The organism is Phyllobacterium sp. CCNWLW109, from assembly GCF_037203905.1.
GTDB lineage: Bacteria > Pseudomonadota > Alphaproteobacteria > Rhizobiales > Rhizobiaceae > Phyllobacterium > Phyllobacterium ifriqiyense.
The window spans coordinates 57672-173014 of the sequence record NZ_JBBCBK010000001.1 but is presented as its reverse complement, the minus strand read 5'-3'; the positions used below and the strand labels follow the sequence as shown (position 1 = coordinate 173014).

General features: G+C 54.4%; 108 protein-coding genes and 5 pseudogenes (1 of these 113 only partly in view). 44 read left to right on the top strand and 69 right to left on the bottom strand.

What is annotated here, in order from left to right:
* Nucleotides 1-55: 55 nt before the first annotated feature.
* Nucleotides 56-286 (top strand): hypothetical protein, encoded by a 231-nt coding sequence (locus V9K92_RS00820; RefSeq protein WP_337352884.1) that lies wholly within the window; start codon nucleotides 56-58, stop codon nucleotides 284-286.
* Between the two features lie 175 nt (nucleotides 287-461).
* Here V9K92_RS00820 and V9K92_RS00815 read toward each other — a convergent pair.
* From V9K92_RS00815 to traA, 8 genes and pseudogenes are all read right to left on the bottom strand, one after another.
* A pseudogene (locus V9K92_RS00815) lies at nucleotides 462-994 on the bottom strand (GNAT family N-acetyltransferase).
* 93 nt (nucleotides 995-1087) lie between these two features.
* Nucleotides 1088-2488: a hypothetical protein gene (locus V9K92_RS00810; RefSeq protein ID WP_337352883.1), complete on the bottom strand. Its 1401-nt coding sequence runs from the start codon at nucleotides 2486-2488 to the stop codon at nucleotides 1088-1090.
* A 31-nt stretch (nucleotides 2489-2519) separates the two neighbouring features.
* Nucleotides 2520-3569 (bottom strand): class I SAM-dependent methyltransferase, encoded by a 1050-nt coding sequence (locus tag V9K92_RS00805; RefSeq protein ID WP_337352882.1) that lies wholly within the window; start codon nucleotides 3567-3569, stop codon nucleotides 2520-2522.
* Between the two features lie 216 nt (nucleotides 3570-3785).
* Nucleotides 3786-4451: a helix-turn-helix transcriptional regulator gene (locus tag V9K92_RS00800; protein WP_337352881.1), complete on the bottom strand. Its 666-nt coding sequence runs from the start codon at nucleotides 4449-4451 to the stop codon at nucleotides 3786-3788.
* A gap of 191 nt (nucleotides 4452-4642) precedes the next feature.
* The gene (locus V9K92_RS00795; RefSeq protein ID WP_337352880.1) at nucleotides 4643-5251 is read right to left on the bottom strand and encodes a TraH family protein; all 609 of its coding nucleotides are present in this window, start codon (nucleotides 5249-5251) and stop codon (nucleotides 4643-4645) included.
* Nucleotides 5252-5265: 14 nt separating this feature from the next.
* Nucleotides 5266-6393, bottom strand: coding sequence for a conjugal transfer protein TraB (locus V9K92_RS00790; RefSeq protein WP_337352879.1), 1128 nt, complete (start codon nucleotides 6391-6393; stop codon nucleotides 5266-5268).
* 28 nt (nucleotides 6394-6421) lie between these two features.
* Entirely contained in the window at nucleotides 6422-6952 is a 531-nt protein-coding gene (traF, locus tag V9K92_RS00785) for a conjugative transfer signal peptidase TraF (protein ID WP_337352878.1), read from the bottom strand.
* Nucleotides 6949-10248: a Ti-type conjugative transfer relaxase TraA gene (gene traA, locus V9K92_RS00780; protein ID WP_337352877.1), complete on the bottom strand. Its 3300-nt coding sequence runs from the start codon at nucleotides 10246-10248 to the stop codon at nucleotides 6949-6951. The genes traF and traA overlap by 4 nt, the downstream gene beginning before the upstream one ends.
* Before the next feature lie 273 nt (nucleotides 10249-10521).
* Between traA and traC the strand changes: the two genes are divergently transcribed.
* The 3 genes from traC to traG are packed head-to-tail and all read left to right on the top strand — an operon-like array spanning nucleotide 10522 to nucleotide 12935.
* Nucleotides 10522-10815, top strand: a complete 294-nt coding sequence (gene traC, locus V9K92_RS00775) for a conjugal transfer protein TraC (RefSeq protein ID WP_337352876.1) — start codon at nucleotides 10522-10524, stop codon at nucleotides 10813-10815.
* A gap of 4 nt (nucleotides 10816-10819) precedes the next feature.
* Nucleotides 10820-11035, top strand: coding sequence for a type IV conjugative transfer system coupling protein TraD (gene traD / locus V9K92_RS00770; RefSeq protein ID WP_337352875.1), 216 nt, complete (start codon nucleotides 10820-10822; stop codon nucleotides 11033-11035).
* Nucleotides 11022-12935: a Ti-type conjugative transfer system protein TraG gene (gene traG, locus V9K92_RS00765; protein ID WP_337352874.1), complete on the top strand. Its 1914-nt coding sequence runs from the start codon at nucleotides 11022-11024 to the stop codon at nucleotides 12933-12935. Before traD ends, traG begins: the two co-directional genes overlap by 14 nt.
* A 420-nt stretch (nucleotides 12936-13355) precedes the next feature.
* On the opposite strand, the gene V9K92_RS00760 is transcribed toward traG, so the two are convergent.
* Nucleotides 13356-13667, bottom strand: coding sequence for a DUF736 domain-containing protein (locus V9K92_RS00760; protein WP_307277941.1), 312 nt, complete (start codon nucleotides 13665-13667; stop codon nucleotides 13356-13358).
* Here V9K92_RS00760 and V9K92_RS00755 point away from each other — a divergent pair.
* The 3 genes from V9K92_RS00755 to V9K92_RS00745 all read left to right on the top strand — a co-directional run bounded on the left by V9K92_RS00755 (nucleotide 13657) and on the right by V9K92_RS00745 (nucleotide 15013).
* Nucleotides 13657-13863, top strand: coding sequence for a hypothetical protein (locus V9K92_RS00755; protein WP_336441216.1), 207 nt, complete (start codon nucleotides 13657-13659; stop codon nucleotides 13861-13863). The genes V9K92_RS00760 and V9K92_RS00755 overlap by 11 nt on opposite strands.
* A 503-nt stretch (nucleotides 13864-14366) precedes the next feature.
* Nucleotides 14367-14618 (top strand): AbrB/MazE/SpoVT family DNA-binding domain-containing protein, encoded by a 252-nt coding sequence (locus V9K92_RS00750; protein ID WP_307277940.1) that lies wholly within the window; start codon nucleotides 14367-14369, stop codon nucleotides 14616-14618.
* The gene (locus V9K92_RS00745) at nucleotides 14615-15013 is read left to right on the top strand and encodes a type II toxin-antitoxin system VapC family toxin (protein ID WP_336441217.1); all 399 of its coding nucleotides are present in this window, start codon (nucleotides 14615-14617) and stop codon (nucleotides 15011-15013) included. Before V9K92_RS00750 ends, V9K92_RS00745 begins: the two co-directional genes overlap by 4 nt.
* 382 nt (nucleotides 15014-15395) lie before the next feature.
* Here the strand turns inward: V9K92_RS00745 and trbI are convergent, their stop codons facing one another.
* The 12 genes from trbI to traI all read right to left on the bottom strand — a co-directional run bounded on the left by trbI (nucleotide 15396) and on the right by traI (nucleotide 25639).
* Nucleotides 15396-16709, bottom strand: a complete 1314-nt coding sequence (gene trbI / locus V9K92_RS00740; protein WP_337352873.1) for an IncP-type conjugal transfer protein TrbI — start codon at nucleotides 16707-16709, stop codon at nucleotides 15396-15398.
* Between the two features lie 11 nt (nucleotides 16710-16720).
* Complete coding sequence (trbH, locus tag V9K92_RS00735) at nucleotides 16721-17176, bottom strand: conjugal transfer protein TrbH (protein ID WP_337352872.1); 456 nt, start codon at nucleotides 17174-17176, stop codon at nucleotides 16721-16723.
* Nucleotides 17176-17955 carry a P-type conjugative transfer protein TrbG gene (gene trbG / locus V9K92_RS00730; protein WP_443094432.1) on the bottom strand — a complete coding sequence of 260 codons (780 nt, stop codon included), beginning with the start codon at nucleotides 17953-17955 and terminating at the stop codon, nucleotides 17176-17178. Before trbG ends, trbH begins: the two co-directional genes overlap by 1 nt.
* 77 nt (nucleotides 17956-18032) lie before the next feature.
* Nucleotides 18033-18695, bottom strand: a complete 663-nt coding sequence (locus tag V9K92_RS00725; RefSeq protein WP_337353478.1) for a conjugal transfer protein TrbF — start codon at nucleotides 18693-18695, stop codon at nucleotides 18033-18035.
* Nucleotides 18696-18735: 40 nt separating this feature from the next.
* A complete protein-coding gene (gene trbL / locus V9K92_RS00720; protein ID WP_337352870.1) occupies nucleotides 18736-19935 on the bottom strand; it encodes a P-type conjugative transfer protein TrbL in 1200 nt (399 codons plus the stop codon).
* Complete coding sequence (locus V9K92_RS00715; protein ID WP_337352869.1) at nucleotides 19929-20129, bottom strand: DUF2749 domain-containing protein; 201 nt, start codon at nucleotides 20127-20129, stop codon at nucleotides 19929-19931. The genes trbL and V9K92_RS00715 overlap by 7 nt, the downstream gene beginning before the upstream one ends.
* Nucleotides 20126-20887 carry a P-type conjugative transfer protein TrbJ gene (gene trbJ / locus V9K92_RS00710; RefSeq protein ID WP_337352868.1) on the bottom strand — a complete coding sequence of 254 codons (762 nt, stop codon included), beginning with the start codon at nucleotides 20885-20887 and terminating at the stop codon, nucleotides 20126-20128. Before trbJ ends, V9K92_RS00715 begins: the two co-directional genes overlap by 4 nt.
* Nucleotides 20888-20909: 22 nt before the next feature.
* Nucleotides 20910-23363: a conjugal transfer protein TrbE gene (locus V9K92_RS00705; RefSeq protein ID WP_337353477.1), complete on the bottom strand. Its 2454-nt coding sequence runs from the start codon at nucleotides 23361-23363 to the stop codon at nucleotides 20910-20912.
* A gap of 9 nt (nucleotides 23364-23372) precedes the next feature.
* Nucleotides 23373-23672 carry a conjugal transfer protein TrbD gene (locus V9K92_RS00700; RefSeq protein WP_337352867.1) on the bottom strand — a complete coding sequence of 100 codons (300 nt, stop codon included), beginning with the start codon at nucleotides 23670-23672 and terminating at the stop codon, nucleotides 23373-23375.
* Nucleotides 23665-24048, bottom strand: a complete 384-nt coding sequence (locus V9K92_RS00695) for a TrbC/VirB2 family protein (protein WP_337352866.1) — start codon at nucleotides 24046-24048, stop codon at nucleotides 23665-23667. Before V9K92_RS00695 ends, V9K92_RS00700 begins: the two co-directional genes overlap by 8 nt.
* Nucleotides 24038-25006 carry a P-type conjugative transfer ATPase TrbB gene (gene trbB, locus V9K92_RS00690; RefSeq protein ID WP_336441228.1) on the bottom strand — a complete coding sequence of 323 codons (969 nt, stop codon included), beginning with the start codon at nucleotides 25004-25006 and terminating at the stop codon, nucleotides 24038-24040. The genes V9K92_RS00695 and trbB overlap by 11 nt, the downstream gene beginning before the upstream one ends.
* Before the next feature lie 15 nt (nucleotides 25007-25021).
* Complete coding sequence (gene traI, locus V9K92_RS00685) at nucleotides 25022-25639, bottom strand: acyl-homoserine-lactone synthase TraI (RefSeq protein WP_336441229.1); 618 nt, start codon at nucleotides 25637-25639, stop codon at nucleotides 25022-25024.
* 279 nt (nucleotides 25640-25918) lie between these two features.
* Between traI and V9K92_RS00680 the strand changes: the two genes are divergently transcribed.
* On the top strand, nucleotides 25919-26842 hold the full coding sequence (locus V9K92_RS00680) for an alpha/beta fold hydrolase (RefSeq protein ID WP_337352865.1): 924 nt from the start codon (nucleotides 25919-25921) through the stop codon (nucleotides 26840-26842).
* A gap of 537 nt (nucleotides 26843-27379) precedes the next feature.
* Here V9K92_RS00680 and V9K92_RS00670 read toward each other — a convergent pair.
* On the bottom strand, nucleotides 27380-28186 hold the full coding sequence (locus tag V9K92_RS00670) for an SDR family NAD(P)-dependent oxidoreductase (protein WP_337353476.1): 807 nt from the start codon (nucleotides 28184-28186) through the stop codon (nucleotides 27380-27382).
* Nucleotides 28187-28294: 108 nt separating this feature from the next.
* Here V9K92_RS00670 and V9K92_RS00665 point away from each other — a divergent pair, with 108 nt between their 5' ends.
* Both V9K92_RS00665 and V9K92_RS00660 read left to right on the top strand, forming a co-directional pair.
* Nucleotides 28295-28855 carry a TetR/AcrR family transcriptional regulator gene (locus V9K92_RS00665; RefSeq protein WP_337352864.1) on the top strand — a complete coding sequence of 187 codons (561 nt, stop codon included), beginning with the start codon at nucleotides 28295-28297 and terminating at the stop codon, nucleotides 28853-28855.
* A 1901-nt stretch (nucleotides 28856-30756) separates the two neighbouring features.
* Nucleotides 30757-30984, top strand: a complete 228-nt coding sequence (locus V9K92_RS00660) for a hypothetical protein (RefSeq protein WP_337352863.1) — start codon at nucleotides 30757-30759, stop codon at nucleotides 30982-30984.
* A gap of 2224 nt (nucleotides 30985-33208) precedes the next feature.
* Here the strand turns inward: V9K92_RS00660 and V9K92_RS00655 are convergent.
* A complete protein-coding gene (locus V9K92_RS00655) occupies nucleotides 33209-33622 on the bottom strand; it encodes a DUF2147 domain-containing protein (protein ID WP_307277901.1) in 414 nt (137 codons plus the stop codon).
* Nucleotides 33623-33831: 209 nt separating this feature from the next.
* On the opposite strand from V9K92_RS00655, the gene V9K92_RS00650 reads away from it, so the two are divergent.
* The 4 genes from V9K92_RS00650 (at nucleotide 33832) to V9K92_RS00635 (ending at nucleotide 35605) form a co-directional block, all read left to right on the top strand.
* The gene (locus V9K92_RS00650) at nucleotides 33832-34146 is read left to right on the top strand and encodes an ArsR/SmtB family transcription factor (protein ID WP_336441235.1); all 315 of its coding nucleotides are present in this window, start codon (nucleotides 33832-33834) and stop codon (nucleotides 34144-34146) included.
* The gene (locus V9K92_RS00645; RefSeq protein ID WP_336441236.1) at nucleotides 34143-34490 is read left to right on the top strand and encodes an SRPBCC family protein; all 348 of its coding nucleotides are present in this window, start codon (nucleotides 34143-34145) and stop codon (nucleotides 34488-34490) included. Before V9K92_RS00650 ends, V9K92_RS00645 begins: the two co-directional genes overlap by 4 nt.
* A 39-nt stretch (nucleotides 34491-34529) precedes the next feature.
* A complete protein-coding gene (locus tag V9K92_RS00640; protein ID WP_337352862.1) occupies nucleotides 34530-35150 on the top strand; it encodes an ATP-dependent Clp protease proteolytic subunit in 621 nt (206 codons plus the stop codon).
* An 86-nt stretch (nucleotides 35151-35236) separates the two neighbouring features.
* Complete coding sequence (locus V9K92_RS00635) at nucleotides 35237-35605, top strand: DUF454 family protein (protein ID WP_115053981.1); 369 nt, start codon at nucleotides 35237-35239, stop codon at nucleotides 35603-35605.
* Here the strand turns inward: V9K92_RS00635 and V9K92_RS00630 are convergent.
* The 6 genes from V9K92_RS00630 to V9K92_RS00605 all read right to left on the bottom strand — a co-directional run bounded on the left by V9K92_RS00630 (nucleotide 35602) and on the right by V9K92_RS00605 (nucleotide 41684).
* Complete coding sequence (locus V9K92_RS00630) at nucleotides 35602-36678, bottom strand: ABC transporter ATP-binding protein (RefSeq protein WP_337352861.1); 1077 nt, start codon at nucleotides 36676-36678, stop codon at nucleotides 35602-35604. The two genes, V9K92_RS00635 and V9K92_RS00630, sit on opposite strands and share 4 nt — an antisense overlap.
* A complete protein-coding gene (locus tag V9K92_RS00625) occupies nucleotides 36675-37616 on the bottom strand; it encodes a carbohydrate kinase family protein (RefSeq protein ID WP_337352860.1) in 942 nt (313 codons plus the stop codon). The genes V9K92_RS00630 and V9K92_RS00625 overlap by 4 nt, the downstream gene beginning before the upstream one ends.
* A gap of 1 nt (nucleotide 37617) precedes the next feature.
* On the bottom strand, nucleotides 37618-38634 hold the full coding sequence (locus V9K92_RS00620) for an SIS domain-containing protein (RefSeq protein ID WP_337352859.1): 1017 nt from the start codon (nucleotides 38632-38634) through the stop codon (nucleotides 37618-37620).
* 2 nt (nucleotides 38635-38636) lie between these two features.
* A complete protein-coding gene (locus V9K92_RS00615) occupies nucleotides 38637-39482 on the bottom strand; it encodes a carbohydrate ABC transporter permease (protein ID WP_337353475.1) in 846 nt (281 codons plus the stop codon).
* Nucleotides 39482-40363, bottom strand: a complete 882-nt coding sequence (locus V9K92_RS00610; protein WP_337352858.1) for a carbohydrate ABC transporter permease — start codon at nucleotides 40361-40363, stop codon at nucleotides 39482-39484. The genes V9K92_RS00615 and V9K92_RS00610 overlap by 1 nt, the downstream gene beginning before the upstream one ends.
* 82 nt (nucleotides 40364-40445) lie before the next feature.
* Nucleotides 40446-41684: an extracellular solute-binding protein gene (locus V9K92_RS00605; RefSeq protein ID WP_337352857.1), complete on the bottom strand. Its 1239-nt coding sequence runs from the start codon at nucleotides 41682-41684 to the stop codon at nucleotides 40446-40448.
* Between the two features lie 196 nt (nucleotides 41685-41880).
* Between V9K92_RS00605 and V9K92_RS00600 the strand changes: the two genes are divergently transcribed.
* Nucleotides 41881-43095, top strand: a complete 1215-nt coding sequence (locus tag V9K92_RS00600) for an ROK family transcriptional regulator (RefSeq protein WP_337352856.1) — start codon at nucleotides 41881-41883, stop codon at nucleotides 43093-43095.
* A 225-nt stretch (nucleotides 43096-43320) separates the two neighbouring features.
* Here V9K92_RS00600 and V9K92_RS22755 read toward each other — a convergent pair whose 3' ends face one another.
* The 3 genes and pseudogenes from V9K92_RS22755 to V9K92_RS22745 all read right to left on the bottom strand — a co-directional run.
* A complete protein-coding gene (locus V9K92_RS22755) occupies nucleotides 43321-43494 on the bottom strand; it encodes a hypothetical protein (RefSeq protein ID WP_440810697.1) in 174 nt (57 codons plus the stop codon).
* Nucleotides 43495-43588: 94 nt separating this feature from the next.
* Nucleotides 43589-43971 (bottom strand): annotated as a pseudogene (locus V9K92_RS22750) (NnrS family protein); the annotation flags it as partial.
* A gap of 133 nt (nucleotides 43972-44104) precedes the next feature.
* Nucleotides 44105-44532 (bottom strand): annotated as a pseudogene (locus tag V9K92_RS22745) (NnrS family protein); the annotation flags it as partial.
* 25 nt (nucleotides 44533-44557) lie between these two features.
* Between V9K92_RS22745 and V9K92_RS00590 the strand changes: the two are divergent.
* Nucleotides 44558-44734 (top strand): annotated as a pseudogene (locus V9K92_RS00590) (mandelate racemase/muconate lactonizing enzyme family protein); the annotation flags it as partial.
* Nucleotides 44735-44904: 170 nt separating this feature from the next.
* On the top strand, nucleotides 44905-45147 hold the full coding sequence (locus V9K92_RS00585; protein WP_337352855.1) for an SDR family oxidoreductase: 243 nt from the start codon (nucleotides 44905-44907) through the stop codon (nucleotides 45145-45147).
* 43 nt (nucleotides 45148-45190) lie between these two features.
* Here the strand turns inward: V9K92_RS00585 and V9K92_RS00580 are convergent.
* The 3 genes and pseudogenes from V9K92_RS00580 to V9K92_RS00570 form a co-directional block, all read right to left on the bottom strand.
* A pseudogene (locus V9K92_RS00580) lies at nucleotides 45191-45455 on the bottom strand (integrase); the annotation flags it as partial.
* Complete coding sequence (locus tag V9K92_RS00575) at nucleotides 45455-45841, bottom strand: type II toxin-antitoxin system VapC family toxin (RefSeq protein ID WP_307277870.1); 387 nt, start codon at nucleotides 45839-45841, stop codon at nucleotides 45455-45457. The pseudogene V9K92_RS00580 and the gene V9K92_RS00575, both read right to left, overlap by 1 nt.
* Complete coding sequence (locus V9K92_RS00570) at nucleotides 45838-46086, bottom strand: type II toxin-antitoxin system VapB family antitoxin (protein ID WP_307277867.1); 249 nt, start codon at nucleotides 46084-46086, stop codon at nucleotides 45838-45840. The genes V9K92_RS00575 and V9K92_RS00570 overlap by 4 nt, the downstream gene beginning before the upstream one ends.
* Before the next feature lie 183 nt (nucleotides 46087-46269).
* Between V9K92_RS00570 and V9K92_RS00565 the strand changes: the two genes are divergently transcribed.
* From V9K92_RS00565 to V9K92_RS00550, 4 genes are all read left to right on the top strand, one after another.
* Nucleotides 46270-46548, top strand: a complete 279-nt coding sequence (locus V9K92_RS00565; RefSeq protein ID WP_307277865.1) for a hypothetical protein — start codon at nucleotides 46270-46272, stop codon at nucleotides 46546-46548.
* A gap of 457 nt (nucleotides 46549-47005) precedes the next feature.
* Nucleotides 47006-48025 carry an ABC transporter substrate-binding protein gene (locus V9K92_RS00560; protein ID WP_307277862.1) on the top strand — a complete coding sequence of 340 codons (1020 nt, stop codon included), beginning with the start codon at nucleotides 47006-47008 and terminating at the stop codon, nucleotides 48023-48025.
* A gap of 9 nt (nucleotides 48026-48034) precedes the next feature.
* Complete coding sequence (locus V9K92_RS00555; RefSeq protein ID WP_307277859.1) at nucleotides 48035-48865, top strand: ABC transporter ATP-binding protein; 831 nt, start codon at nucleotides 48035-48037, stop codon at nucleotides 48863-48865.
* Nucleotides 48865-49650 carry an ABC transporter permease gene (locus V9K92_RS00550; RefSeq protein ID WP_307278983.1) on the top strand — a complete coding sequence of 262 codons (786 nt, stop codon included), beginning with the start codon at nucleotides 48865-48867 and terminating at the stop codon, nucleotides 49648-49650. The genes V9K92_RS00555 and V9K92_RS00550 overlap by 1 nt, the downstream gene beginning before the upstream one ends.
* 1 nt (nucleotide 49651) lies before the next feature.
* On the opposite strand, the gene V9K92_RS00545 is transcribed toward V9K92_RS00550, so the two are convergent.
* Nucleotides 49652-50239: a PAS and helix-turn-helix domain-containing protein gene (locus V9K92_RS00545; RefSeq protein WP_307277856.1), complete on the bottom strand. Its 588-nt coding sequence runs from the start codon at nucleotides 50237-50239 to the stop codon at nucleotides 49652-49654.
* A 137-nt stretch (nucleotides 50240-50376) separates the two neighbouring features.
* Here V9K92_RS00545 and V9K92_RS00540 point away from each other — a divergent pair, with 137 nt between their 5' ends.
* Nucleotides 50377-51042, top strand: coding sequence for a CoA transferase subunit A (locus V9K92_RS00540; protein ID WP_307278980.1), 666 nt, complete (start codon nucleotides 50377-50379; stop codon nucleotides 51040-51042).
* A 1-nt stretch (nucleotide 51043) separates the two neighbouring features.
* Complete coding sequence (locus tag V9K92_RS00535) at nucleotides 51044-51685, top strand: 3-oxoacid CoA-transferase subunit B (protein ID WP_115053993.1); 642 nt, start codon at nucleotides 51044-51046, stop codon at nucleotides 51683-51685.
* 23 nt (nucleotides 51686-51708) lie between these two features.
* Here V9K92_RS00535 and V9K92_RS00530 read toward each other — a convergent pair whose 3' ends face one another.
* Nucleotides 51709-51888: a hypothetical protein gene (locus V9K92_RS00530; RefSeq protein ID WP_337352854.1), complete on the bottom strand. Its 180-nt coding sequence runs from the start codon at nucleotides 51886-51888 to the stop codon at nucleotides 51709-51711.
* A 259-nt stretch (nucleotides 51889-52147) separates the two neighbouring features.
* On the opposite strand from V9K92_RS00530, the gene V9K92_RS00525 reads away from it, so the two are divergent.
* Nucleotides 52148-52414, top strand: a complete 267-nt coding sequence (locus V9K92_RS00525; protein ID WP_115053994.1) for a helix-turn-helix domain-containing protein — start codon at nucleotides 52148-52150, stop codon at nucleotides 52412-52414.
* A gap of 67 nt (nucleotides 52415-52481) precedes the next feature.
* Here the strand turns inward: V9K92_RS00525 and V9K92_RS00520 are convergent, their stop codons facing one another.
* From V9K92_RS00520 to V9K92_RS00505, 4 genes are all read right to left on the bottom strand, one after another.
* On the bottom strand, nucleotides 52482-53309 hold the full coding sequence (locus V9K92_RS00520) for an alpha/beta hydrolase (RefSeq protein WP_336441249.1): 828 nt from the start codon (nucleotides 53307-53309) through the stop codon (nucleotides 52482-52484).
* 19 nt (nucleotides 53310-53328) lie between these two features.
* On the bottom strand, nucleotides 53329-54243 hold the full coding sequence (locus V9K92_RS00515) for an ABC transporter permease subunit (protein WP_115053996.1): 915 nt from the start codon (nucleotides 54241-54243) through the stop codon (nucleotides 53329-53331).
* A 1-nt stretch (nucleotide 54244) separates the two neighbouring features.
* The gene (locus V9K92_RS00510) at nucleotides 54245-55027 is read right to left on the bottom strand and encodes an ATP-binding cassette domain-containing protein (protein ID WP_115054102.1); all 783 of its coding nucleotides are present in this window, start codon (nucleotides 55025-55027) and stop codon (nucleotides 54245-54247) included.
* A gap of 95 nt (nucleotides 55028-55122) precedes the next feature.
* The gene (locus tag V9K92_RS00505) at nucleotides 55123-56097 is read right to left on the bottom strand and encodes an ABC transporter substrate-binding protein (RefSeq protein ID WP_336441251.1); all 975 of its coding nucleotides are present in this window, start codon (nucleotides 56095-56097) and stop codon (nucleotides 55123-55125) included.
* Nucleotides 56098-56205: 108 nt separating this feature from the next.
* Between V9K92_RS00505 and V9K92_RS00500 the strand changes: the two genes are divergently transcribed.
* The 3 genes from V9K92_RS00500 to kynA are packed head-to-tail and all read left to right on the top strand — an operon-like array spanning nucleotide 56206 to nucleotide 59031.
* Nucleotides 56206-56943, top strand: coding sequence for a GntR family transcriptional regulator (locus V9K92_RS00500; protein WP_337352853.1), 738 nt, complete (start codon nucleotides 56206-56208; stop codon nucleotides 56941-56943).
* A 16-nt stretch (nucleotides 56944-56959) separates the two neighbouring features.
* Complete coding sequence (gene kynU / locus V9K92_RS00495; protein ID WP_337352852.1) at nucleotides 56960-58195, top strand: kynureninase; 1236 nt, start codon at nucleotides 56960-56962, stop codon at nucleotides 58193-58195.
* Nucleotides 58192-59031, top strand: coding sequence for a tryptophan 2,3-dioxygenase (gene kynA, locus V9K92_RS00490; protein WP_336441253.1), 840 nt, complete (start codon nucleotides 58192-58194; stop codon nucleotides 59029-59031). The genes kynU and kynA overlap by 4 nt, the downstream gene beginning before the upstream one ends.
* On the opposite strand, the gene V9K92_RS00485 is transcribed toward kynA, so the two are convergent.
* The 13 genes from V9K92_RS00485 to V9K92_RS00425 all read right to left on the bottom strand — a co-directional run bounded on the left by V9K92_RS00485 (nucleotide 59032) and on the right by V9K92_RS00425 (nucleotide 72883).
* On the bottom strand, nucleotides 59032-59391 hold the full coding sequence (locus V9K92_RS00485; RefSeq protein ID WP_162802565.1) for a hypothetical protein: 360 nt from the start codon (nucleotides 59389-59391) through the stop codon (nucleotides 59032-59034).
* Nucleotides 59392-59583: 192 nt separating this feature from the next.
* Nucleotides 59584-60900: an NAD(P)H-dependent oxidoreductase gene (locus V9K92_RS00480; protein ID WP_307277829.1), complete on the bottom strand. Its 1317-nt coding sequence runs from the start codon at nucleotides 60898-60900 to the stop codon at nucleotides 59584-59586.
* Between the two features lie 146 nt (nucleotides 60901-61046).
* Nucleotides 61047-62024: a galactofuranose ABC transporter, permease protein YjfF gene (yjfF, locus tag V9K92_RS00475; RefSeq protein ID WP_337352851.1), complete on the bottom strand. Its 978-nt coding sequence runs from the start codon at nucleotides 62022-62024 to the stop codon at nucleotides 61047-61049.
* Entirely contained in the window at nucleotides 62021-63037 is a 1017-nt protein-coding gene (locus tag V9K92_RS00470; RefSeq protein WP_115054004.1) for an ABC transporter permease subunit, read from the bottom strand. Before V9K92_RS00470 ends, yjfF begins: the two co-directional genes overlap by 4 nt.
* Entirely contained in the window at nucleotides 63034-64551 is a 1518-nt protein-coding gene (locus V9K92_RS00465; protein WP_337352850.1) for a sugar ABC transporter ATP-binding protein, read from the bottom strand. The genes V9K92_RS00470 and V9K92_RS00465 overlap by 4 nt, the downstream gene beginning before the upstream one ends.
* A gap of 72 nt (nucleotides 64552-64623) precedes the next feature.
* A complete protein-coding gene (gene ytfQ / locus V9K92_RS00460; protein WP_336441255.1) occupies nucleotides 64624-65589 on the bottom strand; it encodes a galactofuranose ABC transporter, galactofuranose-binding protein YtfQ in 966 nt (321 codons plus the stop codon).
* Between the two features lie 151 nt (nucleotides 65590-65740).
* Nucleotides 65741-67120, bottom strand: a complete 1380-nt coding sequence (locus V9K92_RS00455) for an FGGY-family carbohydrate kinase (protein WP_337352849.1) — start codon at nucleotides 67118-67120, stop codon at nucleotides 65741-65743.
* Complete coding sequence (gene rhaM / locus V9K92_RS00450) at nucleotides 67117-67440, bottom strand: L-rhamnose mutarotase (RefSeq protein WP_337352848.1); 324 nt, start codon at nucleotides 67438-67440, stop codon at nucleotides 67117-67119. The genes V9K92_RS00455 and rhaM overlap by 4 nt, the downstream gene beginning before the upstream one ends.
* Nucleotides 67437-68438 carry an ABC transporter permease gene (locus V9K92_RS00445; RefSeq protein WP_337352847.1) on the bottom strand — a complete coding sequence of 334 codons (1002 nt, stop codon included), beginning with the start codon at nucleotides 68436-68438 and terminating at the stop codon, nucleotides 67437-67439. The genes rhaM and V9K92_RS00445 overlap by 4 nt, the downstream gene beginning before the upstream one ends.
* Entirely contained in the window at nucleotides 68435-69436 is a 1002-nt protein-coding gene (locus V9K92_RS00440; protein WP_370878691.1) for an ABC transporter permease, read from the bottom strand. Before V9K92_RS00440 ends, V9K92_RS00445 begins: the two co-directional genes overlap by 4 nt.
* Nucleotides 69436-70962, bottom strand: a complete 1527-nt coding sequence (locus V9K92_RS00435; protein ID WP_337352846.1) for a sugar ABC transporter ATP-binding protein — start codon at nucleotides 70960-70962, stop codon at nucleotides 69436-69438. Before V9K92_RS00435 ends, V9K92_RS00440 begins: the two co-directional genes overlap by 1 nt.
* A 63-nt stretch (nucleotides 70963-71025) precedes the next feature.
* Entirely contained in the window at nucleotides 71026-72024 is a 999-nt protein-coding gene (rhaS, locus tag V9K92_RS00430) for a rhamnose ABC transporter substrate-binding protein (RefSeq protein WP_115054011.1), read from the bottom strand.
* Nucleotides 72025-72076: 52 nt separating this feature from the next.
* On the bottom strand, nucleotides 72077-72883 hold the full coding sequence (locus tag V9K92_RS00425) for a DeoR/GlpR family DNA-binding transcription regulator (RefSeq protein WP_307277807.1): 807 nt from the start codon (nucleotides 72881-72883) through the stop codon (nucleotides 72077-72079).
* A 209-nt stretch (nucleotides 72884-73092) separates the two neighbouring features.
* Between V9K92_RS00425 and V9K92_RS00420 the strand changes: the two genes are divergently transcribed.
* The 7 genes from V9K92_RS00420 to V9K92_RS00390 all read left to right on the top strand — a co-directional run bounded on the left by V9K92_RS00420 (nucleotide 73093) and on the right by V9K92_RS00390 (nucleotide 81803).
* The gene (locus V9K92_RS00420) at nucleotides 73093-75189 is read left to right on the top strand and encodes a bifunctional rhamnulose-1-phosphate aldolase/short-chain dehydrogenase (protein WP_337352845.1); all 2097 of its coding nucleotides are present in this window, start codon (nucleotides 73093-73095) and stop codon (nucleotides 75187-75189) included.
* An 18-nt stretch (nucleotides 75190-75207) separates the two neighbouring features.
* Nucleotides 75208-76500 (top strand): L-rhamnose catabolism isomerase, encoded by a 1293-nt coding sequence (rhaI, locus tag V9K92_RS00415; protein ID WP_337352844.1) that lies wholly within the window; start codon nucleotides 75208-75210, stop codon nucleotides 76498-76500.
* Between the two features lie 142 nt (nucleotides 76501-76642).
* Nucleotides 76643-78172, top strand: a complete 1530-nt coding sequence (locus tag V9K92_RS00410; protein WP_337352843.1) for an ABC transporter substrate-binding protein — start codon at nucleotides 76643-76645, stop codon at nucleotides 78170-78172.
* A gap of 81 nt (nucleotides 78173-78253) precedes the next feature.
* Complete coding sequence (locus V9K92_RS00405) at nucleotides 78254-79195, top strand: ABC transporter permease (RefSeq protein WP_337352842.1); 942 nt, start codon at nucleotides 78254-78256, stop codon at nucleotides 79193-79195.
* Nucleotides 79195-80064, top strand: a complete 870-nt coding sequence (locus V9K92_RS00400; protein WP_336441261.1) for an ABC transporter permease — start codon at nucleotides 79195-79197, stop codon at nucleotides 80062-80064. The genes V9K92_RS00405 and V9K92_RS00400 overlap by 1 nt, the downstream gene beginning before the upstream one ends.
* Nucleotides 80065-80066: 2 nt before the next feature.
* Nucleotides 80067-81296, top strand: coding sequence for an amidohydrolase/deacetylase family metallohydrolase (locus V9K92_RS00395; RefSeq protein WP_337352841.1), 1230 nt, complete (start codon nucleotides 80067-80069; stop codon nucleotides 81294-81296).
* Between the two features lie 9 nt (nucleotides 81297-81305).
* Nucleotides 81306-81803 carry an Atu1372/SO_1960 family protein gene (locus tag V9K92_RS00390; RefSeq protein WP_115054018.1) on the top strand — a complete coding sequence of 166 codons (498 nt, stop codon included), beginning with the start codon at nucleotides 81306-81308 and terminating at the stop codon, nucleotides 81801-81803.
* A gap of 3 nt (nucleotides 81804-81806) precedes the next feature.
* On the opposite strand, the gene V9K92_RS00385 is transcribed toward V9K92_RS00390, so the two are convergent.
* Entirely contained in the window at nucleotides 81807-82610 is an 804-nt protein-coding gene (locus V9K92_RS00385; protein WP_337353474.1) for an IclR family transcriptional regulator, read from the bottom strand.
* A gap of 114 nt (nucleotides 82611-82724) precedes the next feature.
* Here V9K92_RS00385 and V9K92_RS00380 point away from each other — a divergent pair, with 114 nt between their 5' ends.
* The 4 genes from V9K92_RS00380 to tdh all read left to right on the top strand — a co-directional run bounded on the left by V9K92_RS00380 (nucleotide 82725) and on the right by tdh (nucleotide 88163).
* Nucleotides 82725-83918, top strand: a complete 1194-nt coding sequence (locus tag V9K92_RS00380) for an aminotransferase class V-fold PLP-dependent enzyme (RefSeq protein WP_337352840.1) — start codon at nucleotides 82725-82727, stop codon at nucleotides 83916-83918.
* 24 nt (nucleotides 83919-83942) lie between these two features.
* A complete protein-coding gene (locus V9K92_RS00375; RefSeq protein ID WP_337352839.1) occupies nucleotides 83943-85760 on the top strand; it encodes an ABC transporter ATP-binding protein in 1818 nt (605 codons plus the stop codon).
* Between the two features lie 169 nt (nucleotides 85761-85929).
* Nucleotides 85930-87126 (top strand): glycine C-acetyltransferase, encoded by a 1197-nt coding sequence (locus V9K92_RS00370; protein ID WP_337352838.1) that lies wholly within the window; start codon nucleotides 85930-85932, stop codon nucleotides 87124-87126.
* A 2-nt stretch (nucleotides 87127-87128) separates the two neighbouring features.
* On the top strand, nucleotides 87129-88163 hold the full coding sequence (gene tdh, locus V9K92_RS00365) for an L-threonine 3-dehydrogenase (protein ID WP_115054023.1): 1035 nt from the start codon (nucleotides 87129-87131) through the stop codon (nucleotides 88161-88163).
* 270 nt (nucleotides 88164-88433) lie between these two features.
* Here tdh and repC read toward each other — a convergent pair whose 3' ends face one another.
* From repC to V9K92_RS00295, 14 genes are all read right to left on the bottom strand, one after another.
* Nucleotides 88434-89723 carry a plasmid replication protein RepC gene (repC, locus tag V9K92_RS00360; protein WP_337352837.1) on the bottom strand — a complete coding sequence of 430 codons (1290 nt, stop codon included), beginning with the start codon at nucleotides 89721-89723 and terminating at the stop codon, nucleotides 88434-88436.
* A gap of 154 nt (nucleotides 89724-89877) precedes the next feature.
* A complete protein-coding gene (gene repB / locus V9K92_RS00355) occupies nucleotides 89878-90840 on the bottom strand; it encodes a plasmid partitioning protein RepB (RefSeq protein WP_337352836.1) in 963 nt (320 codons plus the stop codon).
* A 69-nt stretch (nucleotides 90841-90909) separates the two neighbouring features.
* On the bottom strand, nucleotides 90910-92112 hold the full coding sequence (gene repA / locus V9K92_RS00350) for a plasmid partitioning protein RepA (protein WP_337352835.1): 1203 nt from the start codon (nucleotides 92110-92112) through the stop codon (nucleotides 90910-90912).
* Between the two features lie 167 nt (nucleotides 92113-92279).
* On the bottom strand, nucleotides 92280-92444 hold the full coding sequence (cydX, locus tag V9K92_RS00345; protein WP_337352834.1) for a cytochrome bd-I oxidase subunit CydX: 165 nt from the start codon (nucleotides 92442-92444) through the stop codon (nucleotides 92280-92282).
* A gap of 14 nt (nucleotides 92445-92458) precedes the next feature.
* Complete coding sequence (gene cydB, locus V9K92_RS00340) at nucleotides 92459-93613, bottom strand: cytochrome d ubiquinol oxidase subunit II (protein ID WP_337352833.1); 1155 nt, start codon at nucleotides 93611-93613, stop codon at nucleotides 92459-92461.
* 6 nt (nucleotides 93614-93619) lie between these two features.
* Nucleotides 93620-95197 (bottom strand): cytochrome ubiquinol oxidase subunit I, encoded by a 1578-nt coding sequence (locus V9K92_RS00335; RefSeq protein WP_337352832.1) that lies wholly within the window; start codon nucleotides 95195-95197, stop codon nucleotides 93620-93622.
* 69 nt (nucleotides 95198-95266) lie between these two features.
* Complete coding sequence (locus V9K92_RS00330; protein ID WP_337352831.1) at nucleotides 95267-96955, bottom strand: amino acid ABC transporter ATP-binding/permease protein; 1689 nt, start codon at nucleotides 96953-96955, stop codon at nucleotides 95267-95269.
* A complete protein-coding gene (gene cydD / locus V9K92_RS00325) occupies nucleotides 96952-98712 on the bottom strand; it encodes a thiol reductant ABC exporter subunit CydD (RefSeq protein ID WP_337352830.1) in 1761 nt (586 codons plus the stop codon). The genes V9K92_RS00330 and cydD overlap by 4 nt, the downstream gene beginning before the upstream one ends.
* Before the next feature lie 2 nt (nucleotides 98713-98714).
* Nucleotides 98715-99287, bottom strand: a complete 573-nt coding sequence (locus tag V9K92_RS00320; protein ID WP_115054105.1) for a GbsR/MarR family transcriptional regulator — start codon at nucleotides 99285-99287, stop codon at nucleotides 98715-98717.
* A gap of 177 nt (nucleotides 99288-99464) precedes the next feature.
* Nucleotides 99465-100292, bottom strand: a complete 828-nt coding sequence (gene efeO / locus V9K92_RS00315) for an iron uptake system protein EfeO (protein WP_337352829.1) — start codon at nucleotides 100290-100292, stop codon at nucleotides 99465-99467.
* Nucleotides 100293-100302: 10 nt separating this feature from the next.
* The gene (gene efeB / locus V9K92_RS00310; RefSeq protein WP_337352828.1) at nucleotides 100303-101598 is read right to left on the bottom strand and encodes an iron uptake transporter deferrochelatase/peroxidase subunit; all 1296 of its coding nucleotides are present in this window, start codon (nucleotides 101596-101598) and stop codon (nucleotides 100303-100305) included.
* Between the two features lie 6 nt (nucleotides 101599-101604).
* Complete coding sequence (gene efeO, locus V9K92_RS00305) at nucleotides 101605-102786, bottom strand: iron uptake system protein EfeO (RefSeq protein ID WP_337352827.1); 1182 nt, start codon at nucleotides 102784-102786, stop codon at nucleotides 101605-101607.
* A gap of 16 nt (nucleotides 102787-102802) precedes the next feature.
* A complete protein-coding gene (gene efeU / locus V9K92_RS00300; protein WP_337352826.1) occupies nucleotides 102803-103642 on the bottom strand; it encodes an iron uptake transporter permease EfeU in 840 nt (279 codons plus the stop codon).
* A 921-nt stretch (nucleotides 103643-104563) separates the two neighbouring features.
* Complete coding sequence (locus V9K92_RS00295) at nucleotides 104564-106021, bottom strand: sensor histidine kinase (protein ID WP_337352825.1); 1458 nt, start codon at nucleotides 106019-106021, stop codon at nucleotides 104564-104566.
* A 462-nt stretch (nucleotides 106022-106483) separates the two neighbouring features.
* On the opposite strand from V9K92_RS00295, the gene V9K92_RS00290 reads away from it, so the two are divergent.
* From V9K92_RS00290 to V9K92_RS00265, 6 genes are all read left to right on the top strand, one after another.
* Entirely contained in the window at nucleotides 106484-107221 is a 738-nt protein-coding gene (locus tag V9K92_RS00290) for a response regulator transcription factor (RefSeq protein ID WP_337353473.1), read from the top strand.
* Between the two features lie 394 nt (nucleotides 107222-107615).
* Nucleotides 107616-108404 (top strand): hypothetical protein, encoded by a 789-nt coding sequence (locus V9K92_RS00285; RefSeq protein WP_443094415.1) that lies wholly within the window; start codon nucleotides 107616-107618, stop codon nucleotides 108402-108404.
* Nucleotides 108405-109182: 778 nt separating this feature from the next.
* Entirely contained in the window at nucleotides 109183-110097 is a 915-nt protein-coding gene (locus V9K92_RS00280) for a formylglycine-generating enzyme family protein (protein ID WP_337353471.1), read from the top strand.
* Nucleotides 110098-110255: 158 nt separating this feature from the next.
* The gene (locus tag V9K92_RS00275) at nucleotides 110256-112517 is read left to right on the top strand and encodes an arylsulfatase (protein WP_443094414.1); all 2262 of its coding nucleotides are present in this window, start codon (nucleotides 110256-110258) and stop codon (nucleotides 112515-112517) included.
* 8 nt (nucleotides 112518-112525) lie between these two features.
* The gene (locus tag V9K92_RS00270) at nucleotides 112526-114907 is read left to right on the top strand and encodes an arylsulfatase (protein ID WP_443094431.1); all 2382 of its coding nucleotides are present in this window, start codon (nucleotides 112526-112528) and stop codon (nucleotides 114905-114907) included.
* A gap of 179 nt (nucleotides 114908-115086) precedes the next feature.
* Nucleotides 115087-115343, top strand: partial view of an ABC transporter substrate-binding protein gene (locus V9K92_RS00265; RefSeq protein ID WP_337352823.1) — the 5' end (the start) only. It continues 679 nt past the right edge of the window; only the first 257 of its 936 coding nucleotides appear in the window; its start codon is at nucleotides 115087-115089; its stop codon lies off the right edge, out of view.

Genomic DNA, 115343 nt, shown 5'->3' with positions numbered 1-115343 from the left:
TCCCGATAGACTTCTGCAACAGAGCGTCTCGGGTCCACCTAAAGGAAAACCTGGAATGCCTTACATTTTAATTTTGGCAGACGGTGCGCGGCACGAAGTTCACGCGACGTTGCAGTTCGAGGTCATCAACGGTCAGACACTCCCGAAAGGCGATCTTGACGGAGAGCCCCAAGTGTTGGCTGCCGCAGTACTGGAGGGATCGACCACGCTGGAAATGCCATCGGGCAAACGGTACCGGATCGCGATTGACGGTCCTCGAGGACAATTCCGGTTCCGAGGCTTGTAAGCCGCCTAGCGTTATCCCTTCAGCACCGATATCATCCTGCCATGTTACCCGCCCGACCTTCGGACACCGTCTCCAAGCCATTTCGAACTGATTGTGCTTCCACCAGTGCTTGCCAGCTCCACTAAATCTGCAACGCGAGGGAGTACTGCAGCAGCGTTCACGATAACCACACACTTCAAACTGTCTCAGCGTCGCACGGCTGTACAGCTCTCAACCGCCGCACCATAAGGACCTCATCAACTTCCCTGTCACGATCCAGCAGCCCGCCGGGAATCCGGCCAACCTCAATAAATCCGTAGCGATTGTAGAAGCGCAACGCCGCGGAATTTTCTGCGCTGACTGCGAGTTCAAGCTGGCAGATCCCCTCTCCTTTTGCAAAATCGATGACCACGTCCAGAAGCGATACGGCCAAATCTGTACCGCGGAAACTTGCCCGCACATACACCATGACGAGCGTGGCGCGATGAGCCATTTTTGCAGGGCGCTGGCGCAATAAACCCATGATACCGACAGGTTCGTCCCGTTGAAAACGACAAAGACGGGATCATGCAGTCGTTGACGCCATTCTTCATGGGAAAGTGCGGCCCAATCCTCGAAGCGGCTTGCAAATGAAACCGGTTCGGAACGAAGGGCTTCGAGGCGAATGCGCCGGAAGATCTCGATCTCATCAGGGAAAATCCGCCTGATCAATATTTCCGTTGTATCCATGGACAACTCCCATAAATGAAGGTTCCTTTCGGTACGGGTCAGCGACGGTGTTCGAGAGTCCTCCAGTCGCATTCGCGCCGGAACCCATGAGAACTATGCCCATTGCCACTCCGGGGAAGCAGGATGAATTGCACGCCGGCGGATATGCGTGGACAATTCTGCCCAAAGGGGATCATCGGTAAAACTAGCAAGGTTACCGCAGGCCCCTTCAAGCGGTCTGCCGCCATATCTTGCAGCCACCTCCAACGCATCGCCGCTTTCCTCGATCTCCAGAAATGGGCAGCCGTCCTGTGGCCTCAAGACGCGGTGTCCCCACATGCTCGGACGCTCGTCAGCACGCATTGCGTCAAGCAGATCGCGATCATCTGAAGCCGCGAGTGCGGTGGCAACAAGATAGCGCATGAGGGGATAATATATGACCTGCCGGCAGCCGCCGAGGACACGAACCCCGGGAAGAATGGACGTCACCAGAAACGTCACCAGGAGATTGGGCACCAGTTTGCGTTGGCGCAATGAGATTGCAATGCTTTCGGGTTCAAACCTTATCTTCAAGCTCGTATCGGATCCGCCCGAGAGGAATCCGTCGTTCAAACGCAGGGGATATATCCTGCCGCCCTCCAAGCCCCAGAAAAAATCCGTTGTTTGACGCACCCACCCCGCCCATGGTCCTGCATTGAGCTGCCTCGACACGCCTAGTATGTTTTTCGCGAAGGAACCAGCGCCGGCAAAACTGGCCGAAAGCCAGGATGCTTTATCCTCAAAATGTTCCGCCACGAGGTCAGCAACGTCGATATCGTCGAATTGCAGCAATCCGAGGGACGCAGGAAATGATCTGCGCCACAGAATCTGATTGGCAGCTTTGATCGCCTCGGCTGCTGACGGAAAGTCCCGGTCCGGCAAAATAACTTTGAGCTTAGCGACAGCAGCATTTGCTGGCTCACCCTTTTGCCCGGACAGGGTAAATCGATAGCGCCCGTTGAAGCCGCAAATACTGAAAGGATCCATCCGGCTTCGCGACAGACCGAAAACATTTACCGCCTCGCTGCCGAGCGAAAGCCATCCGGGGCCCTTTTTGGATTTTTCTATGAACTTGACCGTCGAAGAACTGTAGCAGATATGCCATGAGCAATGGTGGGCCACCAGGCCGAGTGCGCTGAACAGGTGCGTATAAAAGGCATCCGTCTCGATCAGCAAATGACAGTGAGGACCGCTTTGTATGATCGGCAAAGCCGCAATTTGCGCACTTGCACGCTCTGCATCGGCTAGACTGGCTCCTGACCTTGTCGCGATGCGCGCGACAAACTTTTGCAGCCTGATCATTGCCTCGTCGCGAACTTGACATTGGCCGCGGGCACCTTTGTCATAAACTGCACAGGCATAATCCTTGAGCGAACGCCTCCAGAACCCGTCAAGATCGGGCAGAAGAAAAGACAATGCTCTTCTGACCTCCTCTACAGCATTATCGCAACCCGAATCTCGCAGCTCTCTGCTCATTTCCATCTACCTTTGCTTGAGAAACTGCCGTTCACATTTCACCGCCGATCGGCCAGGGTGCGCGCCATGTCCAGTCCGAGGGTAACGGATCTTTTTCATCATTTACGAGAATGCGCGGCAATTGTTCGTAGCAAAACTCTGAAGGCAGCGCCGGCTTTACCATTGATGTGACGAAATCACGGACCGATCCCAGGCAATTGGAGGAGACGATGGTGTAGAAATTTCCACTGTTCCACGTGACGACGGCGTAGCGGAAATGCTGTTGAAGTGCCGATTGTGTTCGCTCGAGATCGACCTGGAGATCTTTCATCGTATCCAGAACAGCGCGCTTCTTTTCCGTTATCTGCTCCGTAGAAAAAAACCTCGACTTGAACTCCCTGTCTTTCTGACGTTCCCGCTCAAGATAGACCTGAAGGTTAGGGTGGTTCAGTTTCTGCACCTGCACCAGGACGCCGCCCGGCTTCACCCTAGGCGCTATGAAAGCTGTCTGGTTGTCCCGGTCCGGGCCATACATCTGAAAGGTCGTATCTTCCAGCAACACATCATATCCGTCCCTGAACGGTTCAAGCGTTTGATCTGTCTCGTAACGTTCATCGTCCAATTGGAAGAATGGTCCATGGTAAAAGTGAGCATCGTCGCTGCCTCTTCGCGCAAAAAAACAGACCCGGTTTCCCGTTGTTGGACTGCAGTTGAGCGTTTTCAGACGCCCGTCCCCGAGCTTTGCCAATGCCCTTGCAAGTGTGCCGGCGCCTGCCCCCAGAGTATAGATCGTGGCCGGCCGGCCACTTCGCGCCCATACCGTCTGGCCAAACAAGAGGATCGCCGCGCCAAGGCGGCATTCCTCTTCGAGGCGAAAGGGAATGCTTGCAAAATAATGGCTGTCGAAATGCCCCCACAAACGCCGATGCGTGTCCCAGAACAACATGCAGTCGAGATCGAACGAAAGCAGGTCCATCGCAGGCTCCGGCTTGCCCAGGTCCGGAGCCCCGTCCAGTCCGCTTGCGGTTCTTTCAAAGAAGGCGGCAAACGAATTGATGCGCGGAGCCCTCCGCCAGACATCTATCGTCCTTGTGTCCACCATGGCGTAATCCTCGCTATCATGCCAAACGACAGGTGCCGCTCCAGTCCAGGCTTTGGAAACCGGCCCGCTACAGGGGTTCCTGCGGCTATCCGTGATCGGGTAGAACTGATGGATGAGGGGCGTCAGCGCAACCTGTTGATTTCGACAGATTGACGAGCGGATTGTAGTTGGAAAAAACACGCCGGAGGCATTCGGAGAGACCACATGCAGAGGCGGTCAGGTGCGGATTAGCTCAAGAAAGCTTGCCCTTCCGATAGCCTGATAGATCGTCGCGGCATTGAGTTTGCGTCTGGCGGATCCAAGATAAAGGCGCACGGCACTTTCTGAAATATGCAATCTGGGAGCAATGCGTTTGGGGACGAGACCTTGCGCCAGAAGTTGAAGACACTCCTGCTCGCGTCTGGAGAGCGTCCGGTAGTTGCTGCTTTCCCGCAGCTCCGTCAGGGAAAGCACTTTCTCGTGCAGGTAGTGGGACAGAATCTGGATGTTGTGATTGCTCGCGATACGCAATTGCCGCCATTCGAGCCTCGGCAGGTTGGATGTGGCGGAAAAGAGAGAGCGTTCGCCGCCCGGTCCTCTGATCGGGAGGGTAGCACCATGCCTTCCGATATTGAATGCATTGGCCTGAGCGAAAAAGTCCCTCACCCCCGAGGAGCGCCGGTCAAGCTTTGACCAATCGAGCATGAGAAAACCTGTGCGGCTGAGCTCGATCACCGGATCGATCTCGAAATAGTTGTTGCGCAGATAAAGGGAGGTCCAATCCTCTGGATAGGTCGTGCAACAGAACGGGTACCTGTCCGTCCGGTTTGCGGAGCGGACCACGAGGAAGGTCAGGTGAGCAAACCGGAAACGGTCCCTTATTTTGGCAAGGGCTAGATCCATATCCCTTTTGCTTCCCACTTTTTGCAACACAGCCAACGACCATGGCAACGGCGACGGTTGGTGATTTTCCATCATGCTCCTCTACAGTGCACTGAAATTGCAGGTTTCCATCCGGTCGAGGATCCGGCGCAGGCGATGAGATATTTCTTGTTGACGAATTGCGGTGCACCGGATCCTCGACCGGATGCACATCATTTGATGCCACCAATTGCGGAGAGATCGACGCGCAATGCCGCCCTATTCGGGTCGCCTTCGGCCCCTGTGCCCGGGCGGGCCTCATGCTGCGGCCGCTCATTTTCATCCTTTTCCGGTGTCGCAGCCGTCTGTTCTTGTACCGGCACGACAGGCCCGTTGCCGCCCGGATCGGCCGCTCCAAAAACCGCATTCCCTTCGAAATAGCCGGTCTGCCATGCGATGATGGCATCCTCAAACGCTTCGTTCGCCGGAGCGCCGTACCATTTCAGGACGATGCGATAGACCTTGGCAAACAAAGCCGTCCCCATGCGGATATTCGCACAGCTCTCGACCAGGTCGGTTTTGATCTGGGCAGCCTCAACGATGCCAAGACCCGCCGGATATTGGGTAATTCCGACGCGCACAATATTGCGGGCAACGTTCCGGCGGATCAGTTCCACGGCCTCATCAGGAGTGGTGGGTTTTTCAACGAGAATGACGCGGTTTCCGGAGCGGACGGTCACGGCAAGCGGATCGGAAGAGCCCGCCCGCGCGATAAAATGCTGGACGAGCGAGGTTTCAAGCGACGGATCAGCACACTGCTGAATAAGGGCTGCGTCGAGCATTGCGATAATTCCTCCTACATGTTGAATGCGACGACGATGGGAATGGCGAACAGCCGCGCCCAGGCACTTGCACTGGTTCGCTGGATGGCAGCGATGGAGGTGCCAGAGGTCCACCACACATTTCCGGTTGCCACAATAACATCGGGCACGTGCAGCATCGACTGTATGATTGGCCAGACGATGAGCTGCTCGTAGCAGATGAGAGGCGCTATTTTCCTGTTCTGGAACTGCGCGACCGGATTGGCAAAGAAGTGAGCGCGGGCGCCGCCGGCCCGCCCCATCCAGCCAAGCCATGGCTGCCACATTGAAACCGGTACCGGCATGCGTTCGCGGTACACAATCTCTGCCTCATCATCCGAAACCGCGACCAGAACATTGTCGTAGCCTGCCTTGTCGACGACGGCGGCACCTGCCATCACTGTGATTTTTGACCCGCGCAGCCCGTCCTGCCAGAGTCTTTGGACGGTCGGAGTCCAAAAGCCGAGTGCGCTCTCAGGCAACACGACAACGCGAGCGCCATGACCTGCTGCGACGTGAACCAATGCGATCAGCTCCCGGTGCTGGCCAAGCGCGATATCGCGGCCGAGCGATTTGCCCTGTCGCAGATCAATCCCCTTCCAGCCTTCGGTTTGATCTGCCGGTGTCCACGTCGCAGCGGACCAGAGCCAAAACCCTGCGAATACAAGAGCGGCGAGCGGCCACCACCGCGTTGTCATGATGGCGAGGCCAGCTGTAGTGATCGTCAGGCCCCACCACCCCCAGCCTGGCAACACCATGCCCGCGGCAGTTATCGGATGGGCCCAGCCGGCAATCCCCAAGGGTGGTACGGCCATCAGCGTGGCCGCTATCAAATACCGCACCGCCCTTCCTCTTCCCGGATGCCTGGTCCACAGTGCAGCATGTACGGCAACAAAAGACAGCGAGGCTCCGATCCAGAGCAGAAATCCGGGCCACAGATCAGTGGCATAGAAATTGGCAACACCCTGCGGCAGGCCCCGGGTGGCTGCCAGAAAATATCCGGCCGACACGAGGGCTGCGATCCAGCGCGATCGCGCATGCGCCCAAAGCGCCGGGAAGAGGAGGACTGCCGGAAGCGCAAGCACATAGCCGCTCCAGCCGCCCGTTCCGATGGTGATTGACATCGTAACAAGGATGGGGCCGTGCTGCCGATCAGGGATTATAGACAAGGACCGGCCGGGCAAGACCAAGCACGCCACTGACCCGAACCGGCCCGAAATATCGTGAATCATAGGAGCTCGCAAAGGGTGAGTGGAGGAAGATGAACCCGGGTGGAACGACACCGCCTGAAAAGGGACTGACCGGACGGCCATTGCCATCGCTTTTTCGCACGGCCGAGCTGGTCACAGGAGTGCCATCAACAGTAACGTGCGTGTCGATCTTGATATGCTGGCCCGATGTTGCGACCACACTCTTGATCAGTGGCGCGTAGCCCCCGCGGCAAAGCCCGCGCCTGAGATAGCCGCGCTCGAGCGCCTTGTGGAACAATGCGCTCTCAGGCGGGCACACGAAGACCAGGTCGCCGTTCCTAACCGGCCGGTTCAACAGGATGATACGCCACAATCCGAGTGGTTCGCTGGGGGTCAGGTTGAACCGGAATTCACAAAACCAGGCGGTGCCGACCGCCGCCAGGAAGCCGAGGGCGGTGCCGGTGATGATAACGATGGCGCTCGCCCGTCTCATTGCTTCAACACCTGCTGCTGTTGGGCTTGACGAAGGCTTTCGGTCATTTTCAGCGTTTGTGCGGTGCGCTCATGGGCGGCAAGCTGGCGGGCGGTGCGCATGAGCGGCCATGCTTTTACAAGCTTCTCGCGTTCTGCCGGAGCAAGTCCCTCCGCGGCCTTGTCGAAAAGGCTGCCTGAGGCATGGCGCGCTGCATTCATCAACAGGGTTTGCTCGCCGAACCGTTCCGCCACAGCCTTGCCAAAGATGTCGATCTCCGCCTTGATCGCGGGGTTGCTGATCGCATGGCCGAGGGCTGCCGGCAGATCATTGCGGTCGATGGCGTCGCCAAGCCGTTCGAGCACAAGGTGCGCCGCCGGCGAGAGTGCCGGAATGTCGATCGATAGGCGTTGGCGCTGCGCCTGTTCTTGCTTGCCTATCCGCTCCTGCGCCGCCTGGCGCAGACCGAGATAAATTTCAATGCTGCGCTTGAGCGCCGGCACATTGGCTTCGGCAACGCGCCGCGCCTGTTTGTCCAGGCTTGAGGCAAACAGGCCGGTCTTGCCGGCAAGCCGCCCGATGGAGGCGGGAGCAGCCACAAATCGCTCAAGCGTCTGCCTTGCAACCTTGTCGTCGGTCAGAACCGCATGAAAGTCCATTGCTCGGAAAGCGGTTTCGGGATCGGCAAAGACATAGCGGAAACGGTCGGATACATCATCCCATTGTTTCCTGACAGCGGGATCGGCGAGAAGCCTATGCTCGACTGTTTCCTCCAGGGCAGAAGGATTGAAGGGAATGCCGGCGAGCATGGGCCTGATCTCCTTTCTGGCAGGGGTATTGCTGATTTCAGCAAGGCCGAGTTTTTCGCCGACACTGCGCAGACGCCGGGCAAGCTCGGCTACCTTGCGTGTCTGGCGCAGCGTCCATTCGAGGTGATCACGAAGCAAGGTGCGGGCAACACGGACAATCTGCAGGCCGCGATTGTCGGCAAAGCGCAGCGCCTGCCGGTAGAGCTCATGGCGTTCGTAGTCGAGCGTCGTCTCCTTGCCCGCACGGCGCGAAAGGAGCGGGACCAGACCGCCGGCTTTTGCAAAGGAAAGCGTGCCGTAATAAAGTGCCATATCCTCGCGGTGGCGGGTCAGGGCAACATAGGCCAGATGGCGATCAAGCGAGAGCGAGGCCAGCACTTTGACGCGGTCGACGGTCAACCCTTGAGACTTGTGAATTGTCGTCGCGTAACCATGGTCGACCATGGTGTAGTGGCGCTGTTCGATCGTGACCTGCCGGCGCTCATTCCCCTTTCCGATCCCGGCAACGATGCGGCCGGGTGCCGCCTCAACGACACGGGCGATCATGCCGTTCTTGACGCCGAGCCCGCTGTCATTTTTCAGGAACACGATCTGGTCACCAATATCGAAGTGACGGATACCCTCCCCGGTCGCAAAGGCGTGTCCTTTTCCAACAATCCTGCGCTCGACGAGCTTGTCGCGGGCGAGCTCGTTCAGCTTGCGCACATCACGGCGAAGATGGGCGAGGATCAAAGTGGTCTTTTCCGGATCATAGTCATTGTTCCAGTCGGCAATGAGCCGCGCCACGGCACCCTCTTTGAGACTTTCGCCAATGATGCGACCCTTGCCCTCATAGGCAAGGACGGCTTCCGCGACACGGCCTCGGGCAAGTGCGAGCGAGGCCGTACGCATCCAGTCTTCATGTTGCCGATAAATGGTCTCGAGCTCCGCGTAACCAATGCGGTTGGCGATCGCCCTGAAGGGAGCACCGGCTTCAATCGGCTGGAGCTGTTCGGGATCGCCGACAAGCACGATCTTTGCACCGGACCTGACCACCGCTTCAAGGAAGCCGGCCATTTGTTTCGACGCCACCATGCCAGCCTCGTCGAGTACGAAGACGCTCCTGTGATCAAGCGTGTCGCGGCCCTCGCGCCAGCGCAATTGCCATGACGCCAAAGTCCGGCTTTTTATACCGGCTTCTTTCTCCAGCCCCTCGGCCGCCTTGCCGGCGAGCGCTCCGCCAACGACGCGGTAACCGGCGGCTTCCCAGGCTTCGCAGGCAGCCTTCATCATCGTGGTCTTGCCGGCACCGGCACGGCCAACCACAGCGGCAATCCGTGCACCGCCAGTGACATGTTCGATCGCCGTTCTCTGCTCGGACGAAAGGCGATGATGGCGCGCCAAGACCGCTTGAAGATCCTGTGCCTGCACACCTTGGCTGTCTTGTTCGCTCAGCCACATCGCACGCTTTGCCATTGCCGCTTCAAGCCGGATCAGCTGGCGCGTCGTATAGCGGGCGCGGATATGCTCGCCGGTGGCAATGTCGATGGCATCGCGATCGATGCGGAGCAATTCTGTGCTGTCAAGAATGGCCGCCATGACGTTGCGGAAGATGACCGGATCGTCAATATAGCGGTGCAGGACCTTTGCAATGTCGCGTTCGTCAAAGACGCTCTTTTCATCGGAAAGAAGATCAACAACGATCTGTGGTCGCTGCATGATCCGGGCGGCGTTTTCTTTTCTTGATGCATTGTGAAGGTCGATCCTTTCCAGCGATGGCTGCCATCCCTGTGTTTGCGCCTTTCGCTGGATGGCTTTGGAACCAACGCCAATGTGCGTGGTTGGAACAAGGTCAATGCCGCGCTCGGCATAGGAGCGCCCGTCGACACGCAACTCGAAACCGCGCAGCGCCAGATGCTCGTTCTGCAGATCCAGCCAGCGACCTCGCTGCTGCAGGAACTCCTCCTTCTCACCGGCCCAAAGCCGGTACCGGATCTTTCCCTGTTTTGTGCGTACGGGTTGGCCATCCTCACCGATGACGGCAATCTTCTTGGCGCCGAAACCGTCCTTGGTCAAAGGTCTGAGCGTCGTCATCAGGTGAACGTGCGGATTGCCGGGATCGTCATGATAGACCCAGTCGGCAATCTGCCCGCGAGACAGGACCTGTTCGAACACGAACTGGCGCATCAGCGCAACGTTCTCGTCCTTCGATAGCTCCACCGGCAGCGCGATGATGAACTCCTTGGCGAACTGGGCATCCTCGCGCTTCTCGAAAGCTTCGACCCGGTTCCAGAAGGCTTCTGCCGCTGCGGCAACCGAACGATCAGCAACCAGCGCTCTTGCCCAATCAGGTGCACCGGGTGGCAGCAGAAACTCTTCATGGGCAAGATGGCGCTTGTTGGAAAAATCGACCGTCCGCGCCTCTCTCTCATAGGTCATCTTCGCACAGTGACGATAGGCGGCCGACAGTAGAGCGCTGCGGCCGGAACTGCGTCCGATCAGCTGGGGTGTGAAATGGGTGATAGCCAAGGCGAAGCTTCTCCGACGACAAAACAGACATCATGTTCGTCCGGAAGCGGCTGACACCGGGCCATGTCAGCAAAGGGTCGCGACAGCGACGTATTACTGCGCCCTTGGACCACTCCTTTGGAACGGAGGGGATGATCTACCAAAGTGCCGGCCTTGCCGACTGTAGAATAAACGGGGATGCGCGTTGCGCTTGTCTGCGCAATCCTTGCAAGCCGAGAGCAGCTTGTAACCCCAAAAGGAATTTCCGCAGAAATCTTGAAAGGAAGACCCGCAATGAAGAAGCCATCCGCGAAGATCAGGCAAGAAATCGCCCTCCTTCAGGACCAGTTGCGACAGGCCGAGACGCGTGAGGCTGAACGCATCGGCCGCCTCGCCCTAAAGGCGGGGATCGGCGATATTGCGATTGACGAAACGGAACTACTGAGAGCCTTCGAAGAGCTCGCCGCCCGGTTTCGCCCGGACCGGAACGGCTCGGCCGAAGGGAAAAAACCGGCGGGATCGAGCGCTGCAAGCGGTTCGTTGCCGCTCGCGTCTGACGCGATTAAAAACAGCGCTGGCGAGGCTTGAGCGGATGAAACGGTTGACGACATCCGAGGCTCGAAGACAGGACACCCGCGAGAAAATCGAACTCGGCGGGCTGATCGTGAAGGCGGGATTGCGTTATGAGAAACGCGGCCTCCTGCTTGGTCTTCTGATCGACGCTGGCATTCGTCTTGCTGACGATGAAAAAGAGCGCGACCGCCTGACAGCAATCGGCGCGCAGGCGTTCGGCCATGACAATGCGTAGGCTGCTGCTGACAGCAATGCCCGCATCCCTGATGATAGCGTCAATGTTCGCAATGGCGGGCATCGAACATTGGCTGGCCGCATTTGGAAAATCCGATCAGGCGCGCATGATACTCGGCCGTATTGGCCTTGCCGTGCCTTACGTTACGGCTGGCGTCATCGGAACCCTCACCTTGTTTGCCGCCAATGGCGCAGCGAACATCAAGGCTGCCGGATGGAGTGTTACAGGCGCAAGTTTCTTGACGGTTGTCATTGCTGCGATCCGCGAAAGTGTCCGCCTGGTCGAACTGTCCGATAATGTGCCAAAGGGTCAATCGGTCCTCGTCTATGCGGATGCGGCGATCATGATCGGCGCATGCGTTACGCTGCTTGCGGGTATATTTGCGTTGCGAGTTGCGCTGATAGGCAATGCCGCTTTTGTCAGACCCGCGCCGCGCCGTATCGGGGGCAAGCGTGCAATCCATGGCGAGAGCCAATGGATGAGCATGAAACAGGCGGCAAAGCTGTTTCCACAAACGGGCGGCATTGTTGTCGGCGAACGTTACCGCGTTGACCGCGACAGCGTCACAGATATTGCGTTCAGGGCCGACGCGCCGCAGACCTGGGGGACTGGTGGCAAGGCGCCGATGCTCTGTTTCGATGCCACATTCGGTTCAACGCATGGCGTGGTTTTTGCAGGATCGGGAGGGTTCAAGACGACATCCGTCACCGTTCCCACAGCACTTAAATGGGGAGGCGGTCTCGTTGTGCTCGATCCGTCAGGCGAGGTCGCGCCGATGGTGGTCGAGCACCGGCGCAAGGCGGGCCGGAATGTCATCGTGCTTGATCCGGGAAATCCTGAAACAGGGTTCAACGCGCTCGATTGGATTGGCCGCTTTGGCAATTCGAAAGAAGAGGATATCGTTGCCGTCGCGACCTGGGTGATGACAGACAGTGCGCGGCAGGAATCCGCCCGTGATGATTTCTTTCGCGCATCCGCGATGCAACTCCTCATTGCCCTCATCGCCGACGTCTGCCTGTCCGGAAACCTGCAGGTGATGGACCAGAGTCTGAGACAGGTCCGCGTCAACCTGTCCGAACCCGAACCGAAACTTCGGGAGCGGCTCGCGCGCATTCATGACCAGTCGGATTCGGATTTTGTGAAGGAAAATGTAGCTCCGTTCATCGCCATGACACCGGAAACATTCAGCGGCGTCTATGCCAATGCAGTCAAGGAGACACACTGGCTCAGCTATCCGAACTATGCCGCCCTCGTATCTGGAAATGCATTTTCGACCGATGACATTGCCGCAGGCGAGACAGACATCTTCATCACGCTGGACCTCAAGGTGCTCGAGGCGCATCCCGGGCTTGCCCGGGTGGTGATCGGCTCGTTTTTGAACGCGGTCTACAACCGCAAGGGCGAGTTGACCGGCCGAGCACTCTTCCTGCTTGATGAAGCAGCCCGCCTCGGTTATCTGCGCATCCTTGAAACCGCGCGCGATGCTGGACGCAAATACGGCATCACCTTGATCTTGATCTTCCAGTCACTGGGACAGATGCGTGAGGCCTATGGCGGCCGCGACGCGACTTCGAAATGGTTCGAGTCCGCTTCCTGGATCTCGTTTGCGGCGATCAACGATCCGGAAACAGCAGAGTATCTTTCCAGGCGTTGCGGCGATACCACGGTCGAGGTTGACCAGACAAACCGTTCCTCCGGGATGCGGGGATCATCGCGCTCGCGATCCAAACAGCTCTCGGTCCGCCGCCTGATCCTGCCGCATGAAATCATGCAAATGCGGTCTGACGAGCAGATCGTGTTTACAGCGGGCAACCCACCGCTGCGATGCGGTCGCGCGATCTGGTTCCGGCGCAGTGATATGAAATCGGTCGTCGGAAAAAGCCATTTTTACAGAACATAGTATCGATGCGACGAACCTATTGTGTTCGTTTCGGAACGGGATGATCGGCGCGAAAAGGCGTTGGATGATATCGACCCTGGAAAATCCGCAGATGGGTCGAGCAATCGCCCAGCCTAAACAAGGAAAGCAGCTATCGTGATCACCGCGACAAGTAACCGGGCGTGGCTTTGCCCTGCCATTCAACCGGTTGGGTTGCGCGAGCCATTTCCTCAAGCATTACCACCGTGTGGAAGTCGTGACTGAGGCGTGTGTGCAATTCCGGACGTTAGTAAAAACCGTCCTGTTTCCGTCCGGGCATTGATTGCGCTGCGACCGGATCGCTCGCGTCCGGCGCGAATGCCAGGCCCACATGCCCGTGTGCTTCCTGGCAACCCCGGGTGGAGCCCCGCCTTCGCTGGCAGAGCCCCTGGACCGATGGCTTCAATCCCGGTTTGGACGGGACCAGATGAGGTGCAGGGCTGCCTCACCGTCCACCTCAGTCAGAGTGGCGTAGATTGGAGCGGGAAAGCTCGGGTCGTCCAGTTTGACCGAGAGGTAGTCGCGCTCGCTCTCGTTGGAGCGCTTCTGCCATGCCGCACCGAGCTCAACATTACCGGCATAGATGCGGTAGTGCGGGCCCTTGTCGGAGGGGTTGTCAATGCGGGCAATGCGGGCCCTGACGTTTAGTGCGAGGGTACGGACCGAGCCGGTAAAGCCGTTTTCGGTGGAGGTGAAGGTGCCGATGGTAGCCATTGTCTTGTTCCTTTCGCTTGTTTCGGGCCGCGCCCATCGCGGCCTCGATGGCTGTCGCAAAGATCGGCGACGATCGGACCGCACCCCGCAGGGGCTGAAACGCAGTGGAGGACGGCAGGAAGCAGCTTTGTTGTTTCGCGAGGAATGCGAACGCAGTTCGCAGGGGAAGAAAGCTGCGGATGGCCGTTGCGGATAACGGTCGAGGCGAAGCCGGTCTCCGATCAGACATGCCCCATCGAGCCCGCGAAGGACGTGGCCTGGACTGCAATGGAAGGAACCCTGGACGCATGTCCCTCGTCACCAGATTACGTCGAGCGAAATGGCATGGCGGTGACCCGCACCAATGTCGCCGCCGGTTATCGGAAGCAGCCTGCCCCGGCCTGGCAATCAAAAAAGAGACGCAAGCGAACGAGGTCACATGGACTTCCAATGAGCACAGACGGGGGAGACAGATATGGAGTCGGCATGGTCAGACCAAGACCTGGCATTCGAGTGTACATGATCAGATGGGCCTACCGTCAACCATTTATCTTTGCCGCAGCAATCATTCGTCCCTGTGGGGAATTTCCTGATGGCGTAAAGGCCGCTAGGCCTTCTTGAGCCCTCGCGATTGCTTTGCACCCATCTAAACAATGCCACTTGCAAGTAATGAGAATTTGCATTACTGTACGTGACCTACTGAGCAAAAAGGAGAGAGTCGTGACTTCACTAGGGGTTACAATGAAAGGACAGGTCACGCTAAAGCGGGATTTACTGCAACATCTCGGCATTAGGCCCGGCGAACGGATAGAATTGGACAAACTGCCGGGCGGTGAGCTTCGGGTGAAAGCGGCGCGGCCGAAAGGCACAATTGATAGTTTCATCAGTCGGCATGCGGGCAAGGTCAGAAAGCCGATGACGATTGACGAAATGAACGAGATTGCCGCCTCTGGTTGGGCGGGTGAAGAATGAAAATCTCAGTTGATACAAATATACTCGCGCGCGCTGTTTTACAGGACGACGCAAAGCAAGGCCGTGCCGCCAGCAATCTTCTCAAAGAGGCTTCCCTTATCGCGGTAGCCTTGCCGTGCCTGTGTGAGCTGGTTTGGATACTACGGCGCGGAGCGAAGCTCCCGAAGGAAGATGTAGCCCTGACGATCCGTGATTTGCTGGATGCTGGAAATGTTGTGATGAATCGTCCTGCTGTTGAGGCCGGACTCGCCATTCTCGAAGCTGGTGGTGATTTCGCGGATGGTATCATGGCATATGAGGGCAATTGGTTGGGCGGCGAAACCTTTATGTCGTTCGATAAACAGGCAGTTGAACTGCTGACAGATCAAGGACAGGTGGCGCAGCTCCTGTCCTGACCGCGCCTCGCATTATTAGCACGACGGTCGCAGAACTTGGCACCCGGCTGTCTGGGTTTCCCTTGTCATTGTAAGATAGTGACCTTTCGTCTGCCGGAGATTGTCGAGAGCCTCTTACCGGCGTCTTTCCAAACGCAAGTTTCTGCCAATAGCCCGCAGGTGGCCCTGATATGTAGCAATAATCGCATGTTTTGGCCAGCAACGTGACTGAAACCTGGAATTATCGGGCTAACTCATTGATCGAATATGCACGTTGTTCCCCACTCCTCATCATTGTAGCCGACAGTCATTGACATCGCTAAGCCGAGCGCTACCTCATCGCCAACCAACCGAAGTGATCGTGCGCGTCGATTAGTTTCCCGCTTCGTAAATATCAGACACGCTATTTTCCATATGCCGCCGGGAAAACCATGTCCTGATCGACAACGACGTTGAACTGATAGCCCGGGCGAATTTCCAACGTCGGCTGGACGTCGAGATTTCGGTTGATCGTGCGCTCGGCGACACGTCCGAAGGATTCTGCAAAGTTTCGCCTGGCTGCGTCGGATGCGGTATCCTGTGTCGCACGCGTAGAGCTTTCCGGCATGGCCATGTCGATTCCCGTTCCGATCATCGCGATGAGGGCAGCCGAACCAAACGTCCTCAAATAGTGGTTGTTCACCTTGTCCTTGAAGCCGCCATACCCTTGCACATCGGCAGCGGCCATGGCGCCTATCTGAAGCGTCGAGCCGTTCGGGAAAATGATATCCGTCCAGATAGCAAGAACTCGTCTTTGCCCGAACGCGATCTTGCTGTCATACCGGCCAAACAGCTTGGCTCCTTGCGGGATCAGGAGGCGATGGCCGGTTGCGCTGTCATAGATGTTCTGGCTGACCTGTGCAATGATCCGGCCGGGCAGATCGCTGTTAATGCCATTGATCAGCGTTGCAGGAATGACCGACCCGCGCTTGAGTTCATGGGGCGATTGCTGCGGGACGACCCGGTGTGGCAAATATCCGGGTTCCGTGATGTCCGAATTGAAGAAGTCTTGCTTGGATGCCTGGCCGTTCTGGTCAAAATTTTGACCAGCAAGACCATTTCTCAGCGCTGCGGCATAAAGGTCCGAGCCGGAAGCTTGAGATGCGGAGTATGAAGATTTGAGTGTATTGGGCATTTCCGTCGCATCGCCCGGCCTGCTTGCAAACTTGCCAGGGTCAAGGGCAAGAGGGGCATCATGGGCTGCTGCATTCGCTTGCAGACGCGCCATGCGTTGACGTTGCCGTTCGCGCAGATATTGTTCGTCCTGCTCGCGTTGAAGTCGTGCCCGCCACATCTCGTCCTCTTCCAGGCCGCTATCCCGCTTTTGGTATTCGCCCGTATGGTTTGTCTGCATCCCGAACGGGTTGGCGGATGCGTCCGGCTTCGTGTCCACGGGAGAGGGCTGGAAGTTTGGGGGCGGCTGAGGCTCGCCAATGATGCCGTCGGCCACACCCTGTTTCAACTGATCGGCATAGCTAGAGGCCGGGTGTCCCGCAGACTGATCAATGCCTGGTTCGTCACCAGGATAAAGCCCACGTTGCGCAAGACCAAAGAATATGATGACGAGAAAAACGACAACCAGACAAATCAGGACGAATACAGGCAGGCGATTGACGCGCCGCATGCTGGTGGCCTGGTTGCTGTTTTGCGTTCCTCCAAGCTGCAGCGATTGCACCATGACGCTCCTTCCTAGCTGCTCTGCATAACCGAAAGCGGGCTTGTCGGCGTCGCGCCTACGCTTGTTATGCTGTAAACGCGGCCGATCTTCAGGCTCGCCGTTGATAGCCGTGCAAGCATCTGTCCCTCGAACGGCTCCACCGCATAGGCAAGCGAGATGAGTTTTGTTCTATCCCCGGTCTTCTGGTCGGCGACAACCGCATAGCCCCAGCCCTTGAGCGCAGCCTCAAGCGCCCGTCCGAACGGCGTATCATCCTGATTCAAGGCAACGGCAGCGGTCCGGGGTCCCATCTGTTCGGCAAGACGACTGACCATGTCGCCGGCGATCGCGCCTGCGGCAGTATCGGAGATTTCAGGCAGCGCGGTGCCGGCGATCAATCCCGTTGGTGCAACCGATGCACACCCTGAAAGAACAAAGGCGAGAAACCCGGCAACCATCATGGCGCGAACAGGTGAATGCAATCGCATCACCGCCCTCCCCGCTTGATGGTGATCTTTTGCTGTTTCCAGCCGACGCCGGAGACAAGTACGGCACGGTCAATATTGTAGTCGACCATCATCATATCGCCTTTCATGCGGTAGTTGACAATGCGGTTCTGGCCCCCCGACACAACGAACAGAACCGGTGCATCCTTGGCTGATACGGATTTTGGGAACTGGATATAGGTTTTCGATCCGTCACCGTAGACGCGCACCGGGCGCCAGCTTGCTGTTCCGGAAAGCGAATAGCCGAAATTCAATTGTTCTGGGGGCAAACCGGCCCCGGAAATCGTGCCGGTTTCCAGCCGTGCATTGATGTCAGCAAGTTTCGCCGAAACGTCTTCGGGATATTCGAAACCCACACGTGCCATATACTGCCTTGCATGCGATTTGAGCTGAATGTGATAGGTTCGCCGCGATGTTGTCACCACCATGGACGTGATCAGGCCAGGCTCGGAGGGTTTAACGATCAGATGAATCGCCTGTCCACCGGCTGCACCGGAGGTGGCGGGTTCAACCTTCCAGCGCACCGTGTCGCCGACAAGGACGTCACGGACCACCTCGCCGGCCTGAAGTTCGATGTCGCACACCTGCAATGGTGAACAGACGACGGATGGTTGCACCTCCCCGAAAAGAAAGATGACCTTGCCATCCGCCCCTTTCGTGACAAGTCCGCGGCTTCCCCGCCATTGGCCGGATATGTTTGTACCTTTCGCTTCATTTGCGCTCATGCTCTGAGCCAGAGCGACCGGAAGGAATGTGGTCATGACAAGCAGGGTGATGGATGCAATCAGGACGGCCCTGGCGGAGATTGCGCTGACGTTCATGTCTGGTTTCATACCTTTTACAGCTGCGCCGTCCAGTCGAAGTCACGCAGGTAAAGACCTAGCGGATTGAGCCGGATGATGCTTTCATCTTGTGGTGGATTGAGGGTGACTGTGGCAATGCCTCGAAACCGCCGAACCGCAGTTTCCTTGCCCTTCCGGTCGCGTTCATATTCGGTCCAGTCGACCTGGTAGGACTGTTTTGACAGCGCTACGATGTTGGTGACTTCAACCGCTATGGTGGCGTTCCTGGCCTTTTCAAAGGGAGAATTGCCGCGAAACCAGTTGTTCACCTTCTCGGTCGCGGGGTCCGAAGTTCTAAGCAGCGCATAGGTGCGGTCGATATAGTGCTTTTGTACAATCGCATCGGGAGTCACCGAGCGAAAATTTGAAACGAAACCGCCGAGCGTGGCCCGCACCACACGCGGGTCGGCATATTCGATCTGCTGCGGGAAGCCGGCACTTGCGGCGGTTCCGAGCTTGTCGACCTCGACGATGTAGGGGACGAGCTTCACCTGGGTGCTTTGGAAAAGCCCATAGCTGAAGCCGATTACCGCCATCAGCATGCCGGCAATGCCGACGATCCGCCATGTCCTTGCCGCGTGGATATAGGAGCCGTAGCGCTCATTCCATTCCAGCCGTGCGGCCATATAGGGGTTTTCTGCTGTCTCTCCCGGTGCCATCATCCCCCACGCCGTGTTTCGGGCAGTCGGTCGTCTCATATCAGCGTCCCTTATTTCCGGATGAGTCTTTGGGCGCCAGGGATGATTTTCTGGCTTCCTCGAGCTTGGCGTTGGCGAGCCCGAGCGTTGAGGTGCCATAGGTGCCGCGTCCGCCCATCGCCTGATCGCGGGCTGCCGAGGCGAGTGCGCCTCCAGTTGCCCCGAACCCGCTTGCCATTCCTTTCAGCGCCGCTCCTGCCACTGACGAGCCCGTCGACCGGGCATCGGCATACGCCGCTGCACCGATTCTCGCTCCTCCCATGGCCAGGGAAGTCGCGCCCACCGTCGCACCGACGGCAAAACCCGACGCCTGCGAGCCGTGCCGGATCGTCTCCATGCCGCCCGTCACGGACACACCCTGCACCACGCCCTGCATGATAGGAGGGACATACATCGCAATTACGAACACGACGACCGATATGCCGGCGATGGCGAGCGTGGTAATAAATTGGTCGGTGGTTGCGGTTGGCGCCTCAGCCAGTCCGAGCAGGGTCTCGGAGCCGATCTTGGCGATCATCACCAACGCCATCAGTTTCATGCCGACCGAGAAGGCATAAACCAGGTATCGGATGGCGAAATCCTTGGTGTAGGAGGAGCCGCCAAGCCCGAGCATGATCATTCCTGCCAGGAGCCCGACATACATCTCTACCATGACGGCAACGAAGATGGCTGCGATCAGGGAAAATGAAACGACAACCACAACCATCGCGAAAACCGCAGCGATGGCCAGCGCATTGTCCTCGAACAGACCGAACTTGGCCTGCTCGGACATCTTCGACGCAACGCGGATTCCGGCGTCGAAAATATTGGCGGGCGACGGAGAGCCACCACCGGCGCCGATCTGGTACAGGCTGTCGACTACGGCCTTGGCGAATGCCGGGCCACAGTCGAGGATAAAGGCGAAGAGGCCAATGAACATGATCCGGCGCACCAGTTCGGCAAACCATGAATCGAGCGCGGCGGCACTGACCGCCAGCCAGATAGCGGCAGTGCCGATTTCGATACCGGCGAGAATCCAGAACAGGGAGCGCGCTGCATTCATGATCGTTGTCTCCCATCCCTTGGCGGCACTCACGACCTGGTTCTCCAGCGTGGTCAGCACCGCACCCTGTTGTGCAAGCGCTGGCGCACTCGCAAACAGCAAAATCGCGACGACGAAGAACGCTGTCTCCTGAGCGCGGGAAGCGCGTAAAACTACCATCCTGACTTCATCTCCTGGCCGCCGCTCACATCACGGTCCGGATCGCCACCGAAAAAGCGCTCGCGGTATTCGCGCTGTGCAGCAGTCGGTTCCGAAATCATCGCCGGTGGCTCAGTCATCGCGTCGGGTTGAAACACCATTCCGAAAACGATGGCACACGCCAGCACGAGGATAACGAGGATGCGCGGGCTCACCAGCGCGGCTCCATTGTCTGGCCGCCGCGGATGTCATTGATCGGTGCGTTGAAGAATTTTTCCCGTCGGGCCTGGGCAAGATCCTTTTGTGCCTGTTCGGATCGAAACCACGTGCCCATCATGGTCATCTGCTGTGAAACCAGCCCGCGCAGCTTTTGCATTTGCGCGACCTGCTGGGCAGCGATCTGATGGCCGACCTGCAGTGCTTTCATCTGCCCATCAGCGCTTTGGGACATTGAGCGCAATGATGACATTGTGCTCTCCTCGCTGTTAAACTGCTCAGCGGTGAGATTTGCAGCCTTCAGTGTGCCGAGGATCGTGTCACGATTGGCGTTTGACCAGTCCTGATAGGTCGACGAAAAGCTCGCGCTGTCCGGCAGGTTGCTTTTCATGTCGGCGAAGCTCGCGAAGCGCTGCTTCAGGACATCGTCGACATTGCCCATGGAAAAGGCGATGCCCTGCCCCTGCGCGACAACGCTCTGAAGCTTGCCCAGATCATTTTCAACCTGGCCCCATATATGATCCGGTAGCTGGGCGGTGTTTTGCAAAAGATTCCTGTAGATGTTGAGCTGGTTCTGGATTTGCTCTGCGAGCTGATTGATCTGGGTAATCTGATTGTTCACCTGCTCGGCCGACTTGCCGACGAGGCTGATCAGCTCAGCATTATTGGCCAGCTGGGTCCATTCTGTAGCCTGTCCGGTGACACCGCCAGCGCGCGCGAATCCGGACGTGACCGGCGCAAGCACTGCCACGGCCATGGCGGTCGCGAAAAGGTTTCTCCTAAGCTTTCGGTAACAGCAATGCTGCATCGGCAATCCCCCTCTGCTTGATCCAATGGAGCGGCCAGGCGGCCGCATGTTCGGCATAAAGGGTACGGATATGCTTGATATCTTCCTTGCCGGATGCGCCCACAAACGAAAGCGCCAGAGGTCCAAGAGCCATGTCGAATAACCGGCGCCCTTCGGGACTGATTACATAATATTCCCGCTTCGGCACGGCGGAGGCGACAATGGCGATCTGGCGATCATTAAAGCCAATCCTTTCGTAGAATTCGCGTGTTCCGGGCTCTCTCGCCGCTCCGTTTGGAAGACAAATCTTGGTCGGGCAGCTTTCTTTCAGCACATCGATGATGCCAGAACGATCGGCGTCCGAGATCGACTGGGTTGCGAGGATCACCGCACAATTGGCCTTGCGCAGGACTTTCAGCCATTCCCTGATCTTGTCCCGGAAGACCGGATGGCCAAGCATCAGCCAAGCCTCATCAAGGACAATGAGGCTTGGCTCGCCCGTCAGCCGTTTCTCAATGCGGCGAAACAGGTAGGTCAGGACCGGCACAAGATTGCGCTCGCCCATATTCATCAGTTCCTCAACCTCAAAACACTGAAAAGCACCCAGTGACAATCCGTCCGCTTCCGCGTCAAGAAGTTGCCCCATCGGACCGTCGACCGTGTAGTGGTGCAATGCGTCCTTGATCTCGCGCATCTGCACACCGGAGACGAAGTCGGAAAGCGACCGGCCACGCGATTGCGCCATCAGTTGGATCTGCCGGGAGATGGCGTTGCGATAGTCGGGAGTGATGGGGACATCCTGCAGTGTCACCAGCATCTCGATCCACTCGCTCGCCCATGCACGATCCGTGTCCGTCGAGAGCTCGGACAACGGACAGAAAGCAAGCTCGCTTCTTGCCGCTTGCGGCTCTGCGCCAATCTCGTAGTGGTCACCACCGACGGCAAGCGTCAATGGCAACATGGAACGCCCCTTGTCGAATGCAAAGAGCTGGGCGTCCTTGTAGCGGCGAAACTGCGAGGCAATCAGCGCCAACAGCGTGGACTTGCCCGATCCGGTCGGCCCGAAAACGAGTGTATGGCCGACGTCATCGACGTGAAGATTAAACCGGAACGGCGTCGAGCCGCTTGCCACCTGCATCAAGGGCGGGGATCCGGCCGGATAAAATGGGCATGGAGCAACGGGCCTGCCGGACCAAACCTGATTGAGCGGGATGAGATCTGCGAGATTGCGCGTGTTGATCAGCGGTTCGCGGATATTGGCATACCAGTTGCCGGGCAGACTGCCGAGGAAGGCATCGGTCGCATTGAGGGTTTCGATGCGCGCCCCGAACCCTTCTCCCTGAATCAACCGGCGGACCGCTTCGCATTTGTCTTTGAGCTGGACACTGTCCTTATCAAACAGAATGATCACCGGCGTATAATAGCCATAGGTTACAAGCTGGGATGAGGCTTGTGCAATTGCGTCCTCGGCCTCGGCCACCATGAGCATCGCATCCCGGTCGACGGCTCTGCTTTGTGTCTGGAAAAGCTGATCAAAGAATGGGCGAACCTTCTGCTGCCATTTTTTACGCGTGCGCTCAAGCTTTGCCTTGGCCTCTTCGGCATCGAGAAAAATGAACCGGGAAGACCAGCGATAGGTCAGCGGCATGAGGTCGAGCGCGTTCAGGATGCCTGGCCAGCTCTCTGCCGGCAGACCATCGATCGCAACGACGCCCGCAAACCGGTTGTCCACCATGGGTGTCATGCCGTGTTGCAGCTCGGCTGTCACCAGCCAGTCGAGATACATAGGGACAGCAGGCAACCGCACAGGATGGTTCTCCCCTGTAATGCAAAAGCGGATGAACTGGAAAAGCTCATCATATTTCACCACATTCCCTCGTGGTTCTCCGACTTCCTGCGTCACCATCCGCCTGATCGACATCGTGATGGAGAGGTATTGTTCTATTTCGCGGATCGAGGTCTGAAATGCCTCCAACGCCTGATCGGCGTAGGAGGCAGACCGGGTGTCACGATCGGCATAGAGATAGCGTGTCAGACCGGAACTTCGGGGCTCGGGCGGGCGCCATGTCAGGATCAGCGCGTGCTGGCTTTCGAAGTGACCGCTTTCCCGTTCAAAATGCGCACGACGCTCGGCGTCAATCGCGCGGGTCACCGCATCGGGGAAGAAACAGTCCCGGTCTCCTGGATAATCGGTTGCCGGAACCCGCACGGCCTCGACCTGGATCATCCAGCCCGAACCCAGGCGTGAAAGGATGACATTGATCTGGCGCGATATGTCATTGCGCTCGACGTCCGTAGAGCTTTCGCTATCGGGTCCGGCGAAATACCAGCCGGCCATCAGCGAGCCATCCTTGAGCAGAATAACGCCGTTGGCGACGAGCCCGGCATAAGGAACAAGGTCCGCAAAGGAAGAGCCGGCGTGGCGGAAGCGAGAAAGAGCGACCATCATTGCTCCTCAATATCGGTGCCAGGGCGTCGACGTCGGCCGGTAATGGACATTGTATCCGATGTGGCGGAGATAGACCTTGCGCATTAAGGGATCGGCTTTTGCCATCATCCGCAGTGCGCCCACGGCGATCAGCCAGAACGCGACGCCGAACAGGGCCGCATACCACGTCAGAACAACGAAAATCAGGATCACCGTCGCAAGCGCCGTGAGGAGAACGAGCTCGCGGTCGGCTCCCATCAGAAGGTTCGGACGAGAGAGCGCCCGGTGGATCGGCGACCTTTCAAGCCCGGAGCCGACTTCAGCCATGGGACTTCTCCCCTTGCGGAAGGGCTTTCTGATCGGGCGCCTCCATCCGGCCGATCGATGCGCCTGTCGAACCGAACAGGGCGACAATCTGTGTCGCGCCGAGAAGGACACCTCCAACAAGGGCGATATAGCAAAGCCTGCGTGCGAAGTCGTTAAGTTCACCGCCAAAGATCAGCATTCCACCTGCAATGGCGACCGCAGCCAGCGCGATGAATCCGGCGACGGGTCCGGTGATGGATTGCTGGATCTGCTGGAGCGGGGATTCCCATGGCAACCCGCCTCCCCCGGAAGAGGCAAATACAGGTCCTATAACAAAAATGCTCATTGCAGCCCCGAAAGTTCCGGCGAATAGAAACACACGATAATCACGCGACATGACGTTCCTCCTGGATCTGGGGATTTTGGGTTTCATATTGAGTGCCGGTAAAGCCTTCGACGCGGACCATGTCGAGAATGCGCCGCCCTTTGGGCGTACGTTCGATTGAGATCACCAGATCGACGGCTTCACCGATCACTTCGCGCATGGGTTGCGGGCTGATTTCGGCGGTCAATTGTTCAAGACGACGCAAAGCCGAAAGGGCCGTATTGGAGTGGATTGTGGTAACGCCTCCCGGGTGCCCCGTATTCCAGGCTTTGAGCAGAGTGAGGGCCGCACCGTCACGGACCTCGCCGACAACGATGCGGTCCGGGCGCAGGCGCATGGTGCTCTTGAGAAGTCGCGCCATATCGATCCTGTCACTTGTGTGCAGGGCAATAGCGTTTTCGGCAGCACACTGGATCTCCGCCGTGTCTTCAAGAATGACAATCCTGTCATCCGGAGCGATTTCGACGATCTCGGCAAGAACCGCATTGGCAAGAGTTGTCTTTCCCGATCCGGTGCCTCCCGAAATCACGATGTTGAGGCGAGAGGAAATAGCATGGCGGATGGCGGAAGCATGGCGTTCCGTCATCACCATTGATCTGACATAGTCCTCGAGCCTGATGAGGCGCGACGTCCGGCGCCGGATCGTGAAGGAGGGCCGGGCAACGACCGGAGGCAGCAATCCTTCAAACCTGTGCCCGCCAATCGGCAGTTCGCCGGAAATGATGGGACGGTTCTGGTCAACCTCCGATTGCAGCGCATGTGCGATGCTTCCAATGATGATCTCGGCTGTGGAAGGTGGCATTTCGCCAGCCGGCGTCATGCCGTTCCCCAATCGTTCGATAAAGAGCTTGCCATCGGGGTTGAGCATTATCTCAACAACGTTTGCATCGCCAAGTGCGGCACACAGATGGTCGCCAAGGGCTTCCTCAAGCTTGCGGATAAGGCGCGGATGGGAGCGCAACCGGTTCATGACAGCCCCCATATTCTACTCGCTATTGGCCACAATTGCCGAGCGATATGCAGCCGGGCGGATCCGGTCAAAGCTTGCAGCGTCGGCGGCAAGAGAACCTGCGACCGCGATCGTATCTCCGATCCTGCACGGCCCGCCGAGGCGACGCATCGGCCAGCCCGCCCGCTTCAGGATTCTTTCAAATCTGACGTCGGTTGCAGTGACGACCTCTTTAAATCCATTTGCCATCGACCATTCGATAATGCCTGCAAACAGGGTAAGGGTTGCCTCGTGCAACGTGCCCGCTGTCCTGCTTCGCACAAGGGAGGTATCAACGCAGAACCGCGAGCTCTCCACCATCGCCGGATGAGCCGCCAGTCGCCCGGCTGCAAGGAGCTTTTTAAAAATATCCGCCAACATTGTTGGCCCGGTTGCGGGAAGCAATCTGGCGCAGCCAGCCAGAATTCCGTCATCTGAAATGACGAGGATATATGTAGGGTCAAGCAGATCATAGGCGTCGGTCTCGCGCCGATCACGAACGTTGACATTCCAAGCGAGCCGTCCCGAAAAAACACGTGCTCTCAGCTTGAAGAGTTCGTTGACGAGTCGCCGTGAATTCAGGTCCCGGGCGTCCTGTATTGCAAGCGCTAACATCCTTTACGACCTCCTTTGTTTGGCAACGGAGGCAAGCGACCATGAATTTCAGATCTGTTCGAGTGTAGAATTCTACAGTCCTGCCGGCCATCAGTTCGAAGGGATTGCGGCATTGGTTGAGCCAGCAGCACCGGCGACAATGCGCATTTCGGCCAAAGCCACAGGCAGGCACGTGCTTGCCGATTTCACTTTTTTTCGATCATTGCCGAAAGGTATGTAGGATTTCAGGGTCGTGGTTCGTCTTCACGACATCAACTGAAACAATCCGAGGAGACGAACATGAAAATCCTGTCGAGCCTGTTTGCAGTGGCAGCACTGGCACTGGGCGTCACATCTGCAGTCCATGCAGCGACGGCTGTGTCCGCAAAAAGCGGGCATATCCAAGCGGACGGTATCAACTATTACTATGAAATTCACGGTGAGGGCGCAGGCAAGCCGCTGCTTCTCCTTCATGGCGGACTTGGCTCGATCGACATGTTCAAACCGATCATGGAGCGGCTCACCAGAGGCCGGCAGGTCATTGGTGTCGATCTTCAGGGACATGGCCGCACCGGGCTTGGAGCCCGCCCGATCAGCCTTGAGGCGATGGGCGATGATATGGCAACTATCCTTAAATCACTCGGACACGACCAGGCAGACGTCCTTGGCTATTCGTTCGGGGGCGGCGTGGCGTTCCGGCTTGCCGTACAGCATCCCGAAGTCGTCAGCCGCCTTGCCCTGGTTTCGGCGGGCTATGCGCAGGACGGGTTCTATCCTGAGATGATCAAGATGCAGGCGACGATGAATGCGGACATGGCCGACATGATGAAGGATACACCCATGTACAAGAGCTACGCCGCGGTGGCCCCGAAGCCGGCGGACTTTCCGCGCCTCATCGGCGCGATGGGCGATTTCATGCGCAAACCGTATGATTATTCCAAGGACGTTGCCAAATTGAAAATGCCGGTAATGCTGGTGTTTGCCGACAGTGACATGTACAGGCCCGAACATGAAATCAAGTTTTACCAATTGCTTGGCGGCGGGCTCAGGGATGCCGGCTGGATGCGTGAAACCATGTCACAAAACCGGCTCGCTATCATTCCCAACCGCACCCATTACGATATCTTCTTTGCGCCCGAGTTGCCGGAGGCAGTCATGCCATTCCTGGATGGGCAGGAGAAAGTCAAAACCTGGGACGAGATAGTCAACGAGACGAACAGATAGGGTGGAGCACGTCGCCGGAAAATAGCAGCGGCCTGTCCGTTAATCCGGCGACATCTTCCGCGATCTCCTTAGAGCGGACGTCTTTGATCTGCGGTCTTCGACCAATGGATTTCAGATTTTGCCGGATAGATGCAAATTCTGCGTTGCATGGCCAATGGCAGTTACGGGCCAGCTGCAAATGGGAAATGTCAGCTGAACGCACGTTGGCGGACATAGGGCAAAATCAATGCCTGATACGCTGAAACTGCCTTCCCCGCCACTGATCAAAATCCGGTTGGTGTCGGGCTTTTGGCCCTCGTGAACAAACTCATTATTTCTCCTAATTGCATATTACCCCTCGGGCTTAGGCAATACATTGCCGGCCGAACATTAATGAGCGGCGACAGTCCCGCCATGTTCGTTCAGTCTATTGGCGCCTGGGCAAGCAGGCCCCTTTCCTGTTCCGGCTGTTACCGAACCGGTGTAAAATGACGCGTTCCTCCTTCGGCGCCCGGGACGAAGCCCGGCCCACCCGGTTGCGGGTCAAGGGCGCCGTGACTATTGGGTTGGTAAGGATTTGGCCGGCGCGCGGTAGCGCTCGGCCGGATGCTGATTTCCGTAATTTGGAAGCATGGCTTGGCGCGCTGCCTCAAGCGCTTCCCACTGACCGGCGTCGGGAAGCGGTGGGATGGTTACCGGCTCGCGGCGGTCGAATCCGACCAGTGCCGCATCAACCAGATCGTTCACCTCCATCACGTTGGAGAGCGTGTTGACGTCAGCGCCGACATGCTCCCATATCTCGGTTCGCGTCGTGGCGGGAAGCACCGCCTGCACATAAACCCCCTTGGGCGCAAGCTCCAGGCTGAGCCCCTGCGACAGAAACAGAACGAAAGCCTTGGTTGCGCCATAGACCGTCATACCGAATTCTGGCGCCAGTCCGACCACAGAGCCGATATTGACAATTGCTCCTTCGCCAGCCTTCGCAAGACGTGGAGCGATGGCACTGGCGAGCCGCACAAGCGCAGTCGTGTTGAGCGCCACCAGCCGTGCAACGGAGTCGGTGCTCTGCTCGATGAACGTGCCACCAATGGCTGTTCCTGCATTGTTGACAAGGATTCCGATACGGGCGTCATCGCGAAGCCTCGTTTCTACCGTTGCAAGCTCGCCAGGCTGCGTGAGATCGGCACGGATGATGTCGATCGCCACGCCATATTCCTGGCGCAGACGGAACGCCAGGGTCTCCAGTCGCGCCAAGTCACGGGCAACCAGCACAAGATCGTGCCCGCGGCCGGCAAAACGCTCGGCATAGGCGGCACCGATGCCGGTGGAGGCGCCGGTGATGAGGACTGACGGAATAATGGTCATGGCATTGCCCTTTTCTTTGATCGAACCTATAATCATGACGGACATCATGATTAGCTAAATATGATCGTCATCATGTAAAAGTCAATGGACCAGACGGAGAGTTTCAAAATGAAGGTCAGCCGCGAGCAGATGGCAGATAACCGCCGCCGGATTTTGGATGCTGCCAGCCGGCAGTTTCGCGACAAAGGGTTCGATGCGGTCAGCGTGGCGGAAGTGATGGAAGCGGCCGGGTTCACCCATGGCGGCTTCTATGGCCACTTCAGTTCGAAAGACGATTTGATCGCACATACCCTTGCCCATGTCCTTGCCGCGGACGAAGGCGGCAGGCGGGATTTTCGCGCTTATTTGAATGCCTATCTTTCACCCCGGCATCGGGATAATGCCGGCAGTGGTTGCCCGACTGCGGGCCTTGTTGCAGACATCCGCTATCAGAACCCGGCGGCCCGCTCGGCCATGACCGAAGGCCTTCGCTCGCAGATCGATCGCCTCGGTGAGGCGCTTGCGCAGTTGAGCGAGGTCGACAGGCGTCGTGCGGCAGTCGGAAGCTGGGCGGCGATGGTAGGGGCGGTGATCATCGCCCGTGCGATCGACGATCCCGTTCTGTCGGACGAAATTTTGGAACAGACACGTGCGTGGATTGATAACGCAGTCAACCAGACCGTGACATGATTTTCATGCTTGTCAAATACCGCAACTGAACCCCGGCTGGCCGCCAGAGAGTGTGGATCAGAAACCGTTTGTGCTGACAGTCACTGGGCTGCTTTGACAAAAACGCTCGCCAGTCAGATTCGGATTTGGTTTTGCCGACGCTTGGCTGTGCCTAGTGCCCGTTTTAAATGAGCATTTTCTCCCATGCCGCAGCTAACGACCATTTAACTTCCTTTCGCGGGGCGCGTGGTTTTAGGCTGCATCCCTTTATGCATGAGTACCTTCCTGCTCTGTCGAAGGGCTCGCTGGGGTTGAAACACGAGCCCAGCGTTCAATACCGGTCGCCGGGACCAGGACGACATGTGAGGCCCTTCTTGCAGCGGGGGCGGTAAGCGCAGTTGCAGCGCACGATACTTCCCGGAGGCAAAAATCTCGTATGCTCAACGCCCCCTGATCGGCGCGCGCTGAAGCCAGAGAACTAGCGCCTGTTAGTTGCCACCGTTCAAACGGATCTGCCCGTTGCACGATGACGCAAACCAGCTCTCCTGCCATGATGTCTTCGGCTACAGACTCGTTGTGATGCCCCGGGCATTCGCTTAAACCGGGCAAGTGAAGAAGGCATTTCGCGCCCGGTTACAGCAGGCGCCATGCCAAACTTTTTTGCCAGACGGAAGTGTTGCTGCAACGATCCTGTCAACGCACAGTGACAACAATTTGCCCAGCAGCGATCATGGAACCCGCCATGACCAGAGATATGGGCCGGTGGAGGACCGCCGCGCCTGCCTTACCCTCGGGATGATCCCGCCCCGGGACTGGCGCTGTATCACAAAATCGCAAGCTACAGTATTTTGCGTGCGCCTTTCCCTGCATCTGTTACCTTGCTCTGGGAACATGGCGCTGACGGCTGGTCGATCTACGGTGGGGCTGAGCATGAACGATGGCCTTATCACAATGTGGGGCGTGATTGGACGCTTGCACCCCTCCTGCCGGCGCCGGTGTGAATGGGGTTGTGCCATGGAAAATCGTTGGCATTTCGGCAGGGGCACCTGCGACACGAACTGACAGGTTCGCCCTCCCCTGCGGCAAGCCAGCTTTGCACCTGATTGACGGGCGCATCACAGGAAAAGGCGTCGCAACCAATAAGCCAGGCGAAGAGCGGATGGCGCTGTGTGCTGGATCGATATTCGATTCAGAAGATCGTTTATGCCTGTCCATCCCCTAGCCGGCCTTTGCATGAGCCCTTGCTGGAAGTTCCTGGTAGCATCGACACCCGACGGGTTGCATCTACATCTTGGGGATTGATCAAATGATGCCGTGGTCGCCGGCTTTGACCTGCCGCACCATGCGCCCACAAGGGTCTTGCATTCGCCATTTTACCGGCTTGACGGACCGATGCGGGATTTCTGTCGAGCTGAATTCTTTGCAGCAAGGGACGGAAGGCTTGCCTTACCAGCTATGTTTTGCCCCGGGTCCTGCGGTATCTCCGGCGCGCGGAATTTAGGCTTATTTCCGGGCTGCTGATATGATGGCGGGCGGGCAACGCCTGGAACCGCCCCTGCAAATGGGACACTTGTCCCGCGCTGATACCGGAGCAATCCGGACGAACGGGCGCATTGCCGTGCCGGCCGACCAACGCGCCGCTCTTCGAAGTAAGACATCATCGGGAAAGACAAACTCGGGCATCGTGCCCGTCATGGAAATAACCGGAACCTGCGTGAACCCTGCCGGGGTTTTGCTATGCGCACATTCTTCAATTCCGTCCATCTGTAGCAGGATCGCCATGCGTCAAATGATATCGGGCATGATGTGCCGAACATCGGTAGGCAGAATGATCCGGGGTTGCGGTCAACGAGGAAAACCCGATTGTTCGAGTGCATCGGTCACCAGGTGCCTCGGGAGAGGACATCGATGAGGACAATATCGTGAGGATTGAGCGGCTCATTCATCTCGGGCCGGCGCCTCTTCATCGTCAAATGTCCGGCGCGATCAAACTTCCGGGCGAACTGCCCGGCTGCCTCGGTAAACACACGGTTCTTTTCCGTCTGCGCCGGATCGGCGAACTTTGTCTCAATACCTCGGATGTAAACGATATCACCATGATTGATCAGTTGGTCAACTGGCCGTGGCGCCGGATCGCCCTGCGCCCCTAAACAGCCCTGCAATGTTTCAGATGATCGAAGCCAGCAATTCCTCCTGTAGCGATTGAAGCCTCTGCTGCCCGCGGGAATTCAGAAGTTCAGTCAGGTCCGGTCCCGCGAACGGCGCCTGCCTTTCTTCAGATGAGCGATCTACTCATGCTCCGCAGACAGGACCATGAGTCAGAACTGCAGGGTCAGGCTGGTCCGAGCTTACTGCTGGGGCGCTGTGCTTCGGAAACCGTGACTTTGTCCATGCGCTTGAGACCAGACGGGTGGACAGATGACCAAGCCGACCCACATTGATTGATGCAGGCCCCATGCGGCTCACCTTACCTAAGGCGCCCCGTCCAAGGCGGACATATAGAGCTGGCTACTCTGCCGTTCGTCATCCTCTTGCCATTGGCAATGACGGACGCGCCGCGCTGGTTTATCCCGCGGGAACCAGTTGATCGAACTGTGCTATGGCTTGCGGGAAGGGCGGGTCGAGACCCTCACGGCCCGCGTTGCACAATGGTTGATCGGTCAACCAGGCCGATATGGGCCAGCTCATTGCCCAGACCGAGCGCGCCAGACAAATCACCACTGGGTTATCTACTCGGCATCAGTGAATATATGTTCCGCTGACGCCCGCAAATCAGGCTGGCGCCCCTAAAGGATTAGGTGGGCTTTTGCCTCAACCATCCGAAAAGCGTGGCTCTGTTTGTTGGATTGCAAAGACCAATCAATCGCGAGATCGGTGTTGTACGTGGCGGAGCCCCCGCAACCGTCAACAAACAGGTGGGCAAGCATACATTAGGAAGACGCCGCAAACCGCGCCTCGGCCGCCTTCAAAACCCATATTGGATTCCCGGGAAGTTCTCAGCTGAGAACTCTTGCAAATGGCGGCCACCGAAATCTGTGCAAAAGTTCTCAGCTGAGAACTTTTTGAAAGCCTCGTTAATACCTATGGAGACTCCAACCCGTCTGCCGCACGCCGCTGACCGGATGACTATAATGACGCGGATTGCACTCCCGGTTGTATTTTGCCCGTCGGGAAATTCATCGCCTCTGAGGAAGAGCAACTAACGGCGATTTAACTGCCGTTACGACTGATTTTGCAATGATAATCAAGGCGTTGACCAACTGCTTATCAAAGCTTGCAGCGGAGGGTTTCTGGCCAAAAGGGCACAGCCGCCGATCGATAGCGCCTGTCAATATCTTGCACTATTGCCCTACCTTTATCAAGTGCATAAGGCTTGCCTACCTGAAATTTAGCCGATCGTGTGGCAAGCAACGACGACAGATGCAAAGCGAAAATCAAGATCCTGACTGGCGATCCGGCCGTTGGTCCGCTGCAACGAACAGGCCATCTGAACATGGACGGGCCGGCCTTGAATCCGAAAACATCCTCTACGGGGCTGGAAAGGTGGCGAGGCAGTGATGGCTCCTGGTCTGGGATAAAAAAATGAGACAGGCCACCTTGCCCGGCATCTCCCTCTTGTCGCTACGTTGCTGCTGGCATCGCTTGCCGCCATCGCCCTTGTAGTTGCGGTCAGCGTGGGAATCGGTGACCTGTCCATACCGCTGTCGACGACGTTCTTTGCACGGGTCAACCGCATGGAGCGGACAGCAGTGGAGATCAACCGGATCCGGACGATGACCCGGAATTATGGTTTGAGGCGGGCATTGATGGCGGATTTTCTACGGTGCAGGAATTTTCCTTTCCGGCGCCATCATGCAGTCACTGTTGTGCAATCCGCCTGCAAGGCAACATGCGACGGCCAATGCCAATCTCGCAGCTCTTGGTGTCGTCGAGCTCCGTTTTTCGCACCGCCCAATGTCTCCGGATGGTCTCGTACCCACTATGCGGCGGCAGCGGGCGCCTTTTATCGTGCCAGGATGGCCGAAAAGCCCAATGATCGCTGACAGAGCCTTTCGCGCGCCGACGAGCAGCTTGCTCATAACGCGCGCCTACCGGCACAATCACCAAAGCCACGAGCCGCAGGATGCTGATGGATGCTCAGCGTCAAGATGATGTCCGTCAAGGAGCATGCAGCGGACCAGGCTCGTTGCTTCCGGCGCGCAGGAGCATCAACACGGGATCTGTTACGTGACGCCTTCTGCGTCGAGGCACGTGTGGGAATGTCCAGACACCATCTGCGCCCGCATATCCACTACCTGCCGTAACGGCACGCCCTGCCTATCCGCGCTGCGAGACCACTGCCGCAGTGCTGTAATCACTTGCGGACAAAGCCGGCTATTCTGCGCGTCGCCAGACGGACGATTTGCATATCAATCCGCCCAGGACACATCCCGATAGTGTGACCTCATTGTCAGAGAATTGCGCCTTGCCTGAATAGGTCTTGCCGCTTTCTGTATCGTAAAGAGAGCCGGCATATGTGGCAGGCCCTGTTGATTTCAGGCTCACCGCCTGAATGCCGACCACGGACCGGTTCCGTTTGGAAACATCCGGATTGTTGACATCATTGACCGGGTTTTTCATCCATATGACCGTACCGCACAGACCGGTGCCGCAGTCGCTTAGCCGGACCTTGGTGCCCCCGGACTGATTGACATAAGTGCCGGTTACCTGCTGCGTATCGGCGGCAGCACCGGTTACAAGTGCCGAGGACAGGACAAGGGCAAGGCCAAATTTTTGATATGTGAACAAGGCATGATCTCCAAAGGACAGTCGAGCCCGGCTATAAGCGGGCTAATGATTTGCTGATTAACAATATAGACCGTAAATCTGACGAGATTAGGGGTAAAAAAAGAGCAAATTTCGATGGTGCTGACCGGCTTGTCCTGGCCGGCTCGGTCACCAGCCCCTGCCCGAACACAGCCCTTGCGAATCACATAAGTCTATGCTTATGTATTCTCATGAACGAGACAGAGTTTTTCAAGGCACTGGCCGATCCAACGCGACGCGCAGTTTTTGAACGTCTGGCCGACGGTGAAATGAACGCCACGCAGTTGCGGCAGGGGTTTGCAATGTCGCAGCCGGCCATCTCGCAACATCTTGCTGTCTTGCGTAGCGCCGGTTTGATTGCCGAACAAAAGCTCGGTCGCAACGTGATGTATCGAATAAACCCGGATGGGATCGCGCGAATGCACCAATGGCTAAGCCGATATCACGCATTCTGGCCGAAGCGGGTGGACGAGCTGAAACGGCTTCTCAAGGAGATGGATCAATGACACCGAAAAGCGAAGCGCCGATCAGGCTCACTTACGAATTGGATGCTGAACCAACGAAGGTGTGGCGCGCGTTAACCGTCCCCGAATATGTCTCGCGGTGGCTTGGCAGCCCCGCGTGCTCCGATATGGACGATGAAGCCGCACTGGACCGCATCGAGCTGCGCCTGATCTCCATGGAACCGGGCACGCATGTGCGCTATAGCATCAAAGATAATGAAGCGGTCAGTACCGTGACGTTCCAGATCAACGCGAATGACAAAGGTGGAACCACTTTTCATATCGTGCATGAGCAATCCATGATTGCTGCCAACTGCAATTTTCCAAGGCAACGCTTGGCCGCCTGACCACAACAAACTTTCAATTTGACGGAGAGGAGTTCGCCTATGCGCGACATGATGCAGCTTGTCCCTATGGTCGTGGAACAGTCCAGCCGAGGGGAACGGTCTTTTGATATATATTCACGACTGCTGCGCGAACGTATCGTTTTTCTCAACGGTCAGGTGGAGGACGGAATGGCTGCGTTGATTTGCGCACAACTGTTGTTTCTTGAATCCGAAAGCCCCACCAAGCCTGTCTCCATGTACATCAATTCGCCTGGCGGCGTGATAACCAGTGGTCTTGCAATATACGACACAATGCAATTCATCACATGCCCCGTTGCAACATTGTGCATGGGTACCGCTCGATCAATGGGTTCATTTCTATTAATGGCTGGCGAACCCGGTCACCGAACTGCCTTGGTCAATTCCAGTATCCATGTGCATCAGCCACTTGGTGGATTCCAGGGTCAGGCCTCGGATATTTTTATCCAGGCTGAAGAGATGCGGCAAACGAAACAACGTGTGACAAGGCTTTATGCCCAACACTGCGGACGCTCGTTTGATGAAGTGGAGCGGACATTGGATCGCGATCATTTCATGACCGCCGACGAGGCAAAAGAGTGGGGATTGATTGATACGGTTCTGTCAAAGAGGGAAGGGCCGCAGCAATCGCTGCCTGCGTGAGTTTGGCACCTGCAAACCCGCTGACTTCATATGCAAAAACATGTAGATACTTGTCTACAATAAACAGCACGTGGAAAGCAGGCGGTATGAACAAGGCGAAGCGAACAATTTATTTCGCGCTCGGCTGGCTAATGGTCGCGCTCGGTTTCATAGGTCTGCTTCTCCCAGTAATGCCCACAACAATCTTCCTGATTTTGGCCGCCTGGTGTTTCGGGCAATCATCGCCGCGTTTTGAGAAATGGCTGCTTGAGCATCCCGTCTTTGGGCCGACATTGGTCAAATGGCGAGAGCATGGGGCCATACCAATGCGTATTAAATGGATTGCCTGCGGCGGCATGGCCTTTGGCTATGCGTCATTTTATTATTTCGCCCGGCCGTCACCATTATTGGCAGGGTTCGTGGCTATATTTTTTATTGCCAGCGCTGCATATGTTCTCAGTCGACCAAGCATTTAAATTCGCTTCTCTGTCAATTTGTCGAACACATGCAGAGCGTCGGGATCAATGGCAAAGCGTTGCATGGCCCCCACTGTCACCTGCGATCGAGGGGGCAGACTGGCAGTAAGGCGTTGCGTGCCAATGGTGGCAGTGACAACAAGTTCCGGCCCTGTCAGTTCGACCACTTCAATCTTTGCATCTATGCCAAAATTCGTGACCCCTACCTGCGCAAGCGTCAGACTTTCGGGACGGACGCCAACTGTAATGTTCCGCGCTTCAGCGGCGGCCTTGTGAAGATGCGCGGGGAGGGGAATACTGCTCAGTGTCCCGTCAATATGAGCAAATCCATCGGAGAACGTGGAATCCAGCATATTCATTGGTGGAGAGCCGACGAAACTTGCCACATAACGCGTAGCGGGGCGATTATAAATTTCATCCGGCGTGGCCAGCTGTTCGATTTGACCATCGCGCATAACCGCGATGCGCGTTGCCAATGTCATGGCCTCAATCTGATCGTGCGTCACATAGACAATCGTGGTTCCAAGCATCTGATGCAAACGCTTCAGTTCGGTTCGCATTTCCATCCGCAATTTCGCATCGAGATTTGAAAGCGGCTCGTCAAACAGGAATATTTGCGGATCGCGCACAAGCGCACGCCCAATGGCAACACGCTGGCGCTGACCACCGGACAGTTCGGACGGTTTGCGCGCCAGCAAATTCTCAATCTGAAGTATCCTTGCCGTTTTTTGCACCGCGACATTGCGGTCGGCTTCGGAAACTTTGCGCATTTCCAGACCAAAGCCAATATTTCGGGCCACCGACATATTCGGGTAAAGCGCATAAGACTGGAACACCATCGCTATATCCCGGTTCTTCGGATGAATTCCGGTTACAGAGCGGTCACCAATGCGCACATCACCGCCCGTAGCCTCGGCCAGTCCAGCGATAATATTGAGCAGCGTGGACTTGCCACAACCTGAAGAACCCAGCAGCACGAGAAACTCGCCATCGGCAAGTGACAGATCAATCCCTTTTAAAGTTTCGATGTTCCCATAGCGTTTGCGAATATCAACTAGTTCAAGCGCGCTCATGACTCTTTCCCCGAAACGATTTGAAGATCTTCACCATCATAACGGCGAGGCACAGTGGATATGGCCATGGTTGCGATAAGCACACCAGCGCGCAGGCTTTCTTCAATGCTCTGGCCGCTGGCTTGTGCGGCCACGAAGCCAGCATTGAAAACATCCCCGGCACCGATCGTGTCGACGACGGCGACAGAAGGGGCTTGCGCCGAGACAACAATATTGTCCGGTCCTATGGCAAGCGCCCCTTCCGGGCCACGTTTGACCACAACAATTGCATCGTCCGGCATCAATGCCTTCAGCTTGTGCGCAGCTTCAATTGCGTCGGTCGCGTGGGTAAGGGAGATGGTTTCCACCTCATTAAACAAGGCGATATGACAGCGGCTTAGCCAATGTCGTGTGCGCGAACGATTTTCCTCTGTCCATCCGTCTATAGGCCAGCCGGTATCAAGAGCGATCTTGATATTATGCGTTTCTGCCCAGTCAAACAGGGCATCATAATCATTTGCAAGTATGCCGGTCAGGAACGAGCCGCACAGGATTGCAGTGCCACCTTCCAGAAGCTTCGGATCAAGCATTTTGTGCACGTCTGTCCACGACAAGTGCGCAATGTGGCCTTTGGTTGTGAAGAATGTGCGTTCGCCATTGGGATGGGTGATCCCGACCGAAAGAGTTGTTCCGGTCCGGCACACGGGCCAATGCACGGCATGGTCATTGAATGCCTGCCGCAACCATTCGCCGAACTGATCATCGCCAACATTGGCGGCGATCTGGCACTCAACGCCCAAACCCAGCAAAGCCAAAGCCGCATTGCCAGCCGATCCGCCGACCCGAAGCTCATCATGATCGACCATGATCTCCGTACCTGGCTGTGGCCAAGGTTCGGCAGGCCCCAGTATGAGGTCAACATTGACATTACCGATAATGGCAAGAGGCCGCAGCGCCATGTTATTCACTCCGCGTAATTTTGGTGGAACGTACAGGCGTTCCAAGGTCCTTTACGCGCGAACCGGCAAAGCCGAGCATGAAATGTTGCGCAGCGGGCAGAAGTGCAAAAACAGCGGCAATACCTGATGCGGCACCGACATCAATCATTATCGCCTCTTTGATCGGCTCTTCATCCGATGCATCAAACACAATAACCGGCGATCCGGCCTCAAGCGCCGAGAGCGCCATGCGACTAACGAGTTCCGCCGTTCCGTCCTTGGCTCGAAACAGAACAACGCCAACATCTGGTCCGAGCATCTCCATTGGCCCGTGCCGCAATTGACCGCCTTCCAGTGAGAAACAAGGGATACGCGACAACTCGGTAAGACCCAGCGCTATGGCTTCGGCCACACCCTGCATTCGCCGCCCGGATGTGACGATCGCCCTCACATTGGAAAAAGCGGAAATCGCTTCTTTGACTTGGGTAACGTCAGACGATCCCAGGATCCGCAAGGCTTCCGCCGTGTTTTCTCCCAACGCATTGATGATCGCGAGGTGCAACGCAAAGCTGATGGTCAGACTGCGCGTCGCAGCAAATGCCTTTTCAGTTCCGCCAGCACCTATGAGGGAAGGAATTGTACGCGCCAGCGTCGACCCTTCTTCCAGCGTCAAACCGAACGTATCAGCTCGAATGCCAGTCTCACCGAACCAACGTAAAACTTCGGCACTTTCACCTGACTGAGACGTGACAATAATTGTTTTGCCATCTGTCGACAGTGGCTGACCCAGTTGTTCGGACAAAGGAACCGCAATGGCATCAATACCGAGGCTTCGGTAAAATGGCTCAACTGCGCGACCGACCGCATGCGAACCGCCCATGCCGAACAGCAGTAACTGCCGGGTCTTGCGCAATGACTGTGCAATTACCGCTGCCAAAGTCGAGGCGTTTTCAAAGGAAGCCAAGGCGTCTGCATTCTGCCGTGCCATTTCTTTTTCAATAGCGACAAGTCCGTCGGGTTTTGTAGTTTCAGAAAGCATATTCATCCTTTAACGCCGCCACTTGTGAGGCCCGAAATTAGAGCACGCTGCATGAACAGACCGATCAACAGCGGGGGGAGGGCAGCCAGTACGCCCGCAGTTGCAATCAAACCGTAATCCGACACGCGACCGCCAGCCAGATCGGCAATAGCCACGGTCAAGGTCTTGGCACGTTGATCGGAGGTGAAAAGCAACGCATAAAAGAACTCATCCCACGCAAGCAGAAACGCAAACAGAGCGGCAGTGGCCATGACCGGTGCCGCCAGGGGCAGAGTAATGACGCGTAATATCTGGTCCAGCCGCGCTCCATCCATGACCGCCGCGCTTTCAATCTCTCGCGGAATGGAGTCAAACCCTGACTTCAACAACCATGTGGTAAATGGAGCAAGGATCGTCAGATATACGAGGGCAAGACCAAAGACATTATTGAGCAAACCGAACCATGCGAGTGCCATGTAAAGCGGAACAGCAAGGGCGACCGGGGGAAGCATATAGGTCGCAATGACAGCATAGAGCGACCAGCCAACGGAAGGCGTCCTTGAAACTGCCCATGCCGATGGAATGGCAACGGCAAGCGCTGCGACAGTTGCCATGCCGGCAACCTTGAGACTGTTGAAAAGCGAAGCGACAAAAGCCTCACCCGCACTGTTTGCAACTGAAGACAGAAGCACACCATAGCGCGAAAGGTCCACCGTATCCGGCCACCAATGCAATGGTTTTGCGAGCAGGTCAGGTGTTGAGGAAATGCTCATAACAAACAACCAAGCGACTGGCGCAAGAATGACGATAGCCAAAACCAATGCCGCAATATGAACGAAAATGGTCAGGGTGAGGCTTTGACGCTCCATCATGACGCTCCTGCGGTTTTGCGAATAAGAGCTGCATAGGCGACGGCAAGCACCGTCACCAGCAAGGTGACAATTAATGCCAATGATGCGCCTGATCCGGCTCGCTGGAACGAGAATGCTTCCTGATAGACGAGGATGGACAGGGTGCGGGTGCTGTTAGCAGGACCGCCGCGAGTCATGACCCAGATAATATCAAAAACCTTGAAAGCTTCGATTGTTCGCAGGACCAATGCCACCATGAGCGGCCCGGCCAGATAGGGCAGGATAACAAAACGGAAGCGTGACCAGACTCCTGCGCCATCGACCATGGAAGCTGCCGTAATATCGCGGGGCACAGCCTGAAGAGCGGCAAGAGCAATTAGGGCAACCAGCGGGAAGTTTTTCCAGCAATCCGCAAGGATCAGCGATGCCAGTGCAGTCCCGGGTTCGCCGAGCCATGAGCGATAGGAATCAAGCATCCCTAATTGCACGAGGAGTGCATTTAGTGCTCCGTATTCGGGGTTGTATATCAGGCGCCACAAGGTGGCGTTGACGACAGTTGGCAAGGCCCAGGGTAAAATCATCAGTGCACGCAGAACGGAGCGGCCGTAGAAACGTTGATTGAGAAGCAATGCCGCCAAGACCCCGATCACCATCTCTGCGGAGACGGAAAGAACCGCAAACCAAAAAGTTGTCAGGAGTGAACGCTGGAAATTTGAACCGGAAAGGACCTTCACATAATTGTCCAGCCCAACAAAACTGCCCTGGGTTCCTACCAGCTTTGCATCGGTAAAGGAGAGCCGGATCGTATCGATCAGCGGCCAGCCAATAACCGCTATCATGACGACAAGCAGCGGCAGCATAAGCAGCCATGCCCGGGTCGTAATCCAATTGTTCGTCATGAAATATTGCCCGTCACATCATCAATATATTATAATGAATGAGGGAACGGCGGCAGACAACGCGGCCGCCTTTCCAATCAAATCATAATCCGCTGTTTTCAGCCGCCGCTTTCAGCGCTGCTTCCGGCGCTTCTTGGCCCAACAGTGATTCTTGAACTGCTTGCTGCAATGCCGTCGACAGTTCCTGATATTTTGGTGTTGTGGGGCGCGGATACATGGCAGCCAAACCGGTCTTGGCGGCCGCGATCAGTTCTTCCTGACCTTTCGAAACAGCCGGGTCGTCATAAGATGACGTCCAGATCGGCAGGCTGAGCTTGGCATATTGGTTTTGCGTCGCCTGGGAAGTCATGAAAGTAATGTACTTCCACGCCTCATCAGGCTGTTTGCTGGTCGAGGTAATCCCGAGGCCCATCGAGCCATTAACTGCCGAGACCGTGCTTTTTCCTTCTACGCCGGGAGCCGGAACGACTCCCACCTTGCCTGCAACTTTGCTGTCCTTTGGATTGTTGGCCATGTTGTACATATAAGTCCAGTTCAAGGCGAAGGCAGCTTCGCCATTCTGGAACACGCGCCGGACATCTTCTTCGAGAAATTCCTTCGAGTTGGGGTTTGTCAGGCCCGACTTGTAGCTTTCGACCATATAGTTGAGCGCATCAAGGCCGCCACCTGTCTGGAATACCGGTTTGCCATCCTTGATAAAACTGCCGCCATAGGCGCTGACCAGCGTCGTGTAATCACAAATCGCCGCCTCGGCCTGAGACCAACTCCAGGCTATCGGCGTTGAGAGCAGACCCTTATCCTTGATGATCTTGGCCTGCTCGGAAAGCTCGGCCCAAGTCCTGGGCGGGTTCGCGATACCGGCTTTTTGTAGAATTTCCTTGTTGTAGAACAGATATTTGGTGTCGAGTATCCATGGCAGACCATAGCGCTTGCCTTCATATTCGACAGTCGTCCATGCACCGGGAAGAACGCCTGATTTCATCTCGGGAGTGATCTTGTCCGACACATCGAGCAATACTTTGTTCGTTGCATATTCAGCAGGCCAGATAACGTCGAACAATACAACGTCATAGCCGCCACCCGATCCCTGTGCGAGGACAGTCTTGTCATGCAAGCCCTCGTATGGAACGAATTCAAGATTGACCGATATATCCGGATTCGCCTTTGTGAAAGACTCTGTCATGGCGCGCACATCAGCTTCGCTGTAAGCGGCCTGTGCCATGAACAAAGCATTGATCTTGGTTTGAGCGTGAGCGGGTGCGGACAGCGCCGCCGCCAGCAGCGTTGCGCCTAAAAGCGCGGTCGTGATGGATTTCAACATTCTTACCTCCTGTTTAGCTCTGGCAGTTCTGAACGCTGACCGGTATGGACAGTGCTCGGTGATCGCTACAGATCGAGAGCTTTTGCTCACGTTCCCCTGGAGACGATTTTTCGGCGACTCTTTCGGTCGACTATTAAATCAATTCTCTTGACTTATTAGTCGATCAATATTCTGCTGCTGTCAAGAGGGCTTGGACATGGATGACAGACCAACGATAAGAGCCAAAAGCGGCACCAATCTTGGTGGAGCAAGCGCGCATAATCGACGTATCATGATTGATGCGCTACGGATTAACGGAGCCTTGTCTCGTGCCGACTTGGCGAGGGCGACCGGGCTGACACCCCAGACAGTGTCCAACATTATCGAAGAGCTTGCCGGTGAGGGTCTGGTCCGCTCGCAAGCCAGTATCCGAAAGGGCAGAGGGCAGCCGGCAACACCCTATCAACTGGTGCCCGAAGGAGCCTTTGCAATCGGCCTCCAGATTGACCGACATGTAACGCGCACTGTTATCGTCAACCTGGTTGGTGATGTGCTGGTTCAAATCGAGGCAATGCTCCCGTCAGGGGGACCGGAGGTAGGCGTCGTCGTGGTGCTTGATCTTGTAGCACGGGCAAGAACAATGTTAGCCGAACAGGTTTCCGGCGGTGAAGATCGCCTTGTCGGGCTTGGGATTGCCATGCCCGGACCTTTTGGCATTAACACGCTCTATGACGATCCATGGATGATGACCGCCTGGCAGAACTTTCCACTTGTAGAACGTATCGCCGAAGGTACGGGGCTTGAGGTTGCGTTACAAAATGACGCTTCGGCGGCGGCGACAGCGGAGCGTTTACTCGGCGCAGCACATGGACTTGACCATGCCATCTGCATTTATTTCGGTTATGGCTTGGGTACGGGTCTCATTCTCAACGGCGAGCTTTACGGAGGCGCCCATTCCAACGCCGGAGAGATCGGCATGATGCTGACCTTGGTGCCGGGAGATGGTGCCGATGTCGAGCCACTGGAGCACTATGCTTCGATGGCGGCATTGTGCAAATTACTGGAACTTGATCCATCTGCGCCTGATCTGTTTGCAATGGTGACCGACGCAGTGCAGCAGGGCGGGTCAAGGCTCGAACAGTGGATGGATGACGTGGCAGAGCGGTTGCGGCGCGCGGTCCAGATACTTGAACTCGTCTTCGATCCACAAACAGTTATTTTGTGCGGTGGTGCACCCCGAATACTGATTGACCGACTTGTAGAAAAGATAGCGCCCTTGCTGCCATCCATTGCAGAGCGGACACACCGCCATCCGCAGCCGCGGCTACAAGCTGGACTTGCCGATCCCTGGTCTGCTGCACTTGGCGCTGCAGCCGAACCTATCGCACGCGCTTTCGACCCCCGATTCTCGGCAATCCTGAAGAACGCGTGAACAATACGCCAAGGAGGCTGGTTATTCCCTGCCATCTCGTCACACACTCTGCCTTCAAATCTTCAATCGATGATCGCGAGCAACCTCAGGCAGATATGTCGGGTAAGCTTACGGTTGCCTCGCGCGGGACCAGTTGACACTTTGCAACGGATTTTGCGACGAGGCCACCAATGTCTCGCGGCAGAGAAAAGCGCTTTGTGACATTGGAGGCACGTGACCAACAGTTCAGGCTTGGGCCGGTCGCTGCCCCACTGCATAATGCGCCAGGGCAGGCTGATTTTCCACGTTGAAGCGAGAGATCAGGAACCCGGGCGACCTGCGTGAGGTATAAGCAACGAGATTCCTGTGTAGTGGCACGGGTAACTCAATCATCGCCTTGATCGGCTTTTCATCGACAATCGCGCCAAAGCTTCAGCTTCACCGTGATCAACCTCCTTACGGTTCCAGAACGAAATCACGCGTACCTGCCAAGGCTGGAGCGACACCTGGTCGATATGATTGCGCGGGTCTGCTGCAGTGTGAAGCCGAAGAACTCTGAGGTCGCCTCAAGCAGGGCAAGCGAGCAAGTGCCTTCGTCCAAGTCGATGTTTGTCGTCAGCAGCGCGCCTTAAGGTCGGTGGGGGTCTTGGCCGACGATGTCAGCGAGCGTCCGGTGTGGCCGCGGCTTACCCGTGTCATGACGGCAAGCATCATGCATGCAATCGAACCGATAGTCAGAAGGTGCAGCACGGAGATCTGATCGATCAATCCTGTTGTTCCTGTGGCGATACCAATGAATCCCAGTGGAACGAACAGATAGGCGACGTGCAAAACCAGAAGCAGCTTTTCCGGGTGTGTCGTCCAATCGCGCCAACGCGCCAACCGAACACCATGCAGGGTCGCCGCGACGAGCGCAGCTATTCCGGTTAACCTGCTCTCCGGCCAGAAAGTCCAGAGGCGAAAGTCCCCAGTGCACCGAAAATAGCAGTGACATCGAACGCGTTGTAGGAAACCGGGAAGTCGGTTCGACCAAAGCGATTGAGCCAGTTACGGGTGAAACTTGGAAGAATGCCGCCACCACAATTATCATCAGCATTGAATAGACTCCGACAGCCAATCGGGTCGCGCTTCCGGCAGTGCCTCCGCTTATGACGGAATAATGAAAGAATATGTTCGCGATCGACAGTGCGGTCAATCCGCCGACGACTTTCAGATCTTTCCATTTGCGGCCGGCGATCACCTCTCGAGCGCAAATGAAAAGAAGCGAAAGAAGAAATGACGCGTCAATTGCAACGGCGGGCAGAACACCGATCGTCCGGGTCAGCATCATTGCGGCACGTCCAACTGCCCAAATCGAAAGCAGGGCCACCAGCGGACACCCGGACACCCTCCGGTTGAGTTGGGGACTGCTGTCAATAGAAATCCGGCAAGCACGGCTGGCGCAAATCCAAACAACATCACATGGACGTGCCAAGAAAAAACGGACGAAAACCGCTATGTCGTCGACCCCTATCTACCTAAGGAAGGCTATCTGGAGCTGCGCCCGGACAGGCCAGGCTGGGGTGTCGAGATGGACGAGCAGGCAATGACGGAGGAAGGCTACATTCACTGGCAACGACGTGTGCCGAAACGGCCGGACGGCTCTTATGCCTTCTCCTAGCAGTGGGTGGTCGTAGCGGAACTGAAGCTAGCAAGTCAGGAGCATCCTTTCCGACGGTGCCAATTGGGGCTTTTGGACGGGCGCGGCGCAATCGTCAATATCTCGTCCATTTGCGGTGAAGTGATCGTCTATCCGCAACCGCAGGTTTCTACAATGCCGCGAAGGCCAGCGTGAACCTTTTGACCGAACCGCTGGCGGCCAAACAGGGCGTGCGCGTCAACGCTGTCGCGCCCGGCTATGTCGGCACCGAACTGACGCTCAAGGGGCGCAGCAAGGAGGAATGGTTCGGAACCTGGATGCGCATGACGCCAATAGGAGGCTGGGCGAGCCCAGCGAGATCGCCAATGCCGTTCTCTTTCCGGCCGACGCCCGTCTATATCACCGGCACGGTATTGACGTTCGATGGCCGCTAAGAGAGACGCGCCGCTCGATGGTTCGACACCGACTACGGTTTCATGCAGTGCCGGTCGCGCATGCCGTAATGTAGAGCCCAACGACTTGGGGATCAGCGAGGAGGGGACGCAGGTTCGAACGCCGGCACAAGCCGAGAAGTGTTTCCAGTCGGACGCATAAACCTTGCGAGTATTGGCGGAGCTCGCGCCTCGACATAATCACGGGCACGCTCGGTCAAATTCTGCAAATGGGTCGGCAGGGGAGGAGGCGCACTTGGAGCAGAAGGGGTTAGCGAATTGTAGTCGGTTGGTTGTGAATCGTCGGCCATCAGGCCGCGTGAACGTCGGTTTGCGAGAAGTCGTTGCCTTTGAACAGCAGCGGTTCGCCCGAGGCTTTCGCCAGAGCATAGGCGAAGCAGTCGCCGAAGTTGAGGCCGGCCTTGTGACGGCCCTTGCCGAAATCAAGGAAAGCCTGTCGGGCCAGTTCGCCATGCTCCAGTGTCACAGGCTCGACGATGATGCCGGCGCGCCGAAAGAAGGCCTCGGCCTGACGCATGCCATCGGCCCCGAGTTGGCCCTCCACCACCATAGCCAACTCGACGTAATTGGCGACGCTGATCCGGGTGACTTCAGCGTCATGGATGATCTTAACGAAGCTCGCCGCCTCGGGCTCAAGATAGAGGATTGCGACCAGAGCCGAGGTATCGACGATCATTTCGGCAGGCCGTTCTTGTCATAAAGGAATTCGGCATGATCGACATAGGGGCGCTTGACGTGCGCTGCGGCACGATCGGCGATCGCTAGGAGCTCCTCGACGCTGGCCCGGCCCTTTTGCCGTTCGATCTTGGCGAACCGCTCGCGTAGCGCCTCGGTGACGACGCGGGTCATGCTTTCCCCCGTGGCGTGAGAAATCGCCTGCGCCAGGCGGTGGGCTTCCGGATCTTTGATGCTGAGGCTCATCTATGGTGCATTCCATCTAGAAAAATAGCGTTATTTCTAGATATCTACACGGAATTGTTGCTGCTTTCAAGCCTGCCAAACATTGGCGTAACGATGGCGGGCTCGATATCATTCAAACATTGAGTCGCGGCCATTTATCGAGAATGGTTGGAATCGACATTCATGTGAATGGGAGACTGTGAAGTGGCAAACAAAAAAATAGCGCTGTTTTCGGCTTTTACGATTTTCGCCTGCTCATATCCCGGCCTGGTCGCAGCTGCAGAAGATGATCAGGTGGCGCGTATCACCGTCAATCAAATCATACGAGGTGAGGGTAAAGTCGGAGACATGGCGACTTCCCAAAATGGGGAGGTCGTATACATCGTACTGGAGGGCGGCATTATCGAGGTGAGGAATACGCGATACAAGACGGCGCAGCGTTACAGTGTGGTGAAACCAAATGATAATAGCCGCAACAATTGAAGGGCTCGGCGATTTCGAGCCTGCCCTTGAAATAGCGGAGGGCAGAAAGACACCTTGATGCCGATTACCGACCTGGTAGCAAATGCCGGCCCGGTTGAAGCGTGGATCATTCCCATGTCGTATGGATGAAGGGTTCGGGTGCATTTTCGACGCCCTGCCAACCGATTCCGCACCACGAGCACGTCCTGGACAATAATCTGCGTTCGCTTTTGTAGCCGTGGGCCTGTTTGTGCGCGTGGATCGATAATGGGTGACTGCGACGTCTTGATGAGTGCCATCACGTTCGCTTGATGCAGCCTTGGTTATGGAGATCTCCCTCTTTGTGTATTTCCGCGGAACTGCTTGTCTTGCCAGAATCCTGATGCTAACTTTTCTCAAAATCAGAAAACAAATGCACAGCCAGCTGGTATCGCCAGCCATCGGAACAAGTTGTGCAATCCATAGCGGAGGAAGCAATATGGAACGCCGTCAATTTCTTGCTGGTGCGGCAGCACTATCCTTGCTTGGTACTTCCAGCTCAAGGGCGGGGGCTCAAACAGCAGGGGCCCTGGAAAAAACCAGCGTTACACTGGGTGTCGGCGGCAAACCCCTTCTTTATTATCTGCCGCTGACAATTGCCGAGCGCCGGGGGTTTTTCAAGGAAGAGGGTCTTGATGTCACCGTCAATGACTTTGGCGGCGGAGCAAAATCCTTGCAGGCCCTGATCGGCGGGTCTGTCGATGTTGTAACCGGCGCGTATGAGCACACGATCCGGATGCAGGCAAAAGGACAGGATGTGCGAGCCTTGTGCGAGCTTGGCCGGTTCCCGGCCATTGTGATCGCTGTCCGCAAGGAACTCGCTGATAAAATCAAGTCTCCCGCCGATTTTGCCGGATTGAAGATCGGCGTGACAGCACCTGGATCGTCAACTGCGCTGACTGCGCAATATGCGATGGTCAAAGCCGGACTCAAAGCCAATGCGGCGCCCTTGATTGGTATTGGCGGTGGCGCCAGCGCCGTGGCTGCAATCAAACAAGGACAGGTGGATGTAATTTCACATCTGGACCCGGTCATTGCCAAGCTTGAAGCAGATGGCGACATCACTGTCATCATCGATACCCGTACCGAAGAGGGAACAAAGGCACTATTTGGCGGATCAAATCCAGCGGCAGTGCTCTATGTCAAGAAAGAGTTTGCCGACGCAAATCCCAACACTTCAAAAGCCTTGGTCAATGCCTTCGTCAAATCGTTGAAATGGTTGCATGGTGCTTCGCCAGAAGAAATTGCAGACAGCGTTCCAGCGGAATATCAATTGGGCGATAAATCGCTTTATTTGAAAGCAGTAGCCAATTCATTGCCCACCTATTCGCTTAACGGCGTCCTGACAATGGAGGGCATGCAGTCGGTTCTCAATACATTAAAAATCCTCGATCCAGAATTTGCAAAAGCCGATATCGATCTTGCTGCAACGTTTGATGACCGGTTTATCAAGGGATAGGCAGCATCAATGACAGTACCCCTATCCGAGGCGGGCACCCGTGCAGACGCCGTCGAGTTGCAAGGCATTACCATCGCTTTTCCGGTTGCCCATGAAAAGACATATGAGGCCGTTGGCGAAACAAATCTGAGTGTTCGTGATCGTGAGTTCGTTGCAATTGTCGGACCAACGGGCTGCGGAAAGTCCACCCTTTTAAATGCGACCGCTGGTTTGCTCAAACCAGCACGGGGCCAGATCAAAATCTTCGGCAAGACACATACCGGGATCAATGGCCATGCCGGATATCTCTTTCAGCAAGATTCGCTCATGCCGTGGAAGACATCGCTTGATAATGTTGCGATAGGGCTGGAAGTAGCCGGAATTCCGCGTCGTGAAGCACTTGAGCGCGCTCGCACATGGCTGGGGAAAGTCGGACTTTCCGCCTTTTGCGACCGTTATCCGCACATGCTTTCCGGCGGTCAGCGCAAACGTGTGGGATTGGCACAGGTCCTTATCCGCGACCCGAAGATCATATTAATGGACGAGCCTTTTGGGCCGTTGGATGCACAGACCCGCCTTATTATGGGTGATCTGCTGCTTGATTTGTGGACAGCAGATCGCAAGGCAGTCATGTTTGTTACGCACGATCTTGATGAGGCAATCGGTCTTGCTGACCGGGTGGTCATTATGTCTGCCGGACCGTCGTCGCGCATTATTGGCGATTACACAATTCCACTAACCAGACCACGCAATATGGCTGACATCAAATCCGAGCCGCAATTCCATGAAGTGCACCGGGAAATCTGGAATGCGTTAAAGGAAGAAGTGCTCAAAGGTTATCGGCAGGCGGAAAAAGCATGATGAACCGGGGACTTTTACTTCTCCTGCAAATTTTAGTGGCTGTCGTCGTTCTGGTAGCCTGGCACGTTGCCTCAACCACAACCCTTATCGGTGATCCTAAAACAATCAGTTTTTTCTTCGCCGAGCCATTGGCCGTTGGCAACCGCATTCTCGACTGGTTTGCCGATGGTTCGATTTGGTATCATCTCGGCATAACACTCACTGAGGCCGCACTTGCCTTCATCATCGGTTCGCTCGGGGGCGTGATTGTCGGGTTCTGGTTTGCGCGCAAACCACTCCTTGCTGCCGTTTTCGATCCTTATGTGAAAGCAGCCAATGCTTTGCCACGCGTTGTTCTTGCACCAATATTTGCATTGTGGCTTGGGCTTGGCATCTGGTCGAAAGTGGCCTTGGGCGTTACTCTGGTTTTTTTCATTGTGTTCTTCAACGTCTATCAAGGTGTCAAGGAAGTAAGCCCAGCTGTGCTATCCAATGCGCGCATGCTTGGCATGAACGGAAGACAGTTGCTGCGCCATGTCTATATGCCGTCCGCGTTGTCCTGGATGTTCTCATCTTTGCATACGTCGGTAGGTTTTGCGGTAGTGGGAGCAGTAGTCGGTGAATATCTCGGCTCAGCAGCGGGCCTGGGATATCTTATTCACGAGGCTGAAAGCGTCTTCGATGTCACCGGCGTTTTTGCAGGAATGTTTGTTTTGACTTTTTTCGTTATTCTTGTCGACTGGCTGGTGACACTTGTTGAAAACCGTTTGCTTGTCTGGAGGCCAAAGAGCGCTGCTTCCTTCTGATTCAGCGCAGACTTGAAAACCACGCAATAAGTTCCGCGCTATTGTGCAAAGAATGGGCCCGCATAAGGCGTGCCCTGTGCGCTTCGACAGTGCGTTTCGACAAGCCTATTTCCGCCGCAATCTGGGCATTGGTCTTGCCTTGAGACACCAGGGTCAGAACTTGTTTCTGTCGATCGGAGATGAGGCTCATATTTCCTGTCACGGCCCGGTTTGTCGGCTCGAAACAATAAAGTGCCTCTGCAAACGGATCGGCGTTATTGCGGCTGCGACCGCGCACCCGGCACCAGAAGCTGGTTCCGTCCCTGCGCCTCATCAAACGTTCATCGTAATAGACCTTACCGCCTCCAAGATTGCTTCTCCACATCTCGCCGGTGCGAACGAAATCTCTGATCTTGGGATAGAGCCGGCTGAAACTCTGATTGATCAACTCCAGCCGCTCATAGCCAAAGGTTTCAGCAAATTCGGAATTGCAATCCCTTATGATACGGTGCGTTGCATAGACCATCGGCACTGGCAGGTCCGTCAACTGAAAGCGTTTTTCGCTCGCAGAATTCACAATGTCTAAACTGGAAAGCTCCGGTACTGTCATGCAGTATTAATACGACTATCTGTGGCACCGGCACAAGCTTTACCGTTGATAAGGAGGACGAAAGAAATGGGAGACTATTCTTGAAAAAAGTTCAATCAAGCGTCGCTGACGCACTGGAAGGTGTTCTGTTCGACGGCATGACGATCATGGCCGGTGGATTTGGCCTTTGTGGTATTCCCGAAGCGCTGATTTATGCAATCCGCGATTCCGGTGTTAGAGATCTGACCGTAATATCAAACAATGCCGGTGTTGACGGCATTGGTCTTGGCGTATTGCTCGAAACCAAGCAAATCCGCAAAATGATCTCGTCTTATGTTGGCGAGAACAAACTTTTTGCGCAGCAATATCTATCGGGCGAACTGGAACTGGAGTTCAATCCGCAAGGCACGCTTGCCGAGCGCATTCGGGCAGGAGGAGCCGGAATTCCCGCCTTTTTCACCAAGACCGGTGTCGGCACCATCATAGCAGAAGGCAAGGATGTGCGGGAATTCGATGGCGAGTCTTATGTCATGGAACGCGGGCTTTTCGCCGATCTATCCATAGTCCATGCCTATAAGGGTGATACGGAGGGTAACCTCGTTTATCGTAAAACGGCCCGCAACTTCAATCCGATCATGGCGACTGCCTCAAAGTTCACTGTGGCGGAGGTGGAACACCTGGTCGAGGCAGGCATGATTGATGGTGACCATGTTCATACACCCGGTATTTTTGTGAAGCGGATTGTACACGTTCCAAATCCGACAAAACATATTGAACAACGGACAACGCGACCGAGACTTGTCGCTGAAAACGGAGCGCACTGATATGGCGTGGACACGTGATCAAATGGCCGAGCGGGCTGCAAAGGAACTTGAAGATGGTTTCTACGTCAATCTGGGAATTGGCATCCCCACTCTCGTCGCCAACTACATCCCAACCGGCATGAGTGTACAGCTCCAGAGTGAAAACGGAATGCTTGGTATGGGGCCATTTCCATATGAAGGCGAAGAGGATGCTGATCTCATCAATGCCGGCAAGCAAACAATCACGCAGTTGCCGACAACGAGTTACTTCAACGGTGCCGATAGCTTTGGAATGATCCGCGGCGGCCATATCGACCTTTCCATCCTGGGAGCCATGCAGGTTGCAAAAAATGGTGATCTTGCCAACTGGATGGTGCCCGGCAAAATGGTCAAAGGCATGGGTGGCGCAATGGACCTGGTCGCTGGCGTCAAGAAGGTCGTTGTTGTGATGGAGCATGAAGCAAAAGGGGAAGCCAAACTGCTCGAAGAATGCACGTTGCCACTAACGGGTCAGCGGGTGACAGATCTTGTCATCACTGATCTTGGCGTTTTCACTATCGAGAGACGTGGTGAGGCCAAAATGACCTTGATAGAAATCGCCCCCGGTGTGACCGTTGCAGAAATCAAAGCAAAAACCCAAGCCGCTTTTGATGTGGCCGTTTGAACTAAATGGCCCGGGAAACCGGGCTATTTAATCTTCTCGACTGTGCAGAGTGTTTCACCATGTTGCGGGCGCTCCAGACATTGAGCCTCATAGCGGAACGTTCCGTAGTAGACCTGAGCACAGCCTGAAGGCAGGCAAACCAATGTTACAAACCCCAAAACGAGACTCGTGAAATAAATCCAGCCAAAAACCTTCTTTTTCATGATGGCATACCTATATATGTCGAGCTGCAAGTGACACAGCGGCGTTACAATCCACTGATATTCTTCAGCAATTGGTCAAGTCAACGATCGGCATATTTGTCATTTTACCGAGATTTGGTGCTACTTTAAGGCAAGCGCTCCACATAGTTTTCGATCACGTTTTATGTGAACAGGCATAAAAGGGTTGATCCAAACCGACGGACGTATAAGTTCTGCCTTCCGATTTGTTAACCAAACCATTCACGTTAGGAGCAAAGCGATGAACAAAACCATCGATAACTATTCATTGCCAGAATCGATTACAACAGCTTTAGCCAATGGTATTAATATTGTCAGGGCATTTCGCGAACAATTCGGATATTCAATTGAAGATCTGGCCGTGTCATGCGGTCTGACATCTCTCGAAATCGAGACTATTGAAAGCGGTCAAAATTCGGACCCGAGCAAGCTAGAACGTATTGCTCATGCACTCGGTTTGCCGAGCAATGCAATGATCATTGAGGATTCAAAGCGCCTTAGCGCCTGACACTTCGATAACAACAAATCGGTAAAAAGGCTGCCAGGGTGATATCCCAATCCTGGCAGCCTTTTTGCTACAGTCCCAGCAATGTACGCGTCAGCGGATGATCCGCCTTCGTCAGGCCTTCGATAATATTGGCGTGGTGCTTTGTCGGCTCTTCAACAGCCGTAATACTGCAATCAAAGCCAGCCCATATATTGGCAAGCAATGCATTCTGCCTGATAAACTCCGGACGCTCATCGGCACCAACCCATGCAGTAAGGTCGATCCCTTCTTGCGGTTCGAGCAAAGCCGGGCTCTCCAACCGCGCTTCTATGGCATCAAGATGAAGCGTCTCGTTCATTTTTGTTTTCATTAAAGGCCGAAGATCCGTGATAGCAGATATCGGAACGGTCTTGCGAATGCGCTGACGGATCGTTTGCGACAATGGCGATGTGACTGTAACCATGCGTGCTACGAGATGGCCACCTGCTGAATGCCCGGTCAAATGAATCGGACCTGCAACTTCTCCTGCGGCTTTGGTGATAGCAAGACCGATTTGAACCGTAATATCGCTGATGCGAACATGCGGGCAGAGCACATATGATGGAACGGCAACAGCAAATCCATGAGCATGCGCACCCCTTGCCAAATGTGACCACACGCTTTTGTCGAAATCTTCTTTCCAATAGCCCCCATGGACAAATATCATAAGGCCCTTTAGATCGCCCCAAGGCATGAAAAGGTCGAGCCGGTTTCGCGTATCTGGGCCATAGGCGATATCTGCCTTCAGCAGACCTTTATCATCCATTTCCGACCGGAACTGGGCTGCCTCTGTACGCCATTTTTGCGGATAACTGGCTCCGTCCGGAATATAGGCGAAGTTGGAATAGGCATCATCCCAATCGATAGCATTCGTCATGATTATCTCCCGATTGTGATTATTCCCTTATTTTCTCACGAATCTGGTTTCCTCCGCCGGACTTGCGCAGATTCGGCAGAGCCAGCATCAGGAGCACAAAGGCACCAGTGGCAAATTTAAGGTCTGCTGGAGCAAGTCCCAGCGTCAAGCAGAATGAGATCAACTGGTAATAAACCAACGACCCGACAATGGGGGCAAGGATTTGCCGCAAGATCGTCTGACGACCGGTAATCGCTTCACCGATAATAAGAGCAGCAAGTCCATTGATAAGAATGCCAAAACCCATATTGACGTCGGCAAACCCTTGAGTTTGAACCATGATGCTTCCACCTGTGGCAGAAAGCGCACTGGCGACACCAACCCCAATGATCGTCGCAGTGCTGACATTGATGCCTTGCGCTTCAGCCATATCTGGGCTCGCCCCGACCGCACGCATTGATGTGCCTTTCTCCGACATGAAGAAGTACAACATCGCGGCAATAACAAGCGCGACCAGTACCCCTACGATCGCAATTTTCACCCATGCGAAATTGGCAGCCGGTCCGGCCAATAAAGTAAAGGTCGTGTCATAGGTAAAAAGCGGAATATTTGTCCGGCCCATAATACGCAAATTGATGCTGTAGAGCATCGTCATCACCAATATACCGGCTAGGAGCGTGTTGATCTTGAACCGGAGGTGGATAAACGCCGTTGTGCAACCCGCCGCAAATCCGCAAAGCAGAGCAATAAAAACGGCGAGAAAAGGATTTACCCCGGCCGCTATCAGGGTTCCGCAAACACACCCGCCGAGCGGAAACGCACCTTCAGATGTCAGATCCGGGAAATTCAGGATACGGAATGGCAACATAACGCCAAGAACAACAAAGGAAACAATGAGGCTTTGCGCAATTGTGACCGGGATGAGCCCGTAGAAACTGTTAAAAACATCCAGCATCTTAGGCCCCCTGCAACGCAATTGCGTCAGACTTTGTATGGAACCGGTCAATAAGGTCCATCACTGTGATGCCGCGCTTCTCTTCGGGCCCAATATCTACAAGAACCTTGCCAGCATCCATCATGATAATCCGGTTACCGTAATTGATGGCATGTTCCATATTATGCGTGACCATCATTGTCGTGAGCTTGAGCTCATCGACGGCACGCACTGTCGTGTCCATGACAAGTTTGGCAGTGCGGGGATCAAGGGCAGCCGTGTGTTCATCCAGGAGCAGCAGTTTTGGATGTGTTGAAACGGCCATGACCAGCGAAAGTGACTGACGCTGCCCACCGGATAGCAGCCCGACTTGCATATCGAGGCGGTTTTCCAATCCAAGATTGAGTTCAGCCAATTGCTTGCTATATCGAGCGCGGCGGGATGTTGTCAGCCCATAGGCAAAGCTGCGCTGTTTTCCCCGCAGTTCGGCAAGGAGCATGTTTTCGCCGATTGTCATGGTCGGAGCAGTGCCTATCATCGGATCTTGAAAGACTCTGGCAATGAACTGGGCACGGCGATGGGCGCTTAGCTTTGTGACGTCTTGACCGTCAATGAATATTTTGCCGGAATCCAGCGGCAGTTTACCGGAAACAGCGTTGAGAAAGCTCGACTTTCCAGCACCATTACTACCAATCACGATGCAAAAATCACCGGATTTAAGTGTTACATCCAATCCATCGAGAGCACGTCGTTCATCCTGCGTGCCGCGATAGAAGATTTTGGTGCCGCCCTTGACGGAGAGCATGTCGGTCATGTGAGCCCCTTAAGCTGAGCCGCTATAATATGATAGTTCCCGCGCTACAGGCGGGAACTATATGCTTATGGCTTGTAAGAGAAGGCTTATTTGACGAAACAACCGCAATCTTTGAGGCTATCCGGCACTTTTTGTCCGGTTTTTGACAGAACGGCTTCATTTATGGCTGCAGCATGGTCTTCATAAGCCGGTTTGATGGGCGCCAGGCTTTCCGTCGATTTTCCGGCCAGAATTTCAGAGGCAAGTTTTGCCGCGTTCTGACCAACTTTGGTGTAGGAAACTTCGAAAGCCGCTGCCACAAGCCCATCGCGTACCGCTTGCGCAGAGGCATTGACAACGGGAATGTTGATGCTCAAGGCCGCCGCCGCAACAGCCGGAACGGCTGGTTGTACAAGATTGGAGCCCGGCACATAAATCACGTCAGCTTTTCCTGCCAGTGAACCGACACGAATTGGAATGTCGTTCGTGTTGTCGAGGCCGACTTCAACGAGTTCCAGACCCTGCGCCTTGGTGACTTCCTGCATCAATTTGAGTACAGCAACGTCATTGTCTTCGCCGGGATTGTAAAGATATGCGATGCGCTTTGCATCTGGCAGCAGCTTCTTGATGAAGGTAATTACGGAGGCAACATCCTGCAGATCGGAGGCTCCGGTCATCGCCTTATCGCCAGCTTCCCAGGATGGGGTCAGCTTGGCTGCAACCGGATCCGTAACGGCAGCAAAAACAACTGGCGTATTGGTATTTCCGACGATCTGCCGCGCGCCTTGTGCAACGGGTGTCGTGACAGCCAAAATAAGCTTCGGACTGTTGGAGGCCAGCTTGGTTACCATTTGCGGGATCAGCGTGGCATCAAAGTTAACCTGGAGCTCATCATAGACGGCATCAGTAACACCGAGCTTGGTCATCTCTGCCTTGAAAGCAGTAACCGTCTCATCCAACTGGGGATGTTTGCCAAACTGCGCAATGCCAATGCGGGTTTCTGCGGCCGCGGCACTCAAACCCAAAGCAAGTCCGAGCGCCGTACCTATTGTTAGACGGGCCAATTTGTGTGCCAAAACCATCCGATTCTCCCTTTTTATATGTTCCGCGCTGTAAAGCTTGAAAATAGTATAACAAACGTGAAATGATATACAATATGGAATTAAGCACCAACGTGACAAAGGGACGAAATGGCCGATAGCGTCAAATCTGATGGCCTCTATACCGTGCTTCGATCCCGCATCCTCAATGGAGAGTTGCGGCCTGGACAATCATTGCGGTTGCGAACGATGGCGCACGAGCTTGGCACCAGCGCTACTCCCATGCGTGAAGCACTCAATCGCCTTCATGCTGAAAACTTCGTCACGACCGAAGCCAACAAAGGTTTTCGTGTGGCCACTATGACGCTCGAAGAACTTGAAGATCTTGAGACTGCCCGGTCCGTGATTGAAACTGAATTGCTTGCGCGTTCCATCGACGAAGGTGACCGCAACTGGGAGGCTAATTTGGTCAGCGCGCATTACCGCCTTGCCACTTGCATCACACCCAATTCTTTTTCACAATCAGAGGCAATAGATGCATGGGATATCGCTCATGCCGAATTCCATCTGGCGCTGATAGCGGGAACATCCTCAAAATGGCTGATGAGCTTTGCCCAGCAGACCACGGCGCAGCTGCAGCGATATAGGCGACATATAATCCTGCGCATAGATCACCTGAACCGTGCTGCGGAAGGAGCAGCCGGGAATGCTGTCTTATCCCGTGAAGCGCTTGGCATCGAAGCGCATACAGCCCTGCTCGAAGCAGCACTCGCACGAGACAAATTGAAGGCCGAGGCCTTGCTGATTGATCACGTCCGCCTCGCCAAAGAGGCATTTTTGAAACTGGCCCGCGCTGGTGGCATACCTTCTGTCGACACAGCGGCCTGATGGAACAATGAAACCCATGACGAGCACCAAAGCCATTTTAGCCGACCAATCTGATCCACTAAGGTCCTTTCGCGACAGATTCGAGCTGCCCGATAATGTAATTTACCTTGATGGTAATTCATTGGGCGCGCTGCCGAAAACCGTGAGGCAGCGGGTTGCAAAAACCATAAGTGAAGAATGGGGCGAACAACTCATTCGAAGCTGGAACACTGCCGACTGGGTCCATCTGCCTCAACGCGTGGGAAATAAAATTGCCGGCTTGATCGGCGCGCCTGCAGGAACCGTCGTTGCCGCCGACAGCACATCGATCAACCTTTTCAAGGTGCTGTCAGCCGCTCTCGGGCTCAATGCCGGACGCAGCAAGATTGTTTCGGAAAGAGAAAACTTTCCAACAGATCTTTACATAGCAGAAGGCGTGGCAAAGCAGATAGGAAAAGGCCACAGGCTTGTGCTGGTTGACAAACCGGCCGACATTGCTGACGCGCTTGACGATGATGTAGCCGTTCTCATGCTTACCCATGTCAATTATCGTACCGGCTACCGTCACGATATGGAGGCAATAACGCAGGCCGCCCACGACAAAGGTGTCCTTGTTGTGTGGGATCTGGCTCACTCAGCGGGCGCAATGCCCGTGGATCTAACCAGCGCAAATGCCGATTTCGCTATAGGTTGCGGCTATAAATATTTGAATGGGGGTCCCGGCGCTCCGGCTTTTCTATATGTCAATCCGGCTCATCAGGGAGAATTCAATCAGCCACTATCGGGTTGGTTTGGCCATCGTGCGCCTTTTAACTTCGAAACTGTCTATGCTCCGTCCAGAAACATCGAACAATATCTCTGCGGTACCCCGCAAGTTCTGGGCATGATCGCTCTGGATGAAGCTTTGTCAGTTTGGAATGATGTCGACATGGAAGCTTTGCGGATGAAGTCGACGGCGCTGTGCGACAGCTTCATCGAAGGCGTTGAAGACTTTGCAGCGGAATATCACCTAAAGCTGGTCACGCCGAGAGACGCCGATAAGCGGGGGAGCCAGGTTTCTTATTCATGCGAAAATGGCTACGCCATCATGCAGGCGCTGATCGCCCGGGGTGTGATTGGCGATTTCCGGGCACCCGACATTATCCGCTTTGGATTTACGCCTCTTTATCTGAGTTTTGCTGATGTCGAAAACGCTGTTTCTATACTCAAGGAAGTCCTGGTAACACGCAGCTGGGATGCACACGAATATCGTGTACTCGGGGCGGTCACATGACGCGCACACCTTACGATCCCTCCGGCGAGGGCGCACAGATGTCCTTCGACGGACGGATGTCTTACGGCGATTATCTGCGGCTGGATACAATTTTGACTGCGCAAGCCCCGCTTTCCGATGCGCATGACGAAATGCTTTTCATCGTGCAACATCAAGCTTCCGAAATCTGGATGCGGCTGGTCATTCACGAATTGACATCCGTGTGCGATCACATTGCCAAAGATGATCTTGCACCCTCGTTCAAAATGCTTGCTCGGGTTTCGCGCATTCTTGACCAGTTGAATTCCGCATGGGACGTGCTGAGAACCATGACGCCCAGCGAGTATACGACATTTCGCAAGGCGCTTGGCATGTCTTCCGGCTTTCAGTCATTTCAGTATCGTGCAATTGAATTTTTGGCGGGCAATAAGAACGCGGCGATGATGCGCCCGCATGCGCATAAAGCCGATATTCACGCATGGCTTGAACGGATTTTGCAGGCACCAAGCATTTATGACCAGTCGATCCGTCTTTTAGCCCGGCAAGGGTTTCCCATTGATCAGTCTATTTTGACACGCGATTGCTCGCAGGCCTATGAGGCCAATGAAAGCGTCCGTGCCGCCTGGCTGGTTATTTATAGCGATCCCGAAGCACATTGGTCGCTTTATGAGCTTGCCGAAAAACTGGTGGATTTTGAGGATTATTTCAGGCGCTGGCGGTTTAACCACGTCACGACTGTCGAGCGCATTATCGGCTTTAAAACCGGGACAGGCGGGACTTCAGGTGTCAACTACTTGAGAAAAATGCTCGACGTCGTTTTGTTCCCGGAGCTTTGGGCTGTTCGGACCGATCTATGATCACGCGGCATATTTATCTATGGCAACACAGTCCATCGCCGATTTGGCGTGAATATGATTGCTATGGGTAAAGCCATGTTTTGCAATCGCTGCAAGATCGTCATCCGGTTTAATCGGGCGGGACCACCAATTGTCGTTAAGCGTCCACCCATGGGCTGTTGCGCTTTCGACTTCGGAGCTATCGGGACGAAGTGTGCAGGATTCGTGGATGATTCTAGCCTGGGGTGAACGTTTACTCATGAGCTGCCGTCCTTGCGCCAGCGCACTTGCTTCATCGTCTGCAATCACCAGCTGGTGAAACAGATGGCGCGACTGCTTATACTTCGTCAGATAGGCAAACTTTATTTGATAAGCTGGCACGGAGCACTCCTGCATCAAAGACTCAGTCGTTAACCAATTATTAATATTGGTACTTGACAGGCTTTTTGCAAGGCTAGAACCAGCTTTATACACACGGAACGCAAGTTAGGCAGAAGCGTGAGCCTCTGTCTAACTTGCTGTTAAATATTCACAATTTTCGTTCGTTACGACAACGAAATATAGTTTGATCAATCAACCGTAGACCAACTTGTCTTGCCGTGCGCGAAGCTCGACAATTTTGGATCCCGGAGCTGTGGCGGCGTTGGCATGGGTAATGAGCTCGCCTTTTTTTATCGGGGCCGTAACCAAGCCGCCTTGCAAAAGTCCGCAAGGAATTGCACCAGCTGACCGCGCTTCAGGCGCAGTCATGATCCAAGCCCGATAGCAATATTCCCCGATAGCATCGAGCTTGTCGCCCGGTTTCATATCTTTTTTGGCAACAGCGCACACTTCTGCAACCGGCGTGGCCAAAGGAACCATATCCGCCTTACCGTACAGAACGACGCGCGCGCATGTTAGCGGCACTTCAAGAGAGGTGAGATGATAGGGACGATGAAATGTGAAATAGGGACCTTTGCCCATTTTCAGATCTTCCATCCGCTCTGATATGCGAGGATGCGACATATCGGCAATAACGAACACGCCGGGAGCCACTCCCTTGCCAATGGAATAGTCAACGACGCCAACTCTCGACAGTACACCACCATCTTTTTCCGGTACCAGTACCTTGGAAAGCTGATCAAGAGTTGCGGCAGGACCGTGCATGCCTGGCTTGTCCGGGACAAGCCCTGTGGCATTTGCAATTGCCGCCATTTCCACCATGGTCTTGGAACCGTCCACAAACTCGACGAGCATGCGGACATTCATGTGCCGGCGCGCTGCTTCTTCCTCGTAATCGTCGGGAATGGCATCAATATTGAGAGGATTGTTCTTGCCCTTGCCCGCAGCAACGATCGGGTGGCCCATGGCAGAGACAAACTCGATCAACTCCATGCAAGAGGAAGGTTCATCACCCGCACCAAGGGAATAGGTGACGCCGAGCCGATCAGCCTCGCTTTTGAGATAGGCACCAATAGTGACGTCAGCTTCAACATTCATCATGACCAGATGTTTGCCGTGCTCCATGGCCCGCAGACCGATCTCGGCTCCAACCGCCGGCACGCCTGTCGCATCGATGACGACATCTATCAGTCCGTTTTCCAGAATGAGATTCGCATCATTGGTGACAGCAATCTTACCGGCTTCCATGGCTTGTGTAAGAGCGGAAGCATTCGATACTTCACGCGAATGCCCCTCCTCGCGATAGGCGATATCCACCGCCTTAAGCGCATTGGGCGTATTGAGCTCTGAAATAGCGCCGATTTCGATACCCGGCATGTGCGCTACGCGTGTAACGATGTCGGTTCCCATCTCCCCGGAGCCGATCAGGCCAATGCGGATTGGGCGTCCCGTATCAGCGCGCGCCTGCATATCCCGCGCCAAGCCTGTCAATGCAACATTTGTATTCATAATTCCTCCAATGTTCTATAACTGGAATAGGACGAGAACGCGTGATTGGCAACTGACTATGCCGCTTTGTAGCGAAAATCCAGGATTTGTTATGACCTTGGCCTGCGAAACGCTGGCGCTAAAGGGTCGAAAAACCTATTCGGCAGTTATGGTTTGGTAAGGGTCGCCGTTCTTTTCGATGACAGCAACACCAGCAGACGTTGCAAGGCAATGAATGAGAAGAGAAGTATTCCCACAACGATCTTTGTCCACCAGCTCGACAAAGTTCCATCGAAAACGATGTATGTCTGGATAATGCCCTGAATAATTACGCCGATGAAAGTGCCCGCAACATAGCCAACGCCACCGGTCAGCAGGGTTCCGCCAATAACAACGGACGCAATTGTATCAAGTTCGACGCCAACTGCTGCAAGAGAATATCCGGCCGAAGTATAAAGAGAGAAGACGATACCCGCGAGCCCTGACAGAAAGCCCGACATTGCATAGATGCCGATGGTTGTTTTGGCAACGGGCACTCCCATAAGCTCGGCAGAAGTACGATTTCCTCCGACGGCATAAATATATGAGCCAAACTTGCTGAAATGGGCCATTACAATGCCAACTGCAAAGATCAGCAGCATCAGGCAGCCAATGAAAGTCAGTCTTCCGCCACCCGGCAGCAGATAATATAATCCCTGCAGATATGTATAGAATTGATGATTGACCGGTATTGAATCCGTCGTCATGACAAAGCACATGCCTCGCGCCAGAAACATTCCTGCCAGCGTAACAATGAAGGCGGGGACTTCCAGATAATGTATGACAGTACCCATGCTTGCCCCGAAAGCAGTGGTAATGACGAGCGCAATGGCGAAAGCGATGAGGGGATGAATTCCGTAATGCGTGATCAGCACCGCAAGCAATACGCCGGTGAAGGCAATCACCGATCCGACCGATAGGTCGATGCCACCTGAGAGAATGACAAAGGTCATACCAACGGCAGCAATTCCAAGAAACGCGTTGTCAGTCAGCAAATTTCCGGCGACCCGCGTTGAAAACATCATGGGGAACTGAAAGACGCAGACAGCATAAGCAATGATACAGATCAGCAATGTTGCATAAAGAGGTAAAAGACGTGTGTTCACTGGCTCTTCCGCCCTTTGGTACCGAATTCTGCCTTAACGAATGCCCAGCCGCCAGCCGATGAAAATGACTGCGCAAGCAAGATCACGATTATGACCAGCGCTTTCAAAATGAGATTATATTCTGGCGGAAAACCGGACAGCAGTATTCCTGTGTTCATTGCCTGAATGATGACCGCTCCCAGCGCCGACATGAGAATGGAGAACCGACCGCCGAAGAGCGACGTGCCACCGACAACGACGGCAAGGATAGCGTCCAGTTCCAGCCAAAGACCAGCATTATTGGCGTCCGCTCCACGTATATCGGCTGCAATAATGATCCCCGCCAATGCGGCGCAAAACCCGCAGAAAGCGTAGATTACAAGCAGCAGCAGCTTGCTGTTCAGGCCTGCATAATTGCTGGCGCTGCGATTGATACCAATGGATTCGATCAGCAGCCCAAGTGCTGTGCGCCGGACAACCGCAATCGCCACGATGAGAAGCAGCAACGCAATCAGGATAGGCATCGGAACCCCGGCAAATGATCCGGTTCCGAAAAATATCAGGCCAGGTTCATTGAAGGTGACGATGGAACCTTCCGTAATCAGCTGCGCGATACCCCGCCCGGCAACCATCAAAATCAACGTTGCCACGATGGGTTGCAGGTCGAAATAGGCGACAAGAATACCGTTCCACAATCCGCACAACAAACCTACCCCAAGCGTGGCAAGAATGACGATCGGCAGGGGATATCCGGCAACGGTCATCGTTGCCGCTATCGCACCGGACACCGCCATCACTGCACCAACGGAAAGGTCAACACCACGACTCGCGATGACAGCAGTCATGCCAACTGCAAGGATAATCACCGGCGCTCCCCGGTTTAGCACGTCGATCAGGCTACCGAACAACCGCCCGTCTTGAAGGCGTATGTCGAAAAATCCGGGGAAAGCCAGATAGTTGAGAAATAATATCAGCACGAGCGTAAGCAGCTGCGGCATGGCCTTCGTCAGTGCTGTGACACGCGGACCGCTCATGCCGAAGCCCTTTCGGGTTCAGCAGCAATCATCTGCATGATATTGGCTGGAACAATATCATCACCGGAAATTTCACCGCGATGGGCACGGTCACGCAAAACGACAACGCGGCTGCTATAGGCAACGATCTCATCGATTTCCGATGAGATAACAAGCAAGGCCATGCCGTCATCACACAATTGATGAATCAAGGCAATAATCTCCGCATGAGCACCCACATCAATGCCGCGGGTTGGTTCGTCCAAAATGAGAAGCCGTGGATTGGTGGCAAGCCAGCGTGCAAGAATGACTTTCTGCTGATTACCGCCAGAGAGAAATTTCACCGGCTTTTCGATGTCGGTCGTTCGAATATCGAAAGCCTTGACGAATTTATCAGCTAGTACAGTCTGCTCATGAGTTGAGAGCCGATTGAACCAGCCCCTATGCGCTTGCAGCGCAAGACAGATATTTTCCCGCACTGAAAGGTCACCAATTATACCGTCGGACTTGCGATCTTCCGGACATAAGCCAAAGCCACAGGCCACTGCGTCCTGTGGAGTCCGGATAAGCACCGGATCGCCATCAATGTGAATCTGCCCTGTGTCTGCGGCATCAATACCAAACAGAACTTTAGCGGTTTCCGTGCGTCCAGAACCCAATAGTCCCGCCATGCCAACAACTTCGCCCTCGCCAATATCCAGATCAAATGGAGCGATGCTGCGACTGCGTCCGAGCCCTTTGAAAGAAAATTGTCTGATTTCGGGAGCGGGCCGGTCACGGCGCGTATTATGTGTGGCAACAGCCAATGTTCGCCCGAGCATAAGCGAAACAAGCTCAATTTTTGGAAGCTCTGTTGTTAATGCGCTTCCGGCCAGTTTGCCATTACGCAGGACCGTCACCCGGTCGCAGATTTCATAAACCTGATCGAGAAAATGGGTAATGAAGACAATCCCCAGGCCACGGCTTCGCAACTTACGAAGAATTGCGAACAGGATTTCGGTCTCATGGCGGTCGAGACTGGCTGTCGGCTCATCAAGAATGAGAACACGTCCTGACATATCGACAGCGCGGGCAATTGCCACAAGCTGCTGGACAGCGACGGAATAGCGGGACAAATCCGATGAGACGTCCAGATGGAGATCGTACTGGGTCAGCAGCTCCCTTGCACTTTTTTCCATCAGCTTGCGGTTAACGAAGCCAAAACGCATTGGCTGGCGACCAATGAAAAGATTATCGGCTACAGACATATCCGGCAGCAGATTCACTTCCTGATAGACGGTGCCGATGCCCAGATTTTGCGCATGCTGCGTGTCGCGCACGCTCACAGGCTGCCCGTCTATCTTTATCACGCCGGAATCGGGCTGATGCACGCCTGTCAGTACTTTGATAAGCGTCGACTTTCCTGCACCATTCTCGCCGAGAAGTGCATGGATTTCTCCGGGGCGAACGGCAAAATCGACGCTGTCGAGAGCTTTAAATCCGATGAATGATTTGCAGATGCCTTCTACGGCCAGAAGACTGGGATGTTCCGTCATTGCGCCTCTCGCGAGCGTATTGTCAATCAGTAGCCAGCCGCCCCGATAGGGCAGCTGGCAATGACGGTTTGATCAGTATCCCAGACCCTTTTTCTCCTCGTAAACCTTCTTTGGATCATCCGCCTGCGTATAAAGCTTCGATTCCGTCTGGATCCACTTTGGCGGGGCCTTTCCGTCATCTTTGAACGCCTTGAGCGCATCAAAAGCCGGGCCGGCCATATTTGGGGTCAGTTCAACGGTTGCGTTGGCTTCGCCCTCAGACATGGCCTTGAAAATATCCGGAACCGCGTCAATCGACACGACGAGAATATCCTTGCCTGGCTTCAAGCCTGCTTCTTTGATTGCCTGAATTGCACCGACAGCCATGTCATCATTGTGGGCGTACAGTGCGCAAATGTCTTTGCCGCCATTTTCGGCTTTCAGAAAGCCTTCCATGACTTCCTTGCCCTTGGACCGGGTAAAGTCGCCTGTCTGGCTCCGGGTAATCTTGATGTTGGATGCAGATGCGATACCTTCTTCAAAGCCCTTCTTGCGGTTGATTGCCGGGCTCGAGCCCACAGTTCCCTGCAATTCGACGACTTTACATTCCTTGCCAGCTACTGTTTTCACCAGCCATTCGCCCGCAACCTTGCCTTCGTGCACTGTATCTGACGTCACAGCTGTCAAATACAGATCATCACTGGCTGTTTCGATTGTGCGGTCCAAAAGTATAACCGGAATTTTGGCTTCCTTGGCTTCTGTGAGAACAGTATCCCAGCCCGTCGCAACGACCGGCGCAATGAAGATTGCATCGACGCCTTGAGCGACGAATCCACGAATCGCCTTGATTTGATTTTCCTGCTTCTGCTGGGCGTCGGCGATCTTCAGGTTAATACCGCGCTTTTCCGCCTCGATTTTAGATACGGACGTTTCAGCGGCGCGCCAGCCGGATTCAGAGCCAATCTGCGAAAAGCCAACTGTCAAATCTGCCGCATTGGCATACCCGGCAAAGGCAATCGCCACCGTAGTGGCAAGCAGAATTCTCTTCGTAAAAGCCATAACTTCTCCTCCCTAAATGGTCAAACTGTTAAGATCCTCCCAGACCTCAATGTGTTACTATAATATAGTAATATAAATAGCAAGAAGTCGAATTGATGGGAGTGCCGGAGCCCGTTTTTCAACAGTCAGCGGTCCAGATTATCCGGTATTCCTACAAAAGGAGCCGGGCATCGACGGTACTGTCTCGCCAATGTCTGGCGTAGAAATCAAAATCAGTACCGAGCGACAGGATTGTTTCATCAACAGATTCGACGGGCAGCTTTGCACCCGCCAGCAACGCAGCACCAAGACTCGTGCCCGTTGAACCCGGAGCGGCAATCACTTCGCGGGATGTGAGGGATCGCAAGGCGGAAAGGTATATTTGGTTGCGGGAGAATGGACCCTCGACAATTGTCGGGCCTATCGCGCCGATCAATTGAAGGCTCGTCTGCGTCATCAGCGCTGCATAGAGAGAAGCTGCTGCATTTCTGTCTGAGGCACCGTCCGGCTCACCATTCACCCAAACAGCCTTATGATTGGGGAAGGGTCCCGATCCTTGTATAATACTTGGAAGGATCATTGTCCGGTCGGCGATAATCCGGGCAAGCGTTTCAGCGTCAGGTTCGGCGATTTGACCTTGCGTCAGTTGATCGAATTCTCTTCCGCCCATAAAGCGGGCGGAAGGTACAGCTTTGCCGTAAACATCAACATTGGCCAGCGTGTCACGATCCGGGTCAAGTTGTTCAAGTGTTCCTCCCACCGCAAACAACACCACCCAGGTACCTGTAGAAATGACGGAAAAACCAGACTTGCGCCTCATCAGATGGGGTAGCAATGAAGCGTTGGAATCGTGAATGCCGCAATAAACCGGAATTGATTGTTTGCTCCCGATTTCGGCAGCCACTGCAGGCAGAATTCCGCCGATCCTCTCAAATGCCGAGGCTATAGGAGGAAGCAACGGCCGTAGCTCAAGCTTATCGACAAGACTGGAATAGCTGCATGTTTGCGGATTCCATAAATCGGTGTGACAGCCCAGAGATGTCACTTCGTTTCTGGCAATTCCGGTGAGACGCCACACCCAGTACTGAGCGTAGGTGACAATCGTCCTGACCGTGGCAAACTCGGCCGGAAATTGGGTTTTCTGATAATGGATTTGCGCTCCAACATTCAGGCCACCAGACTGCAAGGGGGAACCGGTTTCTGAAAAATCCGGGCGCAAAGCCGCATAGGCTGCGCAGACCTCATCGGGATAGCTATATTCATAATCAATAGCCGGCATGGCCAGACCTTGCCCATCAAGCAAGACGGCGGCTGCGCCATGCGCCGTTACGGAGATTGCGTCAAACCCGGGATCGGAAGAAAATTCCGACAACGCACCGAGACAAAACTCCCAAAGAGTCTCGACATCATAGTGTGGGTACAGGCCGGTCTTCAGAACACGATTGGGCGTACTTCTCGCGACGATTTCCAAGCCGGTACCAGCGTCAACCACGACAACCTTGGCATTCGTCTTGCCGATATCCAGAACTGCAATATGACGAATTGCGCTCATGGGAGATGAAACATGTTCGTGAGCGGAGTTTGGACAGGCGAATTATCCTCATTGGTTGCCATGATGTCAGCCATGTAAGCCCACCATTTTTTCATAACGGGATGCTCTGCAAGTTTTTGCATCCCATGATCTGCTGGCCGGGTTAAAACCCCAAAAAGCGTATGGGTAGCCGGATCAAGGTGGATCGAATAATCCCTGACACCCGCATCGTGCAACAGAGCCACCAGTTCAGGCCATATTTCCGCATGGCGGCGCTTATATTCTGCTTCCATGCCCGGATTCAGCGTCATGGTGAATGCATATTTCTCAGTGAGATTCATGCTGTTCTGCCATATCTCAATCGACGGATGATGATCGGCAACGTGATTGTTGCGATTAACAAAAGTCCGATGAAAATCGACATAACAATACCCGGCACATTCAGCAGACCGAGACCAAATGTTACCAATCCCATCACAAACGCAGCGATAACGACACCGCCAATACGGCCCGAACCACCGAGGATCGAAATTCCGCCAAGAACAACCATGGTCACGACCTCCAGTTCCCACCCTTGTGCAATCGAAGGACGGGTGGAGCCTAGGCGGGACGTCAGGCAGACAGCTGCGATACCGGACATCAGGCCAGTGAGCAGAAACAACAGAAACTTGACGCGTTCGACACGAATGCCGGAAAAACGTGCGGCAAATTCATTGTTACCAATGGCATAGATGCGGCGGCCAAAATTTGTGGCATGCAGCAAAATCGCGAAAAGGCAGGCAAAAACTGCAAACAAGACGAATTCGAATGAGACGACCCAAAAGACATAGCCCTGGCCGAAATACGCAAAGGATGGGGGATAGCCGCCATAAGCCTTGTCGCCCAGCACAATATAGGCGATGCCTCGAAAGAGGCTCATGGTGCCGATAGTGACGACGATTGAAGGCAGGCGCAGACCGGCAACGAGTACGCCATTGATTACGCCGCATCCGAGACCAACACCAATGCCGATCAAAACGATGCCCGGTGTACCCACCCCCATTTGAGCCGCTGTTCCCATGGCAGTTGAAGCAAGCGCAATAATCGCAGCCACGGATAGGTCTATTTCGCCGGCTATAATCAAAAGCGCCATAGCAAAGGCTATCAATGCCTTTTCAGTGAAATTGAATGTGGCGTCCGACAAGTTCCAAGCATTGAGGAAGTAAGGTGAGGCAAGGCTATTGGCAATGAAGATCAGCACTGCCACACATAAAAGCAGCGCTTCCCAGCTTGCAAAAAGACGCGAGGCAGATGTACCCAACCGATCAGGAATATGTCGTTTTTCCGTGACTGCGATCATGCTGCTACCTCGATTTGTTCCGATGCACCGCGATCTCGGAGGATGATCCGCCCGCGTCGACGCTCTTGTCGCGCATTGAAGATAACTGCAGCAATGATTACCCCGCCTGAAATTGCCATTTGCGAGAAAGGCGAAATGTTGATGACTGGCAGCGCATTCTTGATAACACCAAGAAACAGCGCACCAAGAACAGCGCCTGCGACGGAACCTATGCCGCCGAGGGTTGAAATTCCGCCAATGACGCAGGCCGCAACACTGTCGAGCTCGAAGCCTGCAGCGATGTCGACATACGCGACCGCGTAGCGCGAAACCCAAAGATAGCCGCATAGACCCGCGAGCGTGCCGGAAATTACGAAAGCAAAGAAGCGGGTGCGCCCAACGTCGATGCCTGCGTAAACTGCGGCAGTCGGATTCCCGCCCGACGCGTAGATTGCGCGGCCAAGGAATGTGCGTGACATGACGAGATACATTACAGCCACAATGATAATGGCTATCCAACCAAGAACTGGCAGGCCAAGAAACAATTGGCGCGGCGTCTGAAGGAATGGTTCGCTCATCTGATGGGCGTTAACCCACGCGCCGCCGGAAAGCACAAAAGCCATCCCCCGATAGATGGTCAAAGTGCCGAGAGTAACAACAATCGAAGGGATATTGAGCTTCCACACAAAAAGCCCGTTGAGGGCACCGAGTATCGCGCCGATTGAGAGTGCCACAAGCACAATCAGGGGCAGGGGCAGATCCGGATAGGATGCATTTAACATGCCCACAGCCATGCCGGTAAAGGCAACATTGGCGGCCACGGACAGGTCAATCGACTTGGTAAGGATTACTGTCATCTGCCCCAAGGCCAGGATGATAAGGATCGACGTGTCGTTGAATATGTTGGATAAGTTACCGGGTCTGGCAAAACCCGGCGCGCGCGTTGAAAAGACCGCAAGCAGAACGGCAATAATAATTACCAGCAATATTTCGCGGTATCTGAAGATTTGTTTGATCATTACACACTCGCATTGCCGGTTGCCGCACGAACCAGTGTTTCGGCGCCCAAACTGTCACGCTCAAAGATACCTGCTGAAAGACCTTCACGCATAACGAGCACCCTGTCTGACATGCCCATTATTTCCGGCAGTTCCGACGAGACCATGATGATGCTGAGGCCTTCGCCAGCAAGCTCACTGATAAAGGCGTGAACTGCAGCTTTTGATCCGATATCAATGCCTTTCGTCGGCTCATCAAGAATCAGGATTTTGGGTTGCGTTGCCAGCCATTTGCCAATGACGACCTTCTGCTGATTGCCGCCCGACAATGTTCCCACCGGCACGGAAAGCGCTGCAGCACGCAGATCGAAACGCTCTGCATATTTGCGCGCAAGAGCAAATTCTGCTGCCGCATTCAGGAAGCCGGAACGCGATGTGCGTGCCAGCGAGGGGAGGGAGACATTTTGATAGATTGGCAATTGCAGCACCGCCCCATGCCGCCCCCGCTCTTCCGGGACATATACAATTCCGGCATTGATCGCTTCGCCGGGGCTACGAACGGTAATTTCCTTCCCGTCCAGTTTCAGCTTGCCGCTGGAGGGCTGGGTAATACCGAAAAATGACTGGCAGATTTCCGAACGCCCTGCACCGACAAGACCATAGATGCCAAATATCTCACCTTTTCTCAGCTCGAACGATATGTCGCGAAATTCTGTGGGATGCGTATAGTTCTCAACGGCGAATACGGTTGTTCCCAAGGCAATATCTACCTTGGGAAACGCATGTTCGACGGATCGTCCCACCATCAGTTTTACGATTTCATTTTGCTCGACACCGGCAAGCTCTCCGCTGCCCACGGCCTTGCCATCACGAAAAACCGCATAGTGATCAGCGATCTCATACACTTCATCAAATTTATGGCTGATGAAAAGAATGGCTTTGCCTTGCGCCTTCAGCCTTTTGACAATCTGGAAAAGATCATCCACCTCCTTGCGCGACAATGCGGCTGTGGGCTCATCCATGATGACAATACGCGCATCGACCGACAAGGCTCGGGCAATGGCAACGAGATGACGCTGTGCAATGGACAAATCCTTGAGTCGTATGCGCGGATCAATATTGCTTTCCAGTGAATGCAGCAGGGCGAGCGCCCGCGCATTGACCGCCTTCCAGTTTACCAACCCGAGCCGGGACTTCGGTGCATGGCCAATAAAGATATTCTCCGCAACGGACAGCTCATCGAAAAGGACCGTTTCTTGATGAATAGCTGTTACGCCGACGTCTATCGCATCTTGCGCATTGGCGAATGCGACCGGCGCACCGTCGACATGGATTTCTCCCTCGTCGCAGGAATAGATACCGGTGAGGATTTTTACGAGGGTGGACTTTCCGGCGCCATTTTCCCCAATCAATGCCGTCACCTTGCCGGCATAGAGGGCGATATTCACGTCGTTCAAAGCCTTTACGCCAGGAAACGATTTGGAAATGCCGCGCATCTCCAGGAGCGGCATATCAGGAATTGGCATTAGCGCTGCAGTCTGGTTCATTGATTTTACCGAACAGGAAACGCCCGGCAGATTGCCTGCCGGGCTTGAGAATATTGATCGAGATCAGAATATTTTGGAAAACTGGTCTATATTCTTGGCGTCATAGACGAACGGGTCAGCCATGGCGGCTTCACCATTGTCACCGATCTTGATCTTGCCCATGCGGCCAGCTTCGATTTCACTGCCCGGTGCACCGTCGGTTTCCTCTTTCACAAGGCGATAGGCGATTTGAGTAGCGGAATAGCCAAGGTCGATCGGGTTCCAGATTGCAAACTCCTTGGTCGCGCCAGACTTGATCGCGCCGGCCATTTCGGACGGAAGACCAAGGCCCGTGACATAGACTTCACCGATCTTCTTGGCATCTGCGACGGCTTGAGACGCCGCAAGAACACCGACGGTCGTTGGCGCAACGATAACCTTTACATTGGGCTGCGAGGTCAAAAGGCCCTGTGCTTCACGGTAGCTTTTGTCGGCAAGATCATCACCATAGACCGTTGTTGCCAGATTGAGACCCGGGAAATTCGGAAGTTGCTTCTTCATTTCCTCAATCCAAGTGTTCTGATTGGTCGAGGTTGTCGTGGCGGACAAAATTGCGAAATCGCCTTTGCCATCCTTGAGGTGATCAGCAGCAAGCTGCAGGCACATCTTGCCGATCAACTCGTTCGACGAGGGGTTGAGGTGAACGATACGTCCATCCTTGCCCACTGCCGAATCCCACGAGATGACCTTGATGCCACGCGCCATTGCTTTTTTGAGGGCTGGAACAACCGCATCAGGATCATTGGCCGAGATGGCGATCGCGTTGACGTTCTGGGCGATCAACGAATTGATGACCTCTATCTGCCCTTCCGCCGTCGTCGATGTTGGCCCCGTATATATGACTTCGACACCGCCCAGTTCCTTGGCCGCTTCCTGCGCACCCTTGTTAGCCGCTTCAAAGAAGCCGTTGCCAAGAGATTTCGCTACAAGACCGATTTTGATCGTATCGGCTGCCTGAGCATGAGATGCGAACATTGCAACGGCCAGAGCCGAGCCCAACGCGATTTTCTTTAGTAATTTCATTTTCTGTCCTCCCAGAGATTGATTACTGTATTCCTTAAGACCGCTGCAGCGCTTACGCGACCGAAGCGGAATCCCGTCGCTTGTCCTGAACCTTTGCAACAATGAGCTGCACGCCAGCCTCCTCAACCATTCTCCGATCTGCATCGGAAATGCCATCATCAGTGATAATCGTCGTTACCCTACCCAGCGGACACAGAATGAGGCTCGATCTGCGCGAAAACTTTGTCGAATCGACCAGCAGAACAAGTTCGTCGGCCTGATTGATGAGCTTCTGTTCGCCTTGAATGATCAGTGCGTCGGATTCCATGACGCCAAATGGCCCCACACCCTGGGAGCCCATGAACATGCGCTTACCGTAAAAATTGCGGGTCACATCATTATCGAATGGCGAAAGAATAATGCTCTGCTCTCGATAAATCGCACCGCCCGGAACGGTAACCGAACTCTTTGAATTCTTGACAAGATGCTCGGCGATGGCAAAAGAATTGGTCATCACCTGCAAGCGGCGCGACGCAAGGAAATGCACCATCTGAAATGTCGTGGTGCCACCATTTATAATGATGGCATCACCCTCTTCGCACAGGGCAACAGCCTCACGGGCAATGGCACGTTTTTTGTCGGCATTTTCGGATTCAGAAACGTGAAAATGCCGCCCGGCAAGCGGGGCCAATTGTGCCGGATGAACGGCTTCAGCACCACCGCGGACCCTGCGCAGCTTACCTTGCACATGCAGCGCGGCAATGTCACGACGGATCGTTGCCTCTGACGCTTCCGTCAGCTCAGCAATGTCCTGAATGGTGATGACCGGTTTTTCCTGAACAGCGCTCAGAATGATGCGGTGACGCTCACGCTCGTGCATATGGATGGCTCCTCCTGCTTTAATCTATTGCGCAAATTCAATCTCAGTGTCAATCAACTTCAATCAAATAGTTTCATATTGCACTGCACAATGTAAGTTTATGACTGAAATTGATGGTTTGTGATTGACATCAAAGTGCCGTCTGCCGCATAGCTAATCGAAATTCTGAGGGGGTTTTATAGGCCCCGCATAACTTTTGGGAGGCAATCATGGCAGGCAGCATCCAACTTCTGGATAATCGTTGGGATGATCAAAAAGCAGCTGGTCTCGATGAGCCGGGCAAGTTGCTCTATCGTTCCAACCTGCTTGGTGCCGATAAGCGCATAACCAATTATGGTGGCGGCAATACTTCCGCAAAGGTAACGCAGACGGACCCGCTCACCGGCCAGCCTGTGGAAGTATTGTGGGTCAAGGGTTCCGGTGGCGATGTCGGAACCATAAAGCTTGATGGCTTTGCCACTCTTTACATGGAAAAGCTCAACTCCTTGAAGTCGATATATAAAGGGATTGAGGATGAAGATCGCATGGTGGGATTCCTGCCCCATTGCACCTTCAATCTGAACAGCCGTGCCGCCTCGATCGACACCCCCCTCCATGGCTTTGTGCCTTTCAGGCACGTCGATCACATGCACCCCGATGCAATTATCGCCATCGCTGCGTCGAAAAACTCCCGTGAACTGACAAGTCAAATTTTCGGTGACGATATCGGCTGGTTGCCTTGGCGCCGCCCCGGGTTTCAACTTGGCCTTGACCTTGGTGCCTATGTTGCAGCCCATCCAAACTCCAAGGGTGTCGTGCTGGAAAGTCACGGGCTTTTCACCTGGGCAGATGATGCCAAGGATTGCTATGAATTGACGCTGGAAATCATCAACAAGGCAATCAGTTGGTTCGACCAACAGACATCTGGCAAGGATGTCTTCGGAGGTGCGGCAACGAAAAGCCTGAGCGCATCAGAACGCCGTGCCATCGCAGCAAAGCTGATGCCTGAAATTCGCGGGAAAATCGGTATTGCCGAACGCAAGCTTGGGCATTTTGACGATCAGCCTGCCGTGCTGGAATTTGTCAATTCGCACGATCTGCAACCACTGGCCGCGCTAGGCACAAGTTGCCCCGATCATTTCCTGCGCACAAAGATCCGGCCGCTTGTGCTCGATTTTGACCCGGCACAACCCGATGCGGATGCCATAGTCGCCACCCTGGATAGTGCGCTGGAAGCATATCGAGCCGACTATGCCCGATACTATAATGACTGCAAGCATGGCAACTCACCTGCGATGCGTGATCCAAATCCGGTCATTTTCCTCATTCCCGGTGTTGGCATGCTTTCATTTGCCAAAGACAAGGCCACCGCGCGTATCGCGGGAGAGTTTTATGTTAACGCGATCAATGTGATGCGCGGCGCATCATCTGTGTCGGAATATCAGGGGCTGCCTGAACAGGAAGCCTTTGACATTGAATATTGGCTGCTTGAGGAAGCCAAACTTCAACGTATGCCGAAGCCGAAATCATTGGCTGGCCGTGTCGCTTTTGTCACCGGCGGGGCCGGTGGCATCGGGCGAGCAACCGCTGAGCGATTGCTCGGGGAGGGCGCTTGCGTTGTGCTGGCTGATATAGATGCTGAAGCCTTAAAAGCGACCAGTGAGGACCTCGCCAACCGTTACACAGCTGATGCTGTGCGCAGTGTGCAGCTGAACGTTACCGATGAAGCTGGCGTCATTGCCGGTTTTGCCGAAGCGTCAGTTAAATTTGGCGGAATAGACATTCTCGTCTCCAATGCTGGCATCGCGTCGTCTGCGCCTATTGAAACCACTGAACTCTCCATGTGGACCCGCAATATCGACATTTTGGCAACCGGCTATTTTCTCGTGTCACGCGAAGCTTTCCGTCTGTTCCGCCGGCAGAAGATCGGCGGCAATGTTGTGTTTGTCGCTTCCAAGAATGGTCTTGCCGCATCGCCGAATGCCAGCGCCTATTGTGCAGCCAAAGCTGCCGAGATTCATCTTGCACGTTGCCTGGCGCTGGAGGGAGCGGATGCCGGAATTCGTGTCAATACCGTTAATCCTGACGCAGTTCTGCGAGGTTCAAAAATCTGGAACGGGGAATGGCGCGAGCAACGTGCAGCTTCGTCGAATTTGCAGGTTGATGAACTGGAGGAGCATTATCGCAAACGCTCAATGTTGAAGCTGAACGTGTTCCCGGAGGATATTGCCGAAGCTATCTACTTCCTGGCTTCCGACGCGTCGGCCAAATCGACAGGCAACATCATCAATGTCGACGCGGGTAATGCGCAAAGCTTTACACGTTAGCTGTCCGGGGAGGATATTATGGCTGAACTGCAGATTTCAGGCGATCTGATCGCGAGTGAAAACGACAAAGTACGAACTGCCCAAAAGAGCGACTATGATGCGCTGGGCGCACGTCTTGACCGGCACGGCGTCGACATCGAAACGATTACCAACAAAGTGGCGGCGTTTTTCGTTGCCGTACCCTCCTGGGGAGTCGGCACCGGCGGCACGCGCTTTGCGCGCTTTCCAGGACATGGCGAACCACGGGGTATTTTCGATAAGCTTGATGATTGCGCGGTGATACAGCAGTTGACCCGGGCTACGCCAAATGTGTCGCTGCATATCCCGTGGGACAAGGCCGATCCAAAGCAATTGAAAGCCCACGCGGATGCGCTCGGTCTGGGTTTCGACGCAATGAACTCCAACACGTTCTCGGATGCCGCCGATCAGAAGCATTCCTATAAGTATGGTTCACTTAGCCATGTAGATCAGGCTACGCGCAGTCAAGCCATTGATCACAATATCGAATGTATCGACATTGGCGTTGCGATTGGCTCGAAAGCGCTTACGGTGTGGGTTGGCGACGGTTCCAATTTTCCAGGTCAAAGCAATTTTGCCAAATCATTTGAGCGGTATCTCGGATCAATGGCGGAGATATACAAAGCTCTGCCCGATGACTGGCGCATCTTCTCCGAACACAAAATGTATGAGCCTGCCTTCTATTCAACGGTCGTGCAGGATTGGGGTACAAATTACCTCATTGCGCAAACTTTGGGGCCGAAAGCATTCTGTCTCGTCGATCTCGGTCACCATGCCGCCAACACCAATATTGAGATGATAGTTTCCCGGCTTATCCAATTCAAAAAGCTCGGTGGTTTCCATTTCAACGATTCCAAATATGGGGATGACGATCTTGATGCGGGATCAATCGATCCCTACCGGTTGTTCCTTGTCTTCAATGAACTTGTTGATGCCGAGGATCGTGGTGTGCCAGATTTCCACCCCGCGCACATGATCGACCAATCGCACAATGTCACCGATCCTATCGAAAGCCTGATCTCAAGCGCCAATGAAATTCGCCGCGCTTATGCGCAGGCTTTGCTGGTAGATCGCAAAGCGCTCGGCGCCTTCCAGGACGATAACGACGCGCTGATGGCTTCGGACTCGCTGAAGCGGGCTTACCGGACTGACGTTGAGCCCATTCTTGCTGAAGCAAGACTGCGGGCGGGTGGTGCGATTGATCCTATCGCTACCTATCGCAAAAGCCAGTACCGGCTGAAAATCGGCAAGGAACGCCCTGCCAGCTTGGCAGGCGGTGGCGGCATCATCTAATCCGTATCATCTATTAGAAAAAAATAAGGGCAGCGCCTTCAAGCGCTGCCCTTATTTTTGAATTGACAGCATCCCCAACATTTGTTCTTATTCTATTATAAAGAATTCTAATCCATTATAATAGAATAATAGGGGAATGACCATGAAACCATTAAAGCTAACACTGCTTCTCGGTTCCGCATTGATTGCACTGAGTCCATCTGCTATTGCCCAAACAAAAGGCGGCGTGATCAACGTCGCCACGATCGGCGAACCGCCAACGCTGGATGCAATGGCATCAACGGCCGATCTGGTCGGCATTGTTTCGCAGCACATCTTCGAAACGCTCTATACGTTTGACAAAAACTGGAACGCCACGCCATTGCTGGCGGCAAGCCTGCCCGAAGTATCGCCAGACGGCAAAGTCTACACAATTAAGCTGCGCACCGGGGTTAAGTTCCATGATGGAACAGACATGGATGCCACCGATGTCGTAGCCTCTTTAAAGCGGTGGACCGAAATCGCGTCCCGCGGAAAACAGGTCGCCTCCTTGATCACATCAATTGACGTTGTTGATCCGGCCACTGTCAGAATAACACTCAATGCGCCTCATGCGCCGCTTCTCTCGCTACTAGCATTCAACAATGCAGCCGCGATCATCCTCCCGAGCGAAAAACAGCAAAGCCCGATGACCGAACCTGTTGGCACCGGACCTTACAAGCTTAAAGAGCGTAAGGCCGATCAATATATCCAGCTGTCACGCTTTGATGACTACAAGTCCCCTGAAGGCGAAGAAACCGGCTATGGCGGCGCGCGTCATCAATATCTCGACGAAATTCGTTTCGTACCCGTTCCAGATGCCAATACGCGCGTCGAAGGTGCCGTCGCTGGCCAGTTCGATTATGTCGACAGTCTTCCGGTTGAAGCCTATGCCCGATTGAAAGATCAAAAAACGACTGAAGCCGTGCTGCTGAAACCTTTTGGCTGGCCAGTTTTTGTCATGAATACAAGCGCAGGCATCACCAAAAATCAGGATATCCGCCTGGCTATCCGTGACTCACTGAGCATGGAAGACATGTTGGCCGCGGCCTTTGGAAGTACCGATTTCTATTCTCTGGATGCTTCACTTTACCCTGATGGCTACAGCTGGAAAACAGATGCAGGAACGGAAGGCGCCTATAATGTTGCTGATCCGGAAAAAGCTGCGGAACTGATGAAAAAGGCCGGATATAACGGTGAACCGATCCGCATTCTTACCAGTCGTCAGTATGAGTTCCATTATAAAATGGCGCAAGTTGCCGCCGAATATCTGAAAGCTGCGGGCTTTACAGTGGATATGCAGGTTGTCGATTGGGCGACACTGACACAGCGGCGAGCTGACCCGAAGCTCTGGGATATTTACATCAGCCATAGTCCGTTCTTGCCAGAACCCGCGCTCATTGGTGCTATGTCAACAAGCGCACCAGGCAATTGGGATACGCCTGCGCGTAAAGTCGCAGTGGATGCATTCAATTCCGAAGTGGACCCGGCAAAACGTGTGGCTCTTTGGGCAGAGGTGCAGAAGGTGATCTATGCCGAAGTACCGATCATCAAGATCGGTGATTTCAACGCGCTCTCAGCAAAATCACCGAAGCTGGAAGGCTTCACACCAGCGCCGTGGCCCTATTTCTGGAACGTCTCGCTCAAACAGTAGGACCTGTAAGACTTCAATGGCAGCGGAACGAACGTCCTTCCGCTGCCAAACCGGATTTTGTTCCTTCTGACAGGACGCCTGATGCTTCGCTATATCATCCAACGCTTTATCGGTATGATCATCGTCATGTTTCTGGTGGTGACGATTGTATTTGTCATCGTGCGTGTCACACCCGGCGATCCGGCGGCTGTCATGCTCGGGCCGGAGGCCACGGCCGCTGATATCGCTGCCTTGCGGCAACAGCTTGGGCTCGATCAATCGATCTTGTTGCAGTACTTCTACTTCATCGGCAATTTGCTGAAGGGAGATCTCGGTCAGTCGATTTTCCTTAATCAGCCAGTACTTGAAGCGCTTGTACAACGTGCAGAACCCACCTTCTTCCTGACCATATTCTCGCTACTGATCGCAAGTATCATTGCAATACCGATTGGAATTTACGCTGCCTATCGCCGTGGCTCGGTGTTTGATCAGGCTGCAACAGCCCTTGCCATGCTTGCGGCAAGCATCCCAAGCTTTTGGCTTGGCCTCATATTAATGCAGATTTTTGCTGTGCGCTTCGGCCTGTTTCCTGTTTCCGGCTATGGGGGGCCTGGCACATCGCTGCTCGAGCGGCTTGAATATCTGGTGCTGCCGGCCTTTGCATTGGGCATCGTCTCGTCCGCATTGATCATGCGTTTTACACGAGCCTCCATGCTCGATGTACTTGGCGATGATTATATCCGCACAGCGCGCGCCAAGGGCGTCGATGAGCGCCGCGTGGTGCTAAAGCATGCCTTCAAAAATGCGTTGATCCCCATCCTCACTGTCATTGGCCTGACCGCTGCCGTGCTGATTTCCGGCGCGGTTGTTACAGAGACGGTTTTTGGTCTTCCCGGGGTCGGCAGCCTGGTTGTATCGGCGGTTTTGCGCCGCGACTATCCCGTCATCCAGGGTGCGTTGCTTATTATCGCGGCACTCTACGTGCTCATTAATTTCGCAATCGACATGCTCTACCTCGTCGTTGATCCAAGGGTGCGTTACTGATGACCGATATTGTCTCGACCGCGCCGCAAAGCGAGCGCTCCAAATTCTTCCATGTGCTGATCAAGCGAAAGACCGTACTTTTTGGCCTGATTGTCCTTGCAGTTTTCGTAACGCTGGCGATCTTTGCGCCTTTGATAACGCCCTATGCGCCTAACAAGCTCTCAATCGTTAACCGGCTAAAACCACCGGACGCCAGATGGTTCTTTGGCACCGACGAGTTTGGGCGTGATGTCTTCTCCCGCACAATTTTTTCCGCACGGCTATCACTGCTCGTAGGCTTCGCAGTGGTTGTCCTTGCCTCAGTGATAGGCGTGACGTTGGGTATTCTGGCTGGCTTCTTCCAAAGGCTCGATGCGCCGATCACCCGGCTTATCGACGCCATGATGGCGTTTCCCGATATTCTGCTCGCCATTGCGCTTGTAGCCGCGCTCGGGCCATCACTGACAACCGTGATTGTGGCGCTGAGTATTGTTTATGCACCACGATTGGCACGTGTTGTGCGGGCGTCGACACTTGTCATCCGTGAATTGCCCTATGTGGAAGCTGCAACATCGCTCGGTATTTCCAAATGGCACATCATGACGCGGCATATATTGCGAAATCTTCTGTCTCCGATCCTTGTTCAGGGAACCTTCCTCTTTGCCAATGCGATGCTGGCAGAAGCCGGCTTGTCATTCCTCGGTCTTGGCGTCAGCCCCGAAGTACCCACCTGGGGAACGATGATCGCGTCAGGACGCCAATATATCGGCACCGCAGACTGGATGACTTTGTTTCCCGGTATTGCGATCGTGCTTGCCGTTCTCTCCCTGCAAATGGTCGGCGATGGCTTTCGCGACCTGTTAGACCCCCGTCTCAGAAAGGATCTGTGATCATGCCTGCCACTTTTGCAACCGCTGCTTCATCTCAAAGGGGAGGGCGCTTGCTTCTGACCAACGTAAATCCGGTAGCATTCGGCCCGAATACCCCCGCAACGAAAATCGATATCTTGATCGACGCTGATGGAAATATTGCGCAGTTTGGTTCTTCGCTCAACGTTACCGGCGACGTGCAACGGGTCGACGCCAAAGGATCGTGGATTTCTCCGGGCTGGGTCGATCTGCATGCCCATATTTGGCATGGCGGCACCGATATCTCCGTTCGGCCGCAAGTATGCGGCGTTGAACGTGGCGTTACGACGATCGTGGATGCAGGCTCAGCAGGCGAAGCCAACTTTCATGGCTTCCGCGAATATATCATCGATCCGGCAAAGGAACGGATCAAGGCATTTCTCAATCTGGGCTCAATAGGCCTCGTAGCCTGTAACCGCGTCAGCGAGCTGAGCGATATTCGCTCCATTGATATTGACCGGACCGTTGCATGCGTCAATGAAAACCGCGATCACATCGTGGGTCTGAAAGTGCGCGCAAGCCATGTCATCACCGGGTCATGGGGCGTTACTCCGGTAAAACTTGGCAAGAAAATCGCCAAGATCCTTAAAATTCCCATGATGGTTCATGTCGGCGAGCCTCCAGCTCTATATGAGGAGGTTCTGGAGATCTTGGGGCCAGGCGATATCATCACCCATTGCTTCAACGGCAAGGTTGGCAGCAGCATTATTGAAGACGATGATTTGTTTGAGTTGGCTGAACGTTGCGCAGGCGAGGGCATTCGTCTCGATATCGGCCATGGCGGTGCCTCATTCTCGTTCCGCGTCGCGGAAGTTGCCATTCAGCGCGGACTTTTGCCTTTTTCCATATCAACCGACATTCACTTGCGCAGCCTGAACTTTTCGGTATGGGACCTTGGCACAACCATGTCCAAATTGCTGAGTGTGGGCATGCCTTTTGATAAGGTGGTCGAGGCGGTCACGCTCTCGCCGGCCTCTGCCATAGGTCTGCCGACGGACAATCTCTTGTCTGTTGGCAAGCGTGCAGATTTTACGATCTTTGATCTTGCCGATTCAGACCTCAAGGTCATCGACTCCATGGGCTATGAGGCCAACCTCAGCAAATTATTCGAACCACGTATGGTTGTTCTGGGCACCGAGACGATTGCGGCCAGCCGTTATCAGCCAGTCGTGCCGGAGACCTCCGGCGCCATTGCGCCCTATTCGTACCGTTAGGATTTCGTCTTGAGTCACAGTACCCCTACAACACTACAGAGCGAAACCTTGCCCTATGAGCGGTTAAGGGCGCTTGGAATTACGTTGCCCCCGGCGCCAAACCCGATAGCAAATTTTGTCACCCACATTCAGGAAGGCAATCTGCTCTATCTGTCAGGGCAAGGACCGCGTGAGGCCGACGGTTTCATGCATACGGGAAAAGTCGGCGGCGATGTCGGCGTTGAAGATGCATACCAACATGCACGACTGACGGCCATCAATCTCCTGGCCGTCATGCAATCAGCACTCGGGGATCTGAACAGGGTCAAGCGCGTCGTGAAACTGCTTGGAATGGTCAATGCCGTTTCGGACTTTGCCGACCATCCCCTTGTTATCAATGGCTGCTCGGACTTGCTGATCAGTGTTTTTGGCGAAGCAGGCAATCACGCCCGCTCTGCGGTCGGCTTCGGGTCACTTCCAGGCAATATCACAGTCGAGATCGAGGCGATCATCGCCTTGAAGGATTAGGAATCAGGAATGACTACGCCAACCCATAATGGTTTCGATACGGTCCGCAGAGGCTTTGACCTCACTGGCGTAGCGGTCCGGGTTGTCCGCAATTTTCTGTTCTGCAAGGACTATGGAAATAGTCGCGATGCATACACCTTTATCATCGCAGATCGGCGAAGCAACACAGGCCACTGCATAGTCGGATTCACCCGCCTGAATGGAAATGCGAGCCTTCAAAGCTTCTCCGGCCGCCGCCGACAGGGCCGAGGGATCAATGACTGCACGTCCGGTGGGAGAAGATTTTGCACAGTGCTCGAAAAGATCCAGCCGTTCTTTTTCCGGAAGGTGCCCGACAAGCAGACGCCCCGAAGCGGTCCAATTCAGCGGAACACGCGTGCCGACGCGGGATGTCACCTGGAAATGACCAGGACCATCTGCCATGGCAAGCACCATCATATGGTCGCCATCGCGTCCGCATACCTGAACAGTCTCGCCGGATATGCGGCTCAGATTGTGCATTTCATGATTTGCCACATTCAGGAAATCCAAAGACCGCGCATAGGCAAGGCCATAATGATAAAGGCGAGCCCCCAGCCAGACAGTGCTATCGCTGTTGCGCGAAAGCATATTCTTTTCAACCAAATCGTCGATTATCACATAGACGGTCGAAAGCGGAGCGCCGATAGCTTTGGCGATAGCATAAATGCCTGCTGGAGAGCCCGTCTCGTAAAGATAGTCAAGCACCTGCAACGCGCGGTCGATACCGCTGACGCGCGAGCGTTTTCCGGTCGACTCTGCCTTCTCGTAACCGCCGGATGTGTCCATGTCTGATATTTTGGCGGTCACGTTCGCAGCTCCTGCTGGTTGGTTTGAGTTACACCACTCTTATTACATTATAGCGGCATATATGCCAAGAAAATGGAATGCAAGGAGAATACTATGACTGACATTCGCGCATCGCGAGGGTTGCGACCGGTAATCAATGTGTCGGGAACAATGACGGCATTGGGCGCATCGATTGTTGTGCCTGAAGCGGTCGCAGCAATGACCGCCATACTTCCACAGTTTGTGGAAATCAACGATCTGCACAAGCTTGCCAGCCCCGTTATTGCCCGTCTGACCGGCGGAGAAGCGGGCTTTGTAACGGCCTCATGCTCTGCAGGAATTACGCTTGCGGTAGCGGCAGCCATGACGGGCAATGATCTGGCCGCCATTGAACGGTTGCCGGATGCCACTGGCCTCAAGGACGAAGTGATTATTCAAACCGGTCACGTTGTCAGCTATGGTGCGCCCGTCGATCAGGGCATTCGTTTAGCTGGTGCCAAGGCAGTCCTGATTGGTCAGGCAACCTCGTGCTACCCTTATCACCTGGATGGGGCGATCAACGAGCGCACCGCTGCTGCCGTTTTTGTCGTGTCCCACCATACGGTCCAGTATGGTCTGATTGCCCTGAAGCAATTTGCCGAAGTTTGCCATGCTCGCGGTGTTCCAGTTATTGTTGATGCGGCCTCGGAATATGATTTCAAGATATTCCTTGAACAGGGCGCAGACATTGCACTCTATTCGTCGCACAAGTTCCTTGGCGGTCCAACAGGCGGTATTGTTGCCGGAAAGAAGCAGCTTGTACGCGATGCCTTCCTGCAAAATCGCGGCATTGGACGCGGCATGAAGATCGGCAAGGAGAGTATTCTTGGTACGATTGCGGCACTGGAAGCATGGGAAAAGCGTGACCATATCGGTACTCGTGAGCGGGAAACGGGCTATCTCCACCTATGGAAGCAGACACTGACCGGCAAACCGGGTGTCACTGCCGAGATCGAAGCGGATCCGACGCACAACCCCCTTGATCGGCTCCGAGTAACCATCAATCCACACGAAGCCCATATAACTGCCTGGGATTTTGCCGATGCACTGGCAGCAGGATCACGCCCGGTCATCGTGCGTGATCATGAGGCGGAACATGGCTATTTTTATCTGGACCCATGCAATCTGCATCCTGGTGAAGAGACAATCGTCGCAAGCCGTCTTGAGGAGGAGTTGGCCAAGGCCCGCGCTTCCAACGAGATTATCTCCTCGCCTTATGAGGAGCGATATCAGGCGCGCATTGATGCCTTGATGCGCTGGCCCGATTGATCGCACATCTGAAAGGACCAATCCATGGATAAATCCGTTTCCCCTGTCTTGTCAGTTTCGAACCTGACAACGTCATTTCTGGCTGACGGCAAATGGCGGCCCGTGGTGCGCAATGTTTCATTCGATGTCGCCCCCGGCGAAACAGTTGCCATTGTTGGTGAATCCGGTTCCGGTAAAAGCGTAACCTCCTTGTCGATTATGCGGCTTCTGCAGAAAGACAAAAGTCGCATCGAAGGCAGGATATTGCTTGATGGTAAGGACATACTTAGCTTGCCTGAAAGCCAGATGCGCTCGGTCCGGGGCAACGATGTCGCAATGATCTTCCAGGAGCCGATGACCAGTCTCAACCCGCTGTTCACCATCGGCCAGCAGATCAGCGAGGCCCTGCTTTGCCATCACGATATGTCTCGGGCCGATGCACGGGCCGAGACGATCCGACTGTTGGAAAAAGTCCGTATCCCGGCAGCAAAATCGCGGTTCAACGAGTATCCGCATCGTTTTTCCGGTGGCATGCGTCAACGCGTGATGATCGCCATGGCGCTTGCCAGCAAACCAAAACTGCTCATTGCCGACGAACCGACCACGGCGCTCGACGTTACGATTCAAGGCCAGATTCTGGACCTGATAAAGCTTCTGCAGGATGAGGAGGGCGCTTCGGTCCTCTTCATCACCCATGATATGGGTGTTGTTGCCGAAATTGCGGACCGCACGGTGGTTATGTACAATGGCGAAGCGGTTGAAACGGGTCCCACTGAAGACATTTTTGCCCGGCCCCGGCACCCCTATACCCGCTCATTGCTGTCGGCGGTGCCTATCCTTGGCTCTATGCAGGGCCGCGAGCGCCCGCTGCGGTTTCCAGTTGTAGACCGAAATACCGGCACGTCAGATACGCCTGTCGAGGCCGCGGACACGGTCCAGACCGAAAAGCCGCCATTACTTGAAGTCCGCAATCTCACGACGCGCTTCAACATTCATTCCGGCATGTTCGGCCAATTGGAGGGCAGGGTTCATGCAGTGGAAAACCTGTCCTTCAGCCTGCAACCTGGCGAGACACTGTCCTTGGTCGGCGAATCTGGCTGTGGCAAGTCGACAACCGGTCGTTCCATCATGCGGCTCGTGCAGCCGCAATCGGGCGAGGTCCTTCTTAACGGCAAAGACGTCTTGATGATGGAACCAAAACAGCTTCGCGATATGCGACGCACCATGCAGATGATCTTTCAGGACCCGTTCGCAAGTCTCAATCCGCGTATGACTGTCGGCGCAGCGATCGCTGAACCCTATCTCGAGCATAAACTTGGAACGCGCGCACAGGCCCGCGACAGGGTTGCGGATCTGTTGGAGCGGGTTGGCCTGAATGCCGATATGGCGGCACGCTACCCGCATGAATTCTCCGGCGGTCAGCGCCAGCGCGTGTGCATTGCGCGCGCCCTGGCCCTCGATCCCCGGATTATTGTGGCAGATGAATCCGTTTCTGCACTGGATGTTTCCATCAAAGCGCAGGTGATTAATCTCTTGCTCGACCTGCAATCCAGTCTCAATCTTGCCTATCTTTTCATCTCACACGATATAGCTGTCGTCGAACGCGTCAGCCATCGCATTGCTGTTATGTACCTTGGGGAGATCGTTGAAATCGGACCACGTTCGGCGATCTTCGAAAATCCCCAGCACCCCTACACGAAGAAGCTGATATCGGCTGTACCCGTGCCAGATCCTTCCCGGCGCGGTATAAAGCGGCCGGTTTCCAATGACGAAATTAAAAGCCCTGTACGCACACCCGATTTCGTCACGCCGGCGAGACAATATAAGGAAGTTTCCACCGGGCACATTGTTCAAGTTGCCTAGAACAATTCAGCAAATTGCCGGAGCCGAGAGCGTTTTATGAGAAATATTGCCAGAAAGACCGAGTAATCGTTCCTTATCGTGCGGTTTTCCGCAGGTTTCATGCGAGGGCTTGAGACATTTGTCTGATCGTGAGATGAACTGACAACACCAGCCCAGAGCAGGATCCGTCATGACCAATCCATTTATCGATCACCTTATCAACGAAATCGAGGGACTGAAGACGTCAGGGCTCTACAAATCCGAGCGCGTCATCACCTCCAAACAAGCAGGGCAGATAGAGATCGCGTCCGGCGCCAAGGTTCTCAATTTCTGCGCGAATAATTACCTCGGTCTTGCTGATAATGACGAGCTTGCCGAAGCGGGCAAAGCCGCTCTTGATCGCTACGGTTACGGCATGGCTTCGGTCAGGTTTATCTGCGGCACGCAAGAAGAACACAAACAGCTTGAGGCCCGCATCTCAAGATTTCTTGGTCTTGAGGACACCATTCTTTATTCCAGCTGTTTCGACGCAAATGGTGGCCTGTTTGAAACCCTGCTTGGTGAAGAAGATGCAATTATTTCCGATGCGCTGAACCATGCCTCGATTATTGACGGGGTGCGTTTGTCAAAGGCCAAGCGCTTCCGTTATGCCAATAATGATATGGTCGCTCTGGAAGAAGAACTGAAAAAGGCTGAGGGAAGCCGCTTCAAGATGATTGCGACCGATGGCGTGTTCTCCATGGACGGGATCATTGCCAATCTGCAAGGCGTTTGCGATCTTGCCGAAAAGTATGGTGCAATGGTTATGGTCGACGACAGCCATGCGGTCGGTTTTGTTGGCAAGAATGGCCGTGGCTCTGCAGAATATTGTGGAGTCGAGGGCCGGATCGATATTATCACCGGCACGCTCGGCAAGGCTCTTGGCGGCGCTTCGGGCGGTTACACATCCGGCAAAGCCGAAGTAATAGACTGGTTACGCCAGCGCTCGCGCCCCTATCTTTTTTCCAATACGCTCGCGCCGGTTATCGCGGCTGCATCGCTCAAGGTATTCGATCTTATCGAACAGGGCTCTGAACTCCGTAACCGGCTCACTGAGAATGCCGCACATTTCCGTCGCGACATGACCAAGCTTGGCTTTACGCTCGCAGGCGCGGACCACGCCATCATACCGGTCATGCTGGGTGAAGCGACACTGGCACAAGAAATGGCAGCACGGATGCTGGAGAAGGGCGTATATGTCGTCGGCTTTGCATTTCCTGTTGTGCCAAAAGGCCAGGCGCGTATCCGTACCCAGATGTCTGCGGCACATACGAGTGAGGATGTAGCGCGTGTTATCGAAGTCTTTGCAGAAGTTGGGCGCGAGCTCGGCGTCATTGGAGCAAAATGAACATGTCAAACATGATGAAAGCACTGGTGAAGGCCAAGGCAGAGCCGGGGATTTGGATGGAGCGTGTGCCGGTACCTGAACCGGGACCGAATGACGTTCTTATCAAAGTCAAGAAATCCGCCATTTGCGGCACAGACGTTCACATTTATAATTGGGATCAATGGGCGCAAGCGACAATTCCCGTACCTATGGTTGTCGGTCACGAGTTTTGCGGCGAAATCGCTGATGTCGGTTCTGCCGTAACCAAATATAAAGTCGGACAACGGGTATCAGGAGAAGGCCACATCGTCTGTGGTGTCTGCCGCAACTGCCGTGCCGGTCGTGGTCACCTTTGTCGCAATACGCTAGGCGTCGGTGTTCATCGCCCCGGCTCATTTGGTGAATATGTCTGTATTCCCGAGTACAATGTTGTTCCAATACCTGACGACGTGCCTGACGAAATCGCTGCCATTTTTGATCCTTTCGGCAATGCGGTTCACACTGCTTTGAGTTTCGACCTTGTTGGCGAAGACGTGCTTGTCACCGGCGCTGGCCCCATCGGCATTATGGGAGCGCTCGTCGCAAAACGGTCTGGCGCTCGCAAAGTCGTCATTACAGATATCAATCCTTCGCGGCTGGCGCTCGCCACCAAGTTGGGAATTGACTATGTTGTCGATGCTTCCACACAAAATCTCGCCGATGTGATGCAAGAAATCGGAATGACTGAAGGCTTTGATGTTGGCCTTGAAATGTCTGGTGCAGCAGTGGCATTCCGGGACATGATTGACAAGATGAACAATGGCGGGAAGATCGCCATTCTTGGCATTGCTCCCACCGGATTTGAGATCGACTGGAACAAAGTGATTTTCAAGATGCTCAATCTCAAAGGCATCTATGGACGTGAGATGTTCGAAACCTGGTACAAGATGATTGCCTTTGTACAGGGTGGACTGGATCTTACTCCGATCATCACACACCGGCTCCCGATTGATGATTTTCAAACGGGATTTGATGCCATGCGCTCGGGCAGCTCCGGCAAAGTCGTTCTCAGCTGGTAATACGTTCTCAGCTGAGAACAGGCTTTAAACCACGCAAGAGCAGGTCGACCCGAGCGTTGCCCTGCGTCATGACTGTCTGAATTTGTCACGCAAAACACTGCATTTTGCCATCGCTGGAAGTTTGCAGGACGCGATAAAATCGGGCGCAAGCTGCGAAGATCCTTCCGTTTTGACGCTAATGAGCATTTTATTCGATCCGGCGATTGGTCCCCGCCATTTCCGACACGCTATAGTTCCTTTTCTGGCATTTATGCACTTGGCAATTCCCGGCTATCGATCCGGCACCAAATTCAAGTGCGTGCCCTGAGCTCTCAATTGAGCCAACAGCATCGGCCAAACCGAGAATTCTCCTTTGAAAGCTCTGTCCGTAAGGGATCTCAGATATCCTCCGGCCGAAGTGATTTGCGCAGCGCGCTCCAAAATACAAGCCACGACAACCGCTGCATTTTCCTGACCCAAAATATCGCAAGCTTCTTCATAGGCCGACGGGCTGACGCCCAACATCGAGCGTACCACGACAGCAGCCCTCATTAAATCGGACCAGTTTGTAATTCCATTTGTGGCGTAGGCTTCTATCTCCGGGCAGGCTTGTCGAACCAGGCCGAGCGGAATCGGCTTCACGTCCTGGGCCGCAATTTGCGCGTTCACGCGTTCAGATGCGGCAGCTATTGCCGGCAGATTCTCCCCTGCGTTTATCTCGGCGCTCCTCCAATCTGGTTCGGATTTCTCCTCTGGTCTGTTTTCTTGGCCAGGTTCAGATTCAAGTTTATGTTGTGTATTTGAATTATGTTTGTGACGCTCAAAATGAGATTCATTGGCGCTTGTTCTTCGAGAATTTACCTTGTTTTCCAACAGGCTGAGTATTTCGGTTTCAATGCATTCCAGTCCGTCAATCGCCGGCTCCAGATCCGGTGCAGTCGACCGCCTGGAAATGCCTTCTATAACCATCCTGAACCGTCCATAATGGCTGTTCCAGTCAAGGTGCGGCAGTTCTTCCATGCCGAGTTCTACGAGCTTGACGATGTTGCGGCGTAATAAGGTTATACGTTCTTTCAAAAGCTTTAACTGCCATCTCTCCGTCTTTGCCTGGTTGGCAAGTGCTTCCAACTCGGTCGAACGCACCAACAATGGTGCCAATGAGAAGCCAAATGCCTCTCCGTTCTCGCCAGCCCGGGTTTTACGCAGGTAGCGTTTGCCATTTGGGCTGTCTTTGCGGAATATTAGTTGGGCCTCAATCAGAGCGCTCAGGTGCCGGCGCAGTGTTGCGGGTGCCATCCCATGGGCGCGAAGTGAGAGCTGCGCATTTGACGGGAAAACCACCAAGCCGTGCTCTTCTTTCAATTCGGTTTGCGGATAGAATGTGAGCAAGGCGTTGAGCACAATCAGCGCCCGATCTGATAGGCCAAGGCTTTGCCGCGCTTCACACAGGTTGCGAAACAGCTTCCATTTATCGATTGATGCTTCGCAATCAACGTCTTGCGCCAAGGCTTGCGTGGCCAACATGCCAAGCGACAGCGATCGCCGCCCGAAGGGCGTCGTTACTGCATGTCCGGTCTGCATTGTCTTTTACCTTCTTCAAAGGCAAAAGAAATCTACTCGCTCAAACGGCGCCAAAAAGTCTTGACAGTGATTCGAGGAAATGCGATTCTCTAGTTGCTAGACATGAGAAGGGCTTCCGCGACGGCAACGTTCGGGAGCTTTTTTCTTTTGCGGGTTAATCTCCTGTTTTTGCTACAGTTTCCGATTCCTTGAAGGCCCGGTAGAGCTCTTCGAGGTTATCGGCAAGATATGCACCGAAGCGTGAGGCATTCTTGGCTTTTAGTGCCAGGGTGAATGCCTGCCCGCTGTTCGTCATATCAACCTTGATGGATTTGTCAGTCGATTGCCAGGTTTGCGCAGTCGATGTTTTTTTCTTCACAGGCCCCGTGGCTTTGCTTAGTGCATTGAAAACCATGTTGAAGCGCGTATCGCCATCGGCGGACGTTGCTTCGGCACCGGAAAGAACCGTGTAAGCTTTCTCAATGCTTCCTGGCATTTGCAAAAACTTAGAAAGCTGCCACCAGCGGTCCCTGCCCGTTGCCTTGGCTGCCCCGATCGCCAGGATCATATTTTCTGGAACCGAGCCAGATACGGTCAGCATTTTTGAGAAAGTCGTTGCATCGAGCGCAAGTGCTGATTTCACAACTGTCTGGTCATAGCCCAAGTCAGCAAGCCGTTTGGCAAACAATGTGCGTTCAATAAAGGACAGATTTGAACGCACAGCGTTTTCCTGTCCCTGGGCGATGACATGGTCTTGATCTGCAAGCGGCTTGACGATGGCACGAACAGGCCGTCCGAGCACACGCGCAGCTTTGGTCCGGCGATGGCCAAAGACAATTTGATAACGTCCGGAAACCGTTGGATGCGGACGCACCAGAATTGGCGTATCTTGCCCCCTTTCTCTTATCGCTGCCACAAGATCCTGAAGCGCGTCGTCATCGTCATTGATCCGGTCAGTTACGAAAGATCCATCGATAACTTCTGGATCAAGATTGACGACACTGCCTTTTGCCAGTTCTTCGAAAGAGCTTTTTATAGAGCGCGATGCGCCGCTGGCGGCATAGGAGACCACATCATTGCGATCGTCGCTGGCTGGCGTGACGTTCATAACGCTACGGAAAATGTCTTTACGAGCCATCTGCCTGCCTAGCAATCAGCTGTCCATCTGTACCTAAAACGTCGGTTTTTACCGCAGTAAATTTCTGCATTATTTACGTCCCCACGCACGATGGACCAAGGCGGCAATTTCGGAATTGACTGCGTCCAGCGATTCAATTGCCCGTTCATAGGTTGACCGGGTGAAACTGGTTTTCTCGACTTCGTACAGGGTCTGCTTCGTCAGACCTGCATCTGAAACCGCTGTCGATTTCAACATGGGACTGGCAAGGATTTCTTCCGCAAGCATAGACTGCATGAAGCCGACCATTTGTGCCTGGGGTATATCTGACGGCTCATAACGGGTAACCAGATAACGGAACCAGTCCAGTTCGACTTTTGCGCCGGCCTGCTTGACGGTCTTCAAAATGCCGCCGAGCATCAGGAGAAACTGCGACATTGACATCAGGTCCAACATTTGAGGATGAACCGTTATCAAAACGGACGTTGCAGCCGACATCGCAGTCAGCGTCAGATAGCCAAGCTGCGGCGGGCAATCGATGATGACGACGTCATAGCGGGCGTCAACCTCCTCCAGGGCCGCAGCAATGCGGGTAAAAAACTGGCGTCCTTCACGCGAGGATCTATCCTGCATGGCCAGCGGCGTATCATACTCATATTCCTGCAATTCAAGATTTGCCGGAATGATATCGAGTCCAGGGAAATTGGTGGGCAGGATAATGTGGGATAGGGGTTTGCGCTCTTCGTCGTAACGAATGGCCTCATAGAGCGACAAGTTGCGATCCAGCTCCGGCTGGAAGCCGTGCAGGGCAGAGAGAGAAGCCTGGGGATCGAGATCTACTGCAAGCACGCGATGCCCGGTCAACGCCAGATACTGGGACAGATGGGCAGCTGTCGTTGTCTTGCCCGATCCACCCTTGAAGTTGACCACGGCGATGACCTGCAGCTTGTCACCGGCTCTGCGATGCGGAACGTATTTTTTAAACCCGGTCCGTCCATTGCGGTCAAGATAATGGCGTAAGTCGAGCATTTGATCGGCGGTGTAGAAACGACGCCCGGACGATAGCTGAGCAGGCACAGGGCCTTTGCCCTCAAGATGAAGGCGCTTGAGATTGTTCTGTGTCACGCCCAGATAATGCGCTACTTCCGCCATCGAAAATTGGCGCAAAGTCCTCCTGGCATCCGGTGGAAATTTTTCCATCCGGAGCTGGTTCAACCGGTGTGAGATCTCTGCACCCTGATCAAGTATCTTTTCATCGAACTCGAACTTGGGCAGAGGCACTGCGACATTCATCGGAACCGAAACCTCTAATAGCGCTTTTTCAGAACAATTGTCCCGCTAACCGCCATTAGGCTCCGATTCGCACATGACAGCAAGATGATTAGTCTGATGGCATCGGCATTCTTTTGCGTCGCCAACTGCGAACAGACGCCGCCGGCAACAAAAAGGCCGACAATTTACTACAGTAAATATCGGTCTTTCTCTCGCAAACCAGATGAGTGTGCGTCTGAATTCTCAATGTTGACGAGAGATTTGTCGTCATCGACAAGCTCGTACCACATTGCATTCAATACGGCGAAAGCTGCCGCAAATGGCAATCCCAAAAGCCAGGCAAAATACCACATAACAGTTCTCCTGATTAATAAGCATGTCCGCTTTTGTCGCCAATCGTCGCTTCATCCACCTTGCCCCAAAGAACTTTGTAGACCCAGCTCGTATAGGCAACAATCAAAGGAATGAAGATTGCCGACACGACCAGCATAATAAACAGTGTCAGGTGGCTTGATGAAGCATCCCAGACGGTGAGGCTCGATACCGGATCGAGTGATGATGGCAGGATGATCGGAAACATTGAAACGCCGACCGTTGCTATGATCGATGCCACAGACAGGCCGCTCAACAGTATCGTGGTGCCTTCACGCCTCGCCCTCAGGCCAAGAAATGCCGCCATTGCGCCGAAAGCCGCCAGAATAGGGACCGTCAAAAGCAATGGCTGGGCTCCGTAATTGGCGAACCATGCGCCTTGCTCGATCACGACCGTCTTCATCAGGGGGTTGGAAGGAGCAGCCTTGTCGAGAAGGCTTGTTATCCTGTACCCGTCAATGCCCAACCAGAGAAATAATCCTGCAAGAGCAAAAATTGCCACCGTCAAGGGTGCCGCTACCATTCCGACGCGCCGCGCCCTGTCTGCGACAGGTCCGGATGTTTTGATCATCAGCCACGCACTGCCATGCATGACGAGCATCGCTACGGAAAGGATACCGCATAAAAGTGCAAAGGGATTGAGCAGGTCGAAGAATGATCCCTCATAGAATATCCGCAATTCACTGTTGAACCGGAAAGGGACGCCCTGAATGACGTTTCCTACCGCAACGCCAAAGATCAGCGCCGGCACAAAACCACCCACGAAAAGAGCCCAGTCCCATGCGGAGCGCCAGAGCGGGCTCTCCCTCTTGGAGCGATATTTGAACGCCACCGGCCTGATGATGAGTGCCGCAAGTATAACGAACATGGCGAGGTAGAAGCCGGAAAAAGAGACGGCGTAGAGCGGGGGCCATGCGGCGAATATGACGCCGCCGCCCACGATCAGCCATACCTGATTGCCTTCCCAGATAGGGCCAATCGTATTGATGACAACCCGCCGCTCCATATCGTTTTTCGCAATGAAGGGGAGGAGCGTTCCAATCCCCAGGTCGAAACCATCAGTGATGGCAAACCCGATGAGAAGAGTTCCGAGCAGTACCCACCAGATGAGACGCAGCGTTTCATAGTCAAGAAGTTGATGCAGGATCATGATCGTCTACTCCGCTGGTACAATATGCGTGGAAATGAGGGCGGCTTCCGGCTCGTGATCCGGCTCAGGTCCACCCTTGATAGCTTTCAACATCAAGCCCATCTCGATGATGAAAAGCGTCGTGTAGATGACGACAAAGCCTGCAATCGTGATAAGCAAAGACTTGGCGCCGAGGTTGGAAACCGCAGCAGCGGTGGGTAGTACGCCCTCGATAATCCATGGCTGCCGTCCAAACTCTGCAACGATCCATCCAAGTTCCGCTGCGACCCAGGGCAGCGGAATCGAAAAGACGGCAATACGCAAAAGGATGGGATAGGCATCAATCTTTCTGCGAACAGAAAGTATGAAAAAGGTGAAAGTCAGCAGAATGAAGAACATGCCAAGCCCGACCATTATACGGAATGACCAGAACAGCGTGGGTACATGTGGAACAGTATCCCAGGCGGCTTTCGCGATCTGCTCGTCAGAAGCCTCCCTCGGATCGTCGACATAACGCTTTAGCAGCAGCGCATAACCAAGATCGGCGCCGTTTGTTTCGAAAGCCTCGCGGACATCCGCGCCAACTGTCGTGGTACTGCCTACCTCACGAATCTTCTGAAGTGCATCATAGGCGATCATGCCTTTCCGGATTCTGACCTCCGCGTGTTGCACAAGCTCTTCTATGCCGGGAATGACCGTCGTCAGCGATCGCGTACCAATCAGGCCCATTACCCATGGAATGTGGACTGCATAATGTGTCTCACGCGCTTCCTGGTCCGGAAAACCGAATGCCGTAAAGGCGGCCGGGGCGGGCTCTGTTTTCCACATGGCCTCGATTGAAGCCAGCTTCATTTTTTGGTGCTCTGTTGAAAGATATCCGCTTTCGTCCCCGAGAACGACAACTGAGAGAGCAGAGGCCAATCCAAATGACGCGGCGATTGTCATTGAGCGCTTGGCAAGCTCGACATGCCGCCCCTTCAGGATATACCACGCGGATACGCCGAGCACGAAGATTGAGGCTGTGACGTAGCCTGCGGAAACCGTATGCACAAACTTGGCCTGAGCAACGGGGTTGAATAAAACTTCAAAGAAATCAGTGACTTCCATGCGCATTGTCTGCGGGTTGAATGCCGAGCCTACAGGATTTTGCATCCAGCCATTGGCGATCAATATCCATAGTGCGGAGAAGTTGGATCCTGCGGCAACGGCCCAGGTAGCAGCCAGATGGCCCACCTTGGACAGCTTGTCCCAACCGAAGAAGAAAAGACCAACGAAGGTCGCCTCCAGAAAGAACGCCATTAGGCCTTCTATTGCCAGTGGCGCACCAAAAATATCGCCTACATAATGGCTGTAGTAGCTCCAATTCATCCCGAACTGGAATTCCATAACGATGCCCGTCGCCACGCCGATAGCGAAGTTAATTCCAAACAAGGTTCCCCAAAATTTGGTCATCTGTCGCCAAATCACGCGGCCGGTCATCACATAAACCGTCTCCATGATTGCCAGCAGCACAGAAAGCCCCAGCGTTAGCGGTACGAACAGAAAGTGATAAAGAGCTGTGATCGCGAATTGCAGGCGCGAGAGCGCTACTATGTCGAGTTCCATTGCTTTGCGTCGGGTTATCCGACCCCCTGTTGATTGGCTCGTCTCATACGAGCCAATAGAAATAAGCGTCTAATCAGGCCTCAGACGGTTGAGGATTGACTGGTATTCAGGTTCGCCCTTGCGACACGCGGCTTTAAGACGCCCATGTACAAGAACCAGCAGTCGATCGGCCAGCATGGCCTCCCGCCTGATATGTGTTGCGATGACAACTGTCTTTTGATTCATTTGACCGGACAGCCGTTGCAGGACATCGCGCGCGGTTTCGCCGTCGATCCCTTCCGAAGGCTCGTCCAGCAGCCAGACAGGCGCGCTACTTAACAAAAGCCGGGCCAATGCAAAACGTCGGCCTTGTCCCCCAGAAAGGCCAATTCCGCCTTCGCCGAGCTTCGTGTTCAGTCCCTCGGGCAGCGTCGCCATCAACTCGGCTAATCCGGCAACCGATAAAACGTCCAGCAGATGCTGGTCGGTTGCGCCGGGAGCCGCCAAAAGCAGATTATCGCGCAGGCTATCTTGAAAAAGCTCCGTCCTTTGGATGAGCGATGCTGAGGCAATGCCCCTTGCAATCCCGGTCGCAGCTTTGATTTCGCCCGCCAGCAATGCGAGCAATGTCGTTTTACCCGAACCGCTTGCACCAATGATGGCCACACAATCACCGCGCTCAAGTGTCAGTGACACATTCTGCAAAGAGGGCAGGGCAGACCCGGGGTAGCTTACACTGGCCTCACGCAGTTCGACCGCCAAATTTTCCGCAGGAACCTGCAAGGGGAGAGGGGTAGTTGGAGCAACCAGATCCGGTCCAAGTCTTCGTGCGGCAAGGACCGTTCTGCCGAGCTCGATGACGCCACGTCTTAAAGCGGCAAAGGGCTCCAGCGCTGCAAGAGCAACCAGAATCCCCATCACCGCCACAGGGCCACTGATAGTTCCCAGGCTCGCCAGATAAGCAACGCCGTATAGGACAGCGCCGAGCAAAACGGCTGAGGCAATACCGAAACCTGCGGCTACCTTGGTTTCGATAAGGTTCAGAGTGCCATCAGACAGAGCTAGCTGCGTGTCTGCAGTAAGAGCCGAGTTTTTAAAAGCTGATAATTGCCCTGCCATAACCAGTTCGGTTTGGCCCGCCACCACATCAATCGTGCGCGAACGAAGCGCTTCAAGCCTGTAAGCGCGGCGACGCGCTGGCACGATACTCCCGCGCGCTGCAAGAACAGGAATTCCCAATCCTGTTGCAAGGAGCCAAGCCGCCACCGCCAGACCAAGCAATGGATGCATCACGCCAAATACGACGGCAACGGCCAAAGCCGTGCAGAGCGCTACTGCCATTGGAACCAATATCCGCAGATACAGGGAATCCAGCGCATCAATATCGGCTGTCAGCCGAAACAATAGTCGGGAAGGTTGAAGTGCCAATCTGTTTGCTGCGCCAGGTTGGGCGGTGTTCCTGAAGAGCCGTTCACGCAACGCTGCAAGCACACCCAACGTTGCCTCGTGCGTTGTTAACCGCTCGCCGTAGCGGGCAGCAGTTCTGGCAAGCGACAGAAACCTTATGGCCGCCGCAGGAGCGAACACGTCAAAAACGAGGGCCGTTGCTACCGAGGTACCAGCAATTGCCGTCGCTGTAATGAACCAGCCAGACACGCCCAGCAAAGCAATGCCTGCAAAGACAGTACCCGCCGCAAGCAGAGCGCCAGCCAGGAGCATTACGCGTCGTTCGGCAAAAAAGAGACCGATAACAGGTTTAAACACACGCCAGAGGGTCATGGATGTTCCTCCCGGCAGGTCTTATTTCCAATGATGATTGTCCTGCCCATGCGCGCGGCCAGCACCGGGTCATGTGTCGCGACGATCAAGGTTTTTCCGGCAGCTGCCGCTAGTAAACCATCTGCGATTTCATCTGCTGTTGCTTTGTCGAGATGTGCTGTCGGCTCATCCGCAAGGATTAGGCCAGCGTCGCGGTCAATGGCCATTCGGGCCAGCGCAAGCCGCCGGATCTCGCCCCCCGACAAGCCTGAGCCACCCTCGCCAAGATAATTGTGGCGTTGCGCATTGGCGACTTTGTGCAAGGAAGAGACACGCAATGCATCGTCAATATCATCTTTGGTCAAGCCGCGGCGGTGCAAGCATAGATTGTCAGAGATTGTACCTGCGAAAATATGCGGCGTTTGCCCCATCCAGCCTATGCGCGCGCGCAAGATCCCACTGGTGTTTGCATCAAGCACCGTATCACCGATCCTGATTGTTCCTGCCGTGACAGGTGCTAATCCTGCAATCAATGCCAGCAGGGTAGATTTGCCCGCGCCACTTGGACCCAGTAGTGCGATATGCTCGCCAGGGCGCACTTCAAGATTGAGGCCATCAAATAGCGGAGAATGCGATCCTGCATGGCTAAATGACAGGTTTTCTACCGTTAGCGCCACAGGCGCTCCCGACCATCTCACCGCCTGCAACTGCGTAGAATTATCCGTAATGGGCAAACCCGTCACTGAGAGGCTGTCCAGTGCATCGATTGCGGCCTCTCCAGCGGCTCGGTCGTGCCAGACTGCTGACAATTCACGCAGCGGTTCAAAAAAGGCTGGTGCCAGCAAGAGTATAAACAGGCCTTCGCCAAGACCAAGGCGGTGGCCCCAGGCGCCGAATTCAAGCTGTCCAAGAAAATGAAACCCAACATAGACGGCGACCATGGCAACACCCAGTGCCGCAAAAAGCTCAAGAACGGCCGAGGACAGGAATGCGATGCGCAGAACTGCCATCGTTCGCGTTCTAAGCTCATCGGCATTGGCACGCAGTCTTTGAGCTGTGAAATCAACTGCACCGAGCGAGCGTATCGTCGCAAGACCACGCAATCGGTCTAACAGGAATGCGTTCAGATCGCCCATTTCGGCCAGATGCCGCTCGCTTGCCGCCTTTGCACGCCATCCGATCAGAGCCATGAAAATCGGGATTAATGGCGCCGCCATCAACAAAACCAGCCCTGCAACCCAGGACAGTGGAAAGATGCAGATCAGGATAACCAAGGGTATAATTGTGGCCTTCATCCTTGCAGGGCGGAAACGGGCAAGATAGGGCAAAATGGCGTCCGCCTGTTCGGCGATGACGCTGGCTGCGAGGCCAGATGCTGGCTTCTCGATGTCGAGGGGAGAGCGCTGGGACAATGCCAGGATTGCTTGCCTTCTTTTTTCCGACAATGTTTCCCGTGCCTTGCGGAAGGTCAGTCTTGCGCCGAAAGCATCCAGCAGTGCTCGTAATACGCCTACAATGATTATAGCTGTGACGATCCAGTGAATTTCCGCCATGCTGCCGGCGATGATGATCGTTGCACCTTTAGCCAGCAGGGCGGCCTGCGGTAGCCAAAGCAGCGATGCCAGTACCTGCATAATGGCAGCACCGCGTTCATTCTCGGAATTCTTCTTTACACAGATCCGAGCCTCGCCATCAACGGGATTGGGGCGCACTGACGCATCAGTGTCTGCCAACCCTTCTCTGGTAAGCGCTATGGTGGATGGGTGCAAAGAGCTCATACTCAGCCCTTGTCGTTGGTACGTTTTGACCGGCCAAGAGAAACGATCTTGTCCTTGGCTTCCAGAAGCTTTGTGACCTTTGCGCCAAGCGTGAGCAGTGTTGCGAGGCGATCCGTTTCAAGTTGCTTCACGTCTTCATACCAGGTTGTCAGCTGCTCGATCAGGCTATGCATTTCTCCCATGCGCACTTGTGCGTGGCGCTCAGCATCGCTTGCGGGTTTCTGCATGAGGATTTCACGCAAAACCGACAATGTCGGGTCAACTTCACGCTTCTTTCGCTCTTCGGCAAGCGTCCTCAAAATCTGCCAGACATCATCGGGCGTCGTGAAAAAATCGCGCCTGTCATCTGGAAGATGCTTGAGCAACACCAAATTCCAGGCTTGCAGTTCACGCAGGCTCATCGAAACATTGGAGCGGGAAATACCAAGGGATTCAACGATTTGCTCGGCATTCAGCGGCTCGGGCGAGACGTAAAGCAGGGCGTAGATTTGACCCACGGTCCGGTTGATACCCCACCGACTGCCCATTTCCCCAAAATGAAGCACAAAAGATTGGACAAGGGGCGGCAGGTTCATCATGTTTTCGTCTCATCAGTTATTTCAGTAATTACTGAAATAACGATACTACATGAAAACTCCTTCTTCAACGCCCCTCGTCAAGGTGCGACGATTGTGCTCCTCTGCCCGTTAAAACAAAAAAAGCCCGGCCAGATCACTTGATCTGGCCGGGCTTCAAATTGACGATGTGATGACTTAGTTTAGACCAAGCTTGCCACGCAATGTGGAAAGGTCTTCTGCAAGCGTGTTAACTGCCGCTGCCAGCACGGCACGGTCATCGTCAGTCAGCTTGTCATAAAGATCATAACCATCACCTTTTTTGTACTTTGCAAGCGTGACATCAACCTTGTCGAAATTGCCTGAAACCTTGGTGATGAACTCACCATCGCTTTTCTCGATCAAAGGCCGCACGAGATCGAAGATCTTGCGCGAACCATCGAAATTCGCCTTGAAATCCCAAAGGTCAGTGTGGCTGTAACGATCTTCTTCGCCGGAAATCTTGGTGGCTGCAACTTCTTCCATAAGGGCTGCAGCGCCACCCACGACCTTTTCGGGTGGCAGCGTCAGCTCAGTAATGCGCTTGTTGAGCTCTGTCACATCTGCCATCAGCTTCTCGGCAAAAGGAGCCAGATCCTTTGTGCTGTTTTCGGAAAACAGACCGTATTCGATACGGTGGAAGCCCGTGAATTCGGGATCCTTTTCCGCTTTCTCATGGTCGTCTGCGCGAGAATCGATTGATCCGTCAAGATCGCTGAAAAGTTCTGCGATTGGTTCGATTGCTTCATAGCTCATACGCGTCGGAGCAAAGAGCGACTTGGCCTTGTCAACATCTCCAGCCTTTACCGCATCGGTAAATGCCTTGGTATCCGCGACCAGCTTTTCCAAATTTTCTGATACATAGATCTTGTAGTCGGCAATTGGGCCAACCAGATCGAGTGGAGCAACTTCGGCTGACGCTACGCGCGGCAGGAATGCAGCTGTGATCGCAAAGAGGCTTGCAGAGAGAGTTATCTTCAACTTCATCGTGAGTTCCTTAGGATTTGATGCGGGTCATCTGATGGCCCGATGCTTCAAGAAGTGTCCGGCCTACGAAGTCGTCCTCGTTCGCTGGGCCGGGCAGTGTAAAAAAGAAACCGCCACCAATCGGTTTGATATATTCTTCGAGTGGCTCACCATCGAGCTGTCGCTGAACGGTGATGAAGCCCTTCTCAAGGTCGGCCTGGTAGCAGATGAAAAGCAGGCCCTGTTCAAGCTGGCCTGATTTGCTCACGCCGTTTGAATAGTTGAACGGGCGGCGCAAAATGCGATTCTCGTCAGATGTTTTTGTGCGTTTATTGGCCAATCTGATATGGGCATCCAGCGCGGTGACTTTGCCTTCCGGATCATTTGAGTAGTCCGGAACGTCAAATTCCGCGGTGCCACCGAAGGGCGCTCCACTGGCTTTTTTTCGTCCGATAATTGCTTCCTGCTCGGCCAGCGGCGTCCTGTCCCAGCGCTCAACGAAATTGCGTATGATCCGCACCACCTGATAAGTACCCGCCTGGGCCCATGAAGGCTCGTCGCTTTGGCGCACCCAGACGAGTTGGTCCATGAGCGCAGCATCATTGCCATCGGGATTTGCGGTTCCATCGCGGAATCCCAGAAAATTTCGCGCCGTTTCGTGAGTGCCATCGGCTTTTGGCGGAAGAACCGGAACCGAGCCCTCCTGCTTCCACCGCAGGACCATCAGATCCGGCAAATTCTTCAAAATATCCCGCAGGGCGTGAATGTTTGTGTCCGGTGTATTTGCGCATATCTGCAAGCTCAGATCGCCGTGACATAAATCAGCGTCGAGAGCATCGTTGCGCGACGCTTTCATGCGCGAGAGCTGCTTCGGCTTATGGTTTATGAGCCAATCACGCTGATCAAAGAACGAAGAGCCCAAGGACACGGTGATCGTCAAATTATCCGGCGGGATAACCGGGCCCAGAATACCTGAATCCGACGGCGGCAGTTTGTCGTCAAACTCTGGCGGCCTGCCGCCTTTCATCAGAAAGTCGATGCGCTGTGATAGTGTTCTGAACAGCCGTTCAACTTCCTCAGGCGTTTTGGCGAGAACGTGAAAAGATGCAATCATCCCTGCTGCGGGCCGCGGGGTGACAATACCGGCTTGATGGACGCCGTAAAACGATTGACGTTCCTGCGTCTTGTCGTTGACAGGAGCGTCGGTAACCTGTTCACCCTGCTTTTGTGCGGCGCTGGCAGCTGTTAATCCTGCAACCACGGCGGTACCCGCGCCAAATAGCACGCTGCGGCGCGTCGTCGTAAATTTATCAATATCCTTGCGCATTTCAAATTACTCCAAACCAACCGCAATATTCAGTTTGCCGATAGCATCGGCCAGAGCCCTGATCTTCTGAGCCAGCAAGTCCCGACTTTCTTTTGTAACTTTGTCATAGGACGGGTAGCCATCAGCGCCGCGCAGGGCGGCCAATGTCGTGTTGGCGTCGGCGAGCCGGGTTTCAATATCAGTCACGACTGCCGGCGCTGCCTGAATTGCCACCGGCTTCAAAAGCGCCATCATGCGCGAAGTTCCCGCCAGATTGCCTTCAAAATCGACCAGATCGGTTTGGGAATAATGATCCTCGCCATTGGCTATTTTCGTATCGGCGATTGAGCCCATAAGACGGGCGGCACCCTTGGCTATTTGCTCCGGTGGTATGCGCAAACCACGCACCCGGTCTTTTAGCGCCGTTACATCAGCCAGTAATTTGGCTGAAACCGGTGCCAGCCCATCAAGGCTATTGGAAGCGTAAAGGGCATATTCGATCCGGTGAAAGCCGGTAAATGCCGGATCCTTTTCGCGCTTTTCCAGATAATCGGCAATGGGGTCAATGGCGTTATGCAAATCGGCAAACAGATCGGCCATTGGCTCAATCTGCTTGTAAGGAATCCGCGCTTTTTGATAAAGCACGCGCGCCTGATCGAGATCACCCGATTGAATTGCTGCGTCCAATGCGGTTGTCGCCTTTACCAGATTGTTTGTCTGGGACATTAAAAACACCTGAAACTCGGCAAGTGCACCAACAAAAGAGACGAGGGGAGGGCGCGCTGCTTCTGCCTCGGATTCTGCTGATGGCGTGACGTGCAATGTCCCGCGCGGACTGCTGAGAAGCCCGCAGGTGATTTCATAATCCCCAGCCTTCAGCTTTGCCTGCATCGTTTGCGTAAAGCCTGGAAGGATATTCTCGCGCTCTTCCAGAACCATAACGCCATCAAGGATTTCCCACTCAAGCGCACGGTCGGAATTATTGATTATCTTGAACGTGGAACGGCCGGCAGGAACGGTGATGGCGTTAGGGTCGCAAGCACCATCTTTAATCGTGACGACGACTGCATTGTCAGACGCCCCTGACTTCATGTTCTTTGACGCAAAATAGAAAGCGCCAGCTCCCGCAACCGCCAGAATTGCAGCCCCGGCAACGGCCAGTTTCATCAGTTTTGGGGAGGGAGCGGAAGGGCCGGTATTGCGCGTCATTCGCTGGTTCTTTCAATCAACGGGAAAATTTTGGCGATGCTGAAGGTGCAGGAGCACTTGCAGGGCGCAGGAAAAAGAAAAGGCTGATTAACAGAAAACCTATATAGACAATCGCTTCGCCAAGTGTCGGAGCATCCTGATAACCGAATATGCCTGACAGCAAAGTGCCAAGCGGGCTGGCAACCGGCAAAACACCGCTGAAATCGAAAAGAACCGTCTGAAAACTGTTCCAGACCCCGGCTTCATGGAAATGACGCAGTGACCCTGATAGGATGCCCGCAGCGACGATAATGATGAAAATTCCGGTCCAGTAGAAGAACCGGCGAAGATTGAGGCGGATACCGCCAGCATATATTCCGTAACCGATGACAATCGAAACGAGAATGCCAAACAATGCGCCAAGCGGAGCATCATTATTTGTGCTCTGCTGGAATATTGCGAGCAGGAAAAATACCGATTCCAGGCCTTCACGTGCGACTGCAAAGAATACCATCGCAATCAAGGCAGTGGCCTGACCTGATGAATGCGCGAGCGCATTGTCGATGGAGGCGTGAAGTTCGGACTTGATCGACCGTGCCGCTTTGCGCATCCAAAATACCATGGACAACAATACGATGGCTGCAATAACGCCGACAATCGCCTCAAAGAACTCTTGTGCCTTTTGGGGGAACTCCGCGCTTACCAACTGGAGACCCGCGCCGACAAAAAGCGAGAGTGCAACCGCGAGAAATATACCAACCCATACCGCAGGCATCCAGGCGCCACGTCCGGTCTGTTTTAGATAACTTGCAACAATCCCGACGATCAAAGCCGCCTCGATACCTTCGCGTAGCATTATCAGAAATGGAACGAGCATTAAATAACCTCAGCGCCTCATGCCTGTCTCATCCAGATGACAAGCAAAGCCGTCGGAGTCATAGACCGCCGCGAAAAACGAAGCAATAACAATATATTAGAAGAATTCTAATATATTGTTGGATCGAAATTCATCAATCTTTTCCATATGTTGACTGAATTTATCAGAATTCCATCAATGACTATTCCGTGTCCTCGCCCTAGCCTGGACGCAAGCAGGGGGATGGGCGGGGGCTGTGTTACTCACCGCACGCAATTAGAACATATCGGTGAAATCCGACCATATCGATGCCTTTAGAGGACCGTGTACGGTGACGGAAGCGATTGGAAAACGGTCGTTTGAAAATGCCGATAATAGGCGAAACGGCGACTCTACAGTCGATGAAATGTCCGAAATACAAGGAAAACAGGCATTCTGGATGACTAAGGAGGTCGGCTGCACCTCGGTTACAGTTTCCGCCGGCGATACCTTACACGGCGGTATCGGATTTACTTTATTTAGTCTGATAAGACGAGGCTAAGTGGAACTTAAGTACCGTGTGGAGAAAATTAATAACGTAAACAGGATGTTAAAGTCGTGGCGCTTAGCCTCGTTGAATTTCAAATTTGGGTAAGCGGGGCAGTGTGTGTGTGGCTTTTACTTAAGAACTGCAGTAACCGAGTGTACTGGTCATCTCTCTGGATACGGTTGCCAAAGGCCCACGCCAGTATGATTACCATCGCGCGGTCCCGGCTATGATCATAGCTGGATGACAAGACCTGGCAGATCATCGGTTACCCAACTGTGATTGATCACCGTTAAGAAAGTATCAATTTAAGCTTCTCGTCGTGTTGAATGGGCAAGTGCGAAATGGCAAAGGGGATCAATTCGTTGCAAAAATCAACACCGTCGTGGAATGCGGCAAGGCATTCTGCCGCGAGTTCAATCGGTGGCGGCCTTCGTCCGAGGGATGATTGCGCGAACGGTGGTTCCGTCCGTCGAACTCTCAATTTCGAGGGCTCCACCGAAGGGATTGAGACGACCTTTCATGCTTGGAATTCCGACTCCGTACCCGGCATCTCTCTCTACAAACCCGGGCGCTCCGCTACCAAGGCCGTTATCCGTGATTGTGAGCACTATGCGCTCCGGCTCGATCCTGAACGTCACCGAGATAGAGGTCGCTTTAGCGTGACGGTGTACATTCGCAAGCGCTTCCTGGCCTATCCGTAGCAGCGAACGTTGCAACTCAATAGAAAGGTCATCTGCGGCAGGATCAATTGATACCTCACCGCGTATTCCGCTTCGTTGGATAAACCCATGCACAAAGCTCGTAAGCGTGGTCGCCAAACCGCGCTTTCCGAGATCCCGCGGATGAAGCAGATAACTGAAGGTCCGCATCTCAGTCAAAGCTAATTCAATTGAAGACTTGACGTCACTCACAATCCGAACGGCCGTTTTGTCCGACGACACCTTTTTCTCCATGCTCATCATTCCCAGGAGCGCGGCAACCAGATGTTGTGCGGTAGAATCATGAAGTTCCCGTGCGATCCGCTGATGCTCATCTTCCTGCGCTTGCAGTAATCGCCCGGTCAGCATTTCAACGGTCTCACCCGCTTCTGTGATCGACGTTTCGAGAAGGCCTATCGGAGCTTCGATCAAGTGTCTCAAATAAAACAATGCGCACCCGCCTGCAAGCATCAACGCACCCGCCATGACGGCAAGGAACCTCAACGTCCCGAATAATTGGCCGTCGAAGCTAGCCTGCGGCATCGACATCGTGGCAGTCCACTGTGTAACCTCAGAGCGATTGAATGCAATAAGGCTTGGAACGCCATGCGGATCGTCAGCATAAACTATCCCGGTCACGGCCCCCGGGGTTGGCGTTGCCAAAAGTGCTACCCGAACCGGCTCAGCCATCTGCTGCGCAACGACAACATCTTCCCCGCTGGCAGAGACAATGCCGTTGTTATTTTGATCGTAAATGGCCCCCTCAAAATTCGGAGGGTTTCGCTGCTGTTTAAGGAATGATGCAAAACGCTGATCGGACAACACTGTTGTCAGAAAGTAACGCCAACCCCCATCAGGATCGGAAACCTTCATATTGATGGTGACCATTGTCGCATTGAGCATAACGGCCCGCACCCGCCCCGTCAGGCTAAACTCCAGAGTATCGATGCGTTCCAAAAACGCTGGTTGAGGCGCGAAATCGCTAAGGGACGGTAGCTTTGTTCCGAAGGGGTAAAGTGAATGGAGGAGCACTTTCTCCTTGTTGGACAGGACCAGCCAAGCCCCTTCCGGGAGCGACGTTTCAGTGAGCTGCTTGTGAAACAGTCGGAGATCATCAGCGTGCAGAGCAGGTGAGGATCCGAGCCCGACCAGCAGCGCATGGGAACTAGCCACCTCTCGATCCAGCGCTTGCGAAAGGCCATGCGAGGCCGCTATCAACTTTTCAGTACCGGCGTGTCGCTCCTGCTGCGCTCTCAAAATCACGAAGGTCGATACGATCGAAAAAGCGACAAACAGGACACTCGCAATGATGACCGTTAATCGCCTAATGCGAGGTTTGATCTCGTTGGCAATAGGTTGCCGGCCTGATCTTTGGTAAAACGCTGGCACCTTTTGCTTGTTCCATTCCGCAACGCTAGTTTAACATCTATACATCGTCTACACTTAATTTCACTACTATCAAATGTGCAATAATATTGGACTCTCCAGATTAAATTTATACCATTAAAGTATTATTTTTCTATAACTCGCACTCATCCGAGCGATTTCAGTTGCCATTGAATCTTCCAAATTCTGCAACTAGGTGTTTCCCTTGCCGTGATTAGGTGCTTTGTCTGATTGTCGACTTTAGTCTTGATGAATATATCCTTAGCTGGATTGCATAGGAGCAAGTGGTACGCCAACATGATGACCGGATCAAATGATCTATGGGCCCAGGATGGTAGCAGAAAAAGTGTCCGGCGAGTATTGATTGCAGACGATCACGATATCGTCCGCCGCGGACTTCGTTCTGTTGTGGAAAGTCGGCCAGGATGGGAGGTGGTGGCAGAGGCTCGTGACGGGCGGGAAGCCCTGAATTTGGCTGTTTCCCTCAAGCCCCACATCGCGATTGTCGATTACAGCATTCCGATGATGAACGGCGCGCAAGTGACACGCAGAATTTGTGCTGAATCGCCGAAGACTCAAGTGTTGATCTTTACCATGCATGAAAGTGAGAACATTCTGCGTGAGGTTCTGACGGCCGGCGCCCGCGGTTTTCTGCTCAAGTCGGATGTCGACAAACTTCTATATGCCGCCCTCGACGCCCTTGCCCACCGGAAGCCCTTCTTCACCGGCCAAGTCAGCGAAGCACTTCTGGCGCTTTTTTTGTCCCAGCCCACGGACACAGGGGAACTTGGACTTTTGACGCCACGCGAGAAGGAGGTCATCCAGCTCATTGCCGAAGGCAACAGTAGCCGAGCGGTCGGGACAATTCTGAATATCAGTAGCAAGACGGTTGAAGCCCACCGGGCGTCCGCCATGGGAAAGTTGCAGATCAACTCTACCGCAGCGCTCGTTCGATACGCCATTCGAAACAAGATGCTCGAGCCATGATCGGACCTATTCGATGGAACCACCTGTCCGAATTAACGTGGGCACACATTACTTCGCTTCTCCGCGCTGGAGTGTTGGGACCGATGCAATTCCGGAATCCGCTCCCGTGAGGGAAATTACGGCCGGAAATAGGGCCTTCTACCAATACACTTTCTGATCTCATCGGGGATAGTGCGAGCAGGGCGGGCGTTTGATAAGGTTCGCGTTTAGGATATTGTTCTGGGTCAGGCGGTAGGGTTCCAATGCGTCACATCAATTCATTGAGATTGCATTTCTTGTCGGTACCGTGGCGAGCACCGGCTCGATCGCGATGAACACGCTGCCGTTTCCAACACGATGGCAGCACGAGGGACAGCTCAAATAGCGACCAGAATTCAAATCGAACAGGAAAACCATGACCCGTAAAGAATTAGCAATTGGATTGCTGCTTGGTGTTGCGACAGTAACGCCCACATATGCCGCTGATGTCGCGCAACCAATCATGGTCCCTGAGTCCAGACAAGTTGAGAACAGCGGTTGGACTTTCGCTGTCAGCCCGTACTTCTGGGGCGCGGGTATGTCCGGCAATGTCGGTCAGTTCAATCTTCCCGCCGTACATTTGGAAACCGATTTCGAGGACATTCTCAAAGATCTGGATTTTGCTTTCATGGCCACTGGTGAGGCCCGCAATCAACGGGTCAGCATTTTCGGGGATATCATTTACACGAAACTCTCGAGCGGCTCCGGCACGCCGAGGGGCATCGTCGCTGGGAGCGTCGATCTCACGTCGGAGACCTTTGCTGGCCTTTTTGGACTTGGATATTCCGTTCTTCAGGATGAGCGAGGAAATCTTGACCTGGTGGCCGGGCTCCGGGTCTGGCACGCCAGTTCAGAAGTGTCGTTCACTGGAGGCCTGCTCGATGGTGTCTCGGCCAGTGATAGTGCCACTTGGGTCGACGGTATGGCTGGCATTCGCAGCAAATACTTCGTGACGGAGAATTTCTATGTGAGCGGTTGGGGTCTGATTGGGGCTGGGCAGGCCGATCTCGATTGGGATGTCGCCGCAACCATCGGCTACCAATTTAACGATCGGTTTTCAGCCGTTGCGGGGTATCGGGCTCTCGGTGTCGACTATAACAGAGATGGATTTGTGTTCGATGTCGTTCAAGAGGGGCCAATTCTTGGCATGGTTATGCGTTTTTGACAGATGCGAGGCGAATGGCCGACTTCGATTTTCAAACTCTCAAACTTACAGAATGCTCGGGTTCAGTAAGCGAGGAGCTGACATCATGACACTAGATGACGTTCGAGCTCAAGGAAATCTGCAAACAGCCACCCCTGTTGCCCAATCCAGTTAGCAGGGCGAAAAAATGAAAATCGTTTGAGTGTTAGTTATCTCGTATTGGTCGTGATAACCACTGCATGCGCAAAGTATGGTGAAACTAACGACCGATAACTTTTTACGCGGTGAGAGTGATTTGTATTTCTGTTCGACCGCAACGGATATGGTTCTGGAAGGTTTAACCACACACGTGAGCTTGCTCCTGTTGATAGGCAAAACGTTATACGCCTGAATAGGGATATTCATCAGGCGTTGTTGATTTAGATGCAGGCCCGGACAGGGTGGCTACCTGACGCCGGAATTTCGTTTCATGTCGTTGCAGGTGAATTGAAGATCACTTCACGTCGGCGGTTATCTATAAAAGTGGCCCTATAGCGAGTTCGCCGGTTGAACTGTCTGTTTTGCCATGGTTCGCAATTCAGCGAAAGTTTGCGCAAGGCACCTGGTGCCCAATTTTCTGGAAAAACACCGCACACGGGAAAACTCTTCACCAGAATAGGGTGTTTTACCAATGGCAATCGGACTCCACGATGGCGCAGTATCCGCGTAGCAGTGCCGCCGGCACAGAGGGGGGACAATGATCAGTATTCAAAGCGGTGAGCGGTCATCACAGTCCGTAGAGATGCCTATTTATTCTGGAATGGTTCGGATTGAACGCGGCATCTTTCAGATGGGTTCAAATAACCACTATCCGGAGGAAGCGCCGGTTCATCCCGTTGCGGTCGATAGCTTCTTCATCGACGAGACACCAGTTACAAATCGGCAATTCCAAGCCTTCGTAGATGCTACTGGATATATCACCTTTGCCGAACTAGCACCTGATCTGGCTCAGTATCCTGGTGCTCTTCCGGAAATGCTTCAGGCAGGTTCCTTGGTGTTCCGACCGCCAGTCCGCGTTCTATCGCTGCAAGATTGGGGACAGTGGTGGTCGTTCTGCTTCGGTGCCAACTGGCGGCACCCTTTGGGCCCGGATAGTTCGACCGATGGCCAAGAAGATCATCCCGTCGTGCACATCGCCCACTGTGATGCTGAAGCATACGCGAAATGGGCGGGCAAGTCACTGCCGACTGAAGCCGAGTGGGAGTTTGCTGCACGAGGCGGATTGGACGGAGTGGAATTCGCCTGGGGTGATGAATTTACTCTAGGCGGACACCATATGGCCAATACTTGGCAGGGCGAGTTTCCACATCAGAATCTTACCTTGGACGGATATGAGCGCACGTCTCCTGTTGGATCGTTCCCGCCAAATGGCTACGGCCTCTACGATATGATTGGCAATGTCTGGGAGTGGACCGGCGATTTCTATCGACCGAAGCACGATGCTCCAACCCAAAAGGCTTGTTGCATTCCGGAAAACCCTCGCGGCGGTCCAGAGCGAGAGAGCTACGATCCATGCCAACCGGAAATCAGGGTGCCACGCAAGGTGTTGAAGGGCGGATCGCATCTCTGCGCTGCAAACTACTGCCAACGCTACCGTCCGGCGGCACGATACGCCCAACCGATCGACACATCCACCAACCACGTTGGATTTCGCTGCGTGGTTCGAGTTCAATGAACATGCCTAGGAGGTTACATATGCGATGCAATCGGATTACCATTGGCCTCTTGGCCTGCTGCTCTTGCCTTGCCATTACTCTAGCTTCGTCCGGGCTTGCCTCAGCGCAAGAATCTCTGCCGTTTCCAACCCTTGCTGGGCCACCAACGGCACTTACAATGGGCGAATCTGCTGCAGCCTACACACAGCCGCTACCGCAACGCCGCCTTTCGGCAGATGCGCCCAACATCATAATTATGATGTTGGACGATGCTGGACCCGCATTGCCTTCAACGTATGGCGGGCCAATTAGCACTCCGACGTTGAGCCGGGTTGCCAGGGACGGTGTGTCCTACAACCGCTTCCACAATGCTGCCATGTGCTCACCGACCCGCGCCGCGTTGTTGACAGGCCGAAATCATCACAGGGTGGGCTTCGGCCAGATCGCCGAATTCGCAAATGCCTGGGACGGTTACACCGGCGCATGGCCGGCAACGTCAGCTTCAATCGCTAAAGTTCTGGGATACTATGGCTATGCGACGTCGGCATTCGGAAAGTGGCACAACACTCCGGCCACTGACACATCGGCCGTAGGACCGTTCGAACGTTGGCCAACGGGACAGCTTGTTGGGTTTGACCATTTCTACGGATTCTTGGCAGGCGAGTCTTCACAGTGGGAACCGGCGGTTGTCGAGAACACGATCCGTCTGACCCCGCAGCACCACCGTAAGGGCTACCACTTCACCGAGGATATGACAGACAGGGCCGTAAAGTGGATCCGGAGCCAGAGCGCGCTCGCGCCTGAACGACCGTTCTTCATGTACTGGGCTCCGGGCGCGGTCCATGGCCCACATCAGATATTCAAGGAATGGGCCGACAAGTACAAGGGACGCTTTGACCAGGGCTGGGATGTTCTTCGCGAAGATATCTTGGCAAAGCAGAAGGAGCTGGGATGGACTCCGAAGGAGACGAAACTATCCGATCGTCATCCATCGATGGCAGCATGGGAGGATATCCCTAAGGATGAGCGTGAATTCCAGACACGACTGATGGAGGTTTTTGCTGGTTTTGCCGAGCATGCCGATACGCAGGCGGGCCGACTTCTGGATACGCTAAATGAACTCGGTATCCGAGAGAACACCCTTATCTTCTACGTATGGAGCGACAACGGTTCCAGCGCCGAGGGGCAGAGCGGTACGGTGGCGGAATTCCTTGCTCAGAACGGTATCGCGACCGAGATCAAGGATCATTTGCGGGTTTTGGAAGGTCTTGGTGGCCTTGACGCATTGGGCGGCCCAAAGACCGATAATATGTACCACGGTGGCTGGGCCTGGGCAGGCTCTACCCCTTTTCAAGGGACCAAGCTACTCGCGAGCTATTTCGGTGGCACGCGCACGCCTCTTGCAGTGTCGTGGCCGGCGAAGATCAAAGCTGACGCAGTGCCCCGTTCGCAATTCTATCATGTCAACGATATCGTGCCGACCATCTACGATATCCTCGATATCGTCCCACCAAAGCTGGTGGACGGCGTGACACAGGACCCGCTCGATGGGGTAAGCATGATGGCCTCACTTTCGGATGCAAAAGCCCCGGAAAACAAGACCGGCCAGTATTTCGAGGTGATGGGTAGTCGCGGCTATTACGAAGACGGCTGGTTCGCCTCGGTATTCGGGCCACGAATCCCTTGGAAACCAGGATTCGATCCAGCGATCTTCGACTGGTCGCCCGAGAAAGACACATGGGAACTTTACAACCTCAACGAGGACTTCTCACAGGCTCGCAACGTCGCTTCCGAGCACCCCGAGAAGCTCAAGCACATGATCTCGGCGTTCAATGACGCCGCCAAAGAAAACAAAGCCTTTCCGATCGGCGGCGGATTGTGGTCCACTGTCTTCCATCCCGAGTATAGCCCAAGAAATCCGGCCAACGAGTTTCATTACAACGCCGATGTCACCGAAGTTCCCGAGTTCAATGCTCCAAAGCTCGGCTCATCAAGCACAATAGCGCAGGTCGATATTGAATTGGCACCAGACTCCGAAGGGGTTCTATATGCCTTAGGTAGTTATTCCGGAGGGCTCTCTCTCTTCATAGACAACGGCAAGCTTATTTATGAGTTCAACAACTTCCAGGTAGAGCGCACCCGGATCGAAACGTCCGAGCCGTTGCCAACAGGCAAAGTGCAGATTGAAGTGGAATCGCATCGTGTCGAGGGGCCAGCCGCTCCGATAGAGGTGACGATGCGAATCAATGGCAAGGTGGTAGCGGACGGCCGCGTACCGCGTTCTCCCAGCCTCTTTTTTACCACCAACGACACCTTCGACGTTGGGATGGACAGCTACTCGCCCGTTTCCGAGACTTACTATGATCGCGCGCCGTTTGCGTTTAACGGAACCATCGACAAAGTCTATGCCAAGTACATTCCTGACACGAAGAAAAATTAGGGGAAGCCATCATGTCTATGAAGTACTGTAGGCGGTCTCTGTCGACATGCTGTTCAATGCTCATCTTGAGCATGACGATGTCAAGTACAAGCTTTGCGCAGGAATCGTTGCCATTCCCACCCACACCACGCCCGAAGGCAGAGCGGACGATGGAACTGTCTACATATGCCAAACCTGAAGCGCTGAACCACCTTCCTGCAGACGCTCCCAATATTCTCATTGTCATGCTTGACGACACCGGACCGGCATTGCCTGCAACCTACGGCGGACCTATCAACACGCCGACCCTTTCGGCCGTGGCGAATGAAGGCGTGTCCTACAACCGATTTCACAATGCGGCCATGTGCTCACCCACACGAGCTGCTCTGCTCACTGGTCGCAACCAGCACCGTGTTGGGTTTGGCCAGATTGCCGAATTCGCAAATGCTTGGGAGGGGTACACGGGATCGTGGCCTGCCACGACCGCTTCGGTAGCGAAAGTCCTTGGCTACTACGGATATGCAACGTCTGCTTTCGGTAAATGGCACAATACGTCTTCGACCGACATATCCCGCATGGGACCCTATGATCGTTGGCCCACGGGAAGGCTCGTCGGCTTTGACTACTTTTACGGTTTTCTTGCTGGTGAAGCCTCCCAATGGGAGCCAGCGATTGTGGAGAACACCTCCGTCGTCGAGCCCAAGCATGACCGTGAAGGTTACCACTTCACTCAGGACATGACGGACAAGGCAATTTCATGGCTGCGCAACCATCGGGCAGTGAGCCCTGGCCAGCCATTCATGATGTATTGGACCCCGGGCGCGGCCCATGGGCCACACCATATTTTCAAGGAATGGGCGGATAAATACAAAGGTAAGTTTGATGCCGGTTGGGACGTCATGCGAGAAGAGGTCTTTGCCAAGCAGAAGAAGCAAGGATGGGTTCCCGCCAGTACGGAGCTGACACCTCGACCGGGAACACTGGCTGGCTGGGACAGCATCCCAGACCAGGAGAAGCCGTTCCAACGTCGCCTGATGGAAGTGTATGCCGGATTCGTTGAGCATGCCGACACGCAGGCGGGGCGGCTGCTTGAAGAACTCGACAGGATGGGTGTTCGCGACAACACTCTGATTTTCTACGTATGGGGCGATAACGGCTCTAGCTCCGAGGGCCAAAACGGGACCATCAGTGAATTGTTGGCGCAAAATGGTATCCCGAGTGATATCAAGGACCACATCCGCGTGCTAAATGAACTCGGCGGTCTTGATGTATTGGGCGGCCCAAAAACAGACAACATGTATCACGCCGGCTGGGCATGGGCGGGGTCCTCTCCATTCCAGTCGACAAAGCTCGTAGCGGCTCATTTCGGAGGTACGCGAACTCCCCTCGCGATTTCGTGGCCAAAAGCAATCAAGCACGACATCGAACCACGTTCGCAGTTCTATCATGTGAACGATATCGTTCCTACCATCTACGATGTGCTCAAGATCACCCCGCCGAAGGTTGTGGAAGGTGTATCGCAGGAGCCGATCGACGGAGTCAGCATGGTAGCCTCGTTCAACGATCCGAAGGTGCCTGCGAACAAGAAAGAACAGTATTTCGAGGTCATGGGCAGTCGAGGTTATTACAAGGATGGCTGGTTCGCGTCAGTGTTCGGGCCTCGCATTCCTTGGAAGCCGGGTATTGATCCCAAGATCGTCAACTGGTCTCCAGATAATGATAAATGGGAGCTTTATGATCTGAGTAAGGACTTCTCCCAAGCGCGGAATATTGCCGACGAGAACCCCGAGAAGTTGAAGGAACTGGTATCCAGCTTCGACGCGGCTGCATACGATAACAAGGTGTATCCAGTGGGCGGTGGCCTTTGGTCCATGGTCTTCCACCCCGAGGATGCCCCCCACAATCCAGCGACAGAGTTTTTCTACACAAAGGACGTCTTCGGCTTGCCCGAGGCATCAGCTGCGAAAGTGGGTGTACTCAGTAATCTCGCAACGATCGACTTGGAGTTAACACCGGAAAGCAAGGGCGTTCTTTATGCTGTCGGGGCTTACTCAGGGGGTATGAGTGTTTGGGTAGAGAATGGAAAGCTGACATATGAGTACAATGCTTTTCAGATCGAACGCACGCGCATCGAGAGTACAAAACCACTACCAACCGGCAAGGTGAAACTTGAGATCGAGACGCGCAAAAGCAAGGGGCCGATCGGCCCGCTTGCCATCGTAATCCGCGCGAATGGTGAAGATATTGCGTCAGGCACAGTGCCGCGCTCGGCCTCCATCGGGTTCACCCCAAACGACGCATTCGACGTCGGCATGGACAGCTATTCGCCGGTCTCAGAGGCATATTTTGACAGAGCGCCGTTCAAGTTCAACGGCAAGATCGAGAACATGCATGTGAAATATCTGAGATAATGAGACTGACGATTTCAGTTTTCGACATGACCAAAAAGGACAGGTCTCCGATGGTGACACGCATTTCAACTGTTCTCGTGCTTCCGTTTTGTTGAGCGGGATTTGAACCGATGCCTACTGAATCCAGGAGAAGGAGTTGGTGTGTGACATATCTATCACGAACAATGGCGGGCCTGGCCATGGCATATGGCATCGCGTCTGCCGCCTGCGCGCATGCTGCCGATCTGGTGGTTGCCATGCCGAACTGGCCGTCGGGCCAGGTGACGGCAAACATCATCAAGGACAGCGTGGAGAAAAACCTGCATCTCAGCGTCGAGGTGAAAGAGATGGGCACCATGACCGCCTTCGCCGGATTGGCCAGCGGAGATGTGGACATTCATCCCGAGGTCTGGCTCCCAAATCTTAAGTCGCTGACCGAAAAATATGCTGGCAAAGA

Bases quoted from the DNA above. Each gene is read 5' to 3' on its own strand.
- efeO (WP_337352827.1), bottom strand. From the start codon at position 102,786: ATGACGCGCAATACCGGCCCTTCCGCTCCCTCCCCAAAACTGATGAAA.
- traD (WP_337352875.1), top strand. From the start codon at position 10,820: ATGAAACGGTTGACGACATCCGAGGCTCGAAGACAGGACACCCGCGAG.
- V9K92_RS00480 (WP_307277829.1), bottom strand. From the start codon at position 60,900: ATGAATACAAATGTTGCATTGACAGGCTTGGCGCGGGATATGCAGGCG.
- V9K92_RS00420 (WP_337352845.1), top strand. From the start codon at position 73,093: ATGGCAGGCAGCATCCAACTTCTGGATAATCGTTGGGATGATCAAAAA.
- V9K92_RS00725 (WP_337353478.1), bottom strand. From the start codon at position 18,695: ATGGCACCGGGAGAGACAGCAGAAAACCCCTATATGGCCGCACGGCTG.
- trbB (WP_336441228.1), bottom strand. From the start codon at position 25,006: ATGAACCGGTTGCGCTCCCATCCGCGCCTTATCCGCAAGCTTGAGGAA.
- V9K92_RS00400 (WP_336441261.1), top strand. From the start codon at position 79,195: ATGACCGATATTGTCTCGACCGCGCCGCAAAGCGAGCGCTCCAAATTC.
- V9K92_RS00465 (WP_337352850.1), bottom strand. From the start codon at position 64,551: ATGACGGAACATCCCAGTCTTCTGGCCGTAGAAGGCATCTGCAAATCA.
- efeU (WP_337352826.1), bottom strand. From the start codon at position 103,642: ATGCTCGTTCCATTTCTGATAATGCTACGCGAAGGTATCGAGGCGGCT.
- V9K92_RS00370 (WP_337352838.1), top strand. From the start codon at position 85,930: ATGACCAATCCATTTATCGATCACCTTATCAACGAAATCGAGGGACTG.
- trbL (WP_337352870.1), bottom strand. From the start codon at position 19,935: ATGGTAGTTTTACGCGCTTCCCGCGCTCAGGAGACAGCGTTCTTCGTC.
- V9K92_RS00425 (WP_307277807.1), bottom strand. From the start codon at position 72,883: ATGCACGAGCGTGAGCGTCACCGCATCATTCTGAGCGCTGTTCAGGAA.
- V9K92_RS00505 (WP_336441251.1), bottom strand. From the start codon at position 56,097: ATGGTTTTGGCACACAAATTGGCCCGTCTAACAATAGGTACGGCGCTC.
- V9K92_RS00330 (WP_337352831.1), bottom strand. From the start codon at position 96,955: ATGACCCTCTGGCGTGTGTTTAAACCTGTTATCGGTCTCTTTTTTGCC.
- ytfQ (WP_336441255.1), bottom strand. From the start codon at position 65,589: ATGGCTTTTACGAAGAGAATTCTGCTTGCCACTACGGTGGCGATTGCC.
- efeB (WP_337352828.1), bottom strand. From the start codon at position 101,598: ATGCGCAAGGATATTGATAAATTTACGACGACGCGCCGCAGCGTGCTA.
- V9K92_RS00800 (WP_337352881.1), bottom strand. From the start codon at position 4,451: ATGGATCTAGCCCTTGCCAAAATAAGGGACCGTTTCCGGTTTGCTCAC.
- V9K92_RS00610 (WP_337352858.1), bottom strand. From the start codon at position 40,363: ATGACGAACAATTGGATTACGACCCGGGCATGGCTGCTTATGCTGCCG.
- V9K92_RS00560 (WP_307277862.1), top strand. From the start codon at position 47,006: ATGGAACGCCGTCAATTTCTTGCTGGTGCGGCAGCACTATCCTTGCTT.
- rhaI (WP_337352844.1), top strand. From the start codon at position 75,208: ATGGCTGAACTGCAGATTTCAGGCGATCTGATCGCGAGTGAAAACGAC.
- V9K92_RS00520 (WP_336441249.1), bottom strand. From the start codon at position 53,309: ATGACGAATGCTATCGATTGGGATGATGCCTATTCCAACTTCGCCTAT.
- V9K92_RS00790 (WP_337352879.1), bottom strand. From the start codon at position 6,393: ATGTCAATCACCATCGGAACGGGCGGCTGGAGCGGCTATGTGCTTGCG.
- V9K92_RS00500 (WP_337352853.1), top strand. From the start codon at position 56,206: ATGGCCGATAGCGTCAAATCTGATGGCCTCTATACCGTGCTTCGATCC.
- V9K92_RS00615 (WP_337353475.1), bottom strand. From the start codon at position 39,482: ATGGAGCGTCAAAGCCTCACCCTGACCATTTTCGTTCATATTGCGGCA.
- V9K92_RS00630 (WP_337352861.1), bottom strand. From the start codon at position 36,678: ATGAGCGCGCTTGAACTAGTTGATATTCGCAAACGCTATGGGAACATC.
- V9K92_RS00805 (WP_337352882.1), bottom strand. From the start codon at position 3,569: ATGGTGGACACAAGGACGATAGATGTCTGGCGGAGGGCTCCGCGCATC.
- V9K92_RS00625 (WP_337352860.1), bottom strand. From the start codon at position 37,616: ATGGCGCTGCGGCCTCTTGCCATTATCGGTAATGTCAATGTTGACCTC.
- V9K92_RS00635 (WP_115053981.1), top strand. From the start codon at position 35,237: ATGAACAAGGCGAAGCGAACAATTTATTTCGCGCTCGGCTGGCTAATG.
- V9K92_RS00275 (WP_443094414.1), top strand. From the start codon at position 110,256: ATGGGCGAATCTGCTGCAGCCTACACACAGCCGCTACCGCAACGCCGC.
- V9K92_RS00650 (WP_336441235.1), top strand. From the start codon at position 33,832: ATGAACGAGACAGAGTTTTTCAAGGCACTGGCCGATCCAACGCGACGC.
- kynU (WP_337352852.1), top strand. From the start codon at position 56,960: ATGACGAGCACCAAAGCCATTTTAGCCGACCAATCTGATCCACTAAGG.
- V9K92_RS00455 (WP_337352849.1), bottom strand. From the start codon at position 67,120: ATGAGCGCAATTCGTCATATTGCAGTTCTGGATATCGGCAAGACGAAT.
- cydD (WP_337352830.1), bottom strand. From the start codon at position 98,712: ATGAGCTCTTTGCACCCATCCACCATAGCGCTTACCAGAGAAGGGTTG.
- cydB (WP_337352833.1), bottom strand. From the start codon at position 93,613: ATGATCCTGCATCAACTTCTTGACTATGAAACGCTGCGTCTCATCTGG.
- efeO (WP_337352829.1), bottom strand. From the start codon at position 100,292: ATGAAGTTGAAGATAACTCTCTCTGCAAGCCTCTTTGCGATCACAGCT.
- traI (WP_336441229.1), bottom strand. From the start codon at position 25,639: ATGTTAGCGCTTGCAATACAGGACGCCCGGGACCTGAATTCACGGCGA.
- V9K92_RS00285 (WP_443094415.1), top strand. From the start codon at position 107,616: ATGACCCGTAAAGAATTAGCAATTGGATTGCTGCTTGGTGTTGCGACA.
- V9K92_RS00440 (WP_370878691.1), bottom strand. From the start codon at position 69,436: ATGATCAAACAAATCTTCAGATACCGCGAAATATTGCTGGTAATTATT.
- tdh (WP_115054023.1), top strand. From the start codon at position 87,129: ATGTCAAACATGATGAAAGCACTGGTGAAGGCCAAGGCAGAGCCGGGG.
- V9K92_RS00755 (WP_336441216.1), top strand. From the start codon at position 13,657: ATGGTAGCCATTGTCTTGTTCCTTTCGCTTGTTTCGGGCCGCGCCCAT.
- V9K92_RS00745 (WP_336441217.1), top strand. From the start codon at position 14,615: ATGAAAATCTCAGTTGATACAAATATACTCGCGCGCGCTGTTTTACAG.
- repB (WP_337352836.1), bottom strand. From the start codon at position 90,840: ATGGCTCGTAAAGACATTTTCCGTAGCGTTATGAACGTCACGCCAGCC.
- V9K92_RS00680 (WP_337352865.1), top strand. From the start codon at position 25,919: ATGAAAATCCTGTCGAGCCTGTTTGCAGTGGCAGCACTGGCACTGGGC.
- V9K92_RS00645 (WP_336441236.1), top strand. From the start codon at position 34,143: ATGACACCGAAAAGCGAAGCGCCGATCAGGCTCACTTACGAATTGGAT.
- V9K92_RS00810 (WP_337352883.1), bottom strand. From the start codon at position 2,488: ATGAGCAGAGAGCTGCGAGATTCGGGTTGCGATAATGCTGTAGAGGAG.
- traF (WP_337352878.1), bottom strand. From the start codon at position 6,952: ATGAGACGGGCGAGCGCCATCGTTATCATCACCGGCACCGCCCTCGGC.
- V9K92_RS00545 (WP_307277856.1), bottom strand. From the start codon at position 50,239: ATGACAGTACCGGAGCTTTCCAGTTTAGACATTGTGAATTCTGCGAGC.
- trbG (WP_443094432.1), bottom strand. From the start codon at position 17,955: ATGACCACATTCCTTCCGGTCGCTCTGGCTCAGAGCATGAGCGCAAAT.
- V9K92_RS00280 (WP_337353471.1), top strand. From the start codon at position 109,183: ATGGTTCGGATTGAACGCGGCATCTTTCAGATGGGTTCAAATAACCAC.
- V9K92_RS00760 (WP_307277941.1), bottom strand. From the start codon at position 13,667: ATGGCTACCATCGGCACCTTCACCTCCACCGAAAACGGCTTTACCGGC.
- trbI (WP_337352873.1), bottom strand. From the start codon at position 16,709: ATGGTGCAATCGCTGCAGCTTGGAGGAACGCAAAACAGCAACCAGGCC.
- traC (WP_337352876.1), top strand. From the start codon at position 10,522: ATGAAGAAGCCATCCGCGAAGATCAGGCAAGAAATCGCCCTCCTTCAG.
- V9K92_RS00575 (WP_307277870.1), bottom strand. From the start codon at position 45,841: ATGATCGTCGATACCTCGGCTCTGGTCGCAATCCTCTATCTTGAGCCC.
- V9K92_RS00335 (WP_337352832.1), bottom strand. From the start codon at position 95,197: ATGGAACTCGACATAGTAGCGCTCTCGCGCCTGCAATTCGCGATCACA.
- V9K92_RS00375 (WP_337352839.1), top strand. From the start codon at position 83,943: ATGGATAAATCCGTTTCCCCTGTCTTGTCAGTTTCGAACCTGACAACG.
- V9K92_RS00385 (WP_337353474.1), bottom strand. From the start codon at position 82,610: ATGGACACATCCGGCGGTTACGAGAAGGCAGAGTCGACCGGAAAACGC.
- V9K92_RS00535 (WP_115053993.1), top strand. From the start codon at position 51,044: ATGGCGTGGACACGTGATCAAATGGCCGAGCGGGCTGCAAAGGAACTT.
- trbJ (WP_337352868.1), bottom strand. From the start codon at position 20,887: ATGGCCGTGGCAGTGCTTGCGCCGGTCACGTCCGGATTCGCGCGCGCT.
- V9K92_RS00620 (WP_337352859.1), bottom strand. From the start codon at position 38,634: ATGCTTTCTGAAACTACAAAACCCGACGGACTTGTCGCTATTGAAAAA.
- V9K92_RS00515 (WP_115053996.1), bottom strand. From the start codon at position 54,243: ATGCTGGATGTTTTTAACAGTTTCTACGGGCTCATCCCGGTCACAATT.
- V9K92_RS00510 (WP_115054102.1), bottom strand. From the start codon at position 55,027: ATGCTCTCCGTCAAGGGCGGCACCAAAATCTTCTATCGCGGCACGCAG.
- V9K92_RS00550 (WP_307278983.1), top strand. From the start codon at position 48,865: ATGAACCGGGGACTTTTACTTCTCCTGCAAATTTTAGTGGCTGTCGTC.
- V9K92_RS00435 (WP_337352846.1), bottom strand. From the start codon at position 70,962: ATGAACCAGACTGCAGCGCTAATGCCAATTCCTGATATGCCGCTCCTG.
- V9K92_RS00530 (WP_337352854.1), bottom strand. From the start codon at position 51,888: ATGAAAAAGAAGGTTTTTGGCTGGATTTATTTCACGAGTCTCGTTTTG.
- rhaS (WP_115054011.1), bottom strand. From the start codon at position 72,024: ATGAAATTACTAAAGAAAATCGCGTTGGGCTCGGCTCTGGCCGTTGCA.
- V9K92_RS00525 (WP_115053994.1), top strand. From the start codon at position 52,148: ATGAACAAAACCATCGATAACTATTCATTGCCAGAATCGATTACAACA.
- V9K92_RS00290 (WP_337353473.1), top strand. From the start codon at position 106,484: ATGAATATATCCTTAGCTGGATTGCATAGGAGCAAGTGGTACGCCAAC.
- trbH (WP_337352872.1), bottom strand. From the start codon at position 17,176: ATGCGATTGCATTCACCTGTTCGCGCCATGATGGTTGCCGGGTTTCTC.
- cydX (WP_337352834.1), bottom strand. From the start codon at position 92,444: ATGTGGTATTTTGCCTGGCTTTTGGGATTGCCATTTGCGGCAGCTTTC.
- V9K92_RS00820 (WP_337352884.1), top strand. From the start codon at position 56: ATGCCTTACATTTTAATTTTGGCAGACGGTGCGCGGCACGAAGTTCAC.
- V9K92_RS00570 (WP_307277867.1), bottom strand. From the start codon at position 46,086: ATGAGCCTCAGCATCAAAGATCCGGAAGCCCACCGCCTGGCGCAGGCG.
- V9K92_RS00320 (WP_115054105.1), bottom strand. From the start codon at position 99,287: ATGAACCTGCCGCCCCTTGTCCAATCTTTTGTGCTTCATTTTGGGGAA.
- V9K92_RS00540 (WP_307278980.1), top strand. From the start codon at position 50,377: ATGACGATCATGGCCGGTGGATTTGGCCTTTGTGGTATTCCCGAAGCG.
- V9K92_RS00445 (WP_337352847.1), bottom strand. From the start codon at position 68,438: ATGATCGCAGTCACGGAAAAACGACATATTCCTGATCGGTTGGGTACA.
- kynA (WP_336441253.1), top strand. From the start codon at position 58,192: ATGACGCGCACACCTTACGATCCCTCCGGCGAGGGCGCACAGATGTCC.
- repA (WP_337352835.1), bottom strand. From the start codon at position 92,112: ATGAATGTCGCAGTGCCTCTGCCCAAGTTCGAGTTCGATGAAAAGATA.
- V9K92_RS00380 (WP_337352840.1), top strand. From the start codon at position 82,725: ATGACTGACATTCGCGCATCGCGAGGGTTGCGACCGGTAATCAATGTG.
- V9K92_RS00795 (WP_337352880.1), bottom strand. From the start codon at position 5,251: ATGCTCGACGCAGCCCTTATTCAGCAGTGTGCTGATCCGTCGCTTGAA.
- V9K92_RS00700 (WP_337352867.1), bottom strand. From the start codon at position 23,672: ATGGCTGAAGTCGGCTCCGGGCTTGAAAGGTCGCCGATCCACCGGGCG.
- V9K92_RS00705 (WP_337353477.1), bottom strand. From the start codon at position 23,363: ATGGTCGCTCTTTCTCGCTTCCGCCACGCCGGCTCTTCCTTTGCGGAC.
- rhaM (WP_337352848.1), bottom strand. From the start codon at position 67,440: ATGAATCTCACTGAGAAATATGCATTCACCATGACGCTGAATCCGGGC.
- V9K92_RS00555 (WP_307277859.1), top strand. From the start codon at position 48,035: ATGACAGTACCCCTATCCGAGGCGGGCACCCGTGCAGACGCCGTCGAG.
- V9K92_RS00405 (WP_337352842.1), top strand. From the start codon at position 78,254: ATGCTTCGCTATATCATCCAACGCTTTATCGGTATGATCATCGTCATG.
- V9K92_RS00410 (WP_337352843.1), top strand. From the start codon at position 76,643: ATGAAACCATTAAAGCTAACACTGCTTCTCGGTTCCGCATTGATTGCA.
- V9K92_RS00600 (WP_337352856.1), top strand. From the start codon at position 41,881: ATGGATGACAGACCAACGATAAGAGCCAAAAGCGGCACCAATCTTGGT.
- V9K92_RS00470 (WP_115054004.1), bottom strand. From the start codon at position 63,037: ATGAGCGGTCCGCGTGTCACAGCACTGACGAAGGCCATGCCGCAGCTG.
- V9K92_RS00695 (WP_337352866.1), bottom strand. From the start codon at position 24,048: ATGTCGCGTGATTATCGTGTGTTTCTATTCGCCGGAACTTTCGGGGCT.
- traG (WP_337352874.1), top strand. From the start codon at position 11,022: ATGACAATGCGTAGGCTGCTGCTGACAGCAATGCCCGCATCCCTGATG.
- V9K92_RS00665 (WP_337352864.1), top strand. From the start codon at position 28,295: ATGAAGGTCAGCCGCGAGCAGATGGCAGATAACCGCCGCCGGATTTTG.
- V9K92_RS00670 (WP_337353476.1), bottom strand. From the start codon at position 28,186: ATGACCATTATTCCGTCAGTCCTCATCACCGGCGCCTCCACCGGCATC.
- V9K92_RS00395 (WP_337352841.1), top strand. From the start codon at position 80,067: ATGCCTGCCACTTTTGCAACCGCTGCTTCATCTCAAAGGGGAGGGCGC.
- V9K92_RS00605 (WP_337352857.1), bottom strand. From the start codon at position 41,684: ATGTTGAAATCCATCACGACCGCGCTTTTAGGCGCAACGCTGCTGGCG.
- V9K92_RS00640 (WP_337352862.1), top strand. From the start codon at position 34,530: ATGCGCGACATGATGCAGCTTGTCCCTATGGTCGTGGAACAGTCCAGC.
- repC (WP_337352837.1), bottom strand. From the start codon at position 89,723: ATGCAGACCGGACATGCAGTAACGACGCCCTTCGGGCGGCGATCGCTG.